This window comes from Phytohabitans sp. LJ34, from assembly GCF_052068095.1.
GTDB lineage: Bacteria > Actinomycetota > Actinomycetes > Mycobacteriales > Micromonosporaceae > Phytohabitans.
In genome coordinates, this window is the sequence record NZ_JBQHDG010000021.1 from 113,536 (window position 1) to 207,876 (window position 94,341).

Genomic DNA, 94,341 nt, shown 5'->3' on the forward strand with positions numbered 1-94,341 from the left:
CTTGCCACCGGGCGCGCCGACCGCGCGCCCGTCCCGGTCCCACCAGCCGAAGTGGTATCCGGCGATCTGGCGCAGGGTCTCCGGGAGCGTGTCCACCGCCGCGCGCAGCGCCGGGTCGACGCACGTGCGGCTCCACGCCAGCACCTCCGGCGCCGACCGACCGCTGCTCGTTTCCTTCTCCGACACAGTCGTCATCGCTCGATCTCGACATTCTCCAGGACGCCGAGCGCGTCCGGCACCAGCACCGCGGCCGAGTAGTAGGCGCTGACCAGGTACGAGCGGATCGCCCGGTCGTCGATCCCCATGAAGCGCACGTTGAGGCCCGGCTCGTACTCGTCCGGCAGCCCTGTCTCGCGCAGGCCGACCACGCCGCTCTCGTCCGTGCCGATGCGCATCGCCATGATCGAGGTGGTGCCGCCCGGCCCGATCGGGATCTTGTCGCAAGGCAGCACCGGTACGCCCCGCCACCCCATCACCCGGCGCCCCTCCACCTCCACCGGCTCCGGGTACACGCCGCGGCTGCTGCACTCGCGGCCGAACGCGGCGATCGCGCGCGGATGGGCGAGGAATAACCGCGTGTTGCGCCGGCGGCAGAGCAGGTCGTCCATGTCCTCGGGTGTGGGTGGCCCGGTGCGGGTGTGTATCCGCTGCTTCAGATCCGCGTTGTGCAACAACCCGAACTCCCGGTTGTTCACCAACTCGTTCTCCTGCCGCTCCCGCAACGCCTCCACCGTCAACCGCAACTGCTGCTCCACCTGATCCATCGGCTGGTTGTACAAATCCGCCACCCGCGAATGCACCCGCAACACCGTCTGCGCCACCGACAACTCGTACTCCCGAGGCGACAACTCGTAGTCCACGAACGCGCCCGGCAGCTGGTGCTCGCCCTTGTGGCCGGCGGACATCGCGATCGCCGCCTCACCCTGGCGGTTGCGCCGCTGGCGCGGGCGGGCGAGGACGCGCCGCACGTGCGCGACCGCCTCCTCCACAAGGGACTGTCGTGGCAGCGCGAGCAGGATGCACGGTGTGAGTGCCGTGACGCCGAAGTCCCACGTCCGTTCCGTGCCGTCCAGCACCTGGTCGCCGAAGTGGTCGCCGTCGGCCAGCGTGCCGAGCACCGTGGGGTCGCCGTAGCGGCCGCTGCCGACCCGGTTCACCTTGCCGTGCGCGACGAGGTACACGTCCTCGGCCGGCTGCCCGGCGGTGACGATGACGTCGCCGGGGGCGTACTCGCGCTGCTCGAAGCGGTCGGCCAGCGCGGCGAGCACGCCGTCGTCGGCCAGCTCGCGCAGCAGCCGCAGCTCGCGCAGCTCCTGCGGCACCACCCGCACCCGGGCGCCGGTGTTGGTGAAGCTCACCCGCCCGTCGCCGACGGTCAGGGTCAGCCGCCGGTTGACCCGGTACGCGCCGCCCGGCGCCTCCTCCCACGGCAGCATGCGCAGCAGCCACCGCAGCGAGATGCCCTGCATCTGCGGCACCGACTTGGTCGTCGTCGCGAGGTTGCGCGCCGCCGTCGTGCTCAGGCTCTGGTTCGGTCGTACGTCTGTCGTGGACTCGGTCACGGTCACCACACACCACCATTCAAGCGAGGGGATGGCCCGGCCGCACCGGGGCGCGACCGGGCCGCGGTCGGGTCAGCCCTCCCGGCCTATCTCCACGTTCTCCAGGACGCCGAGCGCGTCCGGCACCAGCACCGCCGCGGAGTAGTAGGCGCTGACCAGGTACGAGATGATGGCCTGGTCGCTGATGCCCATGAAGCGCACCGACAGCCCCGGCTGGTACTCGTCCGGCAGCCCGGTCTGGTGGAGGCCGATCACGCCCTGCCGCTCCTCGCCGGTGCGCAGCAGCATGATGGAGGTCGTGCGGGTGTCGCTGATCGGGATCTTGTTGCACGGCAGCAGCGGGATCCCGCGCCACGCCGGCACCTGGTGGCCGGCTAGGTCGACGCTCTGCGGGTAGAGGCCCCGGCGGCTGCACTCCTGCCCGAACGCGGCGATCGCCCGCGGGTGGGCCAGCATGACGGTCGGATCCTTCCAGACGGTGGCGAGGAGCTCGTCCATGTCGTCGGGGGTGGGCGGGCCGTTACGCGTGTGTATCCGCTGCTTCAGATCCGCGTTGTGCAACAACCCGAACTCCCGGTTGTTCACCAACTCGTTCTCCTGCCGCTCCCGCAACGCCTCCACCGTCAACCGCAACTGCTGCTCCACCTGATCCATCGGCTGGTTGTACAAATCCGCCACCCGCGAATGCACCCGCAACACCGTCTGCGCCACCGACAACTCGTACTCACGAGGCGACAGCTCGTAGTCCACGAACGTGCCGGGCAGGACGGGCTCTCCACTGTGGCCGGACGAGACCTCGATCGCCGCCTCGCCGTGGGGGTTCTGCGGTTGGCCGGAGCTGGCGCGCAGCTCCTCGATGTGCGCCCGCAGCTGCTCGGACTGGTCGGCGAGGCGTTCGACGTCGGTACGCGGCAGCGACAGCACCGTGCACGGGGTGACGGCCTTGACGGTGAACTCCCAGATGCCCGCCGCGTCCACGATGGACTGGTCGCCGAAGTAGTCGCCGTCGGCGAGCACGCCGAGGACGGTCTGGTCGCCGTAGCGGCCGGTGCCGACCTTGTTCACCTTGCCGTGCGCGATCAGGTAGACCTGGTCCGCCTGGTGTCCGAACTCGACGATCACGTCGCCGGGCGCGTACTCGTGCTGGTCGAAGCGCTCCGCCAGCGCCATCAGGACCTCGTCGTCCTCGACGCCGCGCAGCGCGGGCAGCTCGCGTAGCTCCTGGGGTACGACGCGCACCTGCGCGCCGGTGTTGGTGAACGTCACGCGGCCGTCACCGATCGCGTACGACATCCGGCGGTTCACCCGGTACACGCCGCCGGCTGCCTGCACCCAGGGCAGCACGCGGAGCAGCCAGCGCGAGGAGATGCCCTGCATCTGCGGCACGGACTTGGTCGTCGTCGCGAGATTTCGCGCCGCCGCCGTGCTCAGGCTCTGGTTCGGTTGGGCATCCTCGATGGATTCGGTCACGGTCACTGCGCACACACCACCAATCGCGGAAGGCGTAAGGGGGAGAGAAAGAGACGGCGCACGGCCGCTGCGATGGAAGCTAACACCGCGTAATCGACCCCGTACAGGGCTGTGACCTGGAGGTCGTTCGAACGGGTGGTTCGCCGTCATCGCAGGTCACAAGCCCGCGTCCACCGGACATGAGCTCCGAATCCGAGCCCGGCTCCGGCGCGATCTTCTCGATGGTGGGCGTGCTGTACGCGATCCTCCTCGCATTCGTGGTCATCGTGGTCTGGGAGTTCTCCAGCAAGGTCCACGACGACGTGCAGGCCGAGGCGAACGACGTCTCGCAGATCTACTTCACCGCCCGCACCCTGCCCGAGCCGCAGCGCAGCCAGCTCACCGCGCTCGCCCGCGACTACGCGCACACCGTGGCGTACGACGAGTGGCCGGCGATGCGGGAGGGGCGGACGAGCGCCGACGCCCGCGCCCAGGTGGCCCGGATGCGCGCGGAGACAGCGGCACTGCGCCCGGCGGACGCCCGCCAGGAGATCCTGATGGGGCAGACGCTGGACGCCATCAACGCGCTCGTCGACGCCCGGCGGGAGCGCACCGGCGCGGTCACCTCACCGGTGCCACCGATCATGTGGATCGGCCTGCTCGCCGGCGCGGTCATCACCGTGGCGTTCACGTTCTTCTTCAGCTACGGCCGCTTCCGCAACCAGCTGGCGATGATCGGGGCGATGACCGTGCTGCTCGCGTTCACGCTGTGGCTGACGTACGAGATGAGCCACCCGTTCGGCGGCCCGACCGGGCTGGGTCCGGACGCGTTCCTGGCGGTCCTCGCCAGGTTCGACGAGTTCAGTTAGGTTCGACGATTTTGAGTCAGGAGAGTGGCGATGAACAGGCGCGACCACCTTGCCGGCCTCGGGCTCGGCCTCGTCGCCGGCGCGCTGGCCACACCGGCACCGGCCCAGGCACGATCCACTGTGGAGCTGATTGCCAAGCGGAAGAGGATAACGCTGCCCGACCTGCCGGTCCTGGGCCTGACGTACATCGCCACGTTCGACCTGACCGACAAGGCCGGCGCGGCCTCGGGCGTCGCCGCCGCCTCCACGTCCATCGTGGACGTCACGCTGGACGGCCCGGTCATCCTGAGCCAGGTCGTGCTCCAGTTGGCCGACGGCGAAATCCACTACCAGCGCGTGATCAACCGGTTCGGCGCCTTCCCGCGCACCGCCGTCGGCGCGATCCTCGGCGGCACCGGCGTCTACGCGATCGCCCGCGGCGACGTGAAGATCACCTGGCCGGACCAGGACACGGTGGCGATCGCGCTCAACCTGATCGAGCCGTCTACCTGACGGTGGTGCCGGGCACGGCGTCCAGCAGGGCCAGCTCCGCGCGGGTGGGCAGCCCTTCCCAGTCGCCGCGCGCGGCCACCGCGAACGCCCCGGTCGTCACCGCCCGGTCCAGCCGGCCGGTCAGGTCGAGGTCGTCGAGCAGCCCGGAAAGGTAGCCGGCCACGAACGCGTCACCGGCGCCGACGGTGTCCACCACCGGCACCCGCCGCGCCGGCCGGTCCACGGTCAGGTTGGGCCGGTGCGCCGACGCCCCGTCGCCACCGCGCTTGACCACCACCTCGCGTACGCCCGCCCCGAAAAGCGTGGTGAGCGGGTCGGCACCGGGGTCGACGAGCACCGGCAGCTCGTCCTCGGACGCGACCACGACGTCGACGCTCGACAGCAGCGGCCGCAGCGCGGCGGCGGCGCGCTCGACGCTCCACAGCCGCGCCCGGTGGTTCACGTCGAGGCAGACGGTCGCCCCGACCGCCTTGGCCTGGGCGGCCGCGCGCATCACCGCGGCGGCCGGCCCGTCGCCCAGTGCCGGCGTGATGCCGGTGACGTGGAGGACCCGTGGCCGCCCGAGCTCGAACGCCGCCACGACCTCCGCCTCGGACAGCTGCGAGCCGGCCGAGCCGGAGCGGTAGTAGGTCACCCGCGTCACGTCGGCCACGCGCGGCTCGAAGATGATCAGGCCGGTCGGCGCGTCCGGCGATACCGCGCAGCCGGAGACGTCGACGCCCTCGGCCCGCAGCGTGCGCAGCACGAGCGCGCCCATCTCGTCGGCGCCGGTGACGCCCACCCACCGGGCGGCGTGGCCGAGCCGGGCCAGCCCGATCGCGACGTTGGCCTCCGCGCCGGCGATCGAGAGCGACAGCTGCCCGCCGAGGCGCAGCGGCCCACCCGCCCGGAGGGCCGCCATGGTCTCCCCGAACGTGAGGACGTCCGTCATGACGCCCGCGCCACCGCGTCGAGGAACTGCTTCGCCCGCGCGCGAAGACCGGCGATGTCGCCGCCGTGCGGCGCGTCACCCAGCAAGGGCGAACCCACGCCGACCGCGACCGCGCCAGCGGCCAGGTAACCGCGGGCCAGCTCCGCGTCAACCCCGCCCACCGGGACGAACGGGACATCCGGGAAGGGATCGCGGAGCGCCTTGAGGTAAGCCGGTCCGCCGACGGACGCCGGGAAGAGCTTCACCGCGGTGGCACCCGCCCCGGTGGCGGCGATCACCTCGGTCGGGCTGAGCGCGCCGACGAGGGCGGGCAGCCCGAGCCTGGTCGCCTCGTCGACGCCCGGCCCATATCCCGGCGTCACCACGAACGACGCGCCCGCTTCGGCCGCCCGCATCGCGTCGACGGCGGTGCAGACCGTGCCGGCACCGAGCGCCGCGCCGGGCCCGAGGTGGGCGCGCGCCCGCTCGATCACGCTCTCCGCGCCCGACGTGGTGAGCGACACCTCGACGAGTGACACGCCGGCCTCGACGAGCGCGACGACGCTCCGGGTGGCCGCGTCCGCGTCCCGCCCCCGGACGATCGCCACCAGCCGGCGCTGCTCCAGCAACCCCCTGAGATCCACAAACCCATCCTGCCCGCTGCCACGCGAGCCCGCACCGGGGCCTACGGGTTCACGACGATCGAGCCGGCCGCCTTGTCGTGGAGGCCGCGGCGGTGGGGGTCCATGATCAGGGCGGGCACGACCAGCGCGAGCAGCAGGCCGCGCAGCAGCGCGCGGGGGATGCCGATCCGGCCGCCGTCCTTGAACGAGACGCACTTGAGCCGGACCACGGCCATGCCCGGGGTCTGCGCGAAGAGGCCGATGAAGAAGCCGTACTCCAAGACGAGGACGAGCACGGGCGGCCAGCCGTCGCGGAGCGGGTCGCCGAAGAAGTTGGACACGAGTAGGCAGAGCACCCAGTCGATCACCAGTGCGCCGAAGCGCTTGGCCAGGCTGGGAAGCTCGTCCGGCTCGGTCACAGCCGCCCAGCCTACGGGACACCTGGCCGCATACCACCCGCGGAGGTGGTCGGCCGGTGTATGGTCCGTTCGGTGACCTGGCCACGGCTAAGTGGTGGACGTCGCGCCCTCTACCGCTGACGTAACACGGCGGAAACATTAGAGACACGCCTGGGCAACGGCACAGCCATACCGTCGCGACCAGCCAGCCATGCAGGCGGCCGTGCCCGCCCTTAGCTCAGCGACGTAATAGCTCAGCGACGTGCCAGGAGGACGTGTTGTTCGCCAATTCCGAGGAACTCCTTCGGTACCTCAAAGACGAGGGCGTGAAGTTCGTCGACGTACGGTTCTGTGACCTGCCCGGTGTGATGCAGCACTTCAACACCCCGGTCGAGTCCGTCGACGAGGCTCTTTTCACCGACGGCCTTGCCTTTGACGGTTCGTCGATCCGCGGCTTCCAGCAGATCCACGAGTCGGACATGCTGCTGCTGCCGGACGTGGCAAGTGCATACATCGATCCGTTCCGCGCGCAGAAGACGCTCGCGCTCAACTTCTTCATCCACGACCCGTTCACGCGCGAGGCCTACACGCGTGACCCGCGCAACGTCGCCAAGAAGGCCGAGGCCTACCTCGCCGCCAGCGGCATCGCGGACACCGCGTACTTCGGCCCCGAGGCGGAGTTCTACGTCTTCGACTCGATCCGCCACGAGACGGCGGCCAACAAGGCCTACTACTACATCGACTCGATCGAGGGCGCCTGGAACACGGGTGCCGAGGAAGAGGGCGGCAACAAGGGCTACAAGACGCCCTACAAGGCCGGCTACTTCCCGGTGCCGCCGGTCGACCACTACTCCGACCTGCGCGACGAGATCGTGACCAACCTGATCGGCGCCGGCTTCACCGTCGAGCGCGCGCACCACGAGGTCGGCACCGCCGGCCAGGCCGAGATCAACTACAAGTTCTCGACGCTGCTGCACGCGGCCGACCAGCTCCAGCTGTTCAAGTACATCGTCAAGAACACCGCCTGGGCCGCCGGCAAGACCGCGACGTTCATGCCCAAGCCGCTCTTCGGCGACAACGGTTCCGGCATGCACACCCACCAGAGCCTCTGGCTCAACGGTGAGCCGCTGTTCTACGACGAGACCGGCTACGCGGGCCTCTCCGACACCGCCCGCTGGTACATCGGCGGCCTGCTGCACCACGCGCCGTCGCTGCTGGCGTTCACCAACCCGACCGTCAACTCGTACCGGCGCCTGGTGCCCGGCTTCGAGGCCCCGGTCAACCTGGTCTACTCGCAGCGCAACCGCTCCGCCTGCACCCGCATCCCGGTCACCGGCAGCAACGCCAAGGCCAAGCGGGTGGAGTTCCGGGTGCCCGACCCCTCCGCCAACGTCTACCTGGCGTTCTCGGCCATGCTGATGGCCGGCCTCGACGGCATCAAGAGCAAGATCGAGCCGCCGGAGCCGATCGACAAGGACCTGTACGACCTGCCGCCGGAGGAGTGGGGCAGTGTCAAGCAGGTGCCGGGTTCGCTGCCCGAGGTGCTCAACTCGCTCGAGGCCGACCACGACTTCCTGCTCGAGGGCGGCGTCTTCACGCCCGACCTCATCGAGACCTGGGTCTCCTGGAAGCGGGAAAACGAGGTCGACCCGATCCGCCTGCGCCCGACGCCGCACGAGTTCGAGCTCTACTACAACGTCTGATCGAAAGTCCGGGTCGTGAAGGCCGGCGCACCTCGGTGCGCCGGCCTTCACGTTTGCGCTGCTCCGCTCGTTTCGGGTTTGTTTGTGGTTGCGGCTACTTCGGCGGGGCCACTAAGCCCTGCTTCGATCTTCCGCCGCCTGGTCGGCGACAGGCGTTGTGGACAAACGCCCACCCCCGGAGGGTAAGCGTGACCAACCGCGAAGGGTGAGGCCGCGGGAGCAGCGGTCTGGACCACGACGGGCATCGCGGTAGCTCAAAAAGATCCTCAGGGGAGTTGGTGCAACGGCGTGGCACCAACTCCCCCAGGTCTCGCGGCCCTAGAGGAGCTTGCCGAGCCGCATGAAGACGGTCTCGCCGGTGGAGTCGTCGACGCCGTCGTTGTCGGTGACCGCGTACGTGCGGCCGTCACCACCGATGGTCAGGCCTTCGACCTTGTCCTGGGTCCAGCCGTTGCCGGCGTGCAGCAGGGGCAGCAGGTCGGCGGCGAGGCGCTTCTTCGCCAGCGGTAGCCCGGTGCCGAAGCCGGCCGGCAGGTCGAAGGTGTAGACCTTCTTGACCGTCGCGGCCGGGCCGCGCTGGTTGTCGCGCTCGACCACCGCGAATGTGTCGTGGTCGACGGCGGCGATCTCGGAGAGCCCCACCCAGGCGCCGCTCGGGGCGGCGTCCAGCGGGTAAGCGAGCCAGGCCCACGACTTCGTGGCCACCGAGTAGCGGCCGATCCGGACCAGGCCCTTCGGGTCGCCGGTCAGCTCGCGCTGGATCGCGACCCACACCTGCTCTTTGGAGCCGTAGCCGGTCACCGCGACGCCCTCGATGCCGTTGCCGGTGACCGCGGCGGCCACGTCGGCGGGCAGCGGCACCTCCTCGACGACCGCGCCGCCGGGGGCGAGGCGCACGAGGAGGTTGGGCTTGCCGCCGGAGCCCTCGACGCCAAGCCAGTAGCCGCCTCCGATCCGGGCCGCGACGCCTTCCGCGTCATACGCCACTGGAACGCCGCCCTTCGAAACCACCTGGGCCGCATCGATGCGAGCGGGCCGTGCGCCGGTGTCGATCGTGAGGAGGCGGGTGGGGGTGTACACGCTGTCGGTCACCGACACGAGCCGGTCCCGCTTGCCCGGCACCGCGGAGAGGCCGGAGAGCGCGCCCCAGCCGATGCCGCGGGTGGAGACGATCGACGGGAAGTCGCTCTTCGCGCCGAACTTGTACAGCTGCACCGAGGCGCGGATGCCCTCGTCCGGCATGTCTTCCTCGCTGGAGACCACGACGAGGCCGCGGGACGGCGCGGTGACCACGCCCTCCGGTCCGTTGACAGCCGGCATCAGCTGCACGAAGCGCGGCGCCCACGGCTTGCGCACGTCGTACACGGCGACGAAGTTGGCCCGCTCGGCATTGACGAAGAGGTACGGGGTGCCGCCGAACGTGCCGACCGCGACGTTTTCCGGCTCGCTGCCCTTGGCGTCCGAGCGGCTGTCCGGGTAGAGGCCGTGTGCGACCGCCAGGCGCTCCAGCGCGTTGCCGCTGTCGAAGACCACCCGGCCGGTGCGCTTGTCGAAGACGCTGAAGCCGCGCGAGCCGCCCTCGTAGTCACCCTCGTTGGCGGTGGCGAAGAGGTTGTCGTCCAGCCACGTCACACCGTCCGGCTCGCGCTTGGCGGTCACCGTTCCATTGAGGAGGATCTGGCCGTCGTCCTCAGTGTCCACACCGGACACCGTGACGGCACCGGCGGAGAAGTGCTTGACCACCTTGCGATCGCGCAGCCGCACGACGGCGAGGTGGTTGTTTTCCTGGAGGCTCACCACCGCTTCGTCGTCGCGGTTGATGCTCACGTACTCCGGCTCGGGATCACCTGGCGCCACCGTGGCCAGCCCGATCAGGTCCACCGTGGACACCGACCACGTGCGGGTGTCCACGACGGACAGCCAGCCGGCGGGCAGCTGCGGGATCGCGCCGTCGTCGACGTCTTCGTCCCGCTCGTTCTCGATGGCGATGGCGACGTACCGGCCGCTCGGCGCGACCGCCACCGAGTCAGGCTGCCCGCCCAGCTTGATCGTGCGCACCACGGCGCGGGTCTTCACGTCCACGACCACCAGCTCGCCGGACGGGTCGGTGAAGCTCGCGCTGGTGTTGACGGCGGCGAGCGCGTACCGGCCGAACGTGGCCACCGACGTCGGCTCGCCGGCCAGCTCCAGCACGCCCGCGGGCTTGGGGTGCGACGAGTCGGTGATGTCGAAGAAGCCGAGGCGCTCCCCCGGGCTGTCGGTGTAGATGACCGTACGGCCGTCGGAGCTCACCGCCGCGATCTCAGCCGCGGCGTCGTCGGTGATGTCGCTGTTGAGGTATGCCGGAACTGTGGCGATCCGGCCGAACGGGCCCGTGCCGCCGGGACCGTGCGCCGATGCCGGCACAGCGGGCAGCATCGATGCGACGAGAACGCCGGCCGCGAGCGGTCCTATGTGTCTGCGCTTCATTCACTGTGCGTACTCAAAGCGCCTGTCCACCCGGATAACAGCGGGGAAACGTCAGGGAATCAGCGACCGGACGACCTCGACGAACGTGTCGATGTCCGACTCCGTGGTGCGCCAGTTGACGATCGCCGGGCGCAGCGCGACACGGCCACCGTACACAGTGGTGCCGGCGAAGACCCGCCCGTCCGCGAGCAGCTTCGCGCCCAGCTCACGGTTGAGGTCGTCCAGCTCCTCCTCGGGTACGCCGGCGGGGCGCGCCCGGAAGCAGACGATGCACAGCGGCACGTCGGCGAGGCGCTCCAGCTCGGGTGCCGCGTCGACGAGCGCGGCGAGGTGCTGGGCGAGGTCGAGGTGGCGCTCCACCATCGCCTGGTAGCCGGAGCGGCCGTACGCGGCGAGCGTCGCCCAGATCGGCAGCGACCGCGCCCGGCGGGACGACTCGGGGCCGAGCAGCGCGTACCCTCCGCGTGGGTCGTCCGGGGCCGGCAGGTACGCGGCGCCGGGCATGCCGAACGCGGCCGCCAGGCGGGCCGGCTCGCGCAGGAAGGCGAAGCCGCTCTCGTACGGCACGTTGAGCCACTTGTGCGCGTCGCAGGCGATCGAGTCGGCCCGCTCGATCCCGGCCACCAGCCCGGCGGTGCGCGGGGACAGCGCGGCGAAAAGCCCGAACGCGCCGTCGACGTGCAGCCAGGCGCCGTACCGCTCGGCGAGGTCGGCGAGGTCCGCGACCGGGTCGAAGTCGCCGGCGTTGACCTCGCCGGCGTTCGCGATGATCACGGCGGGAGCGTTCGACGCGGCCAGCCGCCGCTCCATCGCCGCGAGGTCGACGCGGCCGATCCCGTCGCGGGCGAAGACCTCCACGCACTCGCGCCCGTGGCCGAGCATCTGAAGCGCCTTGCGCGAGCTCGCGTGCACGTACCCGCCGGAGAGCACCGGCATGCGGGGCAGCCCGGCCAGCCCGTTCGCGGCGACGTCGGCGCCGTGCCGCTCGCCCCACCAGTGGGTGGCCGCGCCGAGGCCGGTGAAGTTGGCGAACGTGGCGCTGGCCACGAGCGCGCCGCCGTACCCCTCCGGCAGGCCGAACAGCTCTCGCAGCCACCGCAGCGCGACCGTCTCCACCTCGGTGGCGAACGTCGAGGAGGCGCGGAAAGCCGCGTTCTGGTCGAGCAGCGACGAGGCCCAGTCGCCGGCGAGCGCGGCCGGCGTCACGCCGCCGATCACGAAGTGGAAGAAGCGCGGGCCGGCGGAGTGCGTGCCGGCCTCGGTACCCACGTGGAGAAGCCGGCGCACGGCGGCGGCCGCGCCTTCGCCCTTGTCCGGGAGGTCTCCGGCCAGATCCTGGAGGAGCGGCGCGGAGGCCGGGTCGCGGACCGGCCGGTCGGCGAGCGAGGTGAGATACGGTCCGGCGGCGTCGTACACCTGGCGCAGCACGCCCTCGCCGTTGCCGTCCAGCAGCGGATCGGACCCTGTCTGCCACGCTCCGTCGCTCGGCGCTCGTCCGCCGTCGTGGTCCCTGCCCGTAGCCTCACGACTCCCGCTCATGCCCTCACAATGCGCCGATGATCCGTCCTGGCGGAGGACCAATCGGCAACATGTGGCCCATCGGCCCTGTCGGGTATCGGCAGGAGGACGAGCAGGGCGATGCTGAGCCAGACGTACATGTTGCTGCCGACGAAGCCGCTCACGCCGGGCGAGCCGCGCTCCCAGATCCAGACAAACCGGCTGATCAGGAACCCGTAGGTGACGATCGCGAAGATGACCAGGCGGCGGTTTCGGGCCTCCAGCGCCCGGTCGAAGAGCAGGATCAGCGCCGGTAGCAGCCAGACCAGGTGGTGCACCCAGGTCACCGGGCTGACCAGGCACTGGACGACGCCGGTGAGCGCGAGGCCGGTGCGCACGTCGGCGCGCCGCACCCGCCACACCCAGACCGCGAGTGTCGCCACCACCAGTGCCAGCCACAGGACCGTTCTGGGATGCACCGGGTCGAGCCGCGCCACGACCCCCTCCAGCGACTGGTTGGAGATGAACGAAAGCGAGCCGACCCGGTCGGTGTTCCACAGCATCTCGGTCCAGAACTGCCGGGACGCGTCGGGTGCGGCCGCCGCCGCCAGCAGCGTCACGCCGGCGGCGGTCGCGCTCGCCGTGATCGCGGCCCGCCAGCGGCGGGTGACCAGCAGGTACAGGATGAAGATCCCCGGGGTCAGCTTGACCGCGGTGGCCAGGCCGATGCCGACGCCGGCCGCCTTGTGCCCGCGCCCCACCAGCCACAGCAGGTCGGCGGCGACCAGGAAGAGCAGCAGCGTGTTGACCTGCCCGAAGGTGAACGTCTCGCGCATCGGCTCGAACGCCGCGACAAGGCAAAACGCGATCGCGAACGCGAACCAACGGGTCCACCCCTCGCGCCGGGCGATCGGGTCGACGAGCCACCACACGACAAGCCCGCCGGTGACCACCGCGGCGGCGCAACTGATCACGACCGCGACCGGCCAGGAGACGAACGCCATCGGCACCATCACGAGCGCGGCGAAGGGCGGGTACGTGTAGCCGTACTTGCTGTTGGGCTTGAGCCAGTCGTAGATCTGGCCGCCGTCGTGCACCCAGTAGTTGATCGCGCCGTAGTAGACCTTGAGGTCGAAGAAGTTGTGCCGGATCGTGGCCACGCTCAGGAAGGCAGCCGTCGCCAGGACGACGGCGGCGACGACGGCGATCCTCCTGTTCACCTGTTCCATGCTGCCAGTTACTCTCGGCGCGAATGCGAGGTAGGTGTGAAGCGCGAGGAGTGAGCTCCGACGGCCAGGACGGTCCGGCGCAGGTCCGCCTGCGAGCCCCGCAGTCGCGAACGAAGGTAGGCACAGTGTCCGAGGGTCGTACGGTGGGTGCCACCGCGGCCCTGGCGACGGCACTCGCCGCCGCGTTCCTCGCTTTACCCCGCATGGGCTCCGACCTATCCGCCCAGGTCGCCCGCGCGAGCTTCTTCGCCGATCACGGCCTGACACCCATAGACCTCCGCTGGTACGGGGGGACCAACCAGTTCGGCTACAGCCTCGTGTCGCAGCCGGTCATGGCCCTTCTCGGGGTACGCGTGACCGGAGCGCTCGCCCTGGTCGGCGCGGCGGTGGCGTTCGCGGCGCTGCTGGTGCGTACCGGCGCACCCCGGCCCCTGCTCGGCGGCCTGGTGGGTGCCGTGTGCATCGCCGGCAACCTCGTCTCCGGGCGGGTCACGTACGCGCTCGGCGTGGCGGTCGGGCTGGCGGCGCTCGTGGCCCTGGTGTCCGGTTTCCGCTACCGGCTCGCCGTCGCCGGCCTGCTCGCCTTCCTGGCCTCCGCCACGAGCCCGGTGGCCGGGCTGTTCGTGGGGCTGGCCGGGGTCGCGCTGATGATCGGCCGCCGGCCGCGGGACGGCGCGGTGGTCGCGGCGGCCGGCGCGGTCCCGCTCGGGCTGACCGCGCTGCTCTTCGGCGAGGGCGGCTGGATGAACATCAGCCGCACCGACGCCACCCACGCGATAGTGACAAGCCTGGCGGTGGCGCTGCTGGTCGGGTACCGCCCGGTCCGGGCCGGCGCGCTGCTCTCCGCCGCCGGCGTGCTGGCCGCGGCACTCGTGCACACGCCCGTCGGGCTCAACGCGACCCGGCTCGTCGCGATGTTCGCGCTCCCGGTGCTGGCGGCCGCCGCTCGGGTGCCCCGGATGCCCCGCGGGGTGCGCACGCCCCGGATCCACGCCCGGGTGCGCCTGCCCCGCCGCATCCGCAACCGGCTCGCCGCCGCCGGCCTCGCCGCCGCGCTCGCCGCCGGCTGCTGGTGGCAGCCGCCGGTCTCCTGGGCCGACCTGCGCGACGCGGGCAACCCGACCAGCGACCGGGCGTACTTCGCCCCGCTGCTCGCCGAGCTGCGCGCCCGCCGCCCGGCCGGCCGGGTGGAGATCCCGCCCACGCGCGACTACTGGGAGGCCGCGTACCTGGACGGCTTTCCGCTGGCCCGGGGCTGGCTGCGGCAGGCCGACATCGCGCGCAACCCGCTCTTCTTCGAGACCGTGCCGGGCGCGTCTGGCACCGGGGTGGCGCTCACCCCGCGGTCGTACCGCGCCTGGCTCGCCGACAACGCCGTCACGTACGTCGCCGTACCCGACGCGCAATTGTCCTGGGTCGGGCGGGCCGAGGCCGCGCTCGTGCCACAACTGCTCACCGAGGTCTGGTCGGGCGGCCACTGGCGCCTGTACGCGGTGCCCGACCCCACGCCGATCGTCACCGCACCGGCCACGCTGGTGGCGGGCGGCGCCGCGGCCCTGACGTTCGACGCGCCGGCCGGCGGCGAGGTGCGGGTCCGGGTGCGGCACAGCCGCTGGCTCACGGTCGACGGCGGCGCGGCCCTGGCCCGGGACGGCGACTGGACGGTCGCCCGCCTCCCCGGGCCGGGCCGCTACACGATCACGTCGTGATCAGGGCTTGCGGGCGACGCCACCGAGGTTGTCCAGCGGCCGGGTCTCGCCGCTGCCGGGGTCGGGCCGCCACGCCGTGACGTCCGTCAAGCCGGGCTCGACGAACTCCAAGCCGTCGAAGTAGCTGGCGATCTCCTCCGGCGTGCGCATCGCGTACGGCGGGTTGGCCGACTCGTTCCAGATCTTCATGACCTCGTTGAGCTCGGGGTTGGTGTTGGCACCGTCGCACACCACGAGGTGGCTGCCGGGCGCCAGCGCGCCCATGAGCCGCCGCACCACAGCCTGAGCCTGCTCCACTGTGGGCAGATGGGCCAGGATGCCGGAGAGGATGACCGCGACCGGCTTGCCGAAGTCGAGCGTGCGCCCCGCCTCGCGCAGGATCGTCTCCGGGTCGCGCAGATCGGCGTCGATGTAGTCGGTGGCGCCCTCGGGACCGCTTGTCAGCAGCGCCCGGGCGTGCACGAGCACGAGCGGGTCGTAGTCGACGTAGACGATGCGCGCCTCCGGGGCGACCGACTGCGCCACCTCGTGCGTGTTGTTGGCCGTGGGGAGCCCGGTGCCGATGTCCAGAAACTGCACCACACCGGCCTCACCGGCCAGGTAACGCACCGCCCGGTTGAGGAAGGCGCGGTCGGCACGGGCGATGTCCACAATGATCGGAAACGCCTTCGCGATCTCGTCGCCGAGCGCGCGGTCGACGGCGTAGTTGTCCTTGCCGCCAAGCCAGTAGTTCCACACCCGCGCGGTCTGCGGGACGGTGGTGTCAATCTTGGGCTTTGCCTCTTCGCTGGATTCCTCGGTCACGAGCGATGCCCTTCGGGGGGTGTGCCGCATGTCGGGTTCGGCGCGGGGCCAGGATACATCCGGTCAGTCGAACGCCTCGTCGAGGTCGTGGGCGATGCGATCCAGGATCCGCACGGTGTCGCGCACCGGCGCGGCCTCGACGAACAGCCGGTTTACCGCGTCGAAGTAGTAGTCGACGTCTTCGCGCTTGTCCAGGTAGAGCGCGCCGGCCAACTGTTCGATGTAGACGACGTCGGGCAAGCTGGCCTGCGGAAAGCGCAGGATCGTGAAGGGGCTGCCGGCGGCCGCGTAGCCACCGGCCGCGAGCGGCACCACCTGGAGGCTCACGTTTGGCGCCTTGATGACCATCGCGATCAGCGCCTCGATCTGGTCACGCATCACCCGCCGTCCGCCAACGGGACGGCGCAGCGCCGCCTCGTCGACCACCGCCCACAGCCGCGGCGGATCGGGCCGGGTGAGCACCTGCTGCCGCTCCAGCCGCAGCCGCACCCGCCGCTCGATCTCGTCGAGCTGCGCGGTGCCGTGGCTCAGCCGCATCACCGCCCGCGCGTACTCCTCGGTCTGGAGCAGCCCCGGCACGAACGCGACCTCGTAGGTGCGGATCAGCGACGCGGTCGCCTCCAGGCCGAGGTAGCGCTGGAACCAGTTGGGCGTGACATCGCTGTACGGCTGCCACCAGCTCGGCTCGTTGGCCTCCCGGACCCGGTCGAGCACGGCCGCCCGCTCCGCCTCGTCGTGCACGCCGTAGAGGGTCAGGAGGTCTCTGACGTCGCGCATCTTGAAGCCCACCCGCCCAAGCTCCATCCGGCTGAGCTTCGACTCAGACGCGCGGATCGTCTCGCCAGCCTCCGCGCGGGTCAGCCCCCGCTCCTCCCGCAGCTGCCTGAGCTGGGCACCCACGAGAATCCGCACCGCGGTGGGGCCGTCGATGGGCCGGTCCTGCTCTGCTGATCCAGTCACCCGCACCTCCCGGGGCTGTCCCGAGGCATAGCATGCCACCGGCTTGGCACCAGCGCCACCGATCACGCGGTCACCCTCCGTGACGGATTCTCTGAGCTACCGCCCCGTTTTGATCTCCCGCCGGCTGTCCGTCACCGGGCATTGTGGACAAACACCGCGGGCCACGCATCCGCCGGAGGCGGAGGAGTGACCGCGACCAAACGCGGGGTGAGCGCGACCAGCGGCGGACGGGTGAGGCCGCGGGAGCAGCGGCCTGGACCACAACGGACATCGCGGTAGCTCAAATCCGTGAAATGGCACGACGCCAGCAGCGACCTCCAACGCCGGTTGCGCTACGTGGCGAGGACGCGTTCGCAGGCGGCGCGGGACCTTCGGGTCGTGCGCAGGTAGTAGTCGAGGAACTCGCCCGGGTCGGCGGCGTCGAGCAGGCGCACCACACCGGCAAGGTCGACACCGTGGCGGGGCAGCTGGTCGGTCGGGCGGCCGCGGACGAGCGTCAGCGCGTTGCGTACGCGGGCGGCCAGGGTCCAGCCGGCGGCCATCGCCTCGGCGTCGGCTGGGGGGACGAGGCCGGCGGCGCGGGCGGCTACGAGTGCGTCGAGGGTGCGGGTGCAGCGCAGCTCCGGCACCGCCCGCGCGTAGCGCAGCTGCACGAGCTGCACCGCCCACTCCACATCGGCCAGTCCGCCTCGGCCCAGCTTCGCGTGGGTGGCCGGGTCGGCGCCGCGGGGCAGGCGTTCAGTCTCCACGCGTGCTTTGATGCGGCGGATCTCGGTGACCTGCTCGCGCTGGAGGCCGTCTTGCGGATAGCGCACGGTGTCGGCCAGCGCCTCGAACTCGCGTCCCAGCGCCTCGTCGCCGGCCACCCAGCGGGCGCGCAGCAGGGCCTGCGCCTCCCACACCTTCGACCACCTGGCGTAGTACTGGGCGTACGCGGCGAGGCTGCGCACCAGCGGGCCCTGCCGCCCCTCGGGGCGGAGGTCGGCGTCGACGCCGAGCGGCGGGTCCGGTGCGGGGCGGCCGAGCTGGCGGCGCAGCTCCTCGGCGATCGCGTGTGCGGCGGCGCTTGCCGCGTCTTCCGCGACACCCGCCGGTGGGTCGTAGACGAAAAGCACGTCGGCGTCGGAGGGATAGCTCATCTCGTAGCCGCCGAGCCGTCCCATGCCGATGACGGCGAAGCGCAGCCCCGGCATCTCCGGCACGAAGGCGTGCGCGGCCCGCAGCGCGGCGGCCAGTGTCGCATCGGCCACATGGGACAGTGCACTCCCGGCGGACGTGATGTCGAGCGGCTGGGCGGGTGCCAGCGTGCCGGCACGGGCGAGCACGTCGGCGCAGGCGATGCGGAAGAGCTCGCGGCGGCGCAGCGCGCGTACCGCCCCGATCGCCTCCTGCGGATCGGGGTGGCGCTCGGCCGCGGCGCCGAAGCCTTCGCGGAGCACCTCGCTCGGGCGCGGCACGAGCTCCGCGTCGTCGGCCAGCAGGCGCAGCGCCTCGGGGTCGCGGGCGAGCAGGTCGGCCGCGTACCGGGACAGGCCCAGCACCCGGGCCAGCCGCAGTGCCACCGGGCCCTCGTCGCGGAGCAGCCGCAGATACCACGGCGTGCTGCCCAGCTTGTCGGAGACCTGGCGGTAGCTGAGCAGGCCGCGGTCGGGCTCGGGCGCGTCGGCGAACTCCTGGAGCAGCACCGGCAGCAGCGTGCGCTGGATCGCGGCGGTGCGGGACAGGCCGCCGGTCAGTGCCTCGATGTGGCGCAGCGCGGTCGCCGGTTCGAACCCGAGCACCCGCAACCGTTTCGCGGCCGACTCGGGCACCATGCGCAGCCCTTCGGCCGGCACCCGCGCCACCGCCTCCAGTAGCGGGCGGTAGAGCAGCTTCGCGTGCAGGCGGCGTACCTCGGCGGCGTGCGAGACCCAGTCGGCGCGGAACGACTCGACGGCCTGGCGCCCCGGAACGGCCGTGTACCCCAACGCGTGCGCGAGCCAGCGGACCGCGGCCGGGTCGGTGGGGACCGTGTGGGTGCGGCGCAGCGCCTGGAGCTGGAGCCGGTGTTCGACGGCGCGCAGGAAGTGGTATCCGCGCAGCAGCGCCTCGCCGTCGGCGCGGCCGACGTATCCGCCGGCCACCAGCGCGCGCAGCACCGGAATCGTGCCCGGGACGCGCAGCGACTCGTCCACCCGTCCGTGTACGAGCTGGAGCAACTGCACGGCGAACTCGATGTCGCGCAGCCCACCCGGCCCGCGCTTGATCTCGCGGTCGAGCTCGGCGCGCGGCACGCTGTCGATGATTTTGCGGCGCATCGCGCGGACGTCTTCGACCGCCTCCGGGCGTTCGGCGGCGTGCCAGACCAGCGGGGCGAGCTCGTCGATCCACTCCTGGGCCAGCGCCGTGTCGCCCGCCGCCGGGCGGGCCTTGAGCAGCGCCTGGAACTCCCACGTGCGGGCCCACCGCCGGTAGTACGACAGATGGCTGGCGAGCGTTCGCACCAGCGGGCCGCGGCTGCCCTCCGGCCTCAGTGCGGCGTCGACCTGCCAGGCGACCTGGCCGCAGATCGCGATCAGGCGGGCGGCGACCGTCGTGCCCGCGGTCAGGTCGGCGTCGGTCGCCGCCACGAAGATGACGTCCACATCGGACACGTAGTTGAGCTCGTTGCCGCCGCACTTGCCCATCGCCACGACCGCCAGCCGCGGCGGCTCGGTGCCGGCGGGCAGCTCGGACACCGCGATGTCGTACGCCGCCGCGAGCGTCGCGTCGGCCAGGGCCGACAGCGCCGCCATGGTCTGCACCAAGCCGCGCCCGCCGGTCAGGTCGGCCGCCGCGATCCGCAGCAGAGCCAGCCGGTACGCCGTGCGCAGCGCGGGCACGGACGCTGTGCCGAGGTGCAGCCCGCCGTCGCCGTTGGGCGCCACGCCGTCTTCGCCGGTGGTCAGCGCCGCCCAGTGGTCGGGGTTGGCGACGAGGTGGTCGCCGAGCGCCGAAGAGGCACCGAGCACCGCGACGAGGCGGCGGCGCAGGCCGGGGTCCGCCGCCATCGTGCCGAGCAGCGAGCCCTCCTGCCGGCGGTCGGCCTCGACGAGCCGGTGCAGCTGCCGCAGCGCGAGATCCGGGTCGGCCGCGCGGGACAGCGCGGTGAGCAGCTCGCCGGCCGCCTCGTCGTTGGGCTCCTGGGTGGCCTGGTCCCACAGCCCCAGCCCGTCCGGCCCGAGCAGGCCGGCGGCGCGCACGATGTCGGCGTTGAGCCCGAAGCCGTATCGCGCCAGCCGCGCCTGCGCGCTCGTCGGCCTCGCCACTACTGGCCCAGCAGCGGCAGGGGACGGCGGACGTCGCTCAGCTCACCGAGCGCCAGCGCCGCGAAGCGGGCCGCGAACGGCTGCCACACCTCCTCGACGTCGACCATCACGGCGTCGCAGGCGGCGACGATCTCCTCGGGGTCGTAGCCTTCCGGCGCGCTACGCGCCCAGTCCGCGATCATCTCGGTGTCGCACTCGATGTGGAACTGGAGCGCCCAGGCCCGCTCCCCCATCCGGAACGCCTGGTGCGGGTATCGCGTGGACGCGGCCAGCAGCACCGCGCCCGCGGGCAGCTCGGTGATCTCGTCGAGGTGCCACTGGAGCACGTCCGGCGCCAGCGGCACGTACCGGAAGAGCGTGTCGGTCTCCGCGGCGTCGCGCCGGCCGACCAGCGCCGGCCCGATCTCCGGCCCGGCGGCGCTGCGCTCGACGGTGCCGCCGTGCGCGGTCGCCATCAGCTGCGCGCCGAGGCAGATCGCCAGCGTCGGGGTGCCGTGGCGGGTCGCCTTGCGCAGCAGCGCCTCCACGCCGTCGAACCAGTCCGGCCGCGGCGGGTACGCCGACTGCTCGCCGCCCAGCACCACCAGCGCGGCGAACCCCTCCAGGTCGGCGGGAAGCTCCTCCCCCGCGTACGGCCGGAGGACCGAGAGGGCAAGCCCTGCCTCGGTCAGCCACTCCCCCAGCCGCCGCGCGTCGTCGGTCGGGTCATTTTCGATCACCAGCGCCGTCGTCACCCACCGAGGCTATCGCCTTAGGCTCGGGAGGTGACCGCCTTGCTGCCTAGCGCTCTCCGCCCCGGCGACACCGTGATGCTCGTCTCGCCGAGCGGGCCCACCAAGCCCGAGCGCGTGGCCCGCGGCATCGAGCTGCTGACCGGGTGGGGCCTGCGGCCGGTGCTGGGGCCCAACGCGTACGCCCGCCAGGGTTATCTCGCCGGCTCCGACACGCTGCGCGCCGCCGACCTCAACGCGGCCTTCGCCGACCCCGAGGTGCGCGGCGTGCTGTGCACCCGCGGCGGATACGGCGCCCAGCGGATCGTCGACGCGATCGACATGGACGCGGTGCGACGCGACCCGAAGGTGGTGGCCGGCTTCTCCGACATCACCGCGCTTCAGCTCGCCCTGTGGCGCGCCATCCGACTGGCCACAGTGCACGGTCCCGGCGCGGCGTGGCTCGACGAGCGCACCCCGCCGGTGTCGGCCGAGTCGCTGCGGGCCGCGCTGATGGGCACCGACCCGGTCGTGGTCAAGCGGGTCGAGACCGAGGAGACGGCACCCGTCGCGGTGCCCGGCACGGCCACCGGCCCGCTCATCGGCGGCAACCTCAGCCTGATCGTGTCCTCCGTGGGCACTCCCGACTTCCCCGATCTGCGCGGCGCGATCCTGCTCGTCGAAGACGTGGGCGAGGCTCCGTACAAAGTGGACCGGATGCTCACGCACCTGCGGCGCGCAGGCGCGTTCGACGGGGTCGCGGGGGTGGCGGTCGGGCAGTTCACCGACTGCGCCGACGGCTGGACCGTGCCGGTGACCGAGGTGTTGACCGACCGCCTCGGTGACCTGGGCGTGCCGGTGCTCGGCGGCCTGCCGATCGGCCACGGCACCGGGCAGCTCACGGTGCCGGTCGGCACGCCCGCCACGCTCGACGCGGACGCGGGTGTCCTGACCGTCGCGCCGGGTGTGACGTGACAGTCATTTTCTCCGTGGCCGGTCGAGCCCTCTCCGGAGCAGGGTGAGAAGTGGGTGGGAGACCCCCACCGTTCTCCTCAGGGAGGTGGGTCGCGATGACTGCGACCGCGATCGAGCAACACCCCGACATCGCCGCTCTCCGGGCCCGGTACGACCGGGTGGCGGAGACCCCGACCGCACAGCTGGTCGAGGGCCTGACCCTACTCACCGGCTTGTACCTGGCGATGTCGCCGTGGGTCGTCGGCTTCACCGACCACGGCAGCCTGGCCGCGAGCAACCTCTTCTCCGGGGTCGCGATCGCGCTGCTGGCTCTCGGCTTCGCGTCCGCGTACGGCCGCACGCACGGCATCGCCTGGGTCGCGCCGGTGATCGGCGTCTGGACGATCGTGGCGCCCTGGCTGGTCAGCGGCCCGACGGCGGACAGCTCCGCGGTCACCAGCACGGTGATCACGGGCGCGCTGGCGGTGCTCTTCGGCCTCGGCATGCTCACGATGGGCATGCGGCGCCGGATGTAAAGGCAGGGCCGGTCAGTGGCCGGCGACGATCAGATCGGCAGCGGTGAGCCGGCGCGGGGGCGCCGGCTCACCCGTCGCCACCAGAGACTCGATGCGGTCCGTGCGGAAGGCACGGACCGCATCACGCATCCGGCACCAAGCCACCAGGTACCAATAGTCGTGGTCGGCGATGTAACCCAGCGGCTCGATGCTCCGCGTGGTGGCCGTGCCGTGCCGGTCGGCGTAGTCGATCCGCAGCACGGTGCGCTCGTGCAGCGCGTCCGCGACCACCCGCGGCACCACCGGGGTCGTGTCGCGGGACGCCCGGTCGGCCAGCTCGCGGGCGGTCACCAGGTCGGCGTCGGGCATCACGCGCACCAACTTGCGCAGCGCCGAGGCCGCGTCGGCGTGCAGCGGGGTGCCGGCCAGGCCGTAGAGCGCCATCGCGATCGCGACCGACTCCGTCGGCGTGACCTCCAGCCTCATCCCATCGACGCTACGGCCGGCACCCGTGATCGAACAAGTGTTCTAGTCGATTCCTGTGCGCGGGCTGGTGACGCAGCGCGCGAAACAACGCTTTCCGCGCAAGGCAGACCCGGATTTTCAGCGCCGCGACAGGTTGCGCAGGGTGACAGCCCAGGTCACGCCTCCAGCCTCGGGCGGGTACCCCCTTCCGAGCGAATTTGGAGGTTTCATGAGTAGGCGTATCTCGAAGCGGGCGGCCCTTGGCGGGCTGGCCGTCGCGGGCGTGCTGTCGGTGGGCATCGCCGCGCCGATCGCCGCGTACGCCGCCGACCGCGACGGCCGGCCGCCGTCCGGCTCCTACTACGGCCAGGGTTACGGCCCCGGCCGCCCCGGCGACGGCAAGGACCGCGCCGCGCGGGACGCCGAGTTCGCGGCGGCGCTCGCCAAGGAGCTGGGCATCCCGGAAGACCAGGTGGCGGACGCGCTGAGCAAGGTGCGCGAGCAGCTGCGTCCCGCGGGCAAGCCCGGCGAGGGCCGCGGTCACGGCCCCCGCGGCGGCCAGCCACCGTCGCCGGAAAGCCCGGCACCGACCCCGACCAAGTAACCGAAGCCGGATACCCAGGCGACGTCCGGCACCACCGTGCGTCGCCTGGCCGCTTCCGGGTCACGGTGGCCTCACCCGTCCGCCGCTGGTCACGCTTACCCCGGCGGCCCCTACGACCCGGCTGGGTGGGTGCGCGCGGGATGCGTTTGCTCTGCTTCCCTATAGTGGCCACCCCCGGGTGGACCCGCCGCCGGCAGGCAAGGCCGCCGGTCGCGGCGGTGGTGGGCGTTGCCCCGACATCGCCCGTCGCCAGCCCGGGCGAGGGCAATGTCCGGCAACTTCCCCACCGCACCACGCCTCGACGTGTGAACGCACTGACGCGCTCAGCTCGACAGCTTCCCCGACAGACCAGCCCGCGGCCCGCCGCGGGAGCAACGGTCTGGACCACGACGGACATCGCGGTAGCTCAAATCTCTGTCCAAATAAGGGATTCGGTGGTCGAAGCCACCCCGACTCCGAAAGGTCTCTAGAGGGCGCCCAGGTAGCGCTGGCGCTCGTACGGGGTGACCTCGCGGCGGTACTGCTCCCACTCGGCGCGCTTGTTGCGCAGGAAGAAGTCGAAGACGTGCTCGCCGAGCACCTCCGCGACAAGCTCGGAGCCGGACATCACGTCGATCGCCTCGGAGAGGTTTTCCGGCAGCGCCTCGTAGCCCATGGCCTTGCGCTCGGCGTTGGAGAGCGACCACACGTCGTCTTCGGCGCCGGGCGGGAGCTCGTAGCCCTCCTCGATGCCCTTGAGACCGGCGCCGAGCATGACCGCGAACGCCAGGTAGGGGTTGGCCGCCGAGTCGAGTGAGCGGACCTCGACGCGGGCCGAGTTGGGCTTGCCGTACGCGGGGACGCGGACCAGTGCGGAGCGGTTGAGGTGGCCCCAGCACACGTACGCCGGGGACTCGGTGATCCGGTCGGGCAACGCCTGCGGGAAGAGCCGCTTGTACGAGTTGACCCACTGGTTGGTGACCGCCGTGTACTCCCGGGCGTGCACCAGCAGGCCGGCGATGAACGCCTTGGCGACCTTGGAGAGCTTCATCGGGTCGCTCGCGTCGTGGAACGCGTTGCGCTCGCCCTCGAAGAGTGACAGGTGGGTGTGCATGCCGCTGCCCGGCTGGTCGGTGAACGGCTTCGGCATGAACGTGGCCCGCACGCCGTGCGACAGCGCGACCTCCTTGACCACGTGCCGGAACGTCATGATGTTGTCGGCGGTGGTCAGCGCGTCGGCGTAGCGCAGGTCGATCTCCTGCTGGCCGGGCGCGACCTCGTGGTGGCTGAACTCCACCGAGATGCCGATCCGCTCCAGCGCGAGCACGGCCTGGCGGCGGAAGTCGCGGGCGATCGCGTGGGTGGTGTGGTCGAAGTAACCGCCCGCGTCGACCGGGATCGGCACCGAGCCGTCGGCCGGGCCGTTTTCCAGCAGGAAGAACTCGATCTCGGGGTGGGTGTAGAAGGTGAAGCCCTTTTCCGCCGCCTTGGACAGCGCGCGGCGCAGCACGTGGCGCGGGTCGGCCCAGGAGCCGCTGCCGTCGGGGAGCAGGATGTCACAGAACATCCGGGCGCTCTCGCCGCTCACGCCGCCCTCGAACGGGAAGACCTGGAACGTCGTCGGGTCGGGCATGGCGATCATGTCGGACTCGAAGACGCGGGCGAAGCCCTCGATCGCCGAGCCGTCGAAGCCGATGCCCTCGTCGAACGCCGCCTCCAGCTCGGCTGGCGCCACCGAGACGCTCTTGAGCGTGCCGAGCACGTCGGTGAACCACAACCGGACGAACCTGATGTCGCGCTCCTCGAGGGTGCGGAGCACGAACTCCTGCTGACGGTCCACTTCAACCCCTAGTGACGCTCTAGCTGCGCTTTGCTGGCGGATCAGTCTCCCGCTGCGCCGTTACACCGACGTTACGTGAAGAGACCGCTGGCCGCCGTACCGGGTCCCGGCGCAACCTGTCCGGTTCGTGGCCGTTGATACCAAAAGTACGGGAGGGGACAAGCGCCATGCCACGATTCCGCATGATCGCCGGCGGGGTCGCGCTCGGTACCGCGCTGGCCGGGGTGATCGCGCTGGCCGGCGTCATCCACGTGCGGGTGAACCACGGCGACCGCGACGCCGCGCCGAGCCCGTCCGCGCTGGCCGGGCCGCTCACCGCCACACAGCCCGAGCTGGCCGACGCGCTGCTGGGCGACCGCGACCTGCCCGACGGGTACCGGTCCGCGCCAGCCACCCGGCCCGCGCCGGTCGAGGACACCGGCCGTACCGAGCGGTGCCGAGCGCTTTTCGAGCGTCCCTGGGACGTGGCCGGGGCCGGCGCGCGGGACCGGGCGGTCGGCGACTACGCCGGGCGGCAGCGGGCCGCGCTGCTCCGCCAGGCGCTCGCGCTCTTCGAGCCGGGCGGCGCGGCCCGCGCGATGGGCGAGCTGCGCCGGGCGTCCGGCTCGTGTCCCGAGTTCGACGCCCGGTTGGAGGACGGGACCGCCGTCCGGGTCCAGCTCCGCGAGATGGCTCTGCGGCGGGTGGGCGACGAGGCCTACGCAATACGTTTCACCGCCCGTCCCCTGGAGGCCGGCGCTCCCCGGTACGGGTACCTGGCCGTCGGACGGCTCGGGCCGGTGCTGTCCGTGCTGCGCCACGTGGGTCCGACCGCCTCCGAACCGGCGCACGTGGCCGGGGTGCTGGGCCGGGCGCTGCGGCGGGCGGAACCCCTCGTGCGGCCTCTCACAGGGCATGAACGGCCCGGACTTGGGAAGATGAAGCCATGCCGACTCTGCGCCTCGCCCTCGCCCAGGTAAACCCGACCGTCGGCGACCTGTCCGGCAACGCCGCCATCGTGCGCGAGTGGAGCCGGGCCGCGGCCGACTCCGGCGCCCAGCTCGTCGCGTTCCCGGAGATGATGCTGACCGGATACCCGGTGGAAGACCTGGTCTTCCGCGAGTCGTTCGTGGCCGCCTCGGTCGCCGCGCTGGAGCGGCTCGCCGCCGACCTGGCCGCCGACGGCCTCGGCGACCTGCCGGTCGTGGTCGGCTACCTCGACGCGGACGGCGCGGCCCGGATCAGCGCCGAGGCCGAGCCCGACCGCGGCCCGCGTGACGCGCTCGCGCTGCTGCACGGCGGCCGGGTCGCCGCCAAGTACTACAAGCACCACCTGCCCAACTACGGCGTGTTCGACGAAGACCGCTACTTCGTGGCCGGCGACTTCCTGACGGTGGTGCGCGTGGCCGGCGTCGACGTCGCGCTCACCGTCTGCGAAGACATCTGGCAGGCCGGAGGTCCGTTCGCGGTCGCCCGCGCGGCGCGGGTGGGCCTGGTGGTCAACATCAACGGCTCGCCGTACGAGCTGGACAAGGACGACGTACGGCTCCCGCTCGTCGCCCGGCGCGCCCAGGAGGCCGGCGCCGCCGTGGCGTACGTCAACATGGTCGGCGGCCAGGACGAGCTGGTCTTCGACGGCGACTCGATGGTGGTGGCCGCCGACGGCACGCTGCTGGCCCGCTCGCCACAGTTCGGCGAGCACCTGCTGATCCACGACCTCGACGTGCCGGCGGCGGACCCCGAGGCACCGGAGGGCGACCTAGGCGAGATGAGCGTGCGGCGGCTGGTGATCGACCCGGTGCCGGCCGCACCTTCGACCCCGGTCGAGGGTGGTGTCGCCGAGCGGGTCACCGACGAGGCCGAGGTGTGGCAGGCGCTGGTGCTCGGCCTGCGCGACTACGTCCGCAAAAACGGCTTCCGCTCGGTCGTGCTCGGCCTCTCCGGCGGCATCGACTCCTCGGTGGTGGCGGCGATCGCGGTCGACGCGCTCGGCCCCGACCGGGTGGTCGGCGTCTCGATGCCCAGCCAGCACTCGTCCGAGCACTCCCGCGACGACGCGGCCGACCTCGCCAAGCGCACCGGCCTCGACTACCGGATCGAGCCGATCCAGCCGATGGTCGACGCCTTCCTGGCCAACATGTCGCTCTCCGGCCTCGCGGTGGAAAACCTGCAAGCACGCGTGCGCGGGGTGATCCTCATGGCACTGTCCAACCAGGAGGGCCACCTTGTGCTCACCACGGGCAACAAGAGCGAGCTGGCGGTCGGATACTCCACTTTGTACGGTGACTCGGTCGGCGGCTTCAACCCGCTCAAAGACGTGCCGAAGACGATGGTGTGGACGCTCGCGAGGTGGCGCGACGCCGAGGCCGAGCGGCGCGGCGCCGAGCCGCCCATCCCGGAAAACGCGATCAGCAAGCCGCCGAGCGCCGAGCTGCGCCCGGGTCAGCTCGACACCGACTCGCTGCCCGACTACCACGAGCTCGACGCGATCCTGGCCGGCTACGTCGACGGCGACAAGGGCCGCGACGACCTGATCGCCGAGGGCCACGACCCGGCGGTGATCGACAAGGTGCTGCGCATGGTCGACGTGGCCGAGTACAAGCGCCGCCAGTCCGCGCCGGGCACGAAGATCTCGATAAAGGCCTTCGGCCGCGACCGCCGGCTCCCCATCACGAACAGGTGGCGCGAGCCTTTCGACCGGTAGCATGGGCAGATCGAGGGAGGTTGAGCCATGACCGCAGTGCACCCCGGCCGGCGGTTGCGGGTTGAGTTGCCGCCACGCCCACTCACCCTTGACGATGTGGCGGAATTGGCGGCCGCCGATGAGTATGGACACCGTTACGAGCTCGTTGACGGTAGCCTCATCGTCGTGCCTCCGGCGGATTTCGACCACGCGGAGACCATCACTCGCCTGACGGTTTGGTTTGTTGCCAACGGATATGGCACACACCAGGTGCTGTCCTCACCCGGCGTCCGGATCACGGAGCGGAACTCTGGCCGCGTTCCAGACTTGATCATCCTGCGGCGGCGCAGAGACGGGCGCACGGTTTGGGCCGACCCCGCCGATGTCGCCGTGGTGATCGAGGTTGTTTCGCCCGGATCCGAGCGCGTTGACCGCGAGACCAAGCCAGGTGAGTACGCCCGGGCCGGGGTCCAGGAATACTGGCGGATCGAGCGCGGCGACAACGAGACCACCGTGCACCAGTACCGGCTGGGTCAGGGCGAGCGCGGCGAGCCGGCCTACGTCAGCCACGCCGCTGTCCTGCTCGACGACCTCCTCGCCGGAGCGCCGCCCGCCCTCGCGTAACGCGTGTGAAATCTTCCACTAACACCTGACGTGTCCGGTAGGGGCGGTGGGAGGCTTGCTCCAGTGACCCGGGGACCGCGTGCGCGGCCTCGAGGCGAGAGGAGACGACGATGTCCGAGCCGACCCTGTACGGCGGCCCAGCCACCCGGCGTGTGCGTACGCGCGACCTGATCGCGGCAAAGCAGCGCGGCGAGCGGTGGCCGATGCTCACCTCGTACGACCAGTACACGGCGGCCATCTTCGACGAGGCCGGCATCCCGGTGCTCCTCGTCGGCGACTCCGCGGCCAACAACGTGTTCGGCTACGAGACCACCGTCCCGGTCACGGTCGACGACCTGCTCCCGCTCGTACGCGCCGTGGTGCGCGCCACAAAGCGCACGCTGGTCGTGGCCGACCTGCCCTTCGGCTCGTACGAGGAGGGCCCGACGCAGGCGCTGCGCACCGCCGTCCGGTTCATGAAGGAGGGCGGCGCCCACGCGGTCAAGCTGGAGGGCGGCCGCCGCGTGGCCGAGCAGATCGCCGCGATCACCAACGCCGGCATCCCCGTGATGGCGCACGTGGGCTTCACCCCGCAGAGCGAGCACGCCATCGGCGGCTACCGCGTGCAGGGCCGCGGCGACGCCGCAGAAGACGTGGTGGCCGACGCCCACGCGGTGGCGGAGGCGGGCGCGTTCGCGGTGGTGCTGGAGATGGTGACCAGCGAGGTCGCCAAGCGCATCACCCACGACCTCCCCATCCCGACGGTGGGCATCGGCGCCGGCCCGGACACCGACGCCCAGGTGCTCGTCTGGCAGGACATGGCCGGCCTCCGCACCGGCAAGGCCCCCCGCTTCGTCAAGCGCTACGCCGACCTGGCCGGCGCGCTGACCGACGCCACCAAGCGCTTCGCCGACGAGGTGCGCGGCGGCGAGTTCCCCGGCCCGGAGCACGCCTTCCACTAGAGCTTCCAGGTTTCCCGACGACGTCGCTCTAGTCGGCTACGACCACGGCCAAAACCCTCAATTCAAAACCGAGATTTGGGCTACCGCGACGTCCGCGGTGGTCCAGACCGCTGCGCGGAGTCCCCGGGGAAACGTGGAGCGCAGCGGAGCGTTTTCTTGGGGTGCATTTCCCGCGGCCTCACCCGTCCGCAGTTGGTCCCGCTCACCCCAAGGCGGCCTTGCCCGGCCGCGCGGGCCCGGCCAGGACGGGTGTGCGCGCGCATCCCCTTTGCTCTGCTTCCCCATAGTGGGCACCCACACCCAGCGGCGATCGACCCGTCGACCGCCTCCTATAGGGAAGCAGAGCAAAGGCCCCCGGAGCACCTCACCCACCCCCGGGCCACCGGCCCGGGGATCGCTGTCGAACCCCGCACGCACAGGCCGGCAGCAAGGGGTGAGCGCGACCAACGGCGGACGGGTGAGGCCGCGGGAGCAACGGCCTGGACCACGACGGACGTCGCGGTAGCTCAAATCTTGAAAATGACCGTAACCCTGAAAGATCTCTAGACGCGCAGCTGGGACTCCAGGACGGCCCGCGCCTCGACGAGGGACGGGCCGTACCACGTCAGGTGGCGGCCGGAGACGAGCACGCACGGCACCCCGGGGAACGCTTCCGGGCCGTCGTCGGTCGTGAAGGCGTACGGCTCGTCGGGGAGCACGACGACCTCCGGGTCGCGGGCGAGGATCTCGGCCAGCGGCGGGCGGGGATAGCGGTCGGGCGCGTCGTCGTAGAGGTTGTGCACGCCCAGGCGGCGCAGCACGTCGCCGGCGAAGGTGTCGCGGCCCAGCACCACCCACGGGCGGCGCCAGACGGGCACCACGGCGCGCCTCGGGGGTGCGGGGGCGGGCCGTGCCCACGCGGCCCGCGTCTCGCCCAGCCACGGCGGATCGGGCGCGCCGAGAGCGGCGAGCAGCCGCGCGAGCGAAGCCAGCGCCTCGTCCAGCGTGCGCGGGTAGGTCACCCACACCGCCACGCCCGCGGCCCGCAGCGCCTCGACGTCTTCGCGGCGGTTCTCCTCCGCGTTCGCCACGACCAGATCGGGTGCCAGCGCCAGGACGCGGTCCACCGACGGGTACTTGGAGCCGCCCACCCGCGGCACGTCGAGGCCCGGCGGGTGGGTGCAGTAGTCGGTGGCGCCGGCGAGCAGGTCGGGGGTGCTCAGCGCGATCGCCTCGGTCAGCGACGGCACCAGCGAGACGACGCGGCGCGGCGGGCGCTCCACGGGTACCGCCGCGCCGAGGTCGTCGTTCACCCCGAGAAGGTGAAGAGGACGCGCCGCTGCCCCGGGTCGGCGGTGACGAGGCGGGCGCGGATGCGTTCGCCGAGCGGGAGGGCGCCTTCGCAGCGGGCGCGTACCGGCGGCTCGTCGAGCGCGATCATCCCGCCGGGCACGCGCTTGGGGCGGTCGTCGAGGTCGAGCACCGCCGCGTCGAACTCCTCGCCCACGCGGCCGGCGAGCAGCATCGCCTCGGTGAGGTCGACCGCCGCGCGCTCGGCGGCCGAAGCGACGCGGTCGGTGTCGGCCATCACCTCGGGCAGCTTGGGCAGTGCGGCGCCGGCCCAGTCGGGCACCGGCATGCCGGCGAAGAGGGCCAGGCACACCTCGGTGACGTACCGGTCGGCCAGCCGCCGCAGTGGCGCGGTCACGTGCGCGTACGGCGCCGCCACCGCGCCGTGGCCCGGGTCGTCCGGCACCTTGCCGTCGAACGCCGTGTAGCCGGCGCCGCGCATCAGCTCGGCCGCGTGGTCGAGGAACGCCGCGGCGCGCGGCTGTGCCGGGTCGACGCCGGCCACCACGCGTCCGACCGGCGCGCCGTCGGGCCACTCCACGCCGAGCGGCGCGGCCGCCGCGCGGAGCTTGGCGATCGCCTGCTCGCGGGGTGCGGGCATGGTGCGCAGCAGGCCGATGCCGCCGTCGAGCATGACGCGCGCGGCGGCCATGCCGGTCAGCAACGAGATCTGCGCGTTGAACTCCTCGACCGGGTACGGGGCGCGGAGCACGAGCCGCCACCCGGTGCCGTCCGGTTCGATGTCCTGCTCGGGCAGCGGCAGGCTGATCGCGCCGCGCGCGAAGCCGCGCTCGACGAGCAGGGTGCCGAGCTGGGGCAGCGCCGCGATCGGCTCGGGCAGCCGCCCCGCGTCGGCGTCCGCCTGTACACCGGCGTAGTCGAGCTTCGCGCGGCTGCGTACCCGTGCGCGTTCGAGGTGTACCGACTGGGTTTCGCCCGAGGAGTCGAGGTCGATCGTCCACACGACCGCGGCCCGCTCCTGATCGGGCAGAAGGCTCACCGCGCCCTCGCTCAACGCGACGGGATGCAGCGGCACCTTGCTGTCGGGAAGGTAGACGGTCTGGCCGCGGCGCCAGGTCTCTGCCTCGAGTTCGCCGCCGGGGCGTACGTACGCGGCCACGTCGGCGATCGCGTAGTGCACCCGGTAGCCGCCGTCGCGGCGCCCGATCCACATGGCCTGGTCGAGGTCGCGCGAGGTGGGCGGGTCGATCGTGACGAACGGGATGTCTGTGCGGTCGGCGGCCGGAAGTGCGGTGCGGAAAGCCGCCTCGTCCGCTTCGCGCTGCGCCGCGGGCGGGAACGCCTCAGGGAGTTCCAGCTCGCGGCGCAGCTCGCCGAAGTCGATGCGGGGTGCGACAACGCGTCGAATAACCACGCGGTCATTCTTACTCAGCGCGCCGCACCCCGTTGTACTAGCGGGTGGTGCGAGTGGTCGTCTTGCGGGCGGTGGCCTTGCGCGCCGGCGCCTTCTTGGCCGCCGTGGTGGTGCGCTTGGCCGCGGTGCTCTTCGCCGCCGTCTTCTTGGCGACCGCCTTCTTGGCCGGAGTGGCCTTGGTCGTCGTCTTCTTCGCGGCGGTCTTGCGCGCGGTGGTGGTCTTCGCGGCGGCGGTCTTCCGCGCCGTCGTCGACTTGGCGGCCGCGGTCTTCTTGGCCGTGGTCGTCTTCTTGGCAGCCGTGGTGGTCTTCTTCGCGGCCGCCTTACGCGCGGTGGTGCTCTTGGTCGCGGTGGCCTTCTTCGCGGGGGCCTTCTTTGCCGCTGTTCTCGTCGCCGGCGCGGTCTTCTTGGCCGCGGTTTTCTTGGCGGTCGTCGTCTTCTTGGCGGTGGCCGTCTTACGAGCGGTCGTCGACTTCGTCGCCGAAGCCTTCTTCGCCGCGGTGGTGGTCTTCTTGGCGGGGGCCTTCTTCGCCGTCGCCTTGCTCGTGACGGTCTTCCGTGCGGCCGTGGTCGCCGGCACCGCTGCCTTGACCTCGTCCACCGCCGGCTGTGCCTCAGGCTTCGCCGTGCTGTTCTTGGCAGCCGCGCGTTTCGCGGCCGGGGTGCTGGTGGCCTTCTTCGCTACGGCCATCTCTGTCTCCTCCTTGCGAATGTGTCCCGCGCTAAGCCGACGGCCGCGCGTGCGGAACCGTGTCGATTACTTGTCCTCCCCGGACCAGTGGGCGTCTTCCTCATCCCACTTGTCATTGCGCTCACGCACCTGCTCGAGCGCACGCTCCGCTTCCTGTGCGGATCCGTACGGACCGAGCGTGTACTTGGCCGGGCACGAGTTGGAGTCGTCCTCGACGCGGTGGTGGCGCACACACCAGTAGTACCGTGCGCCACTTCCGCCGTTAGTCATGAGATCACTGTGCACCGCAAACCGAACAAGCGCCACCTTTTCCGCAGAAAAATCGGACGCGTCTCCACAATAGACCAGCCCGGTAGACAACGGTAGGCGGCTCGCCGCGTGACGCGATTCGAAGAGAAAGCCTTATTCGATAAGGGATTTATCCGCGTAAGCGCAAGGACCCGCACACGGCCGCGCCCGTGACCGCGTCCCAAAAAAAATTCTTGCGCCATGACACCCGCGTGGCGTACGTCAGCCTCCACTGTGGCCCTCCACGCGAGTGGAAGAGGTGCGACGGACGAGTCGGCCTGTACGCCGGATTCTGTCCCGGCGGCATGTGCCGCCGGTGGCGGCCATCCATCTCGGCCTACCGTTGCCGGCAGGCTCCAGCGGCCTACCCGCAGGCATCGGACGGGCCGCCCTCAAACGCCTGCGCGAGCCGCCGCCTCGCGGTGGCGACTCTTCTTGGCCTTGCTCCGGGTGGGGTTTACCGAGCCGCTCCGGTCACCCGGAGCGCTGGTGGGCTCTTACCCCACCGTTTCACCCTTACCGCGCCGAAGCGCGGCGGTCTGTTTTCTGTGGCACTGTCCCGCGGGTCACCCCGGGTTGCCGTTAACAACCACCCTGCCCTGTGGAGTCCGGACGTTCCTCGGCAACCACGCGCTCCTAGGAGCACGAAGCTGACGCGACCGCCCGGCCGACTCGTCCGTCGCGTCCTCAATCGTACTAGCCTCGGCGGCGATGGATCTTCCAGGAATGGCGCTGCTCGCCGCCGCCGGTTTGGGCGCGGGCACGGTGAACGCGATCGCGGGCGGCGGCTCGCTCATCACGTTTCCCGCGCTCATCGCGGCGGGGCTCGCGCCCGTGCCGGCGAACGTGACGAACTCCGTCGCGGTCAGTCCCGGCTACGTCGGAAGCGTGGTGGGCAGCCGCGCCGACCTACCGCGCGAACGCCTGCGCGCGCTCGTGCCGCTCGCCGTGCTGGGCGGCTTCGCCGGGTGTGTGCTGCTGCTCGCCACGCCGCAGCGCGCGTTCGAGGTCGTGGTGCCGTTCCTCGTCCTCGCGGCCGCGGCCGTGCTCGCCTTCCAGGACCGGCTACGGCGGCTGGTCGGCCACCCGAAGAGCATGGCTCCGCGCCGCCACGCGATCGCGCTGTACGGGCTCGTGGCGGTCGGCGGGGTGTACGGCGGCTACTTCGGCGCCGCGCTCGGCGTGATGCTCGTCGCCGGGCTGGCGTTGCTCCTCGACGAGCGGCTCGCCCGGATCAACGCGCTCAAGAACCTGCTCTCCGCGGTCATCGGCGCCGCCACGGTCGTCGCGTACGCGGTCTTCGGCCCCGTCGACTGGGTGGGCGTCGCGGTCATCGCGCCGGCGACTCTGCTGGGCGGGTACGCCGGCGCGCGGCTCGCCCGCCGAATGCCGGGCGCCGTGCTGAAGGGGGTCGTCGTGACCGCCGGCACCGTGGTGGGACTGGCGCTACTCGTACGTGCGTTCAGTTAGCCGGCGAGGTGCGCGGTCTCGTTGACCATCCGCACCGCCACACCGCCGTCCCCCCACATGTCCACGATGGACAGGCCGGCCGGGTCGAGGTAGAGCCGGTGGAGGAAGGCGTCGCCGGCGGCGAGCGCGTCGCGCAGCAGGATCTTCAGCGGCGACACGTGCGAGACGACGACGACCGTGCTCTCCGGGTAGCCCTTGTGGAGGGTCGCCACGACGCGGCGCACGCGCGTGGCCACGGCGCGGAACGACTCGCCGCCCGGCGGTGCCTCCTCAGTGGACCCCAGCCAGGCGTCCATCTCGTCCGGCCACTGTGCACGGACCTCCGTGAAGGTCTTACCCTCCCACGCGCCGAAGTCGCACTCGACGAGGTCGGGCTCGACCTCGACCGGTACGCCGCGGCCGAGCGTCTCGGCGATGATCTCCGCCGTGCGCGTGCACCGCACCAGCGGCGAGCTGACGACGGCGGCGACCGAGGGCGCGAGCGCCTTCACGCGCGCGCCGGTCGCGCGGGCCTGGGCCAGCCCGGCGTCGGAGAGCGGCACGTCGCCGCGGCCGGAGTAGCGGCGCTGCGCGGTGAGCGCGGTCGCGCCGTGGCGGACGAGGAGCAGGCGTGTGGGCGTCGCGGCGGGCGGCTCCCACGACGGGCGGACGCTACCGGCGGCGGGTTGCTCTTTTCCCTTCGCCGCACCGCCGCCCGGGGCGTCACGCGTGATCCCGGCCGCCTCGTCCATCGCCTTGTTGGCGAGCGCGTCGGCGTGCTTGTTACGCTCGCGCGGCACCCACACGAACGTGACGAGCTCGAACCGGCGCACGAGCGTGGCCGCCTGGGCGGCGAGCGGGCGCAGGCCCGGGTTTTTGATCTGCCAGCGGCCGGACATCTGCTCCACGACGAGCTTGGAGTCCATCCGCACCTCGACCTCGGACGCGCCGAGCTCGGCCGCGGCGCGCAAGCCGGCGAGGAGCCCGGAGTACTCGGCGACGTTGTTGGTCGCCACGCCGAGCGTGTCGGACCGCTCGGCGAGGACCTCGCCCGAGTTGGCCTCGCGGACGACCGCGCCGTAGCCGGCCGGCCCGGGATTGCCCCGCGCGCCGCCGTCGGCCTCGACGACGACCCTCACAGTGCCTCCTGGTTCGCTCGCTCGTGCGGCACCGAAGGCGACGTCTTCCTCCGCCACCCCGAAACCCCGACTACGTCGGCGGGCCGGCTCCGTCCAGACGCCGCCGCGCCAACTCGCTCGCTCACAGTGCCTCCTGGTTCGCTCGCTCGTGCGGCACCGAAGGCGACGTCTTCCTCCGCCACCCCGAAACCCCGACTACGTCGGCGGGCCGGCTCCGTCCAGACGCCGCCGCGCCAACTCGCTCGCTCACAGTGCCTCCTGGTTCGCTCGCTCGTGCGGCACCGAAGGCGACGTCTTCCTCCGCCACCCCGAAACCCCGACTACGTCGGCGGGACGGCTCCGTCCAGACGCCGCCGCGCCAACTCGCTCGCGCGGGGCCCCCGGGGAAACGTGGAGCGAAGCGGAGCGTTTTCTTGGGGTGCGATTCACAGGCCCGACTCCGCGGTGCGGACCATGATGCGGCGGCACTCCTCGCAGCGCACCACCTCGTCGGGCGGCGCGGCCTTTATCCGGGCGCGCTCGCTGCCGGCAAGCTCCAGCCGGCACCCGCCGCAGCGGCCGCCCTTCAAGAGCGCGGCGCCGAGGCCGCCGGACGACTCCCGGATCTTGTCGTAGAGGGCGATGAGGTCAGCCGGCAGGTCGGCGACGAGGGGCTGCCGCGCGGTGGTGCGAAACTCCTCGTCCTTGACGATCTCGGCCAGCGCCTGGTCGCGCCGCGCCTCGGCCGCCTCGCGCGCCTCCCGGCCGGCCTCCTGCTGGGCGAGCAGCTCGTCGAGCGTCGCCTGTGCGGTCTCCCGCTGCTCCATCAGCTCCAGCTCGGCGTCTTCAAGCTCGCTCTGCCGGCGGGTGAGCGAGACGAGCTCGTGCTGGAGCGCCTCCAGCTCGCGCGCCGGCCCGCGCCCGGTGTCCAGCCGCGCCTGGTCCTTGTCTTTGCGTGAACGCACCTGGTCGACGTCGCGCTCGATGCGCGCGATGTCCCGGTCGAAGTCGTCGACGGCGACCTGGGCCCGCACGCGCTCGTCCTCCAGCGCGGACAGCTGCCGCGCGAGGGTCTCCAGCTCGGCGTGCTCCGGCAGCGTACGGCGCTTGTGGGCCAGCTGGGCCAGCGCGGTGTCGATCGCCTGGAGGTCGAGCAGGCGTCGCTGTGCTTCCGGGTCTGCCTTCACGAGCGGGGCTCCTTCAACGAGTCGTGCACGGTCCACGGGTCGGTGTCGAGATCGGAGACGACCGTCTCCACACCGCAGGCGTCGCGCAGGTGCGCGGCCAGGTCGTCCAGCCACGGGCGCTCGGTCGCCCAGTGCGCGGCGTCGAGCAGCGCCGGGCCACCGCTCGCGATGTGCTCGCTGACCGGGTGGTGGCGCAGGTCGGCGGTGAGGTACGCGTCGACGCCCGCGGCGGTCGCGTCGGCGAGGAACGGGTCACCCGCACCGCCGCACACCGCCACAGTCGAGATCACCCGATCGGGCCGGCCGGCCGCCCGTACCCCCCAAGCTGTTTGGGGAAGGGTGCGGGCCGCGTGGTGGGTGAGCTCGGCGAGGGTCATGGGCGCCGGAAGGCGCCCGATCCGGCCGGTGCCGCGACCGTCGCCGTCCGGGCCGTCGCCGGACGAGGCCGGCTTCAGCGGGCGCAGGTCGGTCAGGCCGAGCCGGGCGGCGAGCGCGTCGGAGACGCCCGGGTTGGCGACGTCGGCGTTGGTGTGCGCGACGAAGAGGGCGATGTCTGCCTTGATGAGCTGGTGGACGATCCGTCCTTTGTACGTCGTCGGCGCCACCGACGACACCCCGCGCAGCAGCAGCGGGTGATGCGCCACGATCAGGTCGGCGCCCACCTCCCGCGCCTGCGCCACCGTCTCCGGCACGCAGTCGACGGCGCACAGCACCCGCCGCACCGGCGCCTCCGGCTCGCCGAGCACCAGGCCCACCCGGTCCCACGACTCCGCCCACGACGGCGGAAATCGCGCGTCGAGGGTGGCCACCAGGTCCGCCACGGTGGGTTCAGTTGTCACGGCGGCGAGGCTACCAGCGCGAGGACGCCCTTCTCACGGTCCTCTCACACACGGTGGCGCAACGTGTCCCCATGACGGAGAACCTCCACCGCGACCGCCGGCAACGACTCGGCGCTCGGCGGCGCGCGGGTGGGCGTCAGCTTCGGCTAGGCCCTGCCTCGACCCGCGAGTGCAGGGCTTCGAGCGCGCGGCTCCACGGAAACGTGTCGCGGTGCTGCTCGCCCGTGCCGGGCGGGTGCAGCGGGAAGAAATCGTCGCCGAACAGCACGGTGATCCCCCACCCGCGCAGCCGCGCCAGGCTTTCCCGGAAGGCGGGGTGCGAACCCATCGCCACGTTGGTGTACGGCATGACGACGATCGGCAGCCCCTTGCCCTGCCCCTCGACGACGAGCCCGAGGGCGAGCGTGTCGGCGATGCCACAGGCCCATTTGTTGACCGTGTTGACGGTGGCCGGCGCGACGATGATCGCGTCCGGGGCCGGCAGCACGTCGGGGTCGCCGGGGTTTTTGTAGAGCGTGCGGACCGGGTGGCCGGTCTGGAGGGCGAGCGCGGGCACGTCGACGAACTTGCGGCCATCCGGCGTGACGACCACACACACGTCCCAGCCCTCGCGCTGGGCCTCCGTCACTAGCCGGCCCACGTCGCGGGCGACCGGCGACCCGCACGAGATGACGTAGAGCACGCCCCGGTCGCTCACCCGCTCATACTCCCACCCCCATGTGCTCGGCGAGCTCCGCCACCGGGGTCGGCGGTGCCCCCTTGGTGCGGCGCAGCACGTCCGAGAGCACCTCGTGTGCGATCGGCCGGCAGCGGATCTCCGAGGGGGCGAGGCGGTCGCCCTCCAGCAGCATCTCGCTGGCCCGCTCGACGTCGCCGATCTGGGTGTACCCCCGGGCGATGTCGATGAAGTGGTGCGCGCGCCGCTCCGGCAGCAGGGCGGCGAACGCGTCTCCGTCGATCTGCTCGTGGGTGTCGACCGCGACGCGCCCCTCGCCCAGCTCGACCGCTGCGGCGGCGCGGTGCAGCTGGACGTTGGTGGGCCCGAACGAGGTCCACAGGTGGTTTTGGTCGCTGCCCAGCTCGAGGGCGGCTTCCTCGGCGGCGGCGAAGAGATCCCGGACGGTCGCGCTGTCGCCGATCCGGGCGGCCGCCATCGCGCCGTTGAGCAGCAGCATGCCGTACACCGAGAGCCGCTCGGGCGTGGCCTCGTTTTCGTCGCCGGGCGCGAGCCGGTTGGCGATGTTGACGTTGACCTCCAGCGCCGGGCGGGCCCGGCCGAGCGCGAGCAGCGCGCTGCCGACCCGGTAGCTGGCGATGCCGGCCAGCAGCTGGTCGCCGGCCCGCTGTGACACGGCGATCGAGCGGTCCGCGGCGAGCCAGCACAGCTCGTGCTCGCCCAGCTTGCGCAGGGTGGACGAGGCGATCTGGTAGATCTGGCCGAGCAGGTGCGCGGCCTCGTTGGACTGCTCACCGTCCGCGTACGCCGTGTCGGCGGCCTGCCCGTCGCGCAGCAGCTTGGGCAGCGCGCGGGCCAGTACGCCGTACTTCGCGTGCTGGTAGGTCAGCCAGGCGTGGCTGACCGCCTTGCGCATCTCCGGCAGCGGCAGTGCCTGCGTGGGGGCGAAGAAGAACGCGCTGATCTGGTCGTAGCGCTCCAGGGCGGCGCGGATCTCCTCCACCTCGACCTGGTCGATGCAGTTGACGCTGTCGATCCGGCGCTCCGGCTCCTTGCCCAGCAGGAGTTGTACGTCGACCTGGAGCACGTCTGCTATCTCGTAGACGACGGAGAACTTGTCGAGGCGGCGGACGCCCCGTTCGACCTTGTCCACCCAGCTCTTCGACTTGCCCAGCCGGTCGGCGAAGACCTGCTGCGACATCTTGCGGCGCCCGCGCCAGTACGCGACGCGGCGCCCGATGGGCAGCTCATCCACGTCGTACCTCCCCCTGCCTCGCCGGCGACCGGGCCGGTTGGGCGGTGCGGTCCGTTTCGTCACTCATTCGGGGCCGATCGCACACTCTGTGCGCTGGCACTTCGGCCCTCGCTCGTAGTTTCTGATGCAAGTTGCAAGCAGCTCTCTGTCAAAGGCAACGACCGCGTGTCGTGCTTGGTGACGGTGCCCGGCGCCTGATATGACGCCAGACCGCTGACGTGGGAGGTTTTCTGACCATGCGGTGGAGTCCTCGACCGCCATTCATACGATCTGTGGTGCTCGACCGCTCCCGGCTGCGCCACTCGGCTCTGCGCTACGCGGAGCACGGCTGGGACGTTACACCCGGCGCGTACCTCGCGGGAGACAGGTTTGACTGTGCCCGCCCCGGCTGCCCGACCGTCGGCTGCCACCCGGCGCTGGAGCGCTGGGAGGAGGCCGCGACCTGCGACACCGCGAAGGTCGCGGACTGGTGGCGGCGGGCGCCACACGCGGTGCTGCTGCCGACCGGACGAGCGTTTGACGTGCTGGAGGTGCCCGCCCATCTCGGCCTCCGGGTGCTCGGCGCGGCCCGGCTGCACGCGAGCGTGCTCGGGCCCGGCCGTGGCCAGGTGCGCGGGCCGGTGGCGGTGACGCCGACCGGGCGCTGGATGTTTCTGGTGCGCCCGGGTGATCCGCTGCGGCCCGAGCTGGACGACAGCCTCGACGTGGTGCGGCACGGTGCCGGCTCGTGGATCCCGGCGCCGCCGACCCGGCTGCCCGAGGGGCTGGTGCGCTGGTCGGTGTCGCCGGAGGAGACCCGCTGGCGCCTGCCCGACTCCTACGCCGTGCAGGGGATGCTGGTCGACGCGGTGGGCGCGGCGTCGCGCGGGGCGCAGCTGCCCCGGCAGACGTCCACGTTGCGCCGCGCGGCATAGCGGCATAGCAGCCAAGGTAACGGCGCCCATCGTGGTGGTCGAGCCCCGGATGGGTGACGGCATACCGGCATCTTTGCCGGTTTCGCGGCGGCCATAGATCCGCCAGATGGCCTATGCGTTGAACAGTTTCATCGGCGCGTAGCGGCGCTGCGGGAAGATCTTCGCCACCTGCGCGTCGGTCAGGCCGAACTGGCCCTGCACCACCGACCCGTACACGTCGAAGAGGTTGTTGAACTCCGGCACGTCGCCGCTGTCCAGCGTGCCCAGACCGTCCCACCGGCCGATCAGCGAGCCGCTCAGCTTGCGGCCGGACAGCAGCATCACGACGCCGCCGTGGCCGTGGTCGCTGCCGGTGCCGCTCTCCGCCACCCGCCGGCCGAACTCGCTCGACACCAGCACGGTCACGTCGGCGGCCGCCGGGCCGAGGTCGGCGAAGAACGCGGCCATCCCCCGGGCCAGGTCGGTCAGCCGCCCGTGCAGGTATCCGCCGTCCTGGGTGCCCTGGTCCTCGTGGGTGTCCCAGCCGCCGTCCGCGATGGCGGCGACGCGCACGTTGGCGCCGCCCTTGATCAGGTGGGCGACCTGGCGGAACGCGAGCCCGATCCCGTCGTACTCGACGCCGTCGGCCGGCCGGTAGGCCATGCCGGGCACGGCGCGCACCGCGCCGAGCGTGGCGGCGACGGCGTCCTGGACGGGGTGGTTGATGTCCTTGTAGAGCGCGCCGATCGCGGCGAGCGTCGGATCCTTGAAGCGCCCGTCGCCGTTGAGCGCCAGACCGTCCACTGTGCTCAGCGACAGCGCGCCGTTGGTGCCCACCAGCGAACGCGGGAGCGTGGCTCCGACACCGACGCCGCGGAAGGCGGTGCCCGGGCCGAGCTGGTCGACGAGGCGGTCGAGCCAGCCCCGCCCGCCCGCCTCGCGGGGCAGGCCACCGAGGTCGCACATGTCGACCGCCTGGAAGTGGCTGCGGGACAGGCGCGGGTCGGAGACGGCCGGGACGAAGCCGAGCAGCCCGTCCTTCAGGGCACCCTCCAGCGGCCGGAACGCGCTGTTGAGCCGGAACGAGCGATCGACCGCCAGCGCGGTGCGCTCGGTCATCAGCAGGTTGGGGCGGGCGTCTTCGAGCACGGACTCGTCGGTCGGCGCGACGACGGCGAGCCCGTCGAGGCCGCCGTGCAGGAAGACGTGTACGAGCGTGCCCTTGGCCGAGGCCGCGTACGCCGCGCGTCCGGGCAGCGCCTGGCTGGTGGCGACCGCCGTGACGGTCGCCGCGGCACCGGTGAGGAACCCGCGCCTGCTGAGTTCGTGGCTTTTCATGGCTACCTCAGCAGGTGTTGGGGAGAAGCGAGGATCACCCGGGCCACGGCCACCGCCGCGCCGTTGAGCGTCGCGTCGACCGCCGCGCCGGGCGCGAGGCCGGCCACGCCGGTGATCGTCCGCAGGGCTTCCGGGGGCAGCGGCTGGTGCACGAGCCGCTGGGCGAGGGCGGCGACATAGGGCAACGCCGTCTTCGGCGGGTTGGCGCCGACGAGCTGCTCCGGCCGCTGGTACGTGAACATCGGGCGGCTGCCCGCGACGGCGTCGGCGGCCTCGTTCCAGAACGCGACCATCGTGCTCGCCGACGACCACGCGACGAAGACGTCCGGGTAGCCGGTCGGGCCGGGCGCGCCGGCCGGGTAGTGGCCCAGCTCCTGGAGGCGCCCCTGGAGCTGCCGCATCCCTTCGGCGAACGGCGTGCGGTCGGGCCCACCGGCCCGGTAGCTGGCCGGCGTCTCCGGTGACACGCCGAGCGTGCGGTACGTCGCCACCACGTACTCCAGCGGCCGGCGCACCTTCTGCCCGACCGCCGCCCAGAACTCCGAGGAGCTGAGCAGCTCCAGCAGCACCGGCTTTACCGCACCGCGGTTGACCGTGTAGCTGCGGGCCAGCCGCTCCACCAGCGCCGGCGGCGGGGTGTCCGAGACGAAGCGGGTGGCCAGCCGCGTCGCGATCCGGCGCGCCGTCGAGGGGTGGTTGGCCAGGTACCGGAAGTACTCCTCGCCGGCCTGCTCGCCGCCCGCGGCCGTGGTGTTCGGGTGGCTGAACCCCATGACCTTCACGGCGCCGACGTAGTGCTTGTCGGCGCGGTACACGTACCGGTCGTCCTTGACCGCGCGGCCGGTCTGGAGCAGCGCGGCCTGCCGCACGTCGCGCTCGGTGTAGCCGCCGTCGACGCCGACCGAGTACCGCTCCAGGTTTTCCCGGGCCAGGTTGTCGGTCACCTCGTCCTTTGTGGACTCCGACTGGTTGAGGTAGGTCAGCAGGGCCGGGTGGCGGTTGGCGGCGACCAGCATGTCCGGGTAGTTGTCCAGCGCGTACCGCCGGATCACGTCACGGTCGAACGACGACCGCAGCACCGGCGAACCCTCGTGGAACGCGGGCACGTGCAGGAAGTCGTTCCAGAAGTCGACCATCACCTCGAAGACCTGGCGGTCGGACCAGATCTGCCGGGCGATCGTGGCCTGCACCATCTCGTCGTCGGCCCGGATGCCCTTGGCCTCGTGGTCCTTCCGCGCGGCGCGCAGATCGGCGACGCTCATGCCCAGCGTGGTCAGGTCGCCAAGCTTCGCCTCCGCGGGCGTGGCCGGGATCCGCTCCGGGTCGAGCTGCTGGCTGATCCACTCGTCGATGCCGACCCGCGCGACCTCCGCCATCACCTTCTGCGTGGGACCGAAGGTGAGCCGGCTGACCAGGTGGCGCACCGGATCGTTGGCCAGCGCGGTCGGCACCGTCACCTTCGTCGCCTGCGCGGCGATCGCGGGGCTGGAGAAGCGCCGGCCACCGGCCGGGATGTTGCCGCGCAGCGCGTCGCCGGCCTTGGAGGCCATGTACGACTCGTTCTGCTCGGTGTACGTGCGCACGGTGCTCGGCTGTTGCCCGCCGGGGCGCGCCGGGTTGCCGTCGCTGGCCTCGTCGGCCGCCGGGTCGTAGTCGGACCGGCCCAGCGCCCAGTCGACGACCTCCTGCCCGCCCGGCGTCGCGGCGAACGCGGTGCCGCCGGTGAGTGCGGCCAGCCCACTGATGCCGAGGATCGCCTTACGCCGGCCCATCCGCGCGCGCCGCTTTTTGGGTGCCGTGACGGGCACCGCGGCCGGCTGCGGCTCGGCCGGCGAGCGGGTCGGTTGCTCCGAGGCGCGGTGCCGTGGCGGCGGCGGCACGTAGGGCCGGTAGTGATGCGAGTGCGGCTTTTGCTGCACCGCCGGCTCGGCGTGCTGCGCGTGGCGAGGCACACTCCGATCGACCATGCACCAGTCCCAATTCTCACCAATACTCAGTGATACGGGACGGTAGTTAACCTTCTGGGCTGACTCAAGGTGACGACCCCCATCCGGGCGCCCGCTTAAGCCCGCGCTGCATCGCTTCGGGATCTCGCGGCCCCGGGATTCCCGGCGCGGAGCAGCGCAAACCGATCTGCGGAGCAACACGGCCGTTTATCCCGTCGCGGATGACGGCCTCAACCAGATTTAAGGACCCGCTAAGAGTGGCACCCGCCGGACGCTTGAAGGCCCCATGCGGTGGGTAAGTGCGCCGTCATGCTCAGCAGCGACGAGCGGCGCCGGCTCGATGCGATGGCGCAGCACCTTCGTACCACAGACCCTGACTTCGTCGCCCGCATGGGCGACCGCACGGGATCCCGCCACGGTCGCGTGCTCTTCGCCGTCAGCGCCCTGCTCTGGGCTACTGTGCCGGCTCTCGCGTTCATCGGCGGCTGGGTGGCCGGCATGGTCTCCGCCGCGGTGCTCGTACTGGCCGGCATCATCGTCCTGAAGGCAAGGCGCTGGTAGCCACGTTCCTACCCGATGGGCACGCGGCCTGCCGCCACCAGGGCGGCTGGCCGCTCACGTTGCGGCCCGGTCCACTCCGACACGGCCCGCTCGGCGAAGGTGACCCCGCTGCGCACCACATCGTCGAGCGGATCGAGCAGGTGCTCCGTGCCCGGCCGCTCCCAGCCCGCGTTGACCCGCGCCCGTAACCCCTGGCGGGCGAGGCCCAGCAGAGCCTCCGCGGTCGCGCCCACGGACCGGTCGCCCACCATCGCGTCGAGCCCTTTGACCGCCACGTCCTCCGACGCCTGCGCCAGGTCCGCGGCGGTGATGCCGTCGAGCAACGCGAGCGCCGACCGCCGCGCCGGCGCGTGGTAGGCCAACCCGACGCAGAACGCCGGCGCCGCCGCGAACGCCTCCCACGGCAGCCCGTCGAACGCCCGCATCTCGAGCGTGTGCCGGGCCCGCACCTGCGGCCACACCTGGGAGAGGTGGGCCCGCCAGTCGTCCAGGTCCGGCGCCGTGCCGTCGCCGAAGCCATGCTCGACAAGCTCACGGAACGGCCGGGCCGGCCCGGGCACGTAGCCCGCGCCCACCCGCCGGTAGATCATCGGCAACGCGCTCCCCCACTCGACCACGTCGGCGGCCGAGACGTCGGGCCGCACCGCGAACTCCAGGACGCCGCACCGGCTCGGATCCACGTAGCCCCACATCTGCATGCGGCGGGAGAGCACACCGGTCGGCCGCCCCTCCTCGATCGGCGAGTTGACGAACAGCGCCGCCGCGATCGGCGCCGCCTTCACCAGCAGCGCCAGCTTCTCCCGGAAGTCCTCCGGCGACAGGTAGTCCACTGTGGTCTGTGTGGAGAGGGTCAACCCCATGACGTTCTCCGCGAACGCCGCGGCGGGCCCCAACCCTCGGAAGTAGCGGCGCATGATGCCGATCCGCGGCTTCGGCGCCCACGGGATCCGCTCCCGCGGCGTGAACGGCACCAGCCCGCCCGGCAGCAGGGCGAGACCACCCCGCGCGGCAAGACCGGCGATCACCCGCAGATCGCGCCGCGCGGTCGCGACGAGGGCACCGAGCGACTGGAACGGCGCCGACGAGTACTCCACCGCGCCACCCAGCTCCAGCGACAGCTGTGCACCGTACGCCAGCTCCACGCCGACGAGCGCGCCCCCTTCGAGGACGGGCTTGGCGCCGAGCTCGCGGACCGCCCGCTCCAGCAGCGCCCGCGACCCGCACGGGCCGTCGTAGGGCGCGCTCCGACCACTTCGCTCGTCGACCAGGCCGAGCTCGACCTCGATCCCGATCCGCTCGTCGGCCGCTGGTGCGAAGACCGCCAATCCGTCCACCATCGCCTCCCACCCAGCCGCGCGATAACCACCCGTAGCCACACGACCACACAGAGGCACCAAAGGGCAAGGGCCTGTACGCGACGCGGCCCGGCTCCAATCTCAGAGCCGGGCCGCGCCGTCACCACCTATGCGCCGTAGCTCTCCGGGTGGAGATACTCCAAGATCCACAGCGCGATGGGCACGGCGGCCAACACCGCGAGCGTCACCGCCGTCCACCAGTCACGAAGAAACTTCACCTCGCCCCTTCCCGGCCCCGGCGCCCTGTGACGCGACGCGCCTCCCACGGGGCACCGGTGCCAGCCGGGGAACTTACCCCGCTGGGGCGCGTCTGTCCACAATGGGCGGACCAGAACCAACGCGAGTTTCCCCGACCTCCAACCCCTTATTTCACATAGATATGTGAGCTACCGCGACGCCCGTCGTGGTCCAGACCGCTGCGCGGTCCCCGGGGAAACGTGGAGCGCGGCGGAGCGTTTTCTTGGGGTGCGTCTCCCGCGGCCTCACCCATCCGCCGTTGGTCGATCTTGTGTCGCGGGCCTGGCAGTGCGGGTCGGGGATCTCGGCGAGCGCCAGCTCGCCGCCGACCCGTGCGGTCTCCGGCGGGAGCAGCGGTCCGCCGCTGACACGGCCCGGGAAATCCTGCGCTGAGGACCATCACGAAGGTCATCACCCTGATCCGGGATCCACCCACCGCCCTCGGCGGTCTGGAAGGCAAGCGAAACGTGGCTGCGACGACTCGGCCGGCTTCCTTGATCGAGGCGGCGGAGGCAGGTCAGGTTAGTGATCGTGGTGAGTTCTTGCTCCTGGAGGGGCAGTAAACGTCCACGATCCGTTTGGGCGTGGTCGCCCTCTGCGCCGATCAAGGAAACCGAACAAGCGATAGCGTGTCTGCCCCTCAGCCTCTGACTTCAAAGATCCGTGGACGACCTCGGGTCGCGTGGAGCGACACGCTGCGTTACTTCTGGGCGGTGGCCGGCGCGCTTTCCCGAAGCTCGGCTATGTATTGGTCTCCGGTGGCCTGGTAGACGTTTACGCAGTTGGTGGCGGTCATCGTCACGGAGCCGCCGGCGGAGGCGCGGCGGGCCGGCGGGTCCGGCGGGCGCCTGTCGCGGTCGGGTTCGTTCGTCAGCTGGCGGGCGAGGGCGACGACATCCGGGCCGGGGCGGGTCTTCGCGACATCTCGCAAGCGGTCGGCCGTGCGTGCCATGAAGGCTGGGATGAGCGCCCGCTGCCCGCTCGCCGCCAGGCCCCGGATCGCCAGCGCCAGCGTCTTGTCGGTGGGGTCGTCGAGGGCCAGCTCGGTCGCGCGGGTCGCCATCGCGGTCGCCCGGCCGGCGCGCAGGTGAAGGTCGAGGAGGTCGTAGGTCGCGTCGAGCCGTTGCCGCCTCATCCGCACCCGGTGCGCGTCCGCCCAGAGGCCGGTGACGTCGGCCAGTGCCTCGCCGCGCCACAGGGCGAGGGCGCGCTCCAGCGTCTCCGCCGCGCGCTGGTGGTCGCCTTCGCGGTGGCGGACGCGGGCGGAGGCGCGCAGGTCGACGAACCTCCGGTAGTCGACCACCCGCGGGTCGACGTCCAGCTGGTATCCGCCCAGCCGCCGGTTGGCCAGCGACAGGCGGTCACCGCCGCCGCGGGCGATCGTCCGCCGCACGGCGCGGACGTAGGTGGCGACCGTCTCCTCGGCCTTCGCCGGTGGGCGAGCGCCCCAGATGTGCTCGACGAACGTGTCGACCGACACCGGGCGCCCGGGGTTCAACGCCAGCGTCGCCAGGACGCAGCGCTCCGCCGCCCGCCCCGGCGCGAAGGTCGCGCCGTCGATCTCCACCTCGACGTCGCCGAGCAGTCTGATCTCCATCAGCGCGGGCAATCGCTGAGGAGGTCGGCCGCTGTCTTGGCGCCGCCTGGCACGCCTATCCGTTGGAAGACCGCCTGTGCCTGGCGGAACAGGCCGGCCGCCTCCGCCGGCGCGCCGGCGCGGGCCGCGCATCGCCCGGCGCCGAGAAGCGCGTTGGCCTCGGGGTGGGGCAGTCGCGCCCGCTCGGCCAGCTCCAGCGCCCGGCGGTAGCGGATGACCGCCTCGCCCTCCTGGTCGAGGAGCAGCAGCAGGTCGCCGAGGTTGACCAGGGCCTCGGCCTGGCCGAGCGCGTCGGACAGCGCCTCGAAGATGACAAGTGCCCGCCCGTGCCGGTCGGCCGCGCTCTGGGTGTCACCGGTGAGTCGGTCGAGGACACCGAGCTGGTTGAGCGCGTCGGCCTGCCCGGCCCGGTTGCGCATGCCCTGGTACATCGCCAGCGCCTGCATCATCAGCCGCCGCGCGCCCGGGTACGCGCCGGTCTGGCACAGCACGATGCCGAGGTAGTTGAGTGCGTTGGCCTGGCCCGGGCGGTAGCCGAGCTCGCCGTGGATCGTGAGCGCCTGGGCTAGTGCGTCGCGGCTCTCGTCGTACTCGCCCATGTGGCAGTGCGCGGCGCCGAGGTAGTTGAGTGCCTTCGCCTCGCCGTGCCGGTCGCCCAGATCGCGGTAGATGTCGAGGGACCGCCGGTGCGCGTCGACGGCGGGCGGGTAGCCGACCGTCAGCTGCTGGATGCCGCCGATCTGGCGCAGCGTGTCGGCGGTGCCGTGCGGGTCGCCGAGCTCCTCGTACAGCGCCAGTGCCTCGCGCTGCGCCGCGAGCGCTTCCCCGTACTCGCCGCTCGCCCAGAAGACGAGGCCGATCTCGTTGAGGGCCTCGGCACGCCCCTGCGGCACGCCGAGATCCTGGTAGATGGCGAGCGCCGAACGCAGGGCCGCGGTGGCGCGTACCGGGTCGCCCGCATGCCGCCGGACGCCGCCGAGCTGGGTCAGCACGTCGGCGACACCGCGCTGGTACCCGCTGCTCCGGTGCAGCGCCAAGGCTTGGCCGAGGGTCGTTTCGGCGTCGTCGTAACTGCCGGTGTGGCGATGCAGGGTGCCGAGCTCGCGCAGCGCGTCGGCCTGTGCCCGCCGGTTGCCGGCGGCACCCGCCGTGGCCGCCGCCGCGCGGTGCAGCGAGATCGCGCGGTCCCAGGGGCCGGCGAGGCCGAGGTACGGCGCCATCGCCGTGGCGAGGGCCGGGAGCACGGCTTCGGCGGGATGCGCCGGTGCCGTGCTCGAGCAGGCGAAGAGGTTGGCCTGCTCCACCCTCATCCAGCTCATCGCCGCGTGCCGGCTGTTGATCGGTGGAAGGCGGCGGACCGCCCCGTTCGACGCGCCGGCGGGCGGGCCGGCGCGGCGGGACAGGTGCCGGGACGCCGACTCCGCGGCCCGCCGGTAGTAGTCGAGCAACCGCGCCGTCGCCGCGCCGAGGTCGGCCGGTGCGTCGCTCTCGGCGCGCATGACCGCGTACTGCCGGATCAGGTCGTGCAGCCGGTAGCGGCCGAACGCGGGCTGGTCGACGAGGTGGTGATGGTAGAGCGCGTCGAGGCTCTGCCGCGCCTGGTCCGGTGTCGTGTCGTTGAGCGCGGCGGCCGCGTACGGGTCGAGATCGGGCCCCGGGTGCAGTCCGAGGCGGCGGAAGAAACGCCGGAGGTTGACCGACAGCTGGCGGTACGACAGGTCGAACGCCGCCTCCACCGTCACGTCCTCGGCGCCCATCCGGGAGAGATGGTGCTTGGTCTGTGCGAGGTCGCGCACGAGCTCCGTTATCGGCCACTGCGGCTCCGAGGCCAGGGGTGAGGCCAGGAGGCAGATCGCGAGCGGCAGGTAGCCGCAGAGCCGGGTGAGGTCGTCGACCAGACCCTTCTCGGCGGGCTTGAAGTGACGGTTGGCCATCCGGCCGAAGAGCGCCGCGGCGTCCTCCGGCGGCAGCGTGCCCAGCGCCAGGCTTATCGACGCCTGCTGTGCCAGCAGTCCGGTCAGTCGCTGCCGGCTGGTGACCATCACGAGGCAGTGACTGGCACCGGGCAGCAGCGGTAGTACCTGCTTGCGGCTGTGCGCGTTGTCGAGGACGACCAGGGCGCGGCTGCGGGCCAACCGCTTGCGCCAAAGCGCCGCGCGCGCGTCCAGCGCCGCCGGAATGTGGGCGGGGCGCACGCCGCCGGCGGCCAGCAGTTCGAAGAGCGCGTCCGCCGGATGCATGGGCCGATGCCCGGTCGTATGCGCGTGCAGATTGATATAGAACTGGCCGTCCGGAAAATGGTCTTGCAACATGTGCGCGGCGTGTACCGCGAATGCGCTCTTGCCGACGCCGGGCATCCCGTCGATGACGTAGACGGGAATGATCCGCTTGGCCTCCGCGGTCTGGGTGACGTTGTGCACCAGGGCCATCAGTTCGCGCTTGCGACCGGTGAAGGCCGGAGTGTCCCGCGGAAGATCGTTGCAGGGTGCGGCCGGTGCGGGAGCCGTCGACGTGTTGTAGATGTACTGACTGCCACTCGATTGATAAACATGTTCGCTGTCTTGCACGTGCAGACGCCTTTCGCCCGCGGGCATGGCGTCGTCGGGATCATCATCTGCCCCTGGTGTCCACCCCACAACAACCACCGGTCCTCACTGATCGTGGTGTGTTAACTACCGTACGAGATGGACGCGAATACAGTTCAGCTCGATTCGAAGATCGGTCGAGACTGAAATGATCGGCTTTCTCATTCATTTCAATTCATTGGCGCCCGATGCCACTGAAATTGGTCGCCGTGAAAATTACGGATGATGTGGGACCACCACTTTGGCATGTTACTGGCAGCGATGCGTGCCCTACTCTGGGTGGTTGGGGAGGGGGCCGCATGATCGATCCCATGATGCTCGCCGTCGCGACGGCGCTGGCCACCAAGGCCGCGGAAGGGCTTTCGGAGGCGGGCCGCGCCGCGTTCGGCGCGCTCGTCCAGCGGGTCCGCTCCCGGTTGGCCGCCGAGCCCGGCGGGACGGGGACGCTGGAGTCGGCCGAGAGTCATCCCGGAGACGAGCGGCTCGTCGAGCGGTTGGCGGCCGCACTTTCCGTCGCCGCCGACCGCGACCCGACGTTCGCCGCCGACCTGGCCAGGCTGTGGTCGGCGGTGCGCGATGCCGCGGTGGTGGCCGCGCACGACGGCGTGGTCAACCAGCAGTCCGGCTCGGTGGGCGGACACGTCGTACAGGCACGTGACGTGAGCGGCGGGATCACGTTCGGCGCCGGCTCCGCCGAGGACTCCCGCGGCGGCCGATGAACCGGCCTGACCCGGGCGGCGTCAACACCGAAAACGCGATCGGTGGCTACGTCGGTGGACACGCGGTGCAGGCGGGGGTGATCCACGGCGGCGTACACGTCCACGGGGCGCCGCCCGCCGCGCCGCCCGCGCCCCGGCAGCTGCCACCGGCACCGGCGCACTTCGTCGGTCGCGAGCGGGAGCTGGCCCAGATCGACGCGATCGTCGCGCGGCCCCGCGGCGGGCCCGCGCTCGTCGTGATCAGCGGGCCGGGCGGGGTGGGCAAGTCCAGCCTCGCGCTCGCCTGGGCACACCGGGCCAGCGCGCGCTTCCCCGACGGGCAGTTGCACGCCAACCTTGGCGCGTTCGATCCGACGGGTCCGAGCAGCCCCAGCACGTTGCTCGCACACCTGCTGCGTTCGTTCGGCCTGGCACCCGAGCGGGTCCCGGCCGGCCTGGCGGAGCAGAGCGCGCTCTTCCGCTCGCTGGCGGCGGGCCGGCAGCTGCTCGTGTTGCTGGACAACGCGATCTCCGCGGCCCAGGTCCGGCCCCTGCTGCCCGCCGCACCGTCCTGTGTGGTGCTGGTGACCGCGCGGTGGCGGCTGGGCGGCCTGCTCGGCGACGGCGCCGCCTTCATGACGGCGGAGCCGCTCGGCGAGGAGGCGGCCACCGAGCTGCTGGCCCGCGCCATCGGGCGCGAGCGGGTCACGAGCGACACCGCTTCGACGTCGTCGCTGGTACGGCTCTGCGCCGGGCTGCCGATCGCGCTCACCATGGCCAGCGCGCGCCTGGCGACCCGTCCACGCTGGCCGGTGAGCCGGATCGTCGGCGAGCTGGCACAGGAACATCGGCGGCTGGCCGCCCTCGGCCGCGAAGGGGTATCCGTGCAGGGCGCCTTCGACCTCAGCTACCGGGCGCTCGACGCGCCGGCGGCACGCTGCTACCGGGCGGTGGGTTTGCACCCCGGTGCCACGTTCGGCGTGCCGGTCATCGCGGCGGCGCTGGAGGCCGGCGAGGAAGACGCGGCGGTGGCACTCGACGAGCTGGTCGAGGCGAGCCTGCTGGAAGAGGGCGCGGACGGGCGCTTTCGCCCGCACGACCTGGTGCGGCTGCACGCCCGGCAGGCCGCGGCCACCGATCCGGAGGCGCCCGCGCTCCTGCTCCGGACGCTCGAATGGCACCTCGCCGGTGTCCTCGCGGCGGACCACATCCTGACGCCGTACCGGGAGCGCGACCTCGACGCCCCGTTCAGGTACCTGCGGCCGGACGCCGTCACGCACGCCGGCCGCGGTGAGGCGCTCGACTGGTTGGAGGCGGAGCGGGACAACCTCGTGGCCGCGGTCCAGGAGGCCGCGCGCGACCGGCCGCTGCTCGCCTGGCGGATCGCGGACTCGATGTGGCCGTTGTTTCACCTGCGCCGCCACCACCACGACCGGATGGTGGTCGACCGCATCGCCGTCGAGTGTGCGACGCGCCTCCAGGACCGCAAGCGCGAGGCGGACATGGTGCGGCGCTGGGGATTCGCGCACTTCGACGTCGGGCGCTTCGACGAGGCGGGCGAGCTGTTCGAGCGCGCCCGCCGCCTTTCCGCGGAGTTGGGCGACCGCCCAGGCGTGGCCGTGGCCATCGGCGGCCTCGGCATCGTGGCGGCGGCCCACGACCGGTACGGCGAGGCGATTGTCCACTTCGGAGAGCAGGAGCGCCTCTGCCGCGAGCTGGGCGACCTGCGGTGTATCGGCTTTGCGCTGTTTCGCCTGGGCACCGCGCACAACGCGCTCGCCCAGCCGGAGCCGGCGGCCGACCACCTGCGCCGGGCGGACGCGGTCTTCGCCGACCTCGGCGACGTCGACCCGTACAACCAGTCGCGGGTGCACATCGAGCTCGGCTACGCGCTGGGCCGCCTCGGCGACCGGCCGCAGGCGGAGAAGCGCCTCACCGCCGCCCTGCACCGGATGCGCGAGCTGGGCTCGCCGCGCGGCGAGGCCTATGCCCTGCACCGGCGGGGAGAGCTGGCCCTGGCGGCGACGGACCTGCCGCGGGCGCGTGCCGACCTGGCCCGTGCCCTACTGATCTACGAGCGGCTGGCGGACGTCGAGGCGGCTGAGGTACGCCGCCTGCTGGCTACCCTTCCAGCACCCGACCCGGCTCCATCCAATCTCGACAGTGACGCCGTCGAGCGCGGCGACCGGCCGCCCGGACGCCAGCCACCCGTGTAGAAACGCGGCGACCGGCACCGGCCGCCCGCCCGCGGCCGTGACGAGCGATCCGTCCCGGAGCCCGAGCAGGGTCCTCCCGTCACCGCGGTCCATCGCCACGATCCCCGCGCCGGGAAACCGTTCCAACGCCTCGTGAATCCACTGTGGAGAGGGCTGCGCGCGCCGGGCGACGATGACGTCGGCCACCTCAAGCCAGCGCGGCGGCGCCCGATCGACGTCGGCGATCACCGCGACCTCGGGGCGGCTCACAGCCGGCTCCGGTCGTCGCCGACCGGCATGGGCCGGCCTACCGGCGCCGGCGCGCAGCCCGTCTCCGGTTCCGGCAGCCGCAGCAGGTGGTACATCCGGGCGCGCAGCAGGCTGGCCGCCGCACCCGGCCGGGCGGTGACCGCGCCGGCGACCCGGGCGTACGCGGCGGCGTCGAAGGAGGCGACTGCCGCGCGCAGCTGGGGACCGAGCGGGCGGCCCGGCTCCACCGCCCGGGTGACGGCGCCCATGATCTCCGCGGCCGCACCCGGCGCGGTCGGCGGCAGTGGTCCGGCCCGGAGCACGGGCACACCGGCGGCGGCCGCGTAGATCGTCGCCGAGCCGTGGTCACCGATGACGACGTCCGCCGCGGCGACGAGGCCACGCCAGCTCGCCGGGTCGACGAGCCGCAGCCCGGCCCGCCGCTGCCGGGCGAGCCACGCGAGCACCTGCCGGCTCCCGTGGCCGTGCCAGGCCCCCGGATGGATCACCATGGTCACCGCGTACCGGTCCGGAAGGTCGGCGACGAGGTCGAACAGGGTGTCCGGCGCGCGCCCGAGCAGCGAGTCCGGGCCCCAGGTGGAGCTGATCGCGACAAGCGTGCGCTGGTCGTCGACGCCCAGCGCCTCCCGATAGGCGGCGCGATGCCGCCGGCTCTCGACCAGGCGGTCCAGGCAGAGGTCGCCGGTGACGGCCGCCACGGGTACCGCCTCCGGGCACTGGTGCCGCAGAGCGTCCACCACGTCGGGGTGCGACACCGCCACCGCCGCCGGCAGGAGGCGGCCGAAGTGGGTGAACCACGGCGCGCCGAGGCCGACCACCATGCCGCCGCTCGCCCGGGTCAGCTTGTTGTTCATGACGCCATGGGCCAGCGCCAGCCACGGCCCGCCGAGCTCGTGCAGGCCGCCGCGATCGGCGGACACCACAAGGTCGAAGTCCGTGTGCACCGCCTGGTCCCAGTCGATCGCGACGACGCCCGCCGCGCGCAGGTGGTCGTGCACCCCACCGCTGAACCGATCCGGCGCCTGTGTGAACACCACCTGGATCCGGCGGTCCGGCTCCAGCAGCTCGATCGCGTCGAGCACGTGCCCGGCGCTCGCCATCGTGTGTACGGCGGCGAGCACGGTGCGCTCGGTCGCCACGGTCCGCCAGAAAGCGGCGTCACGCCCTATCGGAAACCTCAGCCATCGCATGCCGAGATCGTGCGACGCGTTGGCGGACAAGTTCCGTGCACGAATCCGGACACCAACCCGGACAGGATCTCCAATCGCGCAGGTCGGAACCGTGAAAAATTGTCACGTCGAATCGTAAGGGACAAAGACGCTTGCCCATACTTACGGGCTCGCAAGGAATTGTTCAGCGGGCTGACAAATAAGCTTGTAACGCCGCGCGCACGCTCAGCAAAGATCGCAATCTTCCTTGCGTGGCGCAAGCGTGCCCCGATAGCATGATCGCGAATTCGCGGGATGGCCCCAACGGGCACGGCGCCCCTCGCCAGCCGCGTAGAGACGTCACCGACCAGGAGGTTGCCCAGCCCAACGCAGTGGCGTCTCCTCCACCCACCATTCACCGGACGGCCGTCATAGCGGCCGGCATATCGGTGTGCCTAAATGGATAGAGGTTGATTAGCAGTGGTCAGGTTGATAGCCGCCGTCGCGCTCGCGCTTTCCCTGCTCGCCGCACCGGCCGCCGTGGCGGCGGCTCAGTCCGTCGCACCAGCGCCCAAGAAAGAGGCGTACCTTCACCCCGAGGTTCAGCGGCGATGCACCCCGCAGAATGCAATTTTCATCTGACCGCCCCGACTATTAAGAACGTAAATTCAGTCGGCGATGCGGGCGGCGCGGGCGTGCAGATATCGCTGCTGCGGCTGGCTTGTCGTGCGGCCGGCCGCCAGGTCGTACGCCGCGCGGGCCGCCGCCCGCTCGCCCGCCATCTCCAGCAGGTGGGCCCGGACCGCCTCCAGCCGGTGGTCGCGCGCGATCCGCTCGTCGGCCTCGAGCCCTCCGAGCAGCTCGAGACCGGCCCGCGCGCCGCGCACCATCGCCACCGCGACGGCGTGGTTGAGCGCGACCATCGGGTTGTCCGAGATCTCCATCAGCACCTCGTACAAGGCGAGGATCTGCGGCCAGTCGGTCGCCTCCGCGCTCGGCGCCTCGTCGTGGACCGCCGCGATGGCCGCCTGGATCTGGTACGGCCCGGCCACGCCCTTCGGCAGCACGGCACTGATCAGGTCGACGCCTTCCCTGACGTACGCCGCGTTCCACCGGCTCCGGTCCTGCTCCGCCATCGGGACGAGCTCGCCGTCCGGACCGGTGCGCGCCGGTCGCCGCGCGTCGGTGAGCAGCATCAGCGCGAGCAGGCCGGCCACCTCACCGTCATCGGGCAGCAGTCGGTGCACCATGCGGGCCAGCCGGATCGCCTCGCCGGCGAGCTCGGCGCGCTGGAGCGCCGGGCCGGAGGTGCTCGTGTACCCCTCGTTGAAAATCAGGTAGAGGACGTGGAGGACGGCGGCGAGCCGGGCGGCGCGCTCCTCGGGCCTCGGCATCCCGAAGGGGATGCCGCTCTGCTGGATGCTCTGCTTGGCCCGGGTGATCCGCCGGGTCATCGTGCCCTCGGGCACGAGAAACGCGCGCGCGATCTCGGCCGTGGTCAGGCCGCCCACCGCCCGCAGCGTGAGCGCGATCTGGCCGGCCGGGGTGAGCGCCGGATGGCAACACATGAAGAGCAGGATCAGTGTGTCGTCGGAGTCGGACACCGGGCGGTCGGCGGCCGGCGCCAGCCACTGCTCGGGCAGCACCCACTGGGCGACCGTGTCCTCGCGGCGCTGGCGGGCCTGCTCGCTGCGGAGCAGATCGGTCAGCCGCCGCGCGGCCACCGTGATCAGCCAGGCCTTCGGCCGCTCCGGCACGCCCTCCTCCGGCCACTGCGACGCGGCCGCGAGCAGCGCCTCCTGCACGGCGTCCTCGGCGGTGTCGAAGTGCCCGTACCGCCGCACGACCGCGCCGAGGACCTGCGGCGCGAGCGTGCGCAACAGGTCCTCGACCTCGGCGTCCGGCACGGCTCCGCTCAGAGCTCCAGCTCGTCCACGCCGTCGACGATCGGCCTGACGTCGACGTACCACTCGTTGGCGAGCTTGGCGTGCTCCGGGTGCGGCGTGTACGCGAGCTTGGCGGCGATCTCGGTGGCCCGGTCGAAGCTCTCGCACTCGACGATGTTGTAGCCGGCCAGGACCTCCTGCGTCTCCGCGTACGGCCCGTCGGTCACCACCGGCACGCCGTCCCGCAACCGCACCCGCCGCGCGTGCACCGGCGCGGTGAGCCCGCGCGCGTCGACGAACTCGCCGGACTCGACCAGCTCCTCGTTCCACTTGCGCATGAAGTCGTGGAGTGCGCCGATCTCCTCGGGCGTCCAGGCCGGGCTGTCTCCGCCGGCCTTCCCGGTGATCATGTCGTAGTCCCGCTGCGACCCCATCAGCATGATCATGTACTTCATGGCCGTGCTCCTCTCCACCGGCGCCACGGTGGCGCCTTCACAGGAGACGTCGGAGCCACCGCTCGCCACCGGACACCACCTTTGGAAGATAGTCGGCGAGCGCGGGCGGGGTGCCCCGCCCGCGCCGTCTCAGCCCAGGCCTTCGCCGGCGGGCTGGCGGATCGTGACGTTGAGGCGGTTGAAGAGGTTGGTGGTGGCGATCCACATGACGATGGCGGCCAGCTCCCGCTCGTCGAAGTGCTTCGCCGCCGCCTCCCACACGTCGTCCGGCACCGCGTCGCCGCGGTCGGCGATCCGGGTCGCCGCCTCGCTCAGTGCCAGCGCGGCCCGCTCGGCGTCGGTGAAGTACGGCGACTCGCGCCACGCGGCCACGGCGAAGAGCCGCTCGTCGGTCTCGCCGGCCTTCTTCGCGCTGCGCGCGCCGGCGTCGACGCAGTAGCCACACCCGTTGACCTGGCTGGCACGCAGGTGCACCAGTTCCAGGATCGAGGCCGGCACGCCCACGCCGTGCGTCACCTTGACGAGCATGTTGATCGCCTTCATCGACTCCGGCAGGACCATCGCCGGGTTGGTCATCCGCTGCATTTCCGTCTTCCTCTCTCGGTCTTCGTTACCGCGTTGACGGGACCCGCGGGGAAGAGGTGACACGGCCGCATGAGACGCCCGTCACGGGGAATCGAGCCCTCCATGACCACGACGCTCTCCATGCTGGAGACCCATCCGCGGCGGGCGGACGTCGACCGGACCCGCCTCGCCGCGGCGATCGACTCGCTGAACGCGTGCGCGGAAACCTGTACCGCGTGCGCCGACGCCTGCCTCAGCGACGACCAGGTCGCTGACCTGACCCGCTGCATCGCGCTCAACCTCAACTGCGCCGACATCTGCCTCGCCACCGCCCGAATGCTGTCGCGCCACGCCGGTGCGGACGGCGCGATCAGCCGGACGATGCTGGAAGCCTGCGCGACCGCCTGCCGCGCGTGCGCGGAGGAGTGTGCCCACCACGTCGAGCGGCAGCAGCACTGCCGGGTCTGCGCCGAGGCGTGCTATTCGTGCGAGCGGGTCTGCCGCGACCTGATGGTGGCGTTGCGGTGACGACCGGGCCGCGGTTTGTGGGCGGCCCGAGCGGGTAGCCCTTTCGGTATGAGTGCAGACACCGATGGCGTCTGGCGGGACGAGGAGAAGCTGCCGCTGTCCGAGCTGACCCGCGCGATGGCGAGGTCACCCGGGGACGGGCAGGTCGACGACGAGTCCGGCAACGACGCGGGCATCGTGCAGGCCGAGGAAGAGGTCCGGCGCGAGGTGGACGACACCGATGGCGAGCCCGATCCGCACAGCGCGGCGGGCCGTGCGCTGCGCCCCGACTTCACCGGTCACACCGGACCGCACTGAGCAACCCCCCTTTGAAAGCCTTGTGAAAGACCCCTGCAAGCCGTCGCGGATAGATTCCTGTCCACACCGCGACGTTGAACGCCGGCCACATGTGTCGCGTTCCTGACCCTGCTGTGCCGCAACCGATACGTCGTGCCAGGCGTGTTGCCGGCCGCGACCGTTGGAGTCGGCAGAGCGGGGAGAGACGTGAAAAGACTGGGCAGGCTTGCGCTAGCGCTTATTGTCCTATTAGGAGCGAGTGCGACCGGGGCCGCCGCTCCGCAACCGGCGGCCGCCGCCGGTCGTGCCGCGGAGCAGCGGTGGGTGACGCTCGTTACCGGCGACCGGGTGCTCGTCCGGGTGCTCGGTGCCCGGGTCGAGGTGGTGTCGGCCCGAGCGGGCGAGGGCCGGCACGTGGGGTTCGTGCGGCATGCGGACCGCGGCGGCGAATACGTCCTGCCGACCGACGCGTTGCCGCTCGTCGCGGCGGGCCGGGTGGATCGGCGGTTGTTCGACGTCGCGGCGCTCATCCGCATGGGATACGACGACTCGCGCCCGGATCTGCCGGTCATCGTGGGTCACCAGGGCTCGTCCGCCCGGTCGGCCGGTGAGCGGCTGCGCGACGCCGGCGGCCGGGTGACACGTGACCTGCCGGTGATCGGTGCCTCGGCCGCCACGGTCGGCAAGGCTCGCGCCGGCGCGTTCTGGCGGGCGGCCACCGAGTCCGGCCTGAGCGGCCTCTGGCTGGACGGCAAAGGCAAGGTCAGCCTGGATCGAAGTGTGCCACAAATCGGTGCGCCGGCGGCCTGGCAGGCCGGGCACACCGGCGCCGGTGCGACCGTCGCCGTGATCGACTCCGGGCTCGACGCCACCCATCCCGACCTCGCCGACGCCGTGGCCGGCGCGAAGGGCTTCGTCGACGAGGAGCCCGGCACCGACGACCGCAACGGTCACGGCACCCACGTCGCCGGCATCATCACCGGCAACGGCGCGGCGTCCGGCGGCGAGCGGGTCGGTGTCGCGCCCGACGCCAAGCTGCTCGTCGGCAAGGTGGCGGACGTCTACGGCGACGTCTCCGAATCCCAGGTGATCGCGGCCATGGAGTGGGCCGTCGACGAAGGCGCCGACGTGGTGAACATCAGCATCGGCTTCTACGACGAGGAGGGCACCGGTCCGCTCGAGTCGGCGCTCAACCGGCTGGCCCGGGACTCCGGCACGCTCTTCGTGGTGTCGGCCGGCAACGACGGTCCCGCGCCCGGATCGCTCGGAAGTCCCGGCACGGCCGACGAGGCCCTGACCGTCGGTGCGGTCGACCGGCAGGAGGCCCTGGCCGACTTCTCCTCCCGCGGCCCGCGCATCGGCGACCTGGCCGTCAAGCCCGACATCACCGCGCCGGGCGTAGACATCGCGTCGGCTCGGGCGGGCTCGGACGGCGACCCCTACGTGGCCATGTCCGGCACCTCGATGGCCGCACCACACGTCGCCGGGGCCGCGGCGATCCTCGCCGGCCAGCACCCCGGATGGGACGCCGACGAAATCAAGCCGGCCCTCATGGGCAGCGCCACGCCGAGGGACGGCGCCACCGTCTACGCGCAGGGCGCCGGGCGGGTGGACCTCGCGCGGGCCACAACGCAGTCGGTGACCGCCGCGCCGGCGAGCCTGAGCAAGGGGTTGGTCCGCTGGCCGTACGCCAGCGGCGCGGGGACCACCGACACGATCACGTACCGGAACCACGGAAGCGCCCCGGTGACGCTCGACGTCGCGACCGACGTGCGGGGACCGGACGGCCAGCCGGCGCCGGCCGGGATGTTCACCGTCGAGCCCGCCCAGATCACGGTGCCGGCCGGCGGCACGACGTCGGTGCGCCTGGTCACGGACCCGTCCGGACCCCGGCCGCCGGGCATCTACGGCGGGTACGTCGTCGCCGGCGACGGGCGAACGTCGGTGCGGACGCCGGTCGCGGTGACCCTGGAGGTCGAGAGCTACGACCTGTCCCTCAGCTTCCTCGACCGGGGCGGCGCGCACACGTCCTCGTACTCGGTCCAGGTGACGGACGTCGACACCGGGAAGAGCAGCGAGCCGTACGACGCCTCCGGAACGGTCGGCGTGCGGCTGCCCCGGGGCCGCTACTACGTCACGGCCACCGTCACGACCCCCGACGGCTCTGGCGGCGACAGCACCACGCTGGTCGCCGAGCCGCTGGTGACGGTCACCGCCGACAGCACGTTCGTCGTCGACGCCCGGCAGGCCGTGCCGGTCGGGCTCGCCGTCGACCGGCCCACGGCCCGGCCCGCGTCCGCCGAGTTCGGTTTCTCCCGCCGGGTGGCCGGCTACGACGCGGAGACGCGGTACTTCGCGGAGAACTTCGACGGGCTCTTCGTCCGGCCGTCGCGCACGTCCGCTCCCGCCGACGAGTTCACCGTCCACATGCGAGGCCACCTCGCCGAGCCGGACGGCACCGGCGGATTCACGGGCAGCCCGTACTTTTACCACCTGAGCTGGACCGACGCCGCCGGCGGCCTGCCGGACACGCTCGTCAAGCGGATCCGTGACGCCGACCTGGCCACGGTGCGCACCGAGATCGCGGCGTCGGCTCCGGACCAGGTGGCCCGCAAGGACAACCTCGTCGACGTGGCGACCCCGGCCACGCTCGTCGAGCGCTACACACCGGGGCTGGAGTGGCGGCGCGAGGTCTCGCTGCGCCCCCGCGGTGCGGGCGAGTACGAGTACACCGCGTTGATCCGGTCCGCGCCCGCGACCTACCGGCGAGGCACCACAGTGGAACGCTGGAACGCCGCCCCGTTCGGACCGTCCTTTCCGGACCATCCCTCGCTCGGCGGGCAGGGCGGCTGGCGCTCGGACGACACGATCGGATACACCCTGAACCTCTTCACCGACCAGGCGGACCGCCACGTGGGCTGGTCGGCCACCGACACGGCCCAGACGGCGCTGTCGCGAAACGGCCGGCAGGTGGGCGTGGGAGACGGGCTGAGCGGCTCGTTCGACGTGCCCTCCGCGCCGGACACCTACCGGCTGGAGGCCAGCGCGACACGATCCACCGCGACACTGTCCACAAGGGTCGACGCGGCCTGGACCTTCCGGTCCGGGCACTCGGCGGCCCCCGACGCCCAGCCGTTGCCGTTGCTGGCCATCCGTTTCGCACCCACGCTCGACCAGCGAAACCGGGCCAAGGCCGGCTGCACGTTCGCGCTGCCGGTGCACGTGCAGCGCCAGCCCGGCGCACCGGCGAGCGGGCCGCGCGCACTACGGGTCGACGTGTCCTATGACGACGGTGGGCACTGGCAGCCCGCGCCGCTGACCGGCTCGGGCTGGAGTCGCACGGCGGTGATCACCCACCCGGCGGCGGACGGTTTCGTCTCCTTGCGCGCCACCGCCGTCGACCGCGACGGAAACACCGCGGAACTCACTCTGGTCCGCGCCTACGCCATCGGCTCGTAGGGCCGCGTCTCGCCGGGGCCGCGGCCACTCGTCGCGGCCCCTGGCGGGAGGGCTCCGCTGGCCTGGTGGGCGCGGCAGGGTTCGAACCTGCGACCCCTCGGTTGTAAGCCGAGTGCTCTTCCGCTGAGCTACGCGCCCCGACGCCGGCTGTGAGGCCAGGCGGCGGCAATCGTACCTTGCCTGCCCTTGGCGATCGGCGCAAGTCGACGGGTCAGGCCTCCACCTCAGCCAGCGCCTTGCGCCAGCCGGCCTGGTCGCGGGCCTCGCCGGGCATGTTCATCTCGGCGAACCGGACGATGCCCGCCTTGTCGATGACGAAGGTGCCGCGGTTGGCGTAGCCGCGGTCGGCGTTGAAGACGCCGTACGCCTGGGCGACCGCGCCGTGGGGCCAAAAGTCGGACAGAAGGGGAAAATCAAACCCCTCCCGGTCGGCCCACACCTTGTGGCTGTAGACCGAGTCGACGCTGACGGTCAGGACCTGGACCTCCGCGTTGGCGTAGGCGTCGAGGTTTTCCGCCACCTCGCACAGCTCGCCCTGGCACGTGCCGGTGAACGCCAGCGGGTAGAACACCAGCAACACGCTCTTGCCGCCCCGGAAGTCGGACAGGCGGACCTCCTGGTTGTTTTGGTCGCGCAGGAGGAAGTCGGGCGCCTCCACGCCCACCGGGATCGGCATCGGTGAAACCCTTCTCGTAGAGCGCATGGCGACGGGCCGGCGGTCCGTGGGAGGGGGCGCCGCCGGTCGTACGCGGGATGGCTACTTCTTGCGCGCGGCGCGCGGTGTCACCAGCCGTGCCGCACTCCAGTCCTTACCCGCGTTGACCGTCGACGTCTGCTGGAGCCCGGCGGTCGGTGCCACCTCGCTGATCTCGCTCGGCTCGACGTGCCCCGGCCGGCCGGCCTTGGGCGTCAGCAACCACACCACGCCGCTGTCGGCGAGGGGGGTCAGCGTCTGTACCAGCAGGTCGAACAGGTCGCCGTCGCCGTCGCGATACCAGACCAGCACCGCGTCGACGACTTCGTCCGTGTCTTCGTCGACCAGCTCCCCGCAGCGGTCTACAAGGGCGTCGCGGAGATCCTCGTCGACGTCGTCGTCGTAGCCCATCTCCATGACCACCATCCCCGGCTCGATGCCGAACCGGTCCGCCAGGCTGCGTACGCCGTCGGCGGCCTGACCAGCGGTCGCGCTCACTGTCGCATGCCTCCTCATCTCAACAGCTCCCGGCGTGAACCGCCGATAGCGCGTAGTCCACACAGTTGCGTCGCCGCGCGCAAGTGGCGCACCGAGTGGAAGGCAATTTACCGTGCCAAGAGCCCTCGGGCACCCTGGGTGATGGCATCTTCGGTCACGAGCACGTGACGGGCGGCCGGACCTAGCGGGATGAACGAGTCAACTGACGCGATTCGCCGCGCCGCGCCCACGTAGCCGCCATCGACGAGAGCCGCCAAAACACCCTCGCCGACACCGCCGGAACGGCGTGTCTCGTCCACGATGAGCACCCGCCCGGTCGCGGAGGACTCGCGGATGATGTCGGCCACCGGCAGCGGGGCGAGCCACCGCAGGTCCACCACCCGCGCGCCGACGCCCTCGGTGGCCAGGCGGGCGGCGGCCCGCAGCGACATGCGCACCCCGTTGCCGAACGTGATGATCGTGATGTCTTCGGCCGAACCCACGCCGTACACGCGAGCGCGCCCGATCGGCACATGAGCGGCCGACCAGGCATCCGGGGGCAGGTAGGGGGCGAGCCACTCGCCGTCACCCTCCGCGTACAGGTCGCGGGTGTGGTACAGCGCGATCGGCTCCAGGTACACGCACACGCTGCCGTCCACCGCCGCGCTGGCGAGGCAGGTGCGCAGCATCGGCGCGGCGTCGTCCGGCCGGGCCGGCACCGCGACCACGATGCCGGGGATGTCCCGCAGCACCGCCACCGAGTTGTCGTTGTGGAAGTGGCCGCCGAACCCCTCCTGGTACGCGAGGCCGGCGACGCGTACCACCATGGGGTTGCGATAGGCGCCCCGCGAGAAGAACTGCATGGTGGCCGCCTCGCCGCGGATCTGGTCCTCGGCGTTGTGCAGGTAGGCGAGGTACTGGATCTCCGGGACCGGCAGCATGCCGCTCAGGCCGGCACCCAGCCCCAGGCCGAGGATCGAGGTCTCGTCCAGCAGTGTGTCGAAGACCCGGGACGCGCCGAAGCGGTCGCGCAGGCCCTTCGTGACCCCGTACACCCCGCCCTTGACCGCGACGTCCTCGCCGAACGTGGCCATGCTCGGGTTGGCGACCATGCCGTCGGCGAGCGCCGCGTTGATCGTCTGGGCGAGCGTGAGCGGGCCGGCCTCCTCCGGCAGCCGCCCGGAGAAGCCCGCGTCCCGGGCCGGTCCAGAGGGCCCCTCCGCCCGCGCGGCGGCCTCGGAGATCGCCTTCGCCACGCGTACCGGCCGGCGGGGCGCCAGCGGGGCCGCGACGTCGGCCGGACCCTCCAGCTTCGCCTCGCTGAGGACCTCCTCGGCCACTTTGCGGACCTGCCAGCCCACTTCGTCGTAGCGCGAGACGATCTCGTCCGGCCGGGCCAGGCTGGCGGCCACGAGCAGCCGGGCGGTGGCGACGAGCGGGTCGCGGGCCACGTCCCGCTCGATGTCGCCCGGTGTGCGGTAGGCGGTCTCCGCGTCGGCGCCGGCGTGACCCATCAGTCGCACGGTGGTCAGGTGGAGCACGGCGGGCCGCCGGTGCCGCCGCACCCACGCGGCCGCCTCCGTCGCCGCGTCGAACGTCGCGGCCACGTCGCACCCGTCCGCGGCGAAGTACCGGATGCCCGGCCGCGCACGCAGCGCGGCCTCCACCCAGCCCGACGGTGAACGGACGCTGATGCCCAGGCCGTTGTCCTCGCACACGAAGAGCAAGGGCAGGCGCAGGCCGGAGTGGTCGCACCAGCCGGCCGTGTTGAACGCGGCCACCGCGCTCGCGTGGTTGATCGAAGCGTCGCCGAACGAGGACACCGCGATCGCGTCCGCCGGCCACGGCGACCGCGCGTCGAGCTGGGGACGCGCGGCACGCGTGGAACGGGTGGCCGGGCCCAGCCGCCGCAGCCGCTCGATCGCGAACGCGACCCCAACCGCGCGGGGCAGGTGCGAGGCCACCGTGGACGTGGTCGGGATCACGTGGAGATCGGCGTTGCCGAAGACCTTGTGCCGCCCGCCGGCGATCGGCTCCTGGCTCGAGGCCACCATCCCCCGAAGCACGTCACGCGCGGCGGCGGCGACCGCGCCGTCGCCGTTTTCCTCGTCCTTGACCGGCATCGCCTGCGCCACGCGGGCGCAGTAGAACCCGCCCGAGCGGTAGTGCAGCAGGGCCGGATCACTGGGGCGCAGCGCGGCGGCGACGGCGGCGTTGCCCTCGTGGCCCGAGGAGCCGATCGTGTAGAACCCCTCGCCGAAGCTGCGCAGCCAGCGCCCCGCCAGGTCAAGATGACGGCTGGTGAGCTGGGCGTCGAACAGGTCGAGCGCGGCGCTCCCGGTGAGCCCGCTGCCCTCACGCACCGGCGCGCCGGGCTCCTGCTCGCCCGCGGACTCGGCCAGGCCGCCTACCGCCTCTCGGAAGCGCTGATCCAAATCTTGAGGGGTCGTCACGGTGCACAGCATTACCGACCGGAGCCAACCCCGGCCACCCGGAGCGTCCGCCGGCCGCTCAGATCCGGCCACTCCGGCGCCCGGCTCACGCTGGAGGCGATCACGAAACGACCTGCCACGCGTGGGGCGTGGCAGGTCGCGTATTTCCGTCCATGGGTCGTGCAATTTGTGATTGTCAAATGCCAGTTGCCTTCTGCCAAATACACCGGCCCTTATATTCCGGATGCAGGTAGCACTTATCCGGTGCCGCGACCACGACCGACACGGCCGAGGCCGGAGCCGCGACCGCTGGAGCCGCGACGGCGGCCGTGCTGGCGAGTATGACGGACGCGATCACGAGGACGCCGCGAGCTAACAGTCCGGCCACGCTGACTCAAACCTCTTTTCATTCTTGGGCACGACGATGTGCCGGCCTTTAAGGAAGGCCGCTTTCTGGTTTAGGCGATGTGGATGACGTCAGGCACCACTACGTTGTGCTGGCTGCCTCCCAGTCGGTAACGTCACTCCACCACTTGGCCAAGGCCCGGTTCCCTTGGTTGCCTTGCGCCAACGGAGATCGACGTTAGTACTCCGCAGGACTGGAAGCAACACCTTTGGGGCATCTCGCCCAACGTGCCCATTGCGTTACGAATTGTTGGTCGTCGCTCAAAACAAATAGGTCCACAAATATTTACGTGCGCAAATCATTGACGAACCGCCCATACACGGGACACCTAAAGTGAGCGGGCCTCGGCAATTGCGCCGGGCCCGCTCGCTCGCCGGATTCACTCGTCGGGTGGTGCCTCACATGCGATGCCATCACCGTCGCGGTCGAGGTCGTACGGATCGTTGTTCGGGTCGAGACGGAACGGCCGCTCCTTGAAGTCTTCGCAGTCCGGGTCGTCCGACTCACCTGACCCGGGCGGCGGTTCGCAGGCGATGCCGTCGCCGTCCGCGTCGAGGTTGTCCGGGTCGTTGTTCGGGTCGATCGGGAAGGACTGGCGTTCGAAGTCGGCGCAGTCCCGGTCGCCGTTCCTGGGCATCGGTGGGCCGACCATCGGCGGCCGGCTGGTCTCGGCAGGCGCTGCCGCGCTCTCCGCGGCGGCGGGCTCCTCCGCCACCTCAGGTGCGGTCTCTACCCCAGGCGGCGAAGGCTCGGACGACGCCGGCGGGGCGATGGCCGCATCATCCTCGGCGGCCGGTGCCTCGGCGGTAGGCGAGGACGACGGGATCGGGACGCGGATGCCGTCGGCGGCGGGGACATCCAGCTCGGTGGTGGCCGGCTCCGCGGTCAGCGGCGTTGCTGACGGCATCACTACGGCGTCTGACGCGAGTGCGAGCGCGGGCGCGCCCGTCTCCATGGCCGCGCCCAGGCCGACCGCCAGCGCGAGGCCGGCTGCCCCGCACAGGCCGACGGCGGCGGACCGCCATGGATGCGTGGATGCGTACATGAGCATGAGGGTGACGCCGGCCCCGGCCCGGCCGGGCCGGAACGCGGGAAGTCGCCGCCCGCCGCCCGCCCGGCGCGCATAATGCCCGGCCCACGCCCGGGAGGCGCTCACCGCCCGCCGGACCTACGCCCGGGACGCGCTCACCGCCCGCCGCCCCACGCCCGGGAGGCGTTCACCGCCCGCCGCCCCTACGGCCCAGGGCGGCACCGCCCGCCTCGGCTCACGCCCGGGAGGCGCTCACCGCGCCGCCGCACAGCAGGGCCGCGATCAAGACCGTGACCAGCGCGAACGACCCCGTTCCCAGGTACACCGCGCCGAGCGCGGACACGCCCAGCACGCTCGCGAGCAGGGCGCCGGTCGACACCAGCGCGGAGAAGGACGCGGCCTGCTCGGGGCGGATGAGCGGGGAGATCCGGGTGACCAGCGGCGTGAAGCCGGCCGCGTGGCCGGCGCCGCCGACCAGCAGCAGGCCGCTGCCGACGATCCAGGGCCAGCCGGTACGCCCGACGGCCGCGGTCGCCAGCGCCGCCGCCCCAAACGCCAGCGGGCCGACCACCGACACCGCCCGCGCGGGCAGGCGGCGGGCCAGCAGGCTGCTCGTCGCGAAGCCGGTCGCGTACGGCACGAACGCGAGCCCCGCCGCCAGCGCGCCGAAGCCCAGCGTGTCCTGGAGGTGGAGCGTCAGCGTGAAGAGGAACGCGGCGTAGCAGCCCATCACCGCGCAGCAGGCGGCCAGCCCGCGCCGCACCGGGCGTACGGCCAGCACCGCGAGGTCGACCAGCGGCGCCGCCACCCGCCGCTCATGGCGGACGAACGCCGCCAGCAGCGCCGCGCCGGCCCCGAGCGGGAGGGCCCACGCCCAGGCCGGCCAGCCCTGTTCGCGCCCGAGCACGAGCGGGAGAACGACGCCGACCATCGCCGCGGAGAGCAGCCACACGCCGGTCAGGTCGAGGCGTGCCGGCGTGGGCGTGCCGGCCGGCAGCAGGCGCGGGCCGAGCACGAGCAGGACGAGCCCGACCGGCACGTTCACGAGGAACGCCGGCCGCCACGACAACCCGCCCAGGTCGACGCTCACCACCAGGCCGCCGACGATCTGGCCGGCCGCGACGCCGAGGGCGAGGATCATCGAGTACAGGCCGATCGCCCGCGCCCGCGCCGCGCTGTCCAAGCGGATCTGGATCAGCGAGAGCACCTGGGGCGTCATGATCGCGGCGGCTGTGCCCTGCGCGATCCGCGCGGCGACGAGAAACGCGGCCCCGGGCGCGAGGCCGCACGCCAGCGACGTCACGGTGAAACCGCCCAAACCGATCAAAAACACGCGCTGGTACCCGTACCGCGCGCCGATCCGGGCGCCGGTGACCACGAGCACGGCGAACGCCAGCGTGTACCCGGCCAGCACCAGCTGCTGCACCGCCCCGCTCCCGCCGAGGTCGGCCCGGATGGCGGGCGCGGCGACCGCCACGATCGAGTTGTCCATCGACGCCATGGCCTGGCCGGTGAGCAGGACGGCGAGCATCGTCCCCGCGCGCGGCCGGGAGTCGAGTGTGGTCACGGCGGCAACTCTGCGTCCGGCCGGCGGGGGCGGTCTTGAACATCCTTGCGGGCATACGCTGGCCGCATGCGCGCCACCCGGCTGCTGGTCGACCGCCCTGACTTCAGCGTCAGCGCGGTGACCTGCCGCGACGACCACGCGCGGTGGTCGCCGCCCGAGCCCGTCCCGGGGTACGGCGTGGTGCTGGTCCGCTCCGGCGGCTTCCGCCGGAAGGGGCGGGGCGGCGAGGTGCTCGCCGACCGCACGGTGGGCTACGCGACGTCACCGGGAGACGAGGAGCGTTTCGCCCACCCGTACGGCGGCGACGAGTGCACGTCGATCCGGCTCGGCCCCGACCTGTGGCGCGGGCATGCCGGGCCGATCTACGTGGACGCCCGGCTCGACCTGGCCCACCGGCTGCTGTGGCGCGAGACGCACGGCGACGACCCGGACTTCGCGGTGGCCGAGCGGCTGGTCCAGCTGCTGGACGGCACGCCGGCACACAGCGCCGGCGACGGCGACCGGGAGACCGTCGAGCGGGCGCGCGAGGCGATCCGCGCGGGCCACCCGGACGCGGCCGGCCTGGTGCCGCTGGCCCGGCTCGTGGGCGTGTCGCCGTACCGGCTCAGCAGGTCGTTCCACGCGGTGGTCGGCGCGCCGCTCACGCGATACCGCAACAGGGTGCGGGTGGGCGCGGCGCTGGACCGGATCGAGCAGGGTGAGTCGAGCCTGGCCCGCCTGGCTTTTGATCTTGGTTTCGCCGACCAGGCCCACCTGACACGGACCGTGCGCGCCCACCTCGGCCACACGCCGCGCCAGCTCCAGCGGCTACTCGCCGGTGTGCGCGTGTGACTTGACCACCGGCTTCGACTGCGGCGAGCCGTGCTGCCGCAGCACGATGCTGAGCACGATCAGGCAGCCGACCGCGAGGAACTCGCTCTGCCAGTTCTGCATCGACTGGAACCAGAAGTCGCTGGTGGTCAGGAACTTCGCCGCGCTGATCGGGGGCGCGCCGCTCTCCAACGCCTGCTGCTCGTTGTACTCGGCCGTGCCGCCGAGCAGGTGGATGACGAACGAGAGCACGAAGAGCCCGAGCAGCGCGATGGAGAGGCTGTTGCGGTAGATCGTGTTCGCGAGCCCGTGCCGCTTCGCCAGCGCGGGCGAGTGGGGACCGGCCTTCTCGGGGTAGTCCTCGGCCCGGTCCTGCTCGTCGAGCGGCTTGGACTCCGGCGAGCCGCGCTGCACGAGGTACGCGGTCAGCAGCACGTAGGAGCCCATCTGGAGAAACTCGGACTCCCAGTTTTCGAAGACCGCCTCGACGAAGTGTCCGGTGCCGAGATACGCCCAGTAACCGTCGGCGGGGTGGCCGTACTGAGCCAGCTCCTCGTTGCGTACATGCCACCCGAAAATGCTCTGTAGCAGGAGGAACACGAAGAAAGCGCCAAACATCACCAGGGAGAGGGCGTTGAACCAGATCCACCTGCGCATGAACCGCTTCTACCCAGATCCGTCCGGCCTGAATACACGCCCTGTTCGGCGTGGGTTCAACATCAACAGTGAGGCTGCCGGGGTCGGTATTCGTCGATCCCTGGGGAGGAAAACGATGCCCATATCCCGGCGTACCCTCATCGTCGGTGGCGTGGCGGCCGGCGCGGCCGCCGCCGCCCTGCCCGGCACGGCGGCCTCGGCCTCCGGCGGTCCACTCCGGACCGACCCGTTCACGCTCGGCGTGGCCTCCGGCGACCCGGACCACGACGGCTTCGTCCTCTGGACCCGCCTAGCCCCACGGCCGCTCGCCGAAGACGGCCTCGGCGGCATGCCCGACCGCCCCGTCGCGGTGCAGTGGGAGCTCGCCGCCGACGAGCGCTTCCGCCACGTGGTCCGCCGCGGCGTGGCGCTCGCCCGCCCGCAGGCCGCGCACAGCGTCCACGTCGAGCTCAACGGGCTGCCGCCCGGCCGCGAGTTCTTCTACCGGTTCAAGGCCGACCGCCACGTCTCACCGGTGGGCCGCACCCGCACCGCGCCGGCGCCTTGGACGCTGGGCGGCGCACTCGCGATGGCGTTCGTCTCCTGCTCGCAGTACGAGCACGGCTACTTCACCGCGTACCGGCGACTGGCCGAGGAGGAGCCGGACCTGGTACTCCACCTGGGCGACTACCAGTACGAGTACACGAAGGACACGTACAACATCCCGGGTGGCAACCCGCGCGACCACGAAGGCCCGGAGACCGAGACGCTGGCCAACTACCGGCAGCGGCACGCGCAGTACAAGGCGGACGCCGACCTCCAGGCCGCGCACGCGGCGGCGCCGTGGCTGGTGGTCTGGGACGACCACGAGGTGGACAACAACTGGGCCGACGAGGTGCCGGAGAACCCCGACGTCCCGCAGCCCCACTTCCTCGCCCGGCGCGCGGCGGCGTTCCAGGCGTACTGGGAGAACATGCCGCTGCGCCGCACCTCGATCCCGCGCGGCATCGACATGCGGCTGTACCGGCGGATCCAGTGGGGCCGGCTGGCGACGTTCCACATGCTCGACACCCGCCAGTACCGCGACGACCAGGGCTGCGGCGACGGCTACAAGGACTGCCCGGCCGCGTACGACCCGGCCCGCTCGATCACCGGCCCGGAGCAGGAGGCCTGGCTGCTCGACGGCTTCCGCCGCTCGTCCGCCCGCTGGGACATCCTCGGCCAGCAGGTCTTCTTCGCGCAGCGGGACAACAACGCCGGCCCGGCGACCGTGACGAGCCAGGACTCCTGGGACGGGTACGCGGCCTCGCGCGACCGGATCACCCGCGGGTGGCTCGCCGCCGGCGTGCGCAACCCGGTCGTGCTCACCGGCGACGTGCACGCGCACTGGGCCAGCGACCTCAAGCTCGACTACGCCGACCCGACCTCGCGGACGGTGGGATCCGAGCTGGTCTGCTCCTCGATCACGTCGGGCGGCAACGGCGCCGACTCCGACCCGGCGACCCACCCGTTCCTGGCGATCAACCCGCACCTGCGCTTCTACAACAACCAGCGCGGGTACGTCTCCACCAAGATCAGGGCAGACCGGCTGGACGCCGACTTCAAGGTCGTACCCCAGGTGACCACGCCCGGCGCGCCGGTCTACACGCGCGCTTCGTACACAATCGAGGACCGGGTGCCCGGCCTCCACCAGACGTATCTGCGCCCGCTTGGCTAGGGGTTCGTCAGAGGGATTTCCCGGGTCCGCGTCAGCGGCGGACCGCTGCTCCCGCCGGAGACCGCGGCGGCCGGCGGCTCGCGGAGCGAGCCGAAATCCCCGGCCGCCGCTGCCGCCTCCGCGCGCCAAGCCCAACTCGCAGGGCTGCCCTCAAGAGGGCTGCCCTCTTGGGGCAGCGGCAGCCGAAGGGCGGGCGGGGTGAGGCCGCGGGAGCAACGGCCTGGACCACGACGAGCATCGCGGTAGCTCAAATATCCGAGGGGTCTCAAGACCACGGAACGGCAGAGACCTCGACGTCGAACGCTTTCTGGATCACTCCCGCCAGCCGGACATCTCCACACCCCGGGCGAGCTCCACGCGGAGGCCCATGTGCACTTCCTTGGTCTCGCCCGGGGCCAGCTCCAGCTTCCAGCTCAGCACACCCAGGTCGGTGCGGTCGGCCGGGTTGGGATCGACCTTGAACGCCCGCACCGTGATCCCCTCGTCACGGGAGACCGGGATCTGGTCGAGCACCGTCACGTTGGCCGGTCGGGGCGTGTGGTTGGCGACCGTGGTCCGGTACTCCACCTCGCGGCGCCGGGTCGAGCCGAGCGCCGCCTTCGTGGCCGAACGCCGGGTCAGCTTGCGCTCCACCCGGATCCGGTCGTCGAGGCCCAGGGCGAGCTCCACCTCCTCGCCCGGCGCCCAGGTCTCCAGCCGGGTGCTACCGACGAAGTCGGCGTCGTGGAAGACCGAGGCAGGACCGGGCAGCAGCGTGTGGGCCGAGGTGTTGACCGCGGTCGCGCGCAGGTGGGCGTCGGGCGACTGGGCCGGCGCGGTCACGTAGTCGAGCCGCGCGCCGAGCTCGAGCACCGCCACGGTGGCCCGGTGGGACGAGCCGTCGGCGGGCACCGCCACCGGATGTTCCGGCCGGTACGTAGCCGCGGCGATGCCCTGCTCGACCACGCCGGTGCTCTCGCCGAGCAGCGCCAACTCCTCCTCGCTGAAGGCATCCGTCACCGCCCCGCCCGAGGCCGGGGCGGGCGCCGCCGCGGCCCGCATCATGTCCTTGCTCCGGTACGCGGCCACGGCCCGCGCGACCGGAAGCGGACGGATCCGGTCGAGGTACCAGGGGTCGAGCTCCGGCACGGTCGTCGTGGTCGCCGGGCGGGCCGTCGAGAGCACCAGCTCGCACTCCGGCCAGTCTTCCCCGGTGTGCTGGGTGACCAGCCCGAACCAGGTGACCGCCAGCCGCTCGTCGTCGAGGCGCACGTCGTACGTGGACTCCCAGCCGGCGCCGCCCACCACGTACGACAGCTCCAGCTCGACACCTTCCTCGGCGGAGACGTCGAGGGTGACCGCGGCGGCCAGCTGGTCCGGCGCCCGCTTGCCGGTGAGCTGGGCGAGCCGGCGGTCGAGCGCGGCCTGCCGGTCGCGGGCCTCCGCGGCGCGGCGGGTGAGGTCTCGCCGGCGGGCCTGGCCGCTGGCGAGCTGCTCGGCGGTCGAGTCGGCGAACGCGGCGACGGCCGCCGGGTCGGACTCGCCGGCGGCGACCGTGCGGGCATAGGTGGAGGCGGCGCGCTGAGCCAGCGTGGTGATGAACTCCGCGCGCTGGATCTCCACCGCCTCGGCGTCGGCGAGCTCGACCAGCTCGGCGGCGACCGCCCGGCGGGCCTCCTCGACCTCGGCGACCGTCTCGTCGGCGGAGCGGGCCTGGTGGCGGACGACCACATCGACGCCGAGCACGGTGGCTGGGCCGTGGCCGCCGACCCGGACCGAGTCGCGGTGCAGCCCGAGCGGCAGCGGTCCGATGTGGACCGTGCTCGTGCCGGCGGGCGGCCGCAGCTTGCCCCGCCGGGTGACCCGGGCCCGGTCCGGATATACCGTGACGGCCACGATGGGGGCGTCGAGTATCACGCGGCCACTTCCGCGCCGGCTAGGAGCCGCGGGCGACACACGACGGTGACGGACCGGTTTTCCGGTTTGCTTTCCACGGGGTCCAACATACTGGCGCGATGCACACAGAGGTGATCACCGTGCGGACCGGTGGGCGCGCCACAGTCCGCGACATCACGGGCGAGGCGGCGGCCTTCGTCGATGGCCAGGGCGACGGGCTGCTGCACGTCTTCGTGCCGCACGCCACCGCCGGCGTGGCGATCATCGAGACCGGCGCCGGCTCGGACGACGACCTGCTGACCGCCCTCGACGCGGTGCTGCCCACCGACGACCGGTGGCGTCACCGGCACGGCGCCAAGGGGCACGGGCGGGATCACGTGGTGCCGGCGTTCGTCGCGCCCTACGCCTCCCTGCCGGTGATCGCCGGGCGGATCGCGCTGGGCACCTGGCAGTCGATCTGCCTCGTCGACACCAACGGCGACAACCCCACCCGGGAGGTCCGGCTCTCGTTCCTCCCAGGTTGACGCTTTGTTACCGCTCGGTACATGTGTCGAGCGTCGCGTAGGGGTCCACCAGGCGTGACGGAGCCCTTTGCGCAAGGCAGGATGGAAGGCTACAGAGACCCATCACACACAATGCAGAGGGAGCGCTGGTGGCTACCGAACGCAAGCGCCCGGTGATCAGCGATGGCCTGCCGAGCCAGCTTCTCGACATCGATCCCGAGGAGACCCGCGAGTGGATCGAGTCGCTCGACGCGGTCATCGACGAGCGAGGTGCCAAACGCGCCCGCTACGTCATGCTGAGCCTGCTCGAACGCGCCCGCGAGCGCCAGGTCGGGGTCCCACCCCTGACCACGACCGACTACATCAACACCATCCCGCCCGAGCAGGAGCCCTGGTTCCCGGGTGACGAGTTCGTCGAGCGGCGCATCCGGGCCTACATCCGGTGGAACGCCGCGATGCTCGTGCACCGCGCCCAGCGCCCGGAGATCGGCGTCGGCGGGCACATCTCGACGTACGCGAGTGCCGCCTCGCTCTACGAGGTCGGCATGAACCACTTCTTCCGCGGCAAGAGCCACCCGGGCGGCGGCGACCACATCTTCTTCCAGGGCCACGCCTCCCCCGGCATGTACGCGCGGGCGTTCCTGGAGGGGCGGCTGGGCGAAGACCGGCTCGACGGGTTCCGCCAGGAGCTCTCGCACGCGGGGCCGGGCCGCGGCCTGCCCAGCTACCCGCACCCGCGGCTGATGCCGGACTTCTGGGAGTTCCCGACGGTATCGATGGGCCTTGGCCCGCTCAACGCGATCTACCAGGCCCGGTTCAACCGCTACCTGCACCACCGGGGCATCAAGGACACGTCCGACCAGCACGTATGGGCGTTCCTCGGCGACGGTGAGATGGACGAGGTCGAGTCGCTCGGCGCGATCGGGCTGGCCGCCCGCGAAGAGCTCGACAACCTGACCTTCGTGATCAACTGCAACCTCCAGCGCCTCGACGGCCCGGTGCGCGGCAACGGAAAGATCATCCAGGAGTTGGAGGCCTTCTTCCGCGGCGCCGGGTGGAATGTGATCAAGGTGATCTGGGGCCGCGAGTGGGACCCGCTGCTCGCCGCCGACACCGACGGCGCGCTGGTCAACCTCATGAACACCACGCCCGACGGCGACTACCAGACCTACAAGGCCGAGTCCGGGGCGTTCGTTCGCGAGCACTTCTTCGGCCGCGACCCCCGCACCCGCAAGATGGTCGAGCACATGAGCGACGAGGAGATCTGGAACCTCAAGCGCGGCGGTCACGACTACCGCAAGCTCTACGGGGCGTACAAGGCGGCGACCGAGCACACCGGCCAGCCGACCGTGATCCTCGCCAAGACGATCAAGGGCTGGACGCTCGGCTCGCACTTCGAGGGCCGCAACGCCACCCACCAGATGAAGAAGCTGACGCTCGACGACCTCAAGTCGTTCCGCGACCGCCTCTACCTGGACATCCCCGACTCGGCGCTGGAGTCCAACCCCTACCTGCCCCCTTACTACCACCCGGGTGAGAAGTCGGACGAGGTGCAGTACCTGCGGGAGCGGCGCGAGCAGCTCGGCGGCTACCTGCCGACGCGGCGCACGACCACGATCCCGCTGCGAATTCCGGGCCCGGAGCGGTTCGCCGACGTCAAGCGCGGCTCGGGCAAGCAGAAGGTGGCCACGACGATGGCCTTCGTCCGCCTGCTGAAGGACGTGATGAAGGACAAGGAGTTCGGCAAGCGGTGGGTGCCGATCATTCCGGACGAGGCCCGCACGTTCGGCATGGACTCGCTCTTCCCGACCCAGAAGATCTACTCGCCGCACGGGCAGAAGTACACGTCCGTCGACCGCGAGCTCTTCCTGTCGTACAAGGAGGCGACCGCCGGGCAGATCCTGCACGAGGGCATCAACGAGGCCGGCTCGGTCGCGTCGTTCACGGCCGCCGGCACCTCGTACGCCACGCACGGCGAGCCGATGATCCCGCTGTACATCTTCTACTCGATGTTCGGCTTCCAGCGCACCGGTGACGGGTTCTGGGCGGCGGCCGACCAGATGGCCCGCGGCTTCGTGCTCGGCGCCACGGCGGGTCGCACCACGCTCAACGGCGAGGGCCTCCAGCACGAAGACGGCCATTCGCACCTGATCGCGGCGACCAACCCGGCCGTCGTGGCGTACGACCCGGCGTTCGCGTTCGAGATCGCGCACATCGTCGAAGACGGCTTGCACCGCATGTACGGCGAGCAGTCCGAGCCGATCTTCTACTACCTGACCGTCTACAACGAGCCGATCCTCCAGCCGGCCGAGCCGGAAAACCTCGACGTCGAGGGCGTCAAGCGGGGCATCTACCGCTACTCGCCGGCGCCCAGCGTCGAGGGGCCGAAGGCGCAGATCCTCGCCTCCGGCACGGGCATGCAGTGGGCCCTCAAGGCCCAGCAGCTGCTCGCCCAGGATTGGGGCGTGGCGGCCGACGTGTGGTCGGTGACGTCCTGGACCGAGCTGCGCCGCGACGCCGTGCAGACCGAGGAGTACAACCTGCTCCACCCGGGCAGCCCGGCACGCACGCCGTACATCAAGTCGAAGCTGGCCGAGGCGCCGGGCCCGGTCGTGGCGGTCAGTGACTGGATGCGGGCGGTGCCGGATCTGATCTCCCGGTGGCTGCCCGGCGACTACACCTCGCTCGGCACGGACGGCTTCGGCCTCTCCGACACGCGGCACGCGCTGCGCCGGCACTTCCACGTCGACGCCGAGTCGATCGCGGTGGCCACGCTGCGCCAGCTCGCCGTCCGCGGGGAGATCCCGGCGGCGGTGCCGGCCGAGGCGGCCAAGAAGTACGCGATCGACGACGTCAACGCCGCCCCGGTCGGCGAGACCGGCGGCGACAGCTGACCCCACCGTTTGTTCCGTGCGGCTTACCTTGATCGGGTGAGCCGCATGGAATGGGTGGTCTTCGACCGGCGGGATCCGTCGGTCGTGGTCGAGCTCATCCGCGGGGTCGCCGCCAGCGGCGACCCCGGGGAGTACGGCGACGGCGTCGAGGTGGTCCTCGAAGCGCCGGCGCCGTCGTTCCTGCGCGACATCTTCGGTGCCGAGCCGGCGAGCGCACACATCGCCGTCACCAAGCCCGGCGGCGAGGTCGGCTACCCGTTCCACGTGCGGCTGGTCAGCGACCAGGGCGGCGACGCCGGGCGGCGCGCGCCCCGGCGGGATGGCTGGGCGATCAGCAACTCGGCCGGCCTCGCGTTCCTCATGCAGAAGGGCGTGGCGGGCGCCCCGTACGACTGGGCCGACCTGGTGGAGGGCGCGATCGCCGCACTCACCGCGCTGCGCACCGACGCCGGCGACCCCGGCTGGCGGGCCGCGGTGGATCGCACAGTGTTCCGGGCGTATTGGGATAAATCATGAATTGGCAGCAAGTTCTCCGCTGGCGTATCGAACGGCAGTTCCTCGGCGGTTCGCCGGCCGACGACGCGGTGACGGCGGCGCGGCGGCTGAGCGGGGTGCACGCCCAGCTCGCCGCCTCCGCGGTGACCGCGCTCGACCTGCGGGTCGCCGGCGGCGCCACCGCCGAGAGCGTCGACGCCGAGCTGTGGGAGACGAAGCGGCTGGTCAAGACCTGGGCCGCGCGCGGCACCCTGCATCTGCTGCCCGCCGCCGACCTGCCGACGTGGGTGGCCGCGATGTCCACCCGCACCCGCGAGACCACCGGCTCCTGGCTGCGCTACCACGGGGTGACCGCCGAGCAGATGGCGGACATCATCGCCGCGATGCCCGACGTGCTCGGCGGCGAGCCACTCACCCGCGAGGAGCTGGCCGGCGCGATCATCAAGGCCACCCGGCACAAGGACCTGCGCGAGCCCCTCACCCAGGGCTTCGGCGCGGTGCTCAAGCCGCTCGCGTTTCGCGGCCTGCTCTGCTCGGGGCCGCCGCGCGGGCGCAACGTCACGTTCGTCGCGCCGCGCGCCTGGCTGCGGGAGTGGGACGAGGTGGACACCGAGGCGGCGATCGACACGCTGACGCTGGCGTACCTGGGCACGTACGGCCCGTCGACCGCGGACGAGTTCAGCCGCTGGTTCGACCTGAAGCCGGCGCTGGCGAAGAAGTCGTTCGCGCGGCTGGCCGACCAGCTCGTCGAGGTCGACGGCGGCGCGCTGGTGGCCGAGTTGGCCGGCGAGGTGGCGAAGAAACGGCCCTTGTCGGTGCGGTTGTTGCCGGCCTTCGACCCGTACACGGTGGCCAGCCTGCGCCAAGCCGACCGGGTGGTGACCGGGCCGAACAAGGCCAAGGTCTCCCGCCCGCAGGGGTGGATCTCGCCGGTGCTCGTGGTCGACGGTCGCATCGAGGGCGTGTGGGAGGGCGATACGGTGACCCCGTTCGCCCCGCTGGAAAGGTCGGTCCGTTCGGCCCTGACGAAGGGGTTCCCGGAGGTCAGCGTCGCAGACTAGAGTGCGAGGATCTTTCGCGTTTTCACGCCGTCGCCGCCCCGGCACGGCGGATCCTAGGGAGCGGCGGATGGCCTTCACGTGGGGTGTGTCGACGGCGGCGTACCAGATCGAGGGCGGTGCCGCCGAGGGCGGGCGCGGACCGTCCATTTGGGACGTCTTCTCCCACGAGCCGGGGCGGATCGCCGACGGCAGCACCGGTGACGTGGCGTGCGACCACTTCCATCGGTATCCGGAAGACGTCGACCTCATGGCGGGGCTCGGCATCGACGCGTACCGGTTCTCGATAGCCTGGCCGCGCATCCAGCCCGACGGCACCGGCCCGGCCAACGCGGCAGGGGTCGACTTCTACGACCGCCTCGTCGACGCGCTGCTCGCCAAGGGCATCGACCCGGTCGTCACCCTCTTCCACTGGGACCTGCCGCAGGCGTTGGAAGACAAGGGCGGCTGGCTGAGCCGCGACACAGCCTTCCGGTTCGCCGACTACGCCGGGCTCGTCGCGGACGCGCTCGGCGACCGCGTGCGCATGTGGATCACGCTCAACGAGCCCTTCATCCACATGACCCTCGGGTACGCCACGGGCGAGCACGCGCCCGGCCAGACCCTGCTCTTCGGCGCGCTCCCGGTGGCCCACCACCAGCTGCTCGGCCACGGTCTGGCGGTGGCGACACTGCGCGCACGGGGCGCCGGCGCGGTGACCATCGCCAACAACTACTCCCCCGTCTGGCCGGTGGGTGACGGAGACGCCGAGGCTGCGGCCGCCTACCACGCCTTGCACAACCGCCTCTTCACCGATCCGCTGCTCGGGCGGGGCTATCCGGAGCTGGGGCTGGACCCGTCGGTCGTGCGCGACGGCGACCTCGACACGATCGCCGCACCGCTCGACGCGCTGGGCGTCAACTACTACAACCCCACCTCGGTACGCGCGCCGTCCACTCCGGACAGCCCACTCCCGTTCGAGATAGTGCCGGTCGAGGGGTATCCGACGACGGCGTTCGGCTGGCCGGTCGTGCCCGACGGGCTGCGCCAGCTGCTGGCGTGGCTCAAGGATGAGTACGGCGAGGCGCTCCCGCCGATCCACGTGACCGAGAGCGGCTGCGCGTACGACGGGATCGACGACCCGGAGCGGGTGACCTATCTGGACGGTCACATCGGAGCGGTGCGCGCGGCGATGGCGTCCGGTGTGGACGTTCGCGGCTACTTCGTGTGGTCCCTTCTGGACAACTTCGAGTGGGCCGAGGGATACACCAAGCGCTTCGGCCTCGTGCACGTCGACTACGAGACGCAGGTGCGCACGCCGAAGACCTCGTACGCCTGGTACCGGGACCTCATCAGAGCCTCCCGATGACGACCGGGGTCGAGCTTCCCGCCGCACTCGCCGAGCCGACCACACCGGTGCGGCGGAGCTGGATCGCGCTCGTCTTCAGCGCCAACCTGGGCGTGTGGATGGCGTTCTTCACGCCGATCCAGGTGCTGCTGCCCAACCAGGTGGAGCTGATCGACCCGGCCAACAAGGAGGCGATGTTCGGTTGGGTGACCGCGCTCGGCGCGCTCGCGGCCGTCATCGCCAACCCGCTGGCCGGCGCGCTCTCCGACCGTACGTCCCCGCGGATCGGCAACCGGGACTACGGGCGGCGCCACGTGTGGACGCTCTCCAGCGCGGTCCTCGGTGCGGCGTCGCTCGCGGTCCTCGGGCAGCAGCGCACGATCGTCGGCGTCGCGGTGTGCTGGGTCGCCGCGCAGGTGTGCTTCAACGCGGCGCTTGCGACGCTCACCGCGGCCATCCCCGACCGCGTGCCGGTGGCCCAGCGCGGCGGCGTGTCCGGCTGGGTGGGGATCCCCCAGTCACTCGGCCTCGTCGTGGGCGCGGTGCTGGTCACCGCGATCTTCACGGACAACAAGACCGGCTACTACGCGGTGGCGGTGGCCGTGCTGATCCTGGCGCTGCCGTTCGCCCTCCTCACCCCGGACGACCCGCTGCCCCGCGCGTACCGCCCGCGGGTGCACGTGCTCTCCGGCATGTGGATCAGCCCGCGCCGGTACCCGGACTTCGCCTGGGCCTGGGGCACCCGCTTCCTCGTACAGGTCGGCAACGCGCTCGGCACGCTGTACCTGCTGTACTTCCTCCAGGACGGGGTGAAGTACCACGATCCCGAGGGCGGGCTGCTCGTCCTCATCCTGATCTACACGGCGGGGATGATGGCCACCGCGGTCGTGGCGGGGCGCCTTTCCGACCGCTCCGGCCGGCGCAAGATCTTCGTGATCTGGTCCGGCGTGATCATGGCGGTGGCGGCGATCCTGCTCGCGATCTGGCCGCTGTGGTCGATGGCCATCGTGGCGGCGGTGCTGCTCGGCGCCGGGTACGGCGTCTACCTCGCCGTCGACGCCGCGCTGATCACACAGGTGCTCCCCCGCGCCACCGACCGCGGCAAGGACCTGGGCGTCATCAACATCGCCAACTCCGCGCCGCAGGTGCTCGGGCCGGCCATGTCCGCGCCGATCGTGGTCCACCTCGGCGGCTATCCCACGCTGTACGCGCTCACCGCCGTCGTCACCCTCCTCGGCAGCGTCTTCGTGGTACGGATACGCTCGGTGCCGTGACGGTACGCGTGCGCTTCGCCCCTTCTCCGACCGGTATGTTCCACGTCGGCGGTGCCCGTTCGGCGCTGCAAAACTGGATCTACGCGAAGCAGCACGGCGGGGCCTTCGTCCTGCGGATCGAAGACACCGACGCCGCCCGCAACCGCCCGGAGTGGACCGAGGGGATCCTCACCGCGCTCGACTGGATCGGCATCGCGCGCGGCAGCTACGAGGGCCCGTACTTCCAGTCCGCCAACGCGGGCGAGCACCGCGCCGCCGCCGAAAAGCTGTACGCGGCCGGCCGCGCCTACTACTGCGACTGCACCCGAGAGGACGTGCAGGCCCGCACCGGCTCGCAGTACCAGGGCTACGACGGCTTCTGCCGCGACCGGGGCCTGACCGCCGGGCCCGGGCGCGCGCTGCGCTTCCGCACCCCCGACGAGGGTGAGACCGTGGTGATCGACCTCATCCGCGGCAAGCCCACCTGGGAAAACAAGCTGCTGGAAGACTTCGTCATCGCCCGCGGCGACGGCTCCCCCGTTTTCCTCCTCGCCAACGTCGTCGACGACATGACCCAGGGCATCACCCACGTCATCCGCGCCGAGGAGCACCTGCCCAACACGCCGAAGCAGCAGCTGCTCTGGGACGCGCTGGGCGTGCGGCCGCCGATCTGGGCGCACGTGCCCGTCGTGGTAAACGAAAAGCGCCAGAAGCTTTCGAAGCGGCGCGACAAGGTGGCGCTGGAGGCATACCGCGACGAGGGCTACCTCGCCGACACCATGTGCAACTACCTGATGCTGCTCGGCTGGGCGCCCAGCGGCAACCGGGAGATCGTGCCGTGGTCGGTGATCGAGGAGGAGTTTCGCCTCGAGGAGGTCAACCCGTCGCCCGCGTTCTTCGACGAGAAGAAGCTGCGCGCCTTCAACGGCGAGTACATCCGCGCCCTCGACACGGCCGCCTTCTCGGCCGCCTGCCAGCCCTGGCTCACCGGCACCGAGACGATCCCGCCGCCGCCCTGGCGCCCGGAAGACTTCGACCCGGCCGCCTTCGCCGCGGTGGCGCCACTCGCGCAGACCCGCATCGCGGTGCTGAGCGAGATCGTGCCGAACGTCGACTTCCTTTTTGTGCCGTCACCCGAAATCGACGAGGCCTCCTGGGCGAAGGCGATGAAGGACGGCGCCGCCGACCTCCTGGACGCCGCGGCCGCCGCCTTCGCCGCCCTGCCCTCGTGGGACGCCGAGTCGCTGAAGGCCGCTCTCGAGGCGGTGGGTGCCGAGCGCGGGCTCAAGCTGGGGAAGGCCCAGGCACCGGTGCGGGTGGCGGTCACCGGGCGGAGCGTGGGGCTGCCGCTGTTTGAGTCGCTGGTGGTGCTCGGCAAGGAGCGCACGCTGGCCCGCATAGAGGCCGCCCGCATCCGCCTCCCCTGACCGGAGACAAAGAAAGACCCGGCCCACAAGGGACCGGGTGAGTGATACGAACAGTCTAGCGGGTCGCGCGCGTTGATGCCACCCATTCACCAGCCAATCGGCTTCGCGTAGCCGGCGGCCGGATCGTGCAGTTGGTGGCGAAGGTAGTCCAATGCGTTGAGCCTTCGCCACCAATGATTTCCCACACCGTCGTCCTTCCTGCCAGCCAGGTCGCCGGCGAACAGACCAGAGCGCGGATTGACATGGCCCACCGGCACCCGCCGACGGGCGGTCTGCACCGGTAACCGCAGGTCACTGTCGTTGGAGATCACCACCACACCATCCACACGGTCTTCGAGGACGTCCATCATCAAATGGGTGGCGACGTTGACATCGGTGCCCTTCTCCTCCTGATGGCGATGGGACACCATGAACATGGCTTGTGGATCTGGTGCACCAATCCCGGCAACGATTTTCACGGGCCACTCTGGCCTGACGAGAATCGGCACACCGTTAGGGCCCTTGATAGCGAGTGGGGCGTACTTGACTCTCGCGACATAGTTCCCGTACTCGATGAAGTCGACGCTCTTCGTCGCGACCAGGGCCTTTAGATATCGATCCTGGTCGGCCGCTCCACCCGGGTTGGTGGCCGCGTCGATGCGGGCGGTGCAGTAGACGATGCGGTCGATCGTGGCGCCGGCCCAGCCGCGCTGCGCTGTCACCAGCGACGTGGCCAGCGCACGCAGGTCGAGCCACCGCCAGCCGGGCGTGCTCCGGCCGCAAACCGCGCGCCCGCCGTAGTAGAGGTTGTAACCGTCGATGTACACGCCGACGCGCGTAGGAATCGGGGGCATAGCAGCTGACGCTAGGCGGGAGTGGCAGTTGGTGATGGCCCACCAACGCCCCGTGGACCACCCGCGAGCCGATGATTGGCCGCTATCGTGCTTATCGCGCCCGTCCGCGCCCATCCTCCGGCGGCCCGCCCCAGCCGGTTCGCCGTGCGCGAGCTGCCCCGCCGGCTGGGCCCGCGCCCGCAGCTTCCGCGTACCAAGGCGGCGGCTCGGCTGACCCAGGCGGCGCTGGACCTGGCGACGGAGGCCTCGGCGGCGTCTCGGGGGCGTTCGGCACGCCGGCCTGGCGGTGCGACGAAGGAAAGCAAGCGATCGTGGACGGGTCCCCACGATCAGCCGCCGACGGTTACGATTCGGCGGCCGAATGAATGGGCATGTTGTCTGCCGCTCGGCAATCGCAGATAGTTCGAAAAACCTGGGCTGCGCATGCAACCGCGCGAGGTTTGGCGGAGTCTTTGGTTTAAAGCGGATCGTCGGCCGCACCACGGGGGCGGGACCATCCATCGGGCGGGGAGGTCGGTCATGGTCGCAAGGGTGAGCCGCCGATGGTTCTTGAGCGGCGCGGTGCTGGTCACCGTCGCCGCTCCGTTGCTCGCCCCGTCGCCCGCCCTCGCCGCGCCCCCCAAGCCCGACACCATCACCATCGACGGCGAGGAGCTCGACGAGGCCATCACCGTCCGCGCGAAGGCCGATCCCGAGCTGTTCGAGGCGATGCTCAGCCAGGTCAACTGGCTGTCAAACGCGAAGGGCCTGTCCACCTCACCGAAGGCGGACAAGCTCGGCCGCAAGTACACGGTGGTCGTGCGCGTGGGCGACCAGGCCAAGCAGACCTACGACCTCTACCCGCTCGCGGCCGGCGGCCCCCGGGCCTACCGCCCGGGTAAGCAGCCCGACAAGCGGCGGACGACCAACGCGTGGTTCTACGGCCGGCTCAACATGTCCGAGACCCTGCGGGCGGCCGGCGTCCCGCTTCCGGGAAAGCCCGAGTCGCTGCACGGCGGCATCGGCGGCGGCGAGCGCGTCTTCGACGAAGACACGCTCAACCCCGGCCGCGACATCGACAAGCTGCTGACCGACCTGCGCGAGGTGCTGCTGCTCAACGGCGCGGTGGTGCTCGTCATCACGCTGGGCCTGGCGGGCATATCGCTGCTCGTCCGCCGCCGCGCCCGCTAGCACGTCGCACCCGGCGTTTCGCCGAGCTGGGCGCCGCCGCACGTCCCGCCAGGACCGAGCCCGAGCGCTCGAACGCGAGGGTGAGCCGCGGGAGCAGCGGACCAGACCATGGTCGACTTACGGTGAGTGGCATTGGGTCCAGACCGCTGCTCCCGCGGCCTCACCCGTACGCCGCTTGTCCTCGATCAGGTCTTGCGCCGCGGACCTGGCAGCGGAGGTCGGGGATTTCGGCTCGCCCCGCGAGCCGCCGACCGCCGCGGTCTCCGGCGGGAGCGGCGGTCCGCAGCTGACTCGGACCCGGGCAATACGCACTAACTCTCCACTGTGGAGCCGGCGGCGGCCTCGATCAGGCGGATCAGATCGCGGAGGTCGGCTTCGAATTCGGCGTCCCAGTCGACCTCGTCCTCGAGCCAGCGCGACAGCCGGGCGTGCGCGGGCAGCACGTCGGGGTCGTGGGCCGACTCGGCGCCGCGGCGGCCGGCGGCGAAGCGGCCGTTGACCTCGGACGTGGCGTAGCCCAGCACGAACGTCGACAGCATCCGCTCCAGGCGGGGCACCTCCGGCTCGGGCACGCCGGCGTCGAGCAGTGCGGCGTAGACGAGGTCGACCACGCGCAGCGCGTCCGGCGTGACCGAGGGGCGGACCATGAGCAGCGGGTACGCGCCGGGGTGGGCGCTCGCCAAGGCACGCGCGGCCCGCGCCACCGCCCGCAGCCGCTCCCGCCAGTCGGTGCTGGCTCCAGGCTCCGGGAGCAGGTCGGCGAGCAGCCGGCCGACGAGGCCGTCGAGCAGGTCGTCCTTGGTGCCGACGTACGGGTAGAGCGCCATAGAGCTCAGGCCCAGCCGGCGGGCGACGGCGCGCATCGAGATCGCCCCCAGGCCACGCTCATCGGCCAAGGCTAGTGCTTCGTCCAGAATCTGCTGTTTTGCGCGCACTCGTACAGCGTAAGAGCGTCAGCACCACCGGTCCGGCGGACGCTCCCGCCGGGTCGCGCGGGCCCGCGGGCGCACGGCGCCGTGGCGGTGGGCACCCGCCCACCCCGCGCGGCTCGACCGGCAGACCGCTGGGCCGCGCCGCTCGGGCACGAGGGTGCGCCCCTCGTCGAGCGGCGGATCGTCTGCCGCGCCGTCCGCCGGGGCGCCTTCCACATCGAGAGTGGCCGGCGGCCCCGCCTCCTCGACGGGCTGCGGACCGGCCCCGCACACCCACCGCAGGTGCCTGCCGGGCACACCGTGCTCGCCCAGCAGGTAGTGCTGCTCGCTCTCGGCGCTGCCGTGCTCGGCCTCCCCGTGCGCCATACTTTCTCCTTACTGGCGGCCAACCACCGCCTGCACCAGGCTCCCCCGGTGCCTACTACATCACTCCTTGGGCCGCGCGGGAAATAACGTGGCCCACAGTGGGAAGGCGATCAGCCAGACGACGAGCGCCACGGTGAGCCGCCAGATCCACGCATCCAACTGTTCGGTCCGGCTCCGGTCGTCGACAAGGAGGATGCCGCCCGCCAACAGGCCACACGCGACCGCCCAGCCGGCCAATCCCTTGAACCACTCCCGCCACTCGTAGCGGGCGCGCTCCCACCCGCCCTTCGGCGGCTTCCACGGTGGCGGCCCGCCGGCGAAGCGGTGGGCGAACCGCTGGTCGGCCCAGCGCACCATCGTGTGCCCGAACGCGATGGAGAAGCCGATGTACGCCGCGGCCAGGCCGTGGGTGAAGTTGGCCTCGGTGCCACGCCGCAGGTCGATCACCGTCGCGACCAGCAGCACCACGTCGACCAGGGGCACACACAGCAGGAGTACGCCACCGAGGCGGCGCATCCGCAACATGTACCGCGCGACGAGACCGGCGCCCAGGATCACCCAGAACCCGATCTCGCACGCGGCGATGACCGCAAGAACCATGCCTCCCAGCCTCACCGCGCCGGTCGCCCCGGGCGTCGGCAGCGGTGAGGGATTCCGGGTACATCCTTCGACGGACGCCGCGCCGCGCGGGCTCGTCACGCGGTCGGAGGTCGGGCGGCGAAACGTGTGATGTGATCGGAGCGTGTCCAGGGCTCTGCGGCGGGATCTGACCCTGGCGGGCATCTCGCTCGCCGGCGGCCTGATCATGTTCGCCCTCGGCATCGTGCGTACCTTCCAGCCCGCGCCCGACGCGCCGACCTGGCTCTTCGTGCCGCCGCTCGTGGCCGTCTGCGTGGCGCTGGCCCTGCGCCGCGTCGCCACCCGCACCGGCTTCGCCCTCGGCACGGTCGCGGTCGCCGCGGATCTCGCGCTGGGCAGTTCGCTCGGCACGCTGCTCATCTACACCCAGGTCCTCTACGACACCTGCCTGTACGGCTCGGCCCGCATGTGGCGGATCCTGCTGCGCGTCGGCATCGGGGTGAGCGCCCTGGCCGCCGTCGTCGGGCCGATCCTGGCCGGCTCGTGGCGCGGGCTGGCCCTCGCCGTACCGGCGACGCTGCTCCTCGTCCTCCCCGTGGTGACGGCGATCAGCGTGCGGCAGTACCGCGACCAGGCCGCCGCCGAGCGAGCCCGCGCGGAGCAGACCGCCCGCCTCGTCGAGCTCGACCGCCGCCAGGCGGTCACCGCCGAGCGCACCCGGATGGCCCGCGAGCTGCACGATGTGATCGCCAACCACCTCAGCGCGGCGGCCATCCACGCGACCGCCGCCCTGTCCCTGCACAAGCGCGATCCGGACGCGGTCGAGCAGGCGCTCAAGGTCATCCGGGAAAACAGCGTTCAGGGCCTGGCCGAGATGCGCCAGATGATCGACCTGCTGCGCGAGGGCGCGAGCGACGACGAGCCCATCCGCGCCCGGCTGGCCGAGCTCGACCAGCTCATTGCCCGCGCGCGGGGCGCCGGCCTCACCGTGCGGCTGGAGACCACCGGAGAGCCGCGGCCGCTGCCGGTGGGTGTCGACCTCGCGGCCTACCGGATCGTGCAGGAGTCGCTCACCAACGCGCTCAAGCACGGCACCGGCCGCGCGGACGTGGCGGTCGCGTACCGCACCGGCGTCGTCTCGCTCACCGTCGAAAACCCCATCAACGGCCGATCGGCGGTACCCGGTGCCGGCGCCGGTCTGATCGGCATGCGGGAGCGGGCCGCGCTGCTGCACGGCCACTTCGACGCGGGCGGGGACGGCGTCCGCTGGCGGGTGCACGCGGAGCTGCCGACGGTCGCGGAAGAGGCGGCATGACAATCCGAGTCGTGATCGCGGACGACCAGGACGCGGTGCGCGCCGGCCTCGCGATGATCCTCAACGGCGCGCCGGACCTGGAGGTGGTCGGCCAGGCCGCCGACGGCGCCGAGGCGCTCGCGCTCTGCCGCCGCCTCAGCCCGGACGTGGCCGTGCTCGACGTGCGCATGCCCAGGCTGGACGGCATCTCCGCCACCCGCGAGATCGTCGCCGAAGGATTGGCCGATGTGGTGGTACTAACCACATTCGACCTCGACGAGTACGTCTTCGGCGCCCTCCGCGCCGGCGCGGCCGGTTTCCTGCTCAAGGACACCGACGCGGACGGCCTCGTCGACGCGGTCCGCACGGTCGCCCGCGGCGACGGCATCATCGCGCCGGCCGTGACCCGACGGCTGATCGCGGCGTTCGCCGCCACCGCACCCGGCGCGCCAGCGGCCCTGCGAACTGCGGTGGAAGGGCTGACGCCGCGGGAAAGGGACGTGCTCGCGTGTCTCGGCCGGGGCCTTTCCAACCAGGAAATCGCCGAGCGCTTGGAGATGGCCGAGTCCACGACGAAGACCCACGTCAGCCGGATCCTCACGAAATTGGGGCTACGCAGTCGAGTGCAGGCGGCAATTCTCGCCCAGGATCTTCATTTATCGATCAAGGAATAGTTAATTGTTCCACCGGGAGGTGACCACCGAGGCGGTCAGGGGGACGACCGTCAGGGCGAGGAGCCACCCACCCAGCACATCCATCGGCCAGTGAGCCAGCAGCATCACCCGCGTCCCGCCGACGAAGAGGGCCAGCGCCGCCGCGCCCGCCACCACCAGCGCCCGCCCGCGCCGCGCGAGATGGGGCCACAGCAGCAGCACCGCTACCACGGCCGCCGACGCCGCGTGTGAGGTGTGGCCGCTCGGAAAGCCGTTGCTGTCGACGAAGACGAAGCCGTCCGCCGGCCGTGGACGATGCAGGGCCCAGTGCATCAGGCCCCACAGCACCGGGATGAGCACGGTGACCCAGGCGCACAGGTACGCCTCCCGCCGGTGGCGGCGCACCAGCAGGCCCACCGTAGCGACCACGCCGGCCGCCACGAACGGGACCGTCGCGGCGATGTCCGTGGCCACGCGAAGCACGTCGACCAGGCCCGGATGGTCGGTGCCGAACTCCCGCAGATCCTCACTCAGCGTCACGTCGAGCCGCTCGACCGGGGCCCAATCGCCGACCACGACGGCCATCAGGGCGAGAAACGCCACCAGTGCCACGAGCGGCACGACCAGTGGAGGGCGGGCGATCATCCCGGCCATAGTGGCACGGACACGGGCATGACAGGCTGGAGCCGTGCCCCCGGGGAGTAATGACGGCGCCGCGTTGAGCGAGACCGTACGGCGGATCGAGCGATCTGCCGGCGCCCTCGCGACCGCGAGCGTCTCCCGGATGGACGAGACCCTCCCGTGGTTTCGCGAGCTGCCGGCCGACCAGCGGGCCTGGGTCATGCTCGTCGCCCAGGCGGGCGTGCGTTCGCTGGTCGAGTGGCTGCGCCGGGACGGGCGGCGGCCCACGCAGGATCTGGCCGACGAGATCTTCGACGCGGCGCCCACCGCGCTGGCCCGTTCGATCTCGCTCCAACAGACGGTGGCGCTGGTAAAGGTGACCATCGACGTGGCCGAGGAGCAGGTGGCACACCTGGCCGTGCCGGGTGAGGAGGCCGCCCTCCGCGAGGCCGTGCTGCGGTTCTCCCGCGAGGTGGCATTCTCGGCCGCGCGGGTCTACGCGCGCGCCGCCGAGTCGCGCGGCGCCTGGGACGCGCGGCTCCAGGCCCTGCTGGTCGACGCACTGCTGCGCGGTGACTCCTCGGACGTGCTGGCCAGCCGGGCGGCCGCGCTGGGCTGGGCGGACGCGCCGCCGGTCGCGGTCGCGGTGGGGCGCTCGCCGGGTGGGGAGGCGGCCGCGGTCCTGCATACGGTGTACCGGGCGGCGCGGCGGATCGGCGTGGAGATCATCGGCGGGGTGCACGGCGACCGGCTGGTGCTGGTGCTGGGCGGGGCGAGCGATCCGGTGGCCGCCACCGCCAAGCTGCTGGCCGGTTTCGGCGCCGGCCCGGTCGTGGTCGGACCGGCCGTGGCCACGCTCGACGAGGCGACCGAGTCGGCGCGGGCGGCGCTGGCCGGCTTCCGCGCGGCGCCCGGGTGGCCGGACGCACCGCGGCCCGTGTCCGCCAGCGACCTGCTGCCGGAGCGCGCGCTCGCCGGCGACGTCGAGGCCCGGCGCCGCCTCCGGCAGGATGTCTACGGCAGCCTGGTGCGGGCCAGCGGCGAGCTGCTGGAGACGCTCGACGCGTTCTTCGCGGCGGGTGGTGTTTTGGAGGGCGCGGCGCGGGCACTCTTCGTCCACCCGAATACGGTTCGTTACCGGCTCCGCCGGGTCGCCGACGTCACCGGCCTGTCGCCGCTGACCGCGCGGGACGCGTTCGCGCTGCGGGTGGCGCTCACGATCGGGCGACTGGATCCCCAGGCGCCTGTGACGCAAAGCACAACCTAAACGATCCTTAGGGCACCACCAGCGATCTTTGTAGGGTCTCCACAAAGTCCGTAGTGCGGTTTGGTGCATGCCAACACACACCTGACCCGCGAGTATCAAGGAAAGTCTTAGGCGTGCTCGCCGTACTGTCGCCCGGACAGGGCTCCCAGAAGCCCGGATTCCTGACCCCATGGCTGGAGCTGCCCGGCGCCGAGGCGCGCCTGCGGTGGTGGTCAGCCCTCGCGGGTGTCGATCTCGTGCATCTGGGCACCGAGGCCGGCGCCGACGAGATCAAGGACACCGCGCGCACCCAGCCGCTGCTGGTCGCCGCCGCCCTGCTCGCGGCCGAGCAGCTCCCGCTGTACGACGTGTCGGTCGTCGCCGGCCACAGCGTCGGCGAGCTTGGCGCGGCCGCGCTGGGCGGGGTGCTGTCGCCCGAGGCGGCGATCACGTTCGCCGGTGTGCGTGGCCGCGAGATGGCCGCCGCCTGCGCGCTCGAGCCGACCAGCATGGCCGCCCTGCTCGGCGGCGAGGCCGAGGAGGTCGTGGCCGCGATCGAGGCGCTCGGCCTGCACCCGGCCAACCGCAATGGAGCCGGCCAGATCGTCGCCGCCGGCGCGGTCGACCGGCTGGAAAAGCTGGCCGCCGAGCGGCCCGGCGGTGCCCGCGTGATCACGCTTCAGGTGGCCGGGGCGTTCCACACGCCGTACATGGCGCCGGCCGAGAAAGCGCTCGCCGCGGTGGCCGCCGGCATCACCCCGTCCGACCCGAGCAAGATCGTGCTGTCCAACCTGGACGGCGCGGCCGTCAACCACGGCCGCGAGCTGCTCCAGCGGCTGGTCCGCCAGGTCACCGCGCCGGTGCGCTGGGATCTGTGCATGCGGACGCTCGCCGACCTCGGCGTCACCGCCGTGATCGAGCTCGCGCCGGCCGGCACGCTCGCCGGGCTGGTCAAGCGGGAGCTCGCCGGCAGCGGCGCGCCCGAGATCGTCACCCTCAACACCCCGGACGACCTGCCCAAGGCGCGCGACCTGATCGCCCGCCACGGTGTCGCGCCCGACCACGAGCCAACCCCCCAGTTCCGGGTCGTGGTCTCGGCCAGCGCCGGCACCTTCGAGCCCGCCGCCGGCCTCGCCGAGGGCGACGACATCGCCGCCGGCCAGGTGATCGGCCACGTCGCCACCCGGCAGGGTGCCGTGGAGGTCGCCGCCCACCAGGCCGGCGTGCTGACCGAGTGGCTCGCGCACCACGACGACCCGGTCGCCCCGGGCCAGCCCCTCGCCCGCATCGGAGGACACCTCTAATGGCCGGTACGCGCATCCTGTCGATGGGGCACTACCAGCCCTCGCGGCTCGTCACCAACGACGACCTCGCCGCCATCGTCGACACCAACGACGAGTGGATCCGCGACCGGGTCGGCATCGTGACCCGCCGGATCGCGGAGGGCGAGACGGTCGCCGACATGGCCACCGCCGCGGCCGGCAAGGCGCTCGCCGCCTCCGGGCTCACCGCCGCCGACATCGACATGGTCGTGGTGGCCACGTGTTCCTCGATCGACCGCTGCCCCAACGTGGCCAGCCGGGTCGCCAACAAGCTGGGCATCGCGGCCCCGGCGGCCATGGACGTCAACACCGCGTGCTCCGGCTTCTCGTACGCGCTGGGCACGGCCGACCACGCGATCCGGGCCGGCGCCGCGCGCAACGCGATCGTGATCGGCTCGGAGAAGCTCTCCGACGTCACCGACTGGAGCGACCGTTCCACGTGTGTGCTCTTCGGCGACGCGGCCGGCGCGGCGGTGGTCACGGCGACCGCCGACGGCGAGGAGCCGGGCATCGGGCCGGTCGTGTGGGGCTCGGCGCCGGATCGGGGCGACGTGCTGACGATCGAGGGTTGGCAGCCCTACATCAAGCAGGACGGCCAGATCGTCTTCCGCTGGGCCACCACGATGCTCGCCCCGCTCGCGCGCCAGGCGTGTGAGCGGGCCGGTGTCGCGCTGGAAGACATCGCGGCGTTCGTGCCGCACCAGGCGAACACGCGGATCATCGACGGCATCGTCAAGCGGCTCGGCATCCCCAACGCGGTGATCGCGAAGGACCTCGTCGAGTCGGGTAACACCTCCGCGGCCAGCGTGCCGCTGGCCCTGTCGAAGATGATCGAGCGGCGTGAGGTGCCTTCCGGCGCCCCGGTGCTGCTCTTCGGCTTCGGCGGCGGCCTCACCTACGCCGGACAGGTCATCCGCTGTCCGTAAGCGGCCGACGCCCACAGAAAACAGCACGGCATCAACCCATTGCAGGAGAGGAAACCAATCCCCATGACCCGTGACGAGATCATCGCCGGCCTCGCCGAGATCCTCGAAGAGGTGGCCGGGGTGAACCCGGACGACGTGGCCGAAGAGAAGTCGTTCACCGACGAGCTCGACGTGGACTCGCTCTCGATGGTCGAGGTCGTGGTCGCGGCCGAGGAGAAGTTCGGGGTCAAGATCCCGGACAACGAGGTGCAAAACCTCAAGACCGTGGGTGACGCGGTCTCCTACATCGAGAGCAACGCCTGACCATGCCACACACAGACGTCGTCGTCACCGGGCTCGGCGCGACCACCCCGTTGGGCGGGGACGTCGCGTCCACCTGGGACGCAATGCTTGCCGGCCGCTCCGGGGTGGGTCCGCTCACCCAGGAGTGGGCACAATCCCTACCGGTACGGATCGCGGCGCAGCTCGCCGTCGAGCCGTCCGAAAAGATCGAGCGGGTCAAGCTGCGCCGGCTCGACCGGTCCGAGGCGGTCGCGCTGATCGCCGCGCACGAGGCGTGGGCCGACTCCGGCCTCGCCGACTCCGGGCTCGACACCGAGCGGCTCGCGGTCAGCGTCGGCACCGGCATCGGCGGTGCGATGACGCTGCTCGCCCAAGACGACATCCTGGAGGCCTCCGGCCCCCGCAAGGTGTCGCCGCACACCGTGCCGATGCTGATGCCCAACGGCCCGGCCGCCTGGGTCGGCCTGGAGCTGGGCGCCAAGGCCGGGGTGCACTCGGTCGCCAGCGCCTGCGCCACCGGCGCCGAGGCGATCTCGCTGGGCCTCGACATCATCCGCTCCGGCCGCGCCGACGTGGTGGTGGCCGGCGGCACCGAGGCGGTCGTGCACTCGCTGCCGATCGCCGGGTTCGCCTCGATGCGCGCCATGTCGGTGCGCAACGACGACCCCGAGCGTGCCTCCCGCCCGTGGGACAAGGGCCGCGACGGCTTCGTCCTCGGCGAGGGCGCGGGCGTCGTCGTCCTGGAGCGGGCCGAGCACGCCAAGGCCCGCGGGGCCAAGGTGTACGCGCGCCTCGCCGGCTCCGGCATCACCTCCGACGGGTTCGACATCGTGCAGCCCGACCCGGAGGGCGCCGGCTTCGTGCGGGCCATCCAGAAGGCGCTCGCCGACGCGGACCTGTCCGGCAAGGACGTGGTGCACGTCAACGCGCACGCCACCTCCACGCCGACCGGCGACATGGTCGAGGTCTCCGGCCTCCGCGGCGCGATCGGCGACCACGTGGTGCTGACCTCCACCAAGTCGATGACCGGCCACCTGCTCGGTGCGGCGGGCGCGGTGGAGACCATCGCCACGATCCTGGCCATCCGCGACGGGGTCATCCCGCCGACCATCAACCTCGACGACCCGGAAGACGGCCTGCTCGACGTGGCCGCACACAAGGCCCGGCACCTCGACGTCCCCGTCGCGCTGAACAACTCGTTCGGCTTCGGCGGTCACAACGTCGCGCTGCTCTTCACCCGCCCCTAATGGGAGGAAACGTCGTGACGACCACGTCTGTCAGCGCCGACTCATCCACAGTGGACTATCGCGACCCCGAAGTGCGGCTGCGCGCCCTCTTCGACGCCGGGTCGCTGCGGCTGATGATGCCACGCGACGACTCCGGTGTGCTGTGGGCGCGCGGCGAGATCGACGGCACGCCCGCCGTCGCGTACGCCAGCGACGGCACCAGGATGGGCGGCGCCATGGGCAGCGAGGGCTGCCGACACGTCGTCGACGCGATCGACGAGGCGGTGCGCGAGCGGGTGCCGGTGCTCGGCCTGTGGCACTCCGGCGGCGCCCGGCTGGCCGAGGGCGTGGTCGCTCTCGACGCGGTCGGTCAGGTCTTCGCCGGGATGGTGCGGGCCTCCGGGCGCGTACCGCAGATCTCGGTGGTGCTCGGCCCGGCGGCCGGTGGCGCGGCGTACGGGCCGGCGCTGACCGACATCGTCGTGATGGCGGGCGCGGGCCGGATCTTCGTGACCGGCCCCGAGGTGGTCCGCTCGGTCACCGGCGAGCAGGTAGACATGGAGCGCCTCGGCGGCCCCGAGCCGCACGGGCGTCGCTCCGGCGTGGTGCACGTGACCACGAAGGACGACGACTCGGCGATGGTCGAGGCGCGCAAGCTCGCCCACCTACTCGGCCACCAGGGCCGCCTCTCCCCCGCCGACGTGCCGGTCGGCGACGTCGAGGGGCACGACATGGCGGCCGCGATGCCGGCCGAGGCGAGCCGGGCGTACGACGTGAAGCCGGTCATCAAGGCCCTGCTCGACGGCGAGTCCGTGGAGCTGCACGCGCGCTGGGCGC

General features: G+C 71.9%; 82 protein-coding genes, 1 tRNA gene and 1 other RNA gene (1 of these 84 only partly in view). 37 read left to right on the forward strand and 47 right to left on the reverse strand.

The features are described from left to right. The 3 genes from ACTMTJ_RS33015 to ACTMTJ_RS33025 all read right to left on the reverse strand — a co-directional run. Positions 1-195, reverse strand: partial view of a family 2 encapsulin nanocompartment cargo protein polyprenyl transferase gene (locus ACTMTJ_RS33015; RefSeq protein WP_441222562.1) — the 5' portion only. 849 nt of this gene lie to the left of the window's left edge; the window shows 195 of its 1,044 coding nt (coding positions 1-195); its start codon is at positions 193-195; the stop codon falls past the left edge of the window. Then, positions 192-1,568 (reverse strand): family 2B encapsulin nanocompartment shell protein, encoded by a 1,377-nt coding sequence (locus tag ACTMTJ_RS33020; RefSeq protein WP_441222563.1) that lies wholly within the window; start codon positions 1,566-1,568, stop codon positions 192-194. The genes ACTMTJ_RS33015 and ACTMTJ_RS33020 overlap by 4 nt, the downstream gene beginning before the upstream one ends. Before the next feature lie 66 nt (positions 1,569-1,634). Further along, complete coding sequence (locus ACTMTJ_RS33025; RefSeq protein WP_441222564.1) at positions 1,635-3,038, reverse strand: family 2B encapsulin nanocompartment shell protein; 1,404 nt, start codon at positions 3,036-3,038, stop codon at positions 1,635-1,637. Between the two features lie 173 nt (positions 3,039-3,211). Here ACTMTJ_RS33025 and ACTMTJ_RS33030 point away from each other — a divergent pair, with 173 nt between their 5' ends. Further along, positions 3,212-3,880, forward strand: a complete 669-nt coding sequence (locus tag ACTMTJ_RS33030; protein ID WP_441222565.1) for a bestrophin-like domain — start codon at positions 3,212-3,214, stop codon at positions 3,878-3,880. Between the two features lie 30 nt (positions 3,881-3,910). After that, positions 3,911-4,372, forward strand: coding sequence for a hypothetical protein (locus ACTMTJ_RS33035; RefSeq protein WP_441222566.1), 462 nt, complete (start codon positions 3,911-3,913; stop codon positions 4,370-4,372). Here the strand turns inward: ACTMTJ_RS33035 and ACTMTJ_RS33040 are convergent. Genes ACTMTJ_RS33040 through ACTMTJ_RS33050 form a run of 3 tightly spaced genes read right to left on the reverse strand, consistent with a single transcriptional unit; the run spans position 4,365 to position 6,324 of the window. Then, complete coding sequence (locus ACTMTJ_RS33040; RefSeq protein ID WP_441222567.1) at positions 4,365-5,303, reverse strand: sugar kinase; 939 nt, start codon at positions 5,301-5,303, stop codon at positions 4,365-4,367. The two genes, ACTMTJ_RS33035 and ACTMTJ_RS33040, sit on opposite strands and share 8 nt — an antisense overlap. Then, positions 5,300-5,926 carry a bifunctional 4-hydroxy-2-oxoglutarate aldolase/2-dehydro-3-deoxy-phosphogluconate aldolase gene (locus ACTMTJ_RS33045; RefSeq protein ID WP_441222568.1) on the reverse strand — a complete coding sequence of 209 codons (627 nt, stop codon included), beginning with the start codon at positions 5,924-5,926 and terminating at the stop codon, positions 5,300-5,302. Before ACTMTJ_RS33045 ends, ACTMTJ_RS33040 begins: the two co-directional genes overlap by 4 nt. Positions 5,927-5,967: 41 nt before the next feature. Beyond that, a complete protein-coding gene (locus tag ACTMTJ_RS33050; RefSeq protein WP_441222569.1) occupies positions 5,968-6,324 on the reverse strand; it encodes an RDD family protein in 357 nt (118 codons plus the stop codon). Positions 6,325-6,581: 257 nt separating this feature from the next. Between ACTMTJ_RS33050 and glnA (ACTMTJ_RS33055) the strand changes: the two genes are divergently transcribed. Beyond that, positions 6,582-8,006 carry a type I glutamate--ammonia ligase gene (gene glnA / locus ACTMTJ_RS33055; RefSeq protein WP_441222570.1) on the forward strand — a complete coding sequence of 475 codons (1,425 nt, stop codon included), beginning with the start codon at positions 6,582-6,584 and terminating at the stop codon, positions 8,004-8,006. 318 nt (positions 8,007-8,324) lie between these two features. Here the strand turns inward: glnA (ACTMTJ_RS33055) and ACTMTJ_RS33060 are convergent, their stop codons facing one another. Genes ACTMTJ_RS33060 through ACTMTJ_RS33070 form a run of 3 tightly spaced genes read right to left on the reverse strand, consistent with a single transcriptional unit; the run spans position 8,325 to position 13,201 of the window. Then, the gene (locus ACTMTJ_RS33060) at positions 8,325-10,475 is read right to left on the reverse strand and encodes an esterase-like activity of phytase family protein (protein WP_441222571.1); all 2,151 of its coding nucleotides are present in this window, start codon (positions 10,473-10,475) and stop codon (positions 8,325-8,327) included. 51 nt (positions 10,476-10,526) lie between these two features. Beyond that, complete coding sequence (locus ACTMTJ_RS33065) at positions 10,527-12,014, reverse strand: pyridoxal phosphate-dependent decarboxylase family protein (protein ID WP_441222572.1); 1,488 nt, start codon at positions 12,012-12,014, stop codon at positions 10,527-10,529. After that, on the reverse strand, positions 12,011-13,201 hold the full coding sequence (locus ACTMTJ_RS33070) for a glycosyltransferase 87 family protein (RefSeq protein ID WP_441222573.1): 1,191 nt from the start codon (positions 13,199-13,201) through the stop codon (positions 12,011-12,013). Before ACTMTJ_RS33070 ends, ACTMTJ_RS33065 begins: the two co-directional genes overlap by 4 nt. A 125-nt stretch (positions 13,202-13,326) precedes the next feature. Between ACTMTJ_RS33070 and ACTMTJ_RS33075 the strand changes: the two genes are divergently transcribed. Continuing rightward, positions 13,327-14,910, forward strand: coding sequence for a hypothetical protein (locus ACTMTJ_RS33075; protein ID WP_441222574.1), 1,584 nt, complete (start codon positions 13,327-13,329; stop codon positions 14,908-14,910). Here ACTMTJ_RS33075 and ACTMTJ_RS33080 read toward each other — a convergent pair whose 3' ends face one another. The 4 genes from ACTMTJ_RS33080 to ACTMTJ_RS33095 all read right to left on the reverse strand — a co-directional run bounded on the left by ACTMTJ_RS33080 (position 14,911) and on the right by ACTMTJ_RS33095 (position 20,695). Continuing rightward, positions 14,911-15,744 carry an SAM-dependent methyltransferase gene (locus tag ACTMTJ_RS33080; RefSeq protein ID WP_441222575.1) on the reverse strand — a complete coding sequence of 278 codons (834 nt, stop codon included), beginning with the start codon at positions 15,742-15,744 and terminating at the stop codon, positions 14,911-14,913. Positions 15,745-15,777: 33 nt separating this feature from the next. After that, complete coding sequence (locus ACTMTJ_RS33085) at positions 15,778-16,674, reverse strand: helix-turn-helix domain-containing protein (RefSeq protein WP_441222576.1); 897 nt, start codon at positions 16,672-16,674, stop codon at positions 15,778-15,780. 332 nt (positions 16,675-17,006) lie between these two features. Next, on the reverse strand, positions 17,007-19,961 hold the full coding sequence (locus tag ACTMTJ_RS33090) for a bifunctional [glutamine synthetase] adenylyltransferase/[glutamine synthetase]-adenylyl-L-tyrosine phosphorylase (protein ID WP_441222577.1): 2,955 nt from the start codon (positions 19,959-19,961) through the stop codon (positions 17,007-17,009). After that, complete coding sequence (locus ACTMTJ_RS33095; RefSeq protein WP_441222578.1) at positions 19,961-20,695, reverse strand: type 1 glutamine amidotransferase; 735 nt, start codon at positions 20,693-20,695, stop codon at positions 19,961-19,963. The genes ACTMTJ_RS33090 and ACTMTJ_RS33095 overlap by 1 nt, the downstream gene beginning before the upstream one ends. Before the next feature lie 75 nt (positions 20,696-20,770). Here ACTMTJ_RS33095 and ACTMTJ_RS33100 point away from each other — a divergent pair, with 75 nt between their 5' ends. After that, on the forward strand, positions 20,771-21,646 hold the full coding sequence (locus ACTMTJ_RS33100) for a S66 peptidase family protein (protein ID WP_441222649.1): 876 nt from the start codon (positions 20,771-20,773) through the stop codon (positions 21,644-21,646). Between the two features lie 95 nt (positions 21,647-21,741). Then, positions 21,742-22,161, forward strand: a complete 420-nt coding sequence (locus ACTMTJ_RS33105) for an SPW repeat protein (protein WP_441222579.1) — start codon at positions 21,742-21,744, stop codon at positions 22,159-22,161. Positions 22,162-22,173: 12 nt separating this feature from the next. Here ACTMTJ_RS33105 and ACTMTJ_RS33110 read toward each other — a convergent pair whose 3' ends face one another. After that, complete coding sequence (locus tag ACTMTJ_RS33110; protein ID WP_441222580.1) at positions 22,174-22,626, reverse strand: helix-turn-helix transcriptional regulator; 453 nt, start codon at positions 22,624-22,626, stop codon at positions 22,174-22,176. Between the two features lie 208 nt (positions 22,627-22,834). On the opposite strand from ACTMTJ_RS33110, the gene ACTMTJ_RS33115 reads away from it, so the two are divergent. Then, on the forward strand, positions 22,835-23,209 hold the full coding sequence (locus tag ACTMTJ_RS33115; protein WP_441222581.1) for a hypothetical protein: 375 nt from the start codon (positions 22,835-22,837) through the stop codon (positions 23,207-23,209). Between the two features lie 466 nt (positions 23,210-23,675). Here ACTMTJ_RS33115 and glnA (ACTMTJ_RS33120) read toward each other — a convergent pair whose 3' ends face one another. After that, a complete protein-coding gene (glnA, locus tag ACTMTJ_RS33120; protein ID WP_441222582.1) occupies positions 23,676-25,028 on the reverse strand; it encodes a type I glutamate--ammonia ligase in 1,353 nt (450 codons plus the stop codon). A gap of 167 nt (positions 25,029-25,195) precedes the next feature. Between glnA (ACTMTJ_RS33120) and ACTMTJ_RS33125 the strand changes: the two genes are divergently transcribed. The 4 genes from ACTMTJ_RS33125 (at position 25,196) to panB (ending at position 29,255) form a co-directional block, all read left to right on the forward strand. Further along, positions 25,196-25,987, forward strand: coding sequence for a hypothetical protein (locus ACTMTJ_RS33125; protein ID WP_441222583.1), 792 nt, complete (start codon positions 25,196-25,198; stop codon positions 25,985-25,987). Beyond that, entirely contained in the window at positions 25,954-27,711 is a 1,758-nt protein-coding gene (locus ACTMTJ_RS33130; protein ID WP_441222584.1) for an NAD+ synthase, read from the forward strand. Before ACTMTJ_RS33125 ends, ACTMTJ_RS33130 begins: the two co-directional genes overlap by 34 nt. 27 nt (positions 27,712-27,738) lie before the next feature. Next, a complete protein-coding gene (locus tag ACTMTJ_RS33135; protein WP_441222585.1) occupies positions 27,739-28,314 on the forward strand; it encodes a Uma2 family endonuclease in 576 nt (191 codons plus the stop codon). Positions 28,315-28,424: 110 nt separating this feature from the next. Beyond that, on the forward strand, positions 28,425-29,255 hold the full coding sequence (gene panB, locus ACTMTJ_RS33140; RefSeq protein ID WP_441222586.1) for a 3-methyl-2-oxobutanoate hydroxymethyltransferase: 831 nt from the start codon (positions 28,425-28,427) through the stop codon (positions 29,253-29,255). Positions 29,256-29,797: 542 nt separating this feature from the next. Here the strand turns inward: panB and ACTMTJ_RS33145 are convergent. The 5 genes from ACTMTJ_RS33145 to rnpB form a co-directional block, all read right to left on the reverse strand. Continuing rightward, entirely contained in the window at positions 29,798-30,517 is a 720-nt protein-coding gene (locus ACTMTJ_RS33145) for a helical backbone metal receptor (RefSeq protein ID WP_441222650.1), read from the reverse strand. Positions 30,518-30,543: 26 nt separating this feature from the next. After that, positions 30,544-31,959 (reverse strand): RNB domain-containing ribonuclease, encoded by a 1,416-nt coding sequence (locus ACTMTJ_RS33150; protein ID WP_441222587.1) that lies wholly within the window; start codon positions 31,957-31,959, stop codon positions 30,544-30,546. Positions 31,960-31,996: 37 nt separating this feature from the next. Then, positions 31,997-32,650, reverse strand: coding sequence for a hypothetical protein (locus tag ACTMTJ_RS33155; protein WP_441222588.1), 654 nt, complete (start codon positions 32,648-32,650; stop codon positions 31,997-31,999). A gap of 66 nt (positions 32,651-32,716) precedes the next feature. Further along, positions 32,717-32,920 (reverse strand): hypothetical protein, encoded by a 204-nt coding sequence (locus ACTMTJ_RS33160; protein WP_441222589.1) that lies wholly within the window; start codon positions 32,918-32,920, stop codon positions 32,717-32,719. Between the two features lie 283 nt (positions 32,921-33,203). Continuing rightward, positions 33,204-33,613: RNase P RNA component class A (rnpB, locus tag ACTMTJ_RS33165), an RNA gene on the reverse strand. Between the two features lie 36 nt (positions 33,614-33,649). On the opposite strand from rnpB, the gene ACTMTJ_RS33170 reads away from it, so the two are divergent. After that, the gene (locus ACTMTJ_RS33170; protein WP_441222590.1) at positions 33,650-34,408 is read left to right on the forward strand and encodes a sulfite exporter TauE/SafE family protein; all 759 of its coding nucleotides are present in this window, start codon (positions 33,650-33,652) and stop codon (positions 34,406-34,408) included. On the opposite strand, the gene ACTMTJ_RS33175 is transcribed toward ACTMTJ_RS33170, so the two are convergent. The 5 genes from ACTMTJ_RS33175 to ACTMTJ_RS33195 all read right to left on the reverse strand — a co-directional run bounded on the left by ACTMTJ_RS33175 (position 34,405) and on the right by ACTMTJ_RS33195 (position 39,462). Next, complete coding sequence (locus ACTMTJ_RS33175; protein WP_441222591.1) at positions 34,405-35,526, reverse strand: bifunctional RNase H/acid phosphatase; 1,122 nt, start codon at positions 35,524-35,526, stop codon at positions 34,405-34,407. The two genes, ACTMTJ_RS33170 and ACTMTJ_RS33175, sit on opposite strands and share 4 nt — an antisense overlap. Before the next feature lie 425 nt (positions 35,527-35,951). Then, positions 35,952-36,692 carry a zinc ribbon domain-containing protein gene (locus tag ACTMTJ_RS33180; protein WP_441222592.1) on the reverse strand — a complete coding sequence of 247 codons (741 nt, stop codon included), beginning with the start codon at positions 36,690-36,692 and terminating at the stop codon, positions 35,952-35,954. Further along, a complete protein-coding gene (locus ACTMTJ_RS33185) occupies positions 36,689-37,504 on the reverse strand; it encodes a Nif3-like dinuclear metal center hexameric protein (RefSeq protein ID WP_441222651.1) in 816 nt (271 codons plus the stop codon). Before ACTMTJ_RS33185 ends, ACTMTJ_RS33180 begins: the two co-directional genes overlap by 4 nt. Positions 37,505-37,667: 163 nt before the next feature. Then, positions 37,668-38,228, reverse strand: coding sequence for a flavoprotein (locus ACTMTJ_RS33190; RefSeq protein ID WP_441222593.1), 561 nt, complete (start codon positions 38,226-38,228; stop codon positions 37,668-37,670). Positions 38,229-38,232: 4 nt separating this feature from the next. Next, positions 38,233-39,462 carry a helix-turn-helix domain-containing protein gene (locus ACTMTJ_RS33195; RefSeq protein ID WP_441222594.1) on the reverse strand — a complete coding sequence of 410 codons (1,230 nt, stop codon included), beginning with the start codon at positions 39,460-39,462 and terminating at the stop codon, positions 38,233-38,235. A gap of 236 nt (positions 39,463-39,698) precedes the next feature. On the opposite strand from ACTMTJ_RS33195, the gene ACTMTJ_RS33200 reads away from it, so the two are divergent. Then, a complete protein-coding gene (locus ACTMTJ_RS33200) occupies positions 39,699-40,376 on the forward strand; it encodes a bifunctional DNA primase/polymerase (protein ID WP_441222595.1) in 678 nt (225 codons plus the stop codon). A 111-nt stretch (positions 40,377-40,487) separates the two neighbouring features. On the opposite strand, the gene ACTMTJ_RS33205 is transcribed toward ACTMTJ_RS33200, so the two are convergent. Both ACTMTJ_RS33205 and ACTMTJ_RS33210 read right to left on the reverse strand, forming a co-directional pair. Further along, positions 40,488-41,693, reverse strand: a complete 1,206-nt coding sequence (locus tag ACTMTJ_RS33205; protein WP_441222596.1) for a DUF1501 domain-containing protein — start codon at positions 41,691-41,693, stop codon at positions 40,488-40,490. A 2-nt stretch (positions 41,694-41,695) separates the two neighbouring features. Continuing rightward, on the reverse strand, positions 41,696-43,660 hold the full coding sequence (locus tag ACTMTJ_RS33210) for a DUF1800 domain-containing protein (RefSeq protein ID WP_441222597.1): 1,965 nt from the start codon (positions 43,658-43,660) through the stop codon (positions 41,696-41,698). Positions 43,661-43,948: 288 nt separating this feature from the next. Between ACTMTJ_RS33210 and ACTMTJ_RS33215 the strand changes: the two genes are divergently transcribed. Continuing rightward, positions 43,949-44,200: a DUF3040 domain-containing protein gene (locus ACTMTJ_RS33215; protein WP_441222598.1), complete on the forward strand. Its 252-nt coding sequence runs from the start codon at positions 43,949-43,951 to the stop codon at positions 44,198-44,200. A gap of 8 nt (positions 44,201-44,208) precedes the next feature. On the opposite strand, the gene ACTMTJ_RS33220 is transcribed toward ACTMTJ_RS33215, so the two are convergent. The 3 genes from ACTMTJ_RS33220 to ACTMTJ_RS33230 form a co-directional block, all read right to left on the reverse strand. Next, a complete protein-coding gene (locus ACTMTJ_RS33220; protein ID WP_441222599.1) occupies positions 44,209-45,537 on the reverse strand; it encodes a glutamate-cysteine ligase family protein in 1,329 nt (442 codons plus the stop codon). A gap of 955 nt (positions 45,538-46,492) precedes the next feature. Continuing rightward, entirely contained in the window at positions 46,493-47,389 is an 897-nt protein-coding gene (locus tag ACTMTJ_RS33225; protein WP_441222600.1) for an AfsR/SARP family transcriptional regulator, read from the reverse strand. Further along, complete coding sequence (locus ACTMTJ_RS33230) at positions 47,389-49,818, reverse strand: ATP-binding protein (protein WP_441222601.1); 2,430 nt, start codon at positions 49,816-49,818, stop codon at positions 47,389-47,391. The genes ACTMTJ_RS33225 and ACTMTJ_RS33230 overlap by 1 nt, the downstream gene beginning before the upstream one ends. A 455-nt stretch (positions 49,819-50,273) precedes the next feature. Here ACTMTJ_RS33230 and ACTMTJ_RS33235 point away from each other — a divergent pair, with 455 nt between their 5' ends. Next, positions 50,274-50,693 carry a hypothetical protein gene (locus ACTMTJ_RS33235; protein WP_441222602.1) on the forward strand — a complete coding sequence of 140 codons (420 nt, stop codon included), beginning with the start codon at positions 50,274-50,276 and terminating at the stop codon, positions 50,691-50,693. After that, the gene (locus ACTMTJ_RS33240) at positions 50,690-52,888 is read left to right on the forward strand and encodes an ATP-binding protein (RefSeq protein ID WP_441222603.1); all 2,199 of its coding nucleotides are present in this window, start codon (positions 50,690-50,692) and stop codon (positions 52,886-52,888) included. Before ACTMTJ_RS33235 ends, ACTMTJ_RS33240 begins: the two co-directional genes overlap by 4 nt. A gap of 245 nt (positions 52,889-53,133) precedes the next feature. Here the strand turns inward: ACTMTJ_RS33240 and ACTMTJ_RS33245 are convergent, their stop codons facing one another. From ACTMTJ_RS33245 to ACTMTJ_RS33260, 4 genes are all read right to left on the reverse strand, one after another. Continuing rightward, entirely contained in the window at positions 53,134-54,327 is a 1,194-nt protein-coding gene (locus ACTMTJ_RS33245; RefSeq protein ID WP_441222604.1) for a hypothetical protein, read from the reverse strand. Between the two features lie 626 nt (positions 54,328-54,953). Further along, positions 54,954-56,192 carry an RNA polymerase sigma factor gene (locus ACTMTJ_RS33250; RefSeq protein WP_441222605.1) on the reverse strand — a complete coding sequence of 413 codons (1,239 nt, stop codon included), beginning with the start codon at positions 56,190-56,192 and terminating at the stop codon, positions 54,954-54,956. Positions 56,193-56,200: 8 nt separating this feature from the next. Next, a complete protein-coding gene (locus tag ACTMTJ_RS33255; RefSeq protein WP_441222606.1) occupies positions 56,201-56,626 on the reverse strand; it encodes a YciI family protein in 426 nt (141 codons plus the stop codon). Between the two features lie 129 nt (positions 56,627-56,755). Next, positions 56,756-57,211: a carboxymuconolactone decarboxylase family protein gene (locus ACTMTJ_RS33260; RefSeq protein WP_441222607.1), complete on the reverse strand. Its 456-nt coding sequence runs from the start codon at positions 57,209-57,211 to the stop codon at positions 56,756-56,758. 102 nt (positions 57,212-57,313) lie between these two features. Here ACTMTJ_RS33260 and ACTMTJ_RS33265 point away from each other — a divergent pair, with 102 nt between their 5' ends. The 3 genes from ACTMTJ_RS33265 (at position 57,314) to ACTMTJ_RS33275 (ending at position 61,453) form a co-directional block, all read left to right on the forward strand. Further along, a complete protein-coding gene (locus ACTMTJ_RS33265) occupies positions 57,314-57,718 on the forward strand; it encodes a four-helix bundle copper-binding protein (protein WP_441222608.1) in 405 nt (134 codons plus the stop codon). A 48-nt stretch (positions 57,719-57,766) separates the two neighbouring features. Continuing rightward, positions 57,767-58,015, forward strand: coding sequence for a hypothetical protein (locus ACTMTJ_RS33270; RefSeq protein ID WP_441222609.1), 249 nt, complete (start codon positions 57,767-57,769; stop codon positions 58,013-58,015). Positions 58,016-58,318: 303 nt separating this feature from the next. Further along, positions 58,319-61,453, forward strand: a complete 3,135-nt coding sequence (locus tag ACTMTJ_RS33275; RefSeq protein ID WP_441222610.1) for a S8 family serine peptidase — start codon at positions 58,319-58,321, stop codon at positions 61,451-61,453. 63 nt (positions 61,454-61,516) lie between these two features. On the opposite strand, the gene ACTMTJ_RS33280 is transcribed toward ACTMTJ_RS33275, so the two are convergent. From ACTMTJ_RS33280 to ACTMTJ_RS33305, 6 genes are all read right to left on the reverse strand, one after another. Then, positions 61,517-61,591 (reverse strand) — tRNA-Val (locus ACTMTJ_RS33280). Between the two features lie 73 nt (positions 61,592-61,664). Further along, positions 61,665-62,129: a peroxiredoxin gene (locus ACTMTJ_RS33285; protein ID WP_441222611.1), complete on the reverse strand. Its 465-nt coding sequence runs from the start codon at positions 62,127-62,129 to the stop codon at positions 61,665-61,667. Positions 62,130-62,210: 81 nt separating this feature from the next. Next, positions 62,211-62,645: a DUF3052 domain-containing protein gene (locus ACTMTJ_RS33290; RefSeq protein WP_441222612.1), complete on the reverse strand. Its 435-nt coding sequence runs from the start codon at positions 62,643-62,645 to the stop codon at positions 62,211-62,213. A 107-nt stretch (positions 62,646-62,752) separates the two neighbouring features. Further along, complete coding sequence (locus tag ACTMTJ_RS33295; RefSeq protein WP_441222613.1) at positions 62,753-65,089, reverse strand: thiamine pyrophosphate-dependent enzyme; 2,337 nt, start codon at positions 65,087-65,089, stop codon at positions 62,753-62,755. A gap of 752 nt (positions 65,090-65,841) precedes the next feature. Continuing rightward, positions 65,842-66,507: a hypothetical protein gene (locus ACTMTJ_RS33300; RefSeq protein ID WP_441222614.1), complete on the reverse strand. Its 666-nt coding sequence runs from the start codon at positions 66,505-66,507 to the stop codon at positions 65,842-65,844. A gap of 220 nt (positions 66,508-66,727) precedes the next feature. Continuing rightward, positions 66,728-68,059: an MFS transporter gene (locus ACTMTJ_RS33305; RefSeq protein WP_441222615.1), complete on the reverse strand. Its 1,332-nt coding sequence runs from the start codon at positions 68,057-68,059 to the stop codon at positions 66,728-66,730. A 66-nt stretch (positions 68,060-68,125) separates the two neighbouring features. Between ACTMTJ_RS33305 and ACTMTJ_RS33310 the strand changes: the two genes are divergently transcribed. Beyond that, positions 68,126-68,890 carry a helix-turn-helix domain-containing protein gene (locus ACTMTJ_RS33310; protein WP_441222616.1) on the forward strand — a complete coding sequence of 255 codons (765 nt, stop codon included), beginning with the start codon at positions 68,126-68,128 and terminating at the stop codon, positions 68,888-68,890. On the opposite strand, the gene ACTMTJ_RS33315 is transcribed toward ACTMTJ_RS33310, so the two are convergent. After that, complete coding sequence (locus ACTMTJ_RS33315; protein WP_441222617.1) at positions 68,867-69,526, reverse strand: DUF6766 family protein; 660 nt, start codon at positions 69,524-69,526, stop codon at positions 68,867-68,869. The two genes, ACTMTJ_RS33310 and ACTMTJ_RS33315, sit on opposite strands and share 24 nt — an antisense overlap. A 115-nt stretch (positions 69,527-69,641) precedes the next feature. Here ACTMTJ_RS33315 and ACTMTJ_RS33320 point away from each other — a divergent pair, with 115 nt between their 5' ends. Beyond that, positions 69,642-71,222, forward strand: a complete 1,581-nt coding sequence (locus tag ACTMTJ_RS33320) for an alkaline phosphatase D family protein (RefSeq protein ID WP_441222618.1) — start codon at positions 69,642-69,644, stop codon at positions 71,220-71,222. 312 nt (positions 71,223-71,534) lie between these two features. Here the strand turns inward: ACTMTJ_RS33320 and ACTMTJ_RS33325 are convergent, their stop codons facing one another. After that, positions 71,535-73,097 (reverse strand): mucoidy inhibitor MuiA family protein, encoded by a 1,563-nt coding sequence (locus tag ACTMTJ_RS33325; RefSeq protein ID WP_441222619.1) that lies wholly within the window; start codon positions 73,095-73,097, stop codon positions 71,535-71,537. 119 nt (positions 73,098-73,216) lie between these two features. Between ACTMTJ_RS33325 and ACTMTJ_RS33330 the strand changes: the two genes are divergently transcribed. The 7 genes from ACTMTJ_RS33330 to gltX all read left to right on the forward strand — a co-directional run bounded on the left by ACTMTJ_RS33330 (position 73,217) and on the right by gltX (position 82,054). Next, entirely contained in the window at positions 73,217-73,621 is a 405-nt protein-coding gene (locus ACTMTJ_RS33330) for a YjbQ family protein (protein WP_441222620.1), read from the forward strand. Positions 73,622-73,749: 128 nt separating this feature from the next. Next, positions 73,750-76,494: a pyruvate dehydrogenase (acetyl-transferring), homodimeric type gene (aceE, locus tag ACTMTJ_RS33335; protein WP_441222621.1), complete on the forward strand. Its 2,745-nt coding sequence runs from the start codon at positions 73,750-73,752 to the stop codon at positions 76,492-76,494. A 36-nt stretch (positions 76,495-76,530) separates the two neighbouring features. Next, positions 76,531-77,010, forward strand: a complete 480-nt coding sequence (locus ACTMTJ_RS33340) for a hypothetical protein (protein ID WP_441222622.1) — start codon at positions 76,531-76,533, stop codon at positions 77,008-77,010. Next, complete coding sequence (locus tag ACTMTJ_RS33345) at positions 77,007-78,050, forward strand: winged helix DNA-binding domain-containing protein (protein ID WP_441222623.1); 1,044 nt, start codon at positions 77,007-77,009, stop codon at positions 78,048-78,050. Before ACTMTJ_RS33340 ends, ACTMTJ_RS33345 begins: the two co-directional genes overlap by 4 nt. 67 nt (positions 78,051-78,117) lie before the next feature. Beyond that, the gene (locus ACTMTJ_RS33350; RefSeq protein ID WP_441222624.1) at positions 78,118-79,395 is read left to right on the forward strand and encodes a GH1 family beta-glucosidase; all 1,278 of its coding nucleotides are present in this window, start codon (positions 78,118-78,120) and stop codon (positions 79,393-79,395) included. Further along, complete coding sequence (locus tag ACTMTJ_RS33355) at positions 79,392-80,648, forward strand: MFS transporter (protein ID WP_441222625.1); 1,257 nt, start codon at positions 79,392-79,394, stop codon at positions 80,646-80,648. The genes ACTMTJ_RS33350 and ACTMTJ_RS33355 overlap by 4 nt, the downstream gene beginning before the upstream one ends. After that, on the forward strand, positions 80,645-82,054 hold the full coding sequence (gltX, locus tag ACTMTJ_RS33360; protein WP_441222626.1) for a glutamate--tRNA ligase: 1,410 nt from the start codon (positions 80,645-80,647) through the stop codon (positions 82,052-82,054). The genes ACTMTJ_RS33355 and gltX overlap by 4 nt, the downstream gene beginning before the upstream one ends. A gap of 86 nt (positions 82,055-82,140) precedes the next feature. Here the strand turns inward: gltX and ACTMTJ_RS33365 are convergent, their stop codons facing one another. Continuing rightward, complete coding sequence (locus tag ACTMTJ_RS33365) at positions 82,141-82,860, reverse strand: NYN domain-containing protein (RefSeq protein ID WP_441222627.1); 720 nt, start codon at positions 82,858-82,860, stop codon at positions 82,141-82,143. Positions 82,861-83,418: 558 nt separating this feature from the next. Here ACTMTJ_RS33365 and ACTMTJ_RS33370 point away from each other — a divergent pair. Continuing rightward, a complete protein-coding gene (locus ACTMTJ_RS33370) occupies positions 83,419-84,057 on the forward strand; it encodes a hypothetical protein (RefSeq protein ID WP_441222628.1) in 639 nt (212 codons plus the stop codon). 311 nt (positions 84,058-84,368) lie between these two features. On the opposite strand, the gene ACTMTJ_RS33375 is transcribed toward ACTMTJ_RS33370, so the two are convergent. Genes ACTMTJ_RS33375 through ACTMTJ_RS33385 form a run of 3 tightly spaced genes read right to left on the reverse strand, consistent with a single transcriptional unit; the run spans position 84,369 to position 85,955 of the window. Then, positions 84,369-84,992, reverse strand: coding sequence for a TetR/AcrR family transcriptional regulator (locus tag ACTMTJ_RS33375; protein WP_441222629.1), 624 nt, complete (start codon positions 84,990-84,992; stop codon positions 84,369-84,371). 18 nt (positions 84,993-85,010) lie between these two features. After that, positions 85,011-85,355, reverse strand: a complete 345-nt coding sequence (locus ACTMTJ_RS33380; protein WP_441222630.1) for a hypothetical protein — start codon at positions 85,353-85,355, stop codon at positions 85,011-85,013. A gap of 60 nt (positions 85,356-85,415) precedes the next feature. Then, positions 85,416-85,955, reverse strand: a complete 540-nt coding sequence (locus ACTMTJ_RS33385) for a hypothetical protein (protein WP_441222631.1) — start codon at positions 85,953-85,955, stop codon at positions 85,416-85,418. A 142-nt stretch (positions 85,956-86,097) separates the two neighbouring features. On the opposite strand from ACTMTJ_RS33385, the gene ACTMTJ_RS33390 reads away from it, so the two are divergent. Both ACTMTJ_RS33390 and ACTMTJ_RS33395 read left to right on the forward strand, forming a co-directional pair. Next, positions 86,098-87,249 carry a sensor histidine kinase gene (locus ACTMTJ_RS33390; RefSeq protein ID WP_441222632.1) on the forward strand — a complete coding sequence of 384 codons (1,152 nt, stop codon included), beginning with the start codon at positions 86,098-86,100 and terminating at the stop codon, positions 87,247-87,249. Continuing rightward, positions 87,246-87,902 (forward strand): response regulator, encoded by a 657-nt coding sequence (locus ACTMTJ_RS33395; protein ID WP_441222633.1) that lies wholly within the window; start codon positions 87,246-87,248, stop codon positions 87,900-87,902. Before ACTMTJ_RS33390 ends, ACTMTJ_RS33395 begins: the two co-directional genes overlap by 4 nt. Here the strand turns inward: ACTMTJ_RS33395 and ACTMTJ_RS33400 are convergent, their stop codons facing one another. Then, on the reverse strand, positions 87,903-88,526 hold the full coding sequence (locus ACTMTJ_RS33400) for a phosphatase PAP2 family protein (RefSeq protein ID WP_441222634.1): 624 nt from the start codon (positions 88,524-88,526) through the stop codon (positions 87,903-87,905). A gap of 43 nt (positions 88,527-88,569) precedes the next feature. Between ACTMTJ_RS33400 and ACTMTJ_RS33405 the strand changes: the two genes are divergently transcribed. The 6 genes from ACTMTJ_RS33405 to ACTMTJ_RS33430 all read left to right on the forward strand — a co-directional run. Continuing rightward, complete coding sequence (locus ACTMTJ_RS33405) at positions 88,570-89,769, forward strand: PucR family transcriptional regulator (RefSeq protein ID WP_441222635.1); 1,200 nt, start codon at positions 88,570-88,572, stop codon at positions 89,767-89,769. A 113-nt stretch (positions 89,770-89,882) separates the two neighbouring features. Continuing rightward, positions 89,883-91,052, forward strand: a complete 1,170-nt coding sequence (locus ACTMTJ_RS33410; RefSeq protein ID WP_441222636.1) for an acyltransferase domain-containing protein — start codon at positions 89,883-89,885, stop codon at positions 91,050-91,052. Further along, positions 91,052-91,996 (forward strand): beta-ketoacyl-ACP synthase III, encoded by a 945-nt coding sequence (locus tag ACTMTJ_RS33415; RefSeq protein WP_441222637.1) that lies wholly within the window; start codon positions 91,052-91,054, stop codon positions 91,994-91,996. The genes ACTMTJ_RS33410 and ACTMTJ_RS33415 overlap by 1 nt, the downstream gene beginning before the upstream one ends. A gap of 63 nt (positions 91,997-92,059) precedes the next feature. Continuing rightward, complete coding sequence (locus tag ACTMTJ_RS33420) at positions 92,060-92,299, forward strand: acyl carrier protein (RefSeq protein WP_173038887.1); 240 nt, start codon at positions 92,060-92,062, stop codon at positions 92,297-92,299. Between the two features lie 2 nt (positions 92,300-92,301). Then, positions 92,302-93,525 carry a beta-ketoacyl-[acyl-carrier-protein] synthase family protein gene (locus ACTMTJ_RS33425; protein ID WP_441222638.1) on the forward strand — a complete coding sequence of 408 codons (1,224 nt, stop codon included), beginning with the start codon at positions 92,302-92,304 and terminating at the stop codon, positions 93,523-93,525. A gap of 14 nt (positions 93,526-93,539) precedes the next feature. After that, on the forward strand, positions 93,540-94,341 hold an 802-nt coding region (locus ACTMTJ_RS33430; protein ID WP_441222639.1), incomplete at its 3' end, for a carboxyl transferase domain-containing protein.

Coding starts and splice junctions, on each gene's coding strand:
- ACTMTJ_RS33030 (WP_441222565.1), top strand. CDS start 3,212: ATGAGCTCCGAATCCGAGCCCGGCTCCGGCGCGATCTTCTCGATGGTG.
- ACTMTJ_RS33035 (WP_441222566.1), top strand. CDS start 3,911: ATGAACAGGCGCGACCACCTTGCCGGCCTCGGGCTCGGCCTCGTCGCC.
- ACTMTJ_RS33040 (WP_441222567.1), bottom strand. CDS start 5,303: ATGACGGACGTCCTCACGTTCGGGGAGACCATGGCGGCCCTCCGGGCG.
- ACTMTJ_RS33060 (WP_441222571.1), bottom strand. CDS start 10,475: ATGAAGCGCAGACACATAGGACCGCTCGCGGCCGGCGTTCTCGTCGCA.
- ACTMTJ_RS33065 (WP_441222572.1), bottom strand. CDS start 12,014: ATGAGCGGGAGTCGTGAGGCTACGGGCAGGGACCACGACGGCGGACGA.
- ACTMTJ_RS33070 (WP_441222573.1), bottom strand. CDS start 13,201: ATGGAACAGGTGAACAGGAGGATCGCCGTCGTCGCCGCCGTCGTCCTG.
- ACTMTJ_RS33080 (WP_441222575.1), bottom strand. CDS start 15,744: ATGCGGCACACCCCCCGAAGGGCATCGCTCGTGACCGAGGAATCCAGC.
- ACTMTJ_RS33100 (WP_441222649.1), top strand. CDS start 20,771: ATGCTCGTCTCGCCGAGCGGGCCCACCAAGCCCGAGCGCGTGGCCCGC.
- ACTMTJ_RS33105 (WP_441222579.1), top strand. CDS start 21,742: ATGACTGCGACCGCGATCGAGCAACACCCCGACATCGCCGCTCTCCGG.
- ACTMTJ_RS33110 (WP_441222580.1), bottom strand. CDS start 22,626: ATGAGGCTGGAGGTCACGCCGACGGAGTCGGTCGCGATCGCGATGGCG.
- ACTMTJ_RS33115 (WP_441222581.1), top strand. CDS start 22,835: ATGAGTAGGCGTATCTCGAAGCGGGCGGCCCTTGGCGGGCTGGCCGTC.
- ACTMTJ_RS33125 (WP_441222583.1), top strand. CDS start 25,196: ATGCCACGATTCCGCATGATCGCCGGCGGGGTCGCGCTCGGTACCGCG.
- ACTMTJ_RS33130 (WP_441222584.1), top strand. CDS start 25,954: ATGCCGACTCTGCGCCTCGCCCTCGCCCAGGTAAACCCGACCGTCGGC.
- ACTMTJ_RS33135 (WP_441222585.1), top strand. CDS start 27,739: ATGACCGCAGTGCACCCCGGCCGGCGGTTGCGGGTTGAGTTGCCGCCA.
- panB (WP_441222586.1), top strand. CDS start 28,425: ATGTCCGAGCCGACCCTGTACGGCGGCCCAGCCACCCGGCGTGTGCGT.
- ACTMTJ_RS33155 (WP_441222588.1), bottom strand. CDS start 32,650: ATGGCCGTAGCGAAGAAGGCCACCAGCACCCCGGCCGCGAAACGCGCG.
- ACTMTJ_RS33160 (WP_441222589.1), bottom strand. CDS start 32,920: ATGACTAACGGCGGAAGTGGCGCACGGTACTACTGGTGTGTGCGCCAC.
- ACTMTJ_RS33170 (WP_441222590.1), top strand. CDS start 33,650: ATGGATCTTCCAGGAATGGCGCTGCTCGCCGCCGCCGGTTTGGGCGCG.
- ACTMTJ_RS33200 (WP_441222595.1), top strand. CDS start 39,699: ATGCGGTGGAGTCCTCGACCGCCATTCATACGATCTGTGGTGCTCGAC.
- ACTMTJ_RS33205 (WP_441222596.1), bottom strand. CDS start 41,693: ATGAAAAGCCACGAACTCAGCAGGCGCGGGTTCCTCACCGGTGCCGCG.
- ACTMTJ_RS33210 (WP_441222597.1), bottom strand. CDS start 43,660: ATGGTCGATCGGAGTGTGCCTCGCCACGCGCAGCACGCCGAGCCGGCG.
- ACTMTJ_RS33215 (WP_441222598.1), top strand. CDS start 43,949: ATGCTCAGCAGCGACGAGCGGCGCCGGCTCGATGCGATGGCGCAGCAC.
- ACTMTJ_RS33220 (WP_441222599.1), bottom strand. CDS start 45,537: ATGGTGGACGGATTGGCGGTCTTCGCACCAGCGGCCGACGAGCGGATC.
- ACTMTJ_RS33225 (WP_441222600.1), bottom strand. CDS start 47,389: ATGGAGATCAGACTGCTCGGCGACGTCGAGGTGGAGATCGACGGCGCG.
- ACTMTJ_RS33230 (WP_441222601.1), bottom strand. CDS start 49,818: ATGGCCCTGGTGCACAACGTCACCCAGACCGCGGAGGCCAAGCGGATC.
- ACTMTJ_RS33235 (WP_441222602.1), top strand. CDS start 50,274: ATGATCGATCCCATGATGCTCGCCGTCGCGACGGCGCTGGCCACCAAG.
- ACTMTJ_RS33240 (WP_441222603.1), top strand. CDS start 50,690: ATGAACCGGCCTGACCCGGGCGGCGTCAACACCGAAAACGCGATCGGT.
- ACTMTJ_RS33245 (WP_441222604.1), bottom strand. CDS start 54,327: ATGCGATGGCTGAGGTTTCCGATAGGGCGTGACGCCGCTTTCTGGCGG.
- ACTMTJ_RS33255 (WP_441222606.1), bottom strand. CDS start 56,626: ATGAAGTACATGATCATGCTGATGGGGTCGCAGCGGGACTACGACATG.
- ACTMTJ_RS33260 (WP_441222607.1), bottom strand. CDS start 57,211: ATGCAGCGGATGACCAACCCGGCGATGGTCCTGCCGGAGTCGATGAAG.
- ACTMTJ_RS33265 (WP_441222608.1), top strand. CDS start 57,314: ATGACCACGACGCTCTCCATGCTGGAGACCCATCCGCGGCGGGCGGAC.
- ACTMTJ_RS33270 (WP_441222609.1), top strand. CDS start 57,767: ATGAGTGCAGACACCGATGGCGTCTGGCGGGACGAGGAGAAGCTGCCG.
- ACTMTJ_RS33285 (WP_441222611.1), bottom strand. CDS start 62,129: ATGCCGATCCCGGTGGGCGTGGAGGCGCCCGACTTCCTCCTGCGCGAC.
- ACTMTJ_RS33295 (WP_441222613.1), bottom strand. CDS start 65,089: ATGCTGTGCACCGTGACGACCCCTCAAGATTTGGATCAGCGCTTCCGA.
- ACTMTJ_RS33300 (WP_441222614.1), bottom strand. CDS start 66,507: ATGTACGCATCCACGCATCCATGGCGGTCCGCCGCCGTCGGCCTGTGC.
- ACTMTJ_RS33310 (WP_441222616.1), top strand. CDS start 68,126: ATGCGCGCCACCCGGCTGCTGGTCGACCGCCCTGACTTCAGCGTCAGC.
- ACTMTJ_RS33315 (WP_441222617.1), bottom strand. CDS start 69,526: ATGCGCAGGTGGATCTGGTTCAACGCCCTCTCCCTGGTGATGTTTGGC.
- ACTMTJ_RS33320 (WP_441222618.1), top strand. CDS start 69,642: ATGCCCATATCCCGGCGTACCCTCATCGTCGGTGGCGTGGCGGCCGGC.
- ACTMTJ_RS33330 (WP_441222620.1), top strand. CDS start 73,217: ATGCACACAGAGGTGATCACCGTGCGGACCGGTGGGCGCGCCACAGTC.
- ACTMTJ_RS33345 (WP_441222623.1), top strand. CDS start 77,007: ATGAATTGGCAGCAAGTTCTCCGCTGGCGTATCGAACGGCAGTTCCTC.
- ACTMTJ_RS33350 (WP_441222624.1), top strand. CDS start 78,118: ATGGCCTTCACGTGGGGTGTGTCGACGGCGGCGTACCAGATCGAGGGC.
- ACTMTJ_RS33355 (WP_441222625.1), top strand. CDS start 79,392: ATGACGACCGGGGTCGAGCTTCCCGCCGCACTCGCCGAGCCGACCACA.
- ACTMTJ_RS33380 (WP_441222630.1), bottom strand. CDS start 85,355: ATGGCGCACGGGGAGGCCGAGCACGGCAGCGCCGAGAGCGAGCAGCAC.
- ACTMTJ_RS33385 (WP_441222631.1), bottom strand. CDS start 85,955: ATGGTTCTTGCGGTCATCGCCGCGTGCGAGATCGGGTTCTGGGTGATC.
- ACTMTJ_RS33395 (WP_441222633.1), top strand. CDS start 87,246: ATGACAATCCGAGTCGTGATCGCGGACGACCAGGACGCGGTGCGCGCC.
- ACTMTJ_RS33400 (WP_441222634.1), bottom strand. CDS start 88,526: ATGATCGCCCGCCCTCCACTGGTCGTGCCGCTCGTGGCACTGGTGGCG.
- ACTMTJ_RS33415 (WP_441222637.1), top strand. CDS start 91,052: ATGGCCGGTACGCGCATCCTGTCGATGGGGCACTACCAGCCCTCGCGG.
- ACTMTJ_RS33420 (WP_173038887.1), top strand. CDS start 92,060: ATGACCCGTGACGAGATCATCGCCGGCCTCGCCGAGATCCTCGAAGAG.
- ACTMTJ_RS33425 (WP_441222638.1), top strand. CDS start 92,302: ATGCCACACACAGACGTCGTCGTCACCGGGCTCGGCGCGACCACCCCG.